The organism is Paucibacter hankyongi (assembly GCF_037482915.1).
GTDB classification, from domain to species: Bacteria; Pseudomonadota; Gammaproteobacteria; order Burkholderiales; family Burkholderiaceae_C; genus Paucibacter_A; species Paucibacter_A hankyongi.
In genome coordinates, this window is sequence record NZ_JBBHJX010000010.1 from 57,672 (window position 1) to 150,469 (window position 92,798).

Below are 92,798 nucleotides of genomic sequence, written 5' to 3' on the forward strand. Positions count from 1 at the left end.
CCCAGCCGGGCACAAGACACCCAGGACTTGGCGGGGCAGATGGCCGCCTTGGGACTGGATCTGCTGCTTTTCGCCGGCGGCGACGGCACGGCGCGGGATGTCCTGGCGGGTTTGGGTGATTCATCCAGTCTGCCGGCGCTGGGCATTCCGGCCGGGGTGAAGATGCAGTCCGCCTGTTTCGGCGTCAGCCCGGCGGCGGGAGGGCGCTTGGCCGCATCTTTCTTGGCCTCTGCCGCACGGCCCATGGAGCTGCGCGAGGTGATGGATCTGGACGAAGAAGCGCTGCGCGGGGGCCAGGTCTTGCCTCGCTTGTTTGGCTATCTGGCCTCGCCGGTGGACCCGCGCTGGCTGCAAGGGCGCAAGACCCGCAGCCAGCCCGGTGATGCGCAAGCCGCCGCAGCTTTGGCGCAAAGCCTGCGCTCGGAGCTGGCTTTTGGCGTGCACCTGATCGGGCCGGGTTCAACCACCTGGGCCTTGAAGCAGGCACTGCAGCTGGATGGCAGCTTGATCGGTTTGGATGTGGTGGTGGACGGGCAGCTCTGGCTACGCGATGCCAGCGAGGCGCAGTTGCTGGAGTTGCTGCAAGCCATGCCGGGGCGGGCGCGCTTGTGGCTGACGGCTATTGGCGGCCAGGGTCATGTGATCGGTCGCGGTAATGCGCCGCTGAGCGCACGCGTCTTGCGGGCCTTGGGGCCGCAGGCCTTGACGGTCTTGATGACCCCCGCCAAGCTGCAAAGCCTGACGGCCAGTTTCGGCGGTATCTTGCGGGTGGACAGCGCTTGTGCCGAGGTGGACGCCTTGTTCAGCGGCCCGGTGCAGGTCTTGACCGGCCCGCGCGACCGGGCGGTGATGCGATTGGTGGCAGAGTAGCCGCTGGCTGCGGCCATGGACAAAAACAAATGGAGACGAGGATGACGCAATCGAATGTGAGCAAGCCCGCAGGTGAGTTGCGCGGCAAGGTGGCGCTGATCACCGGCGCCGGCTCGGGTATCGGCCGCGCCACGGCCTTGCTGTTCGCCCAAGAGGGGGCTCAGGTGGTGGTCTGTGATCTGAATGCAGACAGTGCGGCCGGGACCGTTCGCGAGATCGAGGCCGCCGGCGGCGTGGCCCTGGCCTTGCAAGCCAATGTGGCGGTGGCCGCCGATTGCCAGCGCAGTGTGGCCCAGACCTTGGCGCGCTTTGGTCGCCTGGACGTTCTGTTCAATAACGCCGGCATCACGCGGCGTGCCAATGTGGTGGACACCAGTGAGGCCGATTGGGACGCGGTGATGGCCGTCAACGTCAAGTCGATTTTCCTGATGAGCAAGTACGCCGTGCCGGTGATGGCCGAGCAGGGCGGCGGCAGCATCATCAATTCGGGCTCTGGCTGGGGCCTGGTGGGCGGCAAAGACGCGGTGTCTTATTGCGCCTCCAAGGGTGCGGTGGTGAACATGACGCGCGCCATGGCGGTGGACCATGGGCCGCAGCGCATCCGCGTCAACAGCGTTTGCCCGGGCGATACCGACACCGCCATGCTGCGCAATGAAGCGCATCAACTGGGGCTGGCCGAGTTGGCCTTGGTGGAGGCTGGCAATGCGCGCCCGCTGATGCGCGTGGGGCAGGCGCAAGAGATTGCCCAGGTGGTGCTTTTCTTGGCCAGCGATCGCTCGTCTTTTGTCACCGGCTCGGCCTATGTGGTGGACGGTGGTGGGTTGGCGGGTTCGGCGTGAGAACGCTCGTTTCACCTGTTATGGATGGCGCCTTGCATGGGGCGCGGTTTATTTGCTCGATGCGCAAGCGCTCTGCCGCCATGAGGGGCTTGGGTGTTCTGCGCGGCGAAGTAAAGAAGGAGACCGGTGCGCAGCGCCGGTCGGGTGACATGAGCGGCGCAGAGCACCCAAGCCCCTCACGAGCCCGAGTTTCTCTTGGCGATTCCAGTAGTTCGGTCCGCTGGACCCTGGATCACGGGGGCACGGTCTCGCTCCTGTCCCCCGCCGCTCGCTTTGCTCGCGGCTCCTCCTTTACCTCGCTCAACCGCACCCCCGTGACCCAGGGCGATTGCTCGTTCTTGGTCGTTTTGCAAGAGGTGTTCGGGCTCAGGGGCCATGCCTCCAGTCACAGCGGGTTTCTCCCCCTGTTCTGAATTGCATGCCGAAAATATATTTACTTTGTTCGTAAATCATAACGTTTCAATTTACACATCATGCTCAACTGGGGAATCATCGGCGCCGGGAACATCTCGGGCGCTTTCGCGGCGGGTCTGAAGCAGACCGACAGTGGCGCTTTGGTGGCGGTGGCCAGCCGGGATGCGGTCAAGGCGCAGGCCTTTGCCGAGCAACACGGTACGCCAGCTTGCCCGCCCAAAGCCCATGCCTCCTACCAAGCCTTGCTGGCCGATCCGGCGGTGCAGGCGGTCTATATCGGCCTGCCGCACACCGAGCATTTGCATTGGACGGTGCAGGCCTTGCGCGCCGGCAAACATGTGCTGTGCGAGAAGCCGCTGGGCCTCAATCATGCCGAAGCCATGATTGCTTACGACGAGGCCGAGCGCGCCGGGCGCGTGCTGATGGAAGCCTTCATGTACCGCTGCCTGCCGCAAACGGCCAAGCTGCTGGAGCTGCTGCGTGCCGGCACGATTGGCGAGCTTCGGCACATCCAGGCGTCTTTTTGCTACAGCTCCACGCCTCGAGCCGGCTCTCGCACCTGGGAGGCTTCGCTGGCTGGCGGCGGCATTCTGGATGTGGGTTGCTACCCCGTGTCGATGGCGCGGCTGATCGCTGGTGTGGCGCGGAACTTGCCCTTTGCCGAGCCGACCGAGTTGCAGGCCATGGGTCAGCTGTACCAAAGCGCCAGCGGCCCAGTTGATGAATGGGCGACAGCGACCTTGCGCTTCCCCGGCAATATCGTGGCGCAACTCAGCACCGCCGTGCGCTTCGAGCAAGAAGAGTCGCTGCGCATCGGTGGCAGCAAGGGCGCCTTGGTCGTGCCCAAGCCCTGGTACGGCGCGGGCGCCGAGGCGGGCGAGAGCCGTATCGAACTTTATGTAGATGAAGCCTTGGCCCAGACCTGGACGATCAGCACCGACCGTGGGCTCTATGCCTACGAGGCCGATGTCTTTGCCCAAGCAGTGCAGGCCGGCGCGGTGCCGCACCCCGCCATGAGCCCAGCCGATTCGCTGGGTAATCTGGCGGTGATGGATCGCTGGCGGCAGGCGATTGGCCTGAGCTACCCCAAAGAAGCCGAGGCCGCCATGCAAGGGCGCCTGAGCTTGGCCGGCTTGCCGATTGCGCGCCGCGCCGATGCGCTGATGACTTATGGCCATGTGCCAGGCCTGGAGGGCAAGCAGGTGTCGCGCCTGATCATGGGCGTGGACAACCAAGAGACCTTGCCGCATGCCGCAGCCCTGTTTGATGATTACATCGAGCGCGGCGGCAACACTTTTGACACCGCCTGGGTCTATGACTTTGAAGGCGGCCACAGCGAGGCCATCCTCGGCCAGTGGTTGAAGGCCCGCGGCATCCGCGACGAAATCGTGCTGATCGCCAAGGGTGCACACACCCCCAACTGCACGCCTGAGGGCATGCGCCGTGAACTGGCCGAGAGCCTGGAGCGCCTGCAAACCGACCATGCCGACCTCTACATCCTGCACCGCGACAACCCCGAGGTGCCGGTGGCCGAGTTTGTCGAGGTGCTGAACGAGCAACGCAGCCTCGGCCGCTTCCAGGCCTTTGGCGGCTCTAACTGGTCACTTGAGCGGGTGATGGCGGCGAACGCTTATGCGGCTTCCAAGGGCTTGCAAGGCTTCTCCTTGCTGAACAACCAGCTCAGTTTGGCGCGCATGCAAGCGCCCATCTGGCGCGGCTGTGTGTCGGCGGGAGACCCGGCTTCGCGCCAGCTGCTGGCTGAGCAGGGTCTGGCTTTGTTTGCCTGGTCTTCGCAAGCGCGCGGCTTCTTCACCGACCGGGCTGGCCCGGATCTGCGCGAGGACGAAGAGCTGGTGCGCTGCTGGTACAGCGCCGCCAACTTTGAGCGCCGCGCACGTGCCCAGAAGCTGGCGGCCGAGAAGGGCGTGCAGGCCATCAATATCGCCCTGGCCTGGGTGCTGGGACAACGCTTCCCCGCCTTCAGCCTGATCGGGCCACGTTCGATTGCCGAAACCGCCAGCTCCATGCGCGGATTGACCGTGCATTTGACGGCCGAAGAAATGGCCTGGCTGGACCTGGCCGAGCAAGGATCGCCGGCATGAAGATGAACGATCTCCATCTCAAGCCCGAGGGCAAGGCCATGCAGGCAGCAGCAACACCGGTGGCCATCATCGGCGCCGGCGACATCTTCCCGGCCTATGTGGCGGGTCTGGCGCAGTTTGGCAATTTGCGACTGGTCGGCGTGGCCGATGCGCGCCCCGAGTCGGCCGCCGCGCAGTCTCAAGCCCTGGGTGTGCCCGCCTTCAGCGTGGATGAGTTGTTAGCGGGCGAGGCTCAAATCGTCATCAACCTGACCCCGCCGCAAGCGCACCGCGCGGTCGGCGAGGCGGTGCTCAAGGCCGGCAAGCATCTCTATACCGAGAAGCCGCTGGCTGGCAGCTTCGCCGATGGCGCGGCCTTGATGGAGTTGGCCAGCGCGCAAGGCTTGCGCATCGGCTGTGCGCCCGACACCTTTTTGGGCGGCGCCGGCCAGCTGGCGCGCACCCTGGTGGATGGTGGACAGCTCGGCCGCATCGTGGCCGGTCAGGCCACCATGATGGAGCGCGGCCCGGATGACTGGCATCCCAACCCCGCTTTCTTCTACCGTCCAGGCGCCGGCCCCTTGATGGACATGGGCGTCTATTACCTGACCCAGCTGGTGCAGATGCTGGGCCCCATCACCCGCGTCAATGGCATGGCTCACACCAGCTGGCCGATCCGGCAGATTCCGCGTGGCCCGCGCCAGGGCGAGAGCATTCAGGTGGAGACGCCCACCCATCTGGTGGCCGGCCTAGAGTTTGAGCAGGGCGCCTTCATCACGCTGAGCACCAGCTTTGATGTCTGGAAGCACAAGAGCAGCCATATCGAGCTGTACGGCGAGCGCGGCAGCCTGGTGCTGCCCGATCCGAATCAGTTCGGCGGGGCGCTGGAGAGCTGCGAGGCCGATGGCGACTGGCAGTCGCAGACGCCGCAAGTCTTCACCGGCCGGCATCGCGGCCTGGGCGTGGCCGATATGGCCGAGGCCTTGCGCAGCGGCCGCCAGCACCGGGCCAATGGCGAGATGGCCTTGCATGTGCTGGAGGCCATGGATGCGGTGCTGCGCGCCGCCGAGAAAAAGGCGCCGGTCTCGCTGCGCACCCGTTGCGCAAGACCTGACCCCGTCAACCCCGGCTTTGCGGAAAGCCTGCATTTCCAGACCAAGCCTGCGGGCCAGGAGCAAAGCGCATGACGAACCCTATGACTGTGAATGCGCCGCGCATTGCGCTGCAGCTCTACACGGTGCGCAGCGCCGGCGACTTGGCCGCTCGCCTGCAAGTGGCTAGCCAAGCCGGCTTTGCCTGGGTTGAGAGCGAAGCCTTGCACGGTTTGAGTTCAGAGACCTTTGTTGCCACGCTGCGCGACTCCGGCCTGAGCCTGGCTTCCATGCATGTGGAGATGAGCGATCTGGCCGAGCGCATGGACGAGGTGCTCGCGGTCTTGAAGAGCAGCGGCTGCAGCCAGCTGGTGATGCCCTGGTTGGACGAGGCCGAGCGGCCGACGACCCGCGAGGGCTGGCTGGCGCTGGCCGCGACGCTGCAAAGCCATGCGCTGAGCTTGCAGTCGCAAGGCATCACGCTGGCCTATCACAACCATGCCTTCGAGTTTGAGCGGCTGGCTGAAGACGGCCGCACGGTGCTTGAAACGGTGTTGGAGGCCGCACCGGCTCTGCGTTGGCAGCCCGATGTGGCCTGGGTGGCGCGGGCCGGTGAGTTGCCTCTGCCTTGGCTGCAGCGCTATGCCGAGCGACTCCAGTCGGTGCATGTGAAAGACCTGGCCAAGCCGGGCGCTGAAATAGCTGAGTTGGAGCAGGGCTGGGCCACGCTGGGCGAGGGGCGCTTGGACTGGCCGGCCTGGCTGCCCTGGCTGCGTCAGGTGCTCAGCACCTTCATCGTCGAGCATGACCAGCCCAGCCAGCCGGCCCGCACGGCGGCGGCAGGGCAGGCTTATCTGCGTACCTTGTTGAACTGATCCGGATTGAGTTGAGCAAACAGGAGCCCCCACCTCACCATGGCTGATCTATCGCTGCGCGGCTTGCGCAAGAGTTACGGACCGGTCGATGTGCTCAAAGGCATCGATCTGGACATCGCCGACCGGGAGTTCGTCTGCTTTCTCGGCCCCTCGGGCTGTGGCAAGTCCACGCTTTTGCGTTGTATCGCCGGCCTGGAGGCGGTGCAGGGCGGTGAGCTTTTGATTGGCGGCGAGCGCATGAACGAAGTGGCCCCGGCCGAGCGCGACCTGGCCATGGTGTTCCAGAACTACGCGCTCTATCCGCACATGACGGTGCGCAAGAACCTGTCCTTTGGCCTCTCGCTGCGGCGCTTTTCCAAGGGTGAGATCGAGGCCCGCATTGCCGAGGCGGCGCGCATGTTGCAACTGGAAGCTTTGCTGGAGCGCAAGCCCAAGCAGCTCTCGGGCGGGCAGCGGCAGCGGGTCGCGATTGGCCGCGCCATTGTGCGCAACCCCCGGGTGTTTTTGTTCGACGAGCCGCTCTCCAACTTGGACGCTGCCCTGCGCGAGAACACCCGCGCCGAGCTGGCCCGGCTGCACCAGCAATTGCAGGCCACGATGATTTACGTCACCCACGATCAGGTGGAGGCGATGACCCTGGCCGACAAGGTGGTGGTCTTGAACCAAGGCCGCATCGCCCAGGTGGGCCGGCCGCTGGAGCTGTACCACCGGCCGGCCGATCTATTCGTGGCCGGCTTCATCGGCACGCCGCGCATGAACTTTTTGGCGGCCGAATCTTCGGGCGTGCAAGATGGTCTTTTGCAGCTGTGTGTTCCCGGCGCCCTGGCCGAGGCCCGGCTTTCGACCTTGGCTCTGGCCGAGCTGGCCCCTCAAGGCGCTCCGCTGACCTTGGGCATTCGCCCCGAGCACATCCGCCTGCTGGCGCTGGACGATGCAGCGGCGCAGCTCAGCGCCGAGGTGCAGTCGGTGGAGCGACTCGGCGCGCAAAGCATGGTGCATCTGAAGCTGCCCTCGGGCGAAATGCTGACGGTCTGCGTCGACGGATCGCAGCTGGTGCAGCGCGGCGAGCTGCTGGGCCTGAGCCTGGAGCTGGAGCATCTCCATGTGTTTGCGGCCGAGGGCCGCGCCTTGCCACGGCGCTTGAGCGCGGCGGTGGAAAAGGCCTTGGCGCAATGAAGCCCATCCTTCGCTCCCAACGCGCAAAGCTGGGCATTCTGGCCGTGCTGGGCCTGCTCGGTGCGGGCGCCTGGTGGGCGAGTGCTGGCGCCAGCCCTGAGCAGACTGCGCCGGCGCCACGCGTCTTGCGCTTTGCCACCTGGGACGGCAGCGAAAGCCTCTTGATTCAGCAGCGTATTGCCGCCGCGTTTGAGGCCCGTCATCCCGGCGTCAAGGTGCAGGTGGAGGCCTATGGCGGCGGCTACAACCAAAAGCTCTCGGCCGCTTTTGGCGCCGGCAATCCGCCCGATGTTATGTATATGTGGAACTTCCCGCAGTACCAGCGGGTGCTGGAGCCGCTGGACGCCTACCTGGCCCGCGATGCACGCATCGACAAGGGCGACTTCGTGCCCGGCTTGTGGCGCTTCTCCACCGTCTGGGATGCGGAGCAGAAGCAGTCGCGCATCTACGGCGTGCCGGCCGGCTTCACCGCTCAGGTCATCTACTACAACAAAGACATGCTGGACCGCGCCGGCCTGGCCTATCCGCAAGAGAGTTGGCGCTGGGAGGATCTGCGTGCGATGGCGCAGCGCCTGCGCAATCCGGCCGCCAAGGCCTATGGCTTTGGTCTGGATGTGAACCCCGATCCCTATGACTTCCAGAGCTATCTCTGGAGCGCCGGCGGCCGCATGCTGGGGGCCGATGGCGTCAGCGTGCAAGGCCACCTGAACAGCCCCGAGAGCAAGGCCATGTTTGCCTATCTGCAAGAGCTTTTGCGCAGCGACACGGTGGCCACGCTGGGTGTCGGCGATGGGCGCAATCAGCGCCAGATGTTTGTCTCCGACAAGGTGGCCATGCTGCTGGACGGCAGCGCTTTCCGCTTGGAGTTGGCGCAAGACCGCAAGCGCTTTGGCGTGGTGGGGCTGCCCAGCTTTCAAGGCCGGCCGGCGCAAAGCGTGCTCAGCGTCTCGGCGCTGGCCATGGCCAAGCGCAGCCAGCAAAAAGACCTGGCCTGGGACTTCATTCAGTTCTTCAGCAGCGCCGAGGCGGTGCGCCTGCGCGGCAATGATCTGCCGGTCTTGCTCAGCGTGGCGGCCGAGCAGGGCTTGGCCCAAGACCCCTTGGTGCGGCCGTTCTACGCCATGGCCGAGAGCATGAAAGAGAGCCCGGCCCACTTGCTGAACCCGCGCTGGATGCGTGCGCAAGATGTGGTGCGCGACGCCATCCAAGAGGTCTTTCTCAGCAAGCAGGGCGACAGCGGGGCCATTCTGGACCGCGCCGCCCTCAAGGCCGAGCGGCGTCTGCGCTGAAGACCGTTGAAGACCGCTGACCACCGCTGACCATGCACAAGTCTCAACATATGGATGCCCAAAGCGAAATGCTGATGCCCATGAATACGGTGAAGCAGCAGGTACAGCAGGCCCAAACCCCGCCGCGGCGTTCGCGTGCCTGGGGCCAGGTCTTGCCCTATCTCTTCATCGCCCCCTGGGTGCTGGGTTTCTTGGCCTTCACCGTCGGGCCGCTGCTGTACTCGCTCTACATCAGCTTCTTTGATTGGCCCTTGATGGGCGGCGAGCGCTTTGTGGGCCTGCAGAACTACCAGCGCATCCTGACGCAGGACGAAGACTTCTGGGAGGCCCTGGGCGTGACCGCGCGTTTCGCGCTGTTCTATGTGCCCACCCATTTGGCCGGCGCTCTGGGCCTGGCCCTGCTGCTGAATCGGCGCTGCCGGGGTGAGGGCTTTTTCCGCACCGTGTTCTATCTGCCTTCCATGCTTTCGGGTGTGGCCTTGGTCAGCATCTGGTCCTGGATTTACAGCCGCGAGTACGGGCTCTTGAACTATCTGCTCTCGCTCGTGGGCCTGCCGGCCGTTGACTGGTTGGGCAGCCCGGACTGGGCCATGAGCGCGGTGGTGATCGCCAGTCTGTGGAGTTTGGGCGGCACGATGCTGGTGTTCCTGGCCGGGCTCAAGGGCATTTCGGTGGAGCTGTACGAGGCGGCCGAGATGAGCGGGGTCTCCAAGCTCAAACAGTTCACCCACATCACGCTGCCGCTGCTGTCGCCGGTGCTCTTGTTTAACTTGGTCACCACCTTGATCGCGGCCTTTCAGCAGCTGACCATGGCCTTGCTGCTGACCGGTGGCGGGCCGATGAAGTCCACCTATATGCTGGCCATGTACATCTACGACACCGCCTTCAAGTACTTCGATATGGGCTATGCCTCGGCCATGTCCTGGCTGATGTTTGCGCTGATTTTGTTGCTCTCGGCCTCGGTGATGCGCTTTTCCAGCCTCTGGGTGTTTTATGAGAACGAAGTGAAAGCTGAAGGCCAGCCCAGCAAGAAGGGAGCACGCCCATGAACAGCAGCCTGCAAACCCGCAGCCGCCGTTTGGCTTTTTACAGCCTGATGCTGGTGCTGTGCTTTGCCTTTGCCGCGCCGCTGTACTGGACGCTGCTCACTGCGCTGAAGGCCAAGAGCGAGCTCTATGCCTGGCCGCCGGTCTGGTGGCCGGCGGAGCCGCGTTGGAGTAACTTTGTCGAAGCCTGGCAGGCTCAGCCTTTCGCGCTGTTCTTGCGCAACTCGGTCTGGGTGGCGCTGCTCTCTACCCTGGGCCAGATCTTCTCGTCCAGCCTCGTTGCTTACGGCTTTGCGCGCTTTGACTTCAAGGGCCGCAACGTGCTCTTCATGGTGGTGCTGGGCTCGATGATGATTCCCTGGGATGTGACCATGATCCCGCTGTACATGGAGTTCAACGCCCTGGGCTGGATCAACACGCTCAAGCCGCTGATCGTGCCCAACTTCTTTGCCGCGCCTTTCTTCATCTTCCTCTTGCGCCAGTTCATCATGAGCATTCCGCGCGAGTTGGACGAGGCCGCGCGCATGGACGGCGCCAACGCCTGGCAGATCTACTGCCGCATCCACTTGCCGCTGATGGCGCCGGCCCTGGTGCTGGTGGGCACCTTCCAGTTCCTGGGCAGCTGGAACGACTACCTCGGCCCGCTGATCTTTTTGAACGACCAAAGCCTCTACACCTTGCCGCTGGGCCTGGCCCAGTTCAAAGGCCTGCATTCGAACAATGTGACCGCGATTGCCGCGATGACGGTGCTCTTGTGCCTGGCGCCGCTGATCCTGTTCTTCCTGGCCCAGCGCCACATCATGGACGGCGCCACCAGCGCCGCCGTCAAAGGTTGATCTGCATGAACGACGAGTTTGAACTGATGGACCCGCAGCGCGTGCCCTTCTCGCGGCGCGAGAGCTGGCTGTGCGTGTCTTACTTGGCCGAAGAGCATTCCTTCTGGCTGCGCAATCTGCGCGGTGGCGATGAACACACCGATCTGGGTCGCTTGTTCCGGCTGACGCCCATCGACGCTGCCGGGCAGCCGCTGCAAGGCGTTTGGCGCCTGAGTCCTGAAGCGCTGAGCTTTAGTTGCGCGGCCGGTCAGCTGGCTTTGGCTTTCGCTGACGCTGACACCCTGGCGCTGTCGGCCCAAGGCATAGGCCTTTCTTTGACCCTGCAATCGAAACGTTATGACTACGCCCAACGCCTGCCCGATGCCCTGCACATCAGCTGCGCCAGCCAAGACCTTTCGGCTCGCGTGACGCTTGCCGAAGGCGCATCGCGGCTGGACGCGCCCTGGCAAGGCCAGCGTGCCGAACGCATTGAATGCACCTTGGTGCCTGATGCCGAGGGCCGGCTCAGCGCGGCGCTGCATCTGTACCGCGTTGCCCCACAGCGCCTGGATTGCCCGGTGTTTGAAGAAGCCAAGCAAAGCGCTGCCGCCGACTTCGCCGACTGGCTGCTCAAGTGCCCACCGGTCTTGCCTGAGCTGCAGGCTGCGCGCCGTCTGGCGGCCTACATCACCTGGTCTTGCCTGGTGCCGGCCGAGGGGCAACTGGCCTACCCGGCCATGTATATGTCCAAGAACTGGATGACGAATATCTGGAGTTGGGACCATTGCTTCAATGCCCTGGCCCTAGGCGCCGCTCAGCCCGAGCGGGCCTGGCAGCAATTGGCCTTGCTGTTTGCACACCAACATACCAGCGGCCGGCTGCCCGATTTTGTGAACGACCGCTTTGCCTATTGGCGCTTCACCAAGCCGCCGGTGCATGGCTGGACTGTGGCTCAGCTGCGCCGCATGGCGCCGAGTTTCTGGACGCCCGAGCGCTGCGCCCAAGCCTATGGCTGGCTGGCCGCCCAGGTCGAAAGCTGGATGGCCAGCGCAGCTCCGCACGGCTTGCCCGCCTACGACCATGGCAATGACGCCGGTTGGGACAATGCCACCAGCTTTTTGCCCGGCACGCCGCTGCAAAGCCCGGATCTCAGCTGCTTCTTGATTTTGCAAATGGAGGAGCTGGCGGCCCTGGCCACCTTGCTCCAGAAGCCCGAGGCCGCCCAGCAATGGCTGAAGCGCGCCGATGCCTTGTGCGATCGCTTGATGATCCAACTCTGGGACGGCGAGCGCTTTATCGCGGTGTGTGAAAGTGGCCTGACACCCGAGCCCGGCGCCGACAGCCTGATCGCTTATCTGCCGCTGATCCTGGGCCCACGCTTGAGCGAGGCGCAGCGCCAAACCTTGCTGCAAGGCTTGATGGCGCCGGGCCGCTTCTTGAGCCCGCATGGCCTCGCCACCGAATCGCAGCAAAGCCCTTTCTATCGCGCCGATGGCTATTGGCGCGGCCCCATCTGGGCGCCGACCATGCTGCTCTTTGTCGATGCCATGGACCGCTGCGGTCGCGCCGACTTGGGCGACGAGTTGGCGCGCCGCTTCACCGCCATGGCTGCCCGCAGCGGCATGGCCGAGAACTTTGATGCGCAGACCGGCGCCGGCCTGCGCGACCCCGCCTTTACTTGGACCTCCAGCGTCTTTCTTTTGCTGGGGCAGCGTTTGCTCAAACAGCAAGAGATGGCCGCAGCACAGGAGCTTGCTGATGTCGAATGATTTGGACGCCACGGCCAACGCCAATGTCACCCTGAAGACCTTGGTGCGCCACACCGGCTTGTCGCTGGGCACGGTGTCGCGCGCCTTGAAGGATGCGCCCGAGGTCAAACCCGAGACCCGCGAGCGCGTCAAGCGCGCCGCTGCCGAGCTGGGCTACAGCGTCAATCTGGCCGGGGTGAAGCTGCGCACCGGCAAGACCTACACCTTGTGCATCGTCTTGCCGGTGGAAGACGCGCAGCAAGACTTCAGCGACAGCGGCTATATGGCCTTGGTGTCGGGTCTGTATGCCGCACTGGCGGGCAGTTATTACAGCCTGGTGGTGCACCCTCAGCTGCCGGGGGTAGACCCGCTGGAGGGCCTGCGCACCCTGGTCGAATCGCGCCGGGTGGACGGTTTGATCTTGACCCAAACCCGCCCGCAGGACGAGCGCATCCAGTACCTGCTGGCGCAGGACTTTCCTTTCGTCAGCTATGGCCGCAGCGAGCTGGCGCAAGCCCACCCCAGCTATGACACCGACCATGAGGACATGGCCTACCAGGCGACGCGCCGGCTGATTGAGCGGGGCCACAACCGCATTGCCATGCTCAACCCCAGCCCCGAGCTGATGTATGCCCAGCACCGCGAGCAGGGCTACCGCCGTGCGCTGGCCGAGGCGGGCCTGGGCTTTGACGCCGCGCTTTTGCGCAGCTCCGGCCTGTCGGCCGGGGACGGGCGGCGCATCGTGCTGGACTTGGCGCAAGGCGCACAGCACCCCACGGCCTTTGTTTGCGCCAATGAATTCACCGCCCTGGGTGCTTTGTCGGCCTTTGCCGAGCTGGGTTGGCAGGCGGGCCGCGAGGCGGTGGTGGTGGCCACCGACGACAGCAATATCAGCGCCTTCTTCGTGCCGCCCATCAGCACCTACTTTGCCTCGCTGCACCGCGCCGGGCGTCAGCTCGGCAGTCTCTTGCTGCGCCGCCTGGACGGCGAAGCGATGGAGCGCTTGCAAGTGCTGGAGCGCGCCGAGTTGATTGAGCGCCAAAGCGACCAAGCCCCTTTGAGGGCCTCCAAACCATGACGACAACCACGATGAAAACCCTGCAAGGCCCCGGCCTCTTTCTGGCCCAGTTTGCCGGCGATAGCGCGCCCTTCAACAGCCTGGATAGCATCGCCCTCTGGGCGGCGGGCTTGGGTTTCAAGGCGCTGCAGATCCCCAGCTGGGATGCGCGTTTGTTTGACTTGGCCTTGGCCGCTAAGAGCCAGAGTTATTGCGACGACCTGCGCGGCCGCTTGGCCGAGCTGGGCTTGCAGATCAGCGAGTTGTCCACCCATCTGCAAGGCCAGTTGCTGGCAGTGCACCCGGCTTATGACCGGCCGTTTGACGGCTTTGCCGCCGCAGCGGTGCGCGGCACGCCGGCCGCACGCCAAGCCTGGGCGGCCGAGCAGCTGAAGCTGGCGGCCAAGGCCTCGGCGCGGCTGGGCCTGAAGGCGCATGCCACCTTCTCCGGGGCGCTGGCTTGGCCCTATCTCTACCCTTGGCCGCCGCGTCCCGCCGGCTTGGTGGATGAGGCTTTTGCCGAACTGGCGCGGCGCTGGACGCCCATCCTCAATGCCTTCGATGAGGCCGGGGTCGATGTCTGCTACGAGCTGCACCCCGGCGAAGACTTGTTCGACGGGGTGACCTTCGAGCGCTTTTTGGCCGCGGTGCATCAGCATCCGCGCGCCTGCATCCTCTACGACCCCAGCCACTTTCTCTTGCAGCAGCTGGACTACTTGGCCTTCATCGATCTGTACCACGCGCGCATCCGCGCCTTCCACGTCAAGGACGCGGAGTTCCGCCCCAATGGCCGGCAGGGCGTGTACGGCGGCTATGCCGAATGGGCCGACCGGGCCGGCCGCTTCCGCTCGCTGGGCGATGGGCAGATCGACTTCGGTGCCATCTTCTCCAAGCTGACCCGCTATGGCTACCCCGGTTGGGCGGTGCTGGAATGGGAATGCTGCCTGAAGCACCCGGAAGACGGCGCACGCGAGGGCGCAGCCTTCATCCAGCGGCACTTGATCCGCGTGGCGGACAAGGCTTTTGATGACTTCGCCGGCAACGGCAGCCCGCGCGAAGAGCTGCGGGCCTTGCTGGGCTTGGGCTCTGCGATGGTCGGGGTGGCCGGCGAGGCGCAGCCATGAATGCCAGCTATCAACGTCCCTTGCGGCTGGGCATGGTGGGTGGCGGCCAAGACGCTTTTATCGGCGCGGTGCACCGCATCGCGGCGCGTTTGGACGGTGAGTTCGAGCTGGTGGCTGGCGCTTTCTCTAGCACGGCCGAGCGCAGCGCGGCCAGCGGTGCCGCTCTGGGTTTGGCAAGCGAGCGCTGCTACGCCGACTGGCGTGAGATGGCCAGGCTTGAGGCGGACCGGCCCGACGGCATCGAGGTCGTGGCCATCGTCACACCCAACCATTTGCACGCGCCGGTAGCCCAGGCTTTTTTGCAGGCCGGCATCGATGTGATTTGCGACAAGCCTTTGGCGATCTCGGTGCGCGAGGGGCTTGAGCTGTCGGCCTTGGCCCAAACGCGCCAACGGCTCTTGGCGGTGACTTACAACTACAGCGCCTATCCGGCGGTCCGCCATGCGCGTGAGTTGGTTCGCGCCGGAGTTCTCGGGGAGCTGCGCTTGGTGCAGGTGGAGTACGCGCAAGACTGGTTGGCTGAGCCCTTGGAACAGCAGGGGCAAAAGCAGGCCAGTTGGCGCTGCGACCCGGCCCTGGCTGGGCCGGCCGGGGCGCTCGGCGATATTGGGACGCACGCCTATCAGCTGGCCTCATTTGTCAGCGGCTTGCGTGCCGCGTCCGTGTGTGCCGAGCTGAGCAGCTTTGTGCCGGGCCGGCGCCTGGATGACAACGCCCAGCTGCTGCTGCGCTTTGCCGGCGGCGCACGCGGCGCCCTCTGGGCCAGTCAGGTGGCCAGCGGCTGCGAGAACGCCTTGCGTCTGCGTCTCTATGGCAGCAAGGGCGGTTTGGAGTTTGACCAAGAGCAGCCCAATCAGCTGCGCTTGAGCCGCCAGGGCGGCAGCAGCGAGATCCTGACACGCGGCCGCCTCGACAGCGCTGCGGCGCGCGCCGCCACCCGCTTGCCGCCCGGCCATCTGGAAGGCTATCTGGAGGCCTTTGCCCAGCTCTACCGTGAGGCCGCCGAGCACATTCGGGCGCGCCAGCAGGGGCGTGCGACGGCGGCGGAAAGCCTGGGCCTGCCGCAGGTGGCCGATGGCCTGGAGGGATTGCTCTTGGTGGACGCGGCACTGCGCAGTCATCGCGCGGGTGGCATCTGGACGCGCGTTGAAACGACTTGAGGAGATCAAGGAATGATTGAGATTGGTTTCAAACCTCAACGCGGGGTGGCGCAGGCCGGTCCCAGCCTGCTCGGCGATGTAGGCGGCAGCAATGTGCGCCTGGCCTGGCAGGGCGGGGCAGGGGCGCGCATCGAGCGGGTGCAGGTCATGCCTTGCGCGGACTTTCCAAGCCTGACCGCTTGCATACAGGATTACCTGAACGGCTTGGGCCGCGACGGGCTGGCGCCTCCTAGCCAAGCGGCCTTGGGCGTGGCCACCCCGGTCTTGCAGGACCAGATCTGCCTGACCAACCGTGACTGGAGCTTCTCGGCCAAGGCGCTGCGCAGCGAGCTGGATCTGCAAAGACTGGTGGTGATGAATGACTTCACCGCCTTGGCGCTGGCGATTCCGGCCTTGCCGCAAGCTGACTTCTGGCATTGCGGCGGGCCCACGGCCGAGGCTGCGGTGGCGCAGGCCGGCACTCTGGCTTTGCTGGGTCCCGGCACCGGCCTGGGCGTTTCGGGCCTGGTGTCCACCGGCGACCGGCAATGGACGGCGCTACAAACCGAGGGCGGCCATGTCAGCCTGGCGGCGCACAGCGAGCGCGAGCACCGCCTGGTGCAACAGCTGGCGCGGCGCTTTGGCCATGTGTCGGCCGAGCGGGTTTTGTCGGGGCCGGGCCTGGTGCATCTGGCCGAGGCCTTGTGCGAGCTGGATGCTTGCACCTTACCCGTGGGCACCACGCCCGCCGCAGTGATCGAACACGCGCAGGCTCTTACCCACGCGCAGTGTGTAGAGGCCTTGGATCTTTTTGGCGCCTTCTTGGGCGATGTGGCCGGCGACCTGGTGCTGTCGCTGGGCGCGCGCGCCGGGGTCTATATCGGCGGCGGCATCGTGCCGCGACTGGGGCGTGAGTGGATTCGGGCTTCGCGCTTTCGCGAGCGCTTTGAAGCCAAGGGTCGCATGGCGGGCTATTTGGCCGCCGTGCCCAGTTATGCGATTGCCAGCCAGGAGCCGCCGGCCCTGCTGGGTGCGAGTCGAGCGCTATGACGCCGCCACATTAGTTTCGGCGCGCCTGGACGAGGCGCGACCGTTTTTAAGCAAGCAAAACCGCAACGCGCAGCGCATTTCCGGCCGCGTGCTGGGTGGCTTTTTTCGTCCGTTTTTTCTCTCGTTCCTACCTTCCTTCCTAAAAGCAAAACCTCTGGAGACATGGAGATCATGATGAGCAAGACAAGCAAGATCGGGCAGACCTTTTCCTCTAGCCCTGCAGCGCGACTGCCGCGCCGACTGCAGCCCAGCGCGGTGTGTATAGCCGCGCTCTTGAGCTTGGGCCTGATGCCCGCGCTGGCGCAGCAAACTGCGACGGCAGATAGCAAGGCAGACAGCAAGGCCGACAAGAAAGACGAAGCCAGCCAGCTCGACCGGGTGGTCGTCACCGGCAGCACCGGCCTGAACCGCACGCTGCGCGACAGCTCGGTGGCCGTGACCGTGGCGGACCGCGACGAGCTTGACCGCAAGGCCCCGCGCTCCACCGCCGAGGCGATGGAGCTGATTCCCGGCATGTATGTGGAAGCCTCGGGCGGCGAGATGTCGAACAACTACTCGGTGCGCGGCATGTCGGGCGGCAATCAGCGCTGGGTGCAGCTGCAAGAAGACGGCTTGCCGGTGTTTTACTACCCGAGCTGGACGGCGGACGGCCTGGTCAAGCAGGAGATTGGCATTGACCGCCTGGAGGCAGTGCGCGGCGGCACCTCGGCCATCCTGACCACCAATGGCGCGGGTGCCACCATCAACTTCCTCACCTACCGCAACAAGGGCGCGCCAGAGGGCGCCGTCCGTTTAACCACTTCGGACTACGGCACCCGCCGCATTGACCTGCGTTACGCCGGCGGCCTGGGAGACGGTTGGTTTGCCGGGGCCTCGGGCTTCTATCGTCGCGACGACGGCGTGCGCAACCCCGAGTTCACCGCCAACTTCGGCGGCACCTTGCGCGCCCATGTGGGCAAGAAGATCGAGGGCGGCGAGTGGAGCATCAACGCCAAGCTGGTCGATGACCACAACACCTTCTACCTGCCGATTCCGGTGCAGGGCAAAGACAATCCGCGCAGCCTGCCGGGCATCAATGCCAATTACGGCACCATGATCGGCCTGGACTCGGGCGTGCAAAACGTGCGCACCTCGCTGGTGCCCGGCAGCTTCAGCCAGCTGAACGATTCGCGTGAGGGCTATCACGTCAAAGCCACGGCCATTGGCTACAGCTTTGAGAAAGCCTTGAGCAAGGAGCTGACGCTGCGCTCCAAAGGCCGCTACACCGACAGCGATGTAACCGCCAGCGTAGTCTTTTCTTCCAGCAACAACAGCTTGCGCCCGGCCGTCAACCGGCTCGACCCGAGCAAGTTCAGCTATGTGCAGGAAATGCTGGACCGCTTTGCGGGCGCTTGTGGCGGCCAGTGCACGCCGGCGATCCGCGTGGTGTCCACCGGCGAAGTCTTGTCGACACCGGCCCAGCTGAATGCGCTGAACGGCAACGGCTTGCTCTCCGACAATGTGCTGCAGGCCGACAAACAAGCGCAGCGCGAGGCGGTGAATGATTTGTCGCTGAGCTGGAACACGCCCAACAACAGCCTGACGGTGGGCCTTTTGGCTTTTGACACCCGCATCGGCCCGAACGGCAGCCCGGCCACCGCACGCTTCGTCACCGATGTGCGCACGCACGCCCGCCGCATGGACATCGTGGCTTTGGACCCCGCCGGCAAAGTGGTCGGCGCCTACACCGAGAACGGGGTGCGCGAGTACTCCACCTGGGGCGACGGTAACTCCACCTTTCACAACAACTCGACGTCCATCTATCTGAACAACGAGTACAAGGTGAACGATCGCCTGCGCCTGGATGCTGGTGTGCGCATGGAGCATTACAAGTACCGCGAGCAGCGCAGCGGCTACAACGAGTACACCGCCATCCCCGGCGCCTTCAAGCCCGGCTGCGATGTCGACAAACTCGGCGACGCCGCTTGCGATGTTGACAACATCATCGCCAACAACCGCTGGGCCTATCCGACCAATGGCCAATACGAAAGCATCCGCAATGACTGGCGCGAGCCGTCCTGGACGGTCGGCGGCAACTACCTGCTGAATGACAAGATGGCCGTCTATGGCCGCTATGCCAAGAGCTATCAGGCCACTGGGGACTTGCCGGTCACCCGCATCCAGTTCGCCGAGGCCGGTCTGCGCTACCAAACGCGTGGTTTCACCGGCACCTTCACCTATTACAAGGCCGACTTCCAAGGCGACCCGAATGGCGCCGAGGTGGGCGACTCGCAGGTGGAAATGCTGCAAGGCGTGAAGTCCAACGGCCTGGAGTTCGAGATGAACTGGCGGCCGCTGAAGTGGCTGCAACTGAATGCCGTGGGCGTGGTGCAGCGCTCGCGCTTCAGCGTCAATGATCTGCGCGTGCTGCGCGGTTCGGGCCAGGAACTGGAAGACCTGCGCAAGGAAGCCACCAGCTGGAACGGCAACCGCCCGGAGCGCACGCCCGAGTTGAACTACACCATCGCCCCGACGGTCTACTTCAATGACAACAAGGGCGAGCTGACCCTGAGCTATCACCATATGGGCCTGCGTTATGCCGATGTGTCGAACTCGGTCAAGCTGCCGGCCTATCAAACCTGGGACTTGAGCCTGCGCTATGAGCTGACACCCAAGCTCTCCTTGAACGCCAGCGTGCAAAATCTCACCAACACCATCGGCCTCACCGAAGGCAACCCGCGCTCCGGCTTTGTGCAAGCGCCGGGCGGCAGTGACTACTACTATGCACGACCGATCCTGGGTCGTAACGCCCAGCTGTCACTGACCATGGCTTTCTAAAGAACTGGAGTATTCATGACAACACAGCAACTCGACAGTTCGATCTGGTCGCACCATGTCGAAGCACCCGGTGCGCCTGCGGGCTTCACCGTGCGCACCTGCGTACCCGCCAATCCCGACGGTGTCGAGGTGATGCTGGAGCGCTGGCAGGCCGGCAGCAGCGAGCCGCCGCACAGCCACCCGGGCAATGACATGACGGTGGTGGTGCAAGGGCAGATGCGCATCCAGTTTTTCACCCGTGATGCGGCTGGCGCCCTGCATGCCGATGGCCCGCCGCTGACCTTGAGCGAAGGGCAGACCGGCTATGTGGCCGCCGGCCGCATCCACGATGCCCAGTACCTGCAAGACTGCAAACTGGTCTATGTGCATGAGCGGGCCTTTGGCTTCAAGGACGAAGGCTGAGGGGCTTGGGGGCGGCCGAGGCGGTCCCGCCGCCTCGGTTCGTTCTGGTTCAAGCCATTGAAAGCTGAAAGAGAGGGTGGCGATGGTTGGGATTCGATCCGGTAGAACTAGGTTGCTTGGCCAGCGGGCCCTTACCCGTCTTGGCGCGCTGGTGTTGGTGGGCTTGCTGAGCGCCTGTGCCAGTTCGCCCTTGCCAGCGCCGGCAGCAAAGCCCGCGGCCGCGCTCGAACCCAATGTCGCCGTGTACGTGGCGACGCTGGAGCTGCCTTCCGGCCGGCTCGGCGCTCCGCTCAACATCACGCCGGGCAAAGGCAGCAATTTTCAGCCCGCATTTTTGACCGATGGCAGCGGGCTGCTGTACGTGTCGCAGCGCAGTGGCACGCCGAACATCTATCGCTATGACTTCGCCAAGGGCCAGACCACGGCGTTGACCCGCAGCGCAGAGAGCTTGTATTCACCAACGCCCTTGGCCGATGGCCGTGGCTTCTCCGCCATTCGCGTGCAGACCGCTGACCCGTTTTATGGTGCGGAAGCCAAGGCCGCTCCGGTCTGGCGTTTCGGCTGGGATGGGCATGCGGTCGAAGCCCTCATTGAGACGCGACGGGTTGGCTATCACGCCTGGATTGACGAGCAGCAACTGGCTTTGTTTCTTGTCGATGAGGTCCCCGAGCGCAATGCCCACCGGGCCGTGCTGGTCGACCGCCGCAGCGGCAAACAGGTCGTTTTAAGTGAACACCCTGGCAGCGGCTTTGCGCCCACACCGGACGGCCGACGAGCTAGCTTTGTCGACAAGAGCGATCCGAAGCAATGGGTCTTGATGGCGATGGGTCTGCATGATGAGCGCCCACAGCGCTTGGTCGATCTGCCGCCGCTGCCGCCGGGCGAAAAGGACTCGACTCGAAGCCATTACTTTGCATGGTTGCCGGATGGCTCGCTGCTGCTGCCGCAGGGCGGGCGCTTGTTGCGCTGGGACGGCCGGCCAGGCAGCGAATTCAAGCCCTTTGCCGATCTGCGCCCTTTGGGTGGGGTGATCAAGAACTTGGCGGTCAGCCCGGATGGTTCTCGGTTTGCGTTTTCGCTTCTGAGCGAAGAAAGTCTGCCAGCGCCTTGAAACGCGGCTGTTCGGCGGTGGCACTGGAGGCGATCAGCCAGTAAGCACCGTCGGCCTCCACCGTGATGTTCGCAAAGGGCTGAATCAGGCGGCCACTGCGCAGATCGTCTTCAACCAAGGCCAGGCGACCCAGCGCCACACCGCGCCCACCCATGGCGGCCATCAGCAGCGCGTTGCTGTCGTCGATGACCGGGCCGCGTTGCAGTTGCTGCGTTGAACAGCTCACGCCTGCGGCCTGCATCCAACGCTGCCAGTCTTCAAAACTGTCTTCGTGCAAGAGCGGCAAACTCAAGAGATCCTCGGCGCGCAGCAAGGGCTGATCGGCGCGGGCCAAGCCCGGCGCGCAGACCGGGCTCAGCGATGTGCCGAACAGGCGCTGCGCCCAGATGCGGTCCGGCTTGGCCGGGCTGGCCTGGGTCCAGACGATGGCCGCATCGGCGGCGCCACGCGCCAGTGCATCGGCTTGCGCGGTGTGGTGCAGGTGCAGCTCAATCTCGGGGTGGGCGTCCCAAAAATGCGGCAGACGCGGCATCAGCCAGCGGCTCGAAAAGGAGGGCGTCACGGCCAGTTGCAAACTGCTACTGCCTTGGCGTTTCAGCTCATCAAGTACCGACTCGATGTGGTCAAAACTGCTGGACAAGACCGCCAGCAAGCGCGCACCCGCCGGGCTGAGGTTGACTTGCCGAGGGCGCCGCTCGAAGAGTTGCAGGGAGAGGGCTTCTTCCAGTGCTCGCACCTGATGGCTGACCGCCGCTTGCGTCACGCATAACTCCTCAGCAGCGCGGGTGAAGGACAGATGCCGCGCCGCCGCCTCGAAAAATCGCAGGCCATTGAGATGGTGGGCAAGATTGCGGCGCATGGGCGGGCATGCTACTGCAATGGCCGGTGCGGTTCAGTCCGAACTTGCTGGATGGGCGGCGCAATGGCGAGCGACAATCGAACTCACCTTCGTTTTTCGACACCGATTTTCCGCATGCACACCCTTGCCCAATTGCGCGCCGGCGAATTAGCGGGCGCCACCCGTCTGGATCTGAGTTGCGCCTTGACCGAGTTGCCGCCCGAGGTGTTCGACCTGGCCGATAGCTTGGAGGTGCTGAACCTGTCTGGCAATCGCCTGAGCAGCTTGCCGGACGAACTGCCGCGCTTGCACAAGCTGAAGGTCTTGTTCTGCTCGGACAACCGCTTTGAGCGTGTGCCCGAGGTGGTGGGGGCTTGCCCGGCCTTGAGCATGGTGGGCTTCAAGGCCAATCAGCTGACCGAACTGCCGGCCGCTGCGCTGCCGGCGCGGCTGCGCTGGCTGATCCTGACGGACAACCAACTCGACAAATTGCCGGCCGAGTTGGGCCAGCGCCCGCATCTGCAAAAGCTCGCGCTGGCCGGCAATCGCCTCAGCGCCTTGCCCGAGTCGATGCAGCTGTGTCGGCACTTGGGCCTCTTGCGCATCTCGGCCAATCGTTTCGAACGCATACCTTCTTGGCTGCTGGAAATGCCTAAGCTGGCATGGTTGGCCCTCGGTGGCAACCCCTGGGGCGCGGCCCGCGAGGCCGAGGTGCTGGATGTGGCCGATCTGCGCGAGTTTGCTTGGGAGCGGCTGCTGGTCGGCGATGTGCTGGGGCAGGGCGCCTCGGGCGTGATCTATGCGGCCGATGACCCCAAGGCAGCGCCGGAACTTCGTGAGCTGGCGCTAAAGGTTTTCAAGGGCGAGGTCACCAGCGATGGTTGGCCGCACAGCGAATGGGCGGCCAGCTTGGCGGCTGGGCCACACCCGCACCTGATTTCGGCCTGCGGTCGCTTGACCGCCCATCCCATGGGGGCCGAGGGCTTGGTGATGCCGCGCATTGACAGCCAGTTCAGCACGATGGCCGGGCCGCCCAGCCTGAGCAGCTGTACCCGGGATGTCTACCCGCCCGAGACGCGCTTCACGGCCGAGCAATTGCTGCCAATGGCGCAGGGCGTGGTCGATGCGGCTTGGTATCTGCATGGCCGCGGCATCTCGCATGGCGACCTGTATGCACACAACCTGATGTGGAACGGTCGTGGCGAGATCTGGCTTGGTGACTTTGGCGCGGCCAGCCTCTTGCCCGAGGACTTGGGCTTGGCCGAGCGCGAAGCGATCGAGCGCATCGAGGTGCTGGCTTTTGGCTTGTTGCTGGAAGAATGGCTGGCCCGTTGCGACGACAGCGCTGCTGATCAACTCGCGCCGCTGCGCCGTTTGCAGGCGGCCTGTGTGCAGGAGGATGTGGGCGCGCGCCCGCTGTTCGTCGATCTGGCCAAGGCCCTGCAGGTTTGATCCTAGGCGCCAGGCGGTGTGACATGCTGCGGCTTTCGGGCCACAAAGCAGCCTCGATAGACGCTCATCCAAGGGCCAAAGGCGCTTAAGCTGGGTGTATCTCGGCCAGGCTGCGGTTCACATCATGTACATCGGCATTGCAGAAGACGATCCGGACCAGTTGGAGCTGTTGAGTCTGTGGTTGCGCGACGCGCAACACACGGTGCAAGGCTATGGCACCCGTGCGGCCTTCATTGAGGCCTTGCCCAAAGAGCATTTCGACATGCTGCTGATCGACTGGATGCTGCCCGACGGCACCGGTGCCGATGTGCTGCAGTGGACGCGTGCCAATCTGGGCTGGGAGCTGCCCATCCTGGTCTTGACGGTGCGTGACGATGAGCAGACGGTGGTCACCGCGCTCCAGGCTGGCGCCGATGACTATGTCGTCAAGCCGGCCAAGCCCTTGGAGTTGATGGCGCGGGTGGCGGCGCTGGCGCGGCGGGTGCAGCGCGGCGCCTTGCCCATCCTGCGCCTGGGCGCCTTCGAGATCGACATTCAGCGCCAACGGCTGGCCTTGGACGGCGAGCCGGTGGCGATGACGCAAAAGGAATTCGACCTCTCGGCCTATCTGTTCCAGAACCCCGGCAAGCTCTTGTCGCGCGACCATTTGCTCAACAAGATTTGGGGCCTGAACACCGACGTCGACACCCGCACCGTCGACACCCACATTAGCCGTCTGCGCAAAAAGCTTGGCTTGGACGGCAGCAAGGGCTGGAAGCTGGTGCCGGTCTACGGCGTCGGCTATCGCTTCGAGCGCATGGCGGAGTGATGGCTCGCTGAAGCGCGCGCCTTAAGACAGCTGACTCAGCGCCTCCACGACCGAAGTCCAAGCGGCTTGCAGCGGATCGATGAGGGAGAAATGCCCGGCGCCCGGCACGCTCATCAGCCGGGTGTTTGGGAATGCCTCACAGTAGGACTGTGCGACCGCCGGGGGCACCTGGTCATCGTCACTGCCCTGAACAATCGTCACCGCGACCCGTGGGGCGGGCAGCCGCATCGGGTCCAGCTCGGGCTGTGCTTCAGGCTCCGTGCCCAAGAAGTTCTGCACCGCACCGCCACCCAGTTTGAGCGCATGGGCGAGGCGCAAATCGGCCGCGGGCGCGAGCGCCACGACGCCGCGCAAGGGAGTCTGGGCCGACAGCGCCGCGGTCGCGGCAGCCCACAAGGCCAAGTGGCCGCCGGCCGAATGGCCTAGCAGCAGCAACTGGCCATTGTGCGGGGCCACCCGAGCCGGCAATGCCTCAATGGCCGTGGCGATATCCGCCAATGTGGCTTGCGGCTGGCCGGGCACGCGGCGGTACTCCAGGGTCAGCACCGACCAACCGGCCAAGGCCAAGGCGGCACTCATGACGCCGGCATGTGCGCGGTCGTATAGGGGTTTCCAAAAACCACCGTGGATGACGAGCACCAGCGGTCGCTGTGCGCCAGATTGTCCGCGCCGAAAATCGGCGACTTGGTCCGGGTGCTCGCCATAGGCCAGCGTCAGATCGGCTGGGGGCGCTTCACGGCTAAGGATGGACAAGTCTTCTGCTTCTGCCATAGGACTCCTGGATTGCTTGAGGGGCTGGCTAAGCCGCCGAGTGCACTCTTCACAGCGTGGCTCAATTTACGTGAGTTGGATTGTGACGGCTCACGCTTCGGTGCGCGGAACCGACCATTCACCGGTGGCTGCGCTGCTTCAATCGCCCAGATCTAGCGGGTCGTCCGTTGCTGCTCCCAAAGGTTGCCAAAGCAGCCTTTGTAGAAAGCTGCCGATGTTCATGCGACCTCCCGCAGCGTCGTAGCGCGGTGCTTGATGCGGGCCGGTATCCCGACGGCCAGCGCCCCGGCCGGCACATCGCAAAGCACCACCGCATTGGCGCCGATGACGGCGCCGCTGCCGATTCGCACCGGACCGAGGATCTTGGCGCCGGCCCCGATGTCGACACCATCGCCAATCACCGGCGCACCGGACACCCCGGTACGCCGCAGGCCCAGCGTAACGCCGTGTCTGAGCGTCACGTCGTCGCCGATGACGCTGTCGCCGCTGATGATGATGCCGCCGAAATGTTCGATCACCAGGCGCCGGCCGACCGTCGCTTCGCAGGGCAGATCGATGCCGCTGAAGACTTGCACAGCGATCTTCATGAATTTGTAGAGCAGGGACAGCGGCTTGCGCAGCAAGGCCGGCCGAACGCGGTAGCGCCAGCGACCGAAGCGGTAGACCGCCAACACCCAAACGCCTTGGCGCCAGGGGTCGCGCTGGTGGGCCTGGAAGTCTTCTCGCAGCAGATCGAACATGGTGTGGCCCTCCTCAGTGCTTTGGGTGCGGGGCTACCAGGGCCGTGGCGGCGCGACACGGCCGCCCAGCGTGTCGCGCCAGGCTTGTGCCAAGAGGCCGAGTTGCAGCCTTGACTCCTCGGCCCTGGCCAGCTGACCGCGGCGTTTGGCGCGCCAGGCTCGCAAAGCATGCCAGCCGCGTTCCAGCCGGTTGACGCACCAGGCGCTCAGCAGGCCATGGTTCTTACGGTAATAGAGCAGGCCGCTGCGGGCCCGCCAGAGCGTCAGCTGAGAGCCGGCGCGCGCCACCGCGGCGCCCGCGACGGTGCGGGCCGAAACCCCGCCAATGTGCTGCACCTTGAGTTGCGGCCAGTACTGCACGCGGTAGCCGGCGGCCTGAATGCGGCGGCACAAATCCACCTCCTCGTAATAGAGGAAGAAGCGCTCATCGAAGCCACCGATGCTGTCAAAAAGACGGTGTCGCAGCAGGGCGAAGGCGCCAGGCACCCAGTCCACCGTCGCCGGCTGCGCCGGGTCGGCCCAGCTGCGGTCCAGCCAGCCCAACCAGCGCGAGCGCGGGAAGCGCGCCGCCAGGCCGCTCAGCACGATGGCCTCCTGGGGCAGGCTGGGAAACATGCGGCCCGAAGGTTGCTGCCGCCCCTGTTCATCGCGCAGGCAGGCACCGGCCAGGCCGACCTCCGGGTGCTGCCGCATCAGGGCCAGACCCTGTGCGATGGCGCCGCGCTCGGGCAGGGCGTCGGGGTTCAGCAGCAGCAGGATACGGCCGCGTGCGGCGCGAGCGGCCAGGTTGTTGGCCGCCGCGAAGCCCAGGTTTTGCCGGCTGCGCAGCAGCCGCACCGCCGGGAATTGCTCGGCCACCAGATCGGCGCTGCCGTCATGCGAGGCGTTGTCCACCAGCAGCAGCTCGGCGTCGAGTGGTGCCAGCTCCTGCATCAACAGGTTCAGTAGCGCCGGCAGCTGCGGCCGAGAGTTGTAGCTGACGATAAGAACCGAAAGTTCAAGCGCATACATGATGGGGCTCCGATCAGGGTTGACGTCGGGCACTGCGCACCCAGGCCGCGCGCCGTTGGGCGCTGCGCCAGACCCGCCCGGCCAGGCCAAGCTTCCAGCACAGATAAAGCGGCACATCCAGCAGGGCCAGCAGATGGGCACGCCCGGCCCCGATCAGGTGCAGCGCCAAGCCCACATGCAGCGCGAGCACGAGCAGGCCGAGCGAGGCCGCGAGCTGGGCCAGCGGCCCGCCCAGCCAGAGGGCTAGCAGCAATAGCGCGCAATGCCAGGCCAGCGGCAGCAGGCACAGGTCGAGCAGCGGGTCGAGCAAGCGCCAGCGGCCGCTCATAACGGCGCCGAGCAGCGGGACGGCCCGGTCCAGCAGCAGCCTCAACCGGCCGCCTTCCCAGCGCGCGCGCTGCTGAGCCGCGGCGTCGCTGGCGGCTGGCATATCGCCGCGCACCTGGGTGTCGTCTACCCAATGCACCCCCAGACCGGCTTGCAGCAGCATCTGGTGGTACTCAACGTCTTCGACAATCGAGCCGGCGCCATAGGGCAGGCGCTGCAGCGTGCGCCGCGACAAGGCGAAGCCATTGCCGAGGATGCCGGCCGACAGGCCCAGGGCCGCGCGGCCCCGCGGGCGCAAGACATTCCAGGCGCCCAGCGCCACATCGGCCAGCGTGGCACGTGGGTGACTGAGCGGGTCGCGCACGCGGTAGCGGCATTGCAGCGCATCGGCGTCGCTGGCCATGGCGCGGCGCATGCGCGGCAGAAAGTCGCGTTCAACATCGGTGTCGGCATCTATGACGATGAACCAGTCCGCCACGCCAATGTGTTCGAAGGCATAGCGCAGCGCATGGCCCTTGCCGCGCAGCAAGGGGTCGTGGCGCTCCAGCACCTCCACGCCCTCGGCCCGCGCCAGCGCGGCGGTGTCGTCCTCGCAGTTGTCGGCCACCACGACGATGCGGGCATGGCTGTCACCGAGCAAGGCGGCCTTCAGGCTGCGCAGCGTGCGCAAGATGCCTTCGGACTCGTTGTGGGCCGGCACCAGCAGCACGATTTCGAGCGCGGCCGAGGCGGCATTCAACTTCTTGCTGGCTCGCTGGGCCGGGGCGCACAGGGCGGCCAGCGTCAGCAGCGCGAGGTAGAGGCTGCCCGGCAGGCTGATCAGGCAGGCGAGCGCGCCAAGGGCTTGCAGCCAACCGGGCAAGCCGGCCCATATGTCGTTGAACAGGCCACTGAAGAGCTGATTCAGCGAAGTGTCCATCACCGTGCTCCCTGCAGTCCGACCGCCGGCAGGCTGCCGAAGATCTCGGCCAGCGCGGCGACGTTTTTGCGCAGGTGAAAGCCGCGCTCGACTTGCAGCCGCCCTTCGGCGGCGAGCCGCCCGCGCAGGCCGGCGTCTTCGATCAGGCGCTGCAGCTGTGCCGTCAAGGCCTGCACATCGCCCGGCGCGGCCAGCAGGCCGCTGCGCTCATGTACCAACAGTTCCGGAATGCCCATCACCGGGCTGCTGATGCAAGGCAGGCCACTGGCCATGGCCTCCATCAGGACGACCGGAATCCCCTCGGCCAAGCTGGGCAGGACAAAAACATCGGCATGACTGAGCTCGTCGCGCACCTGAAACTGATTCAGCGGGCCGGTGAAATGCACCTGCTCATGCAGACCGTAGCGGCGCACCGCGTCCTTCAGTCGTGCCAGATCGGGGCCATCGCCGACCAGGGTGAGCTGAAAGTCTAGGTCGCGGCGGCGCAGTTCGGCGCAGGCTTGCAGCAGCAAGAGCTGACCCTTGGCGGGCGTCAGACGACCGACACAGAGCAGGCGCATGGGCCCGCTGGCGCCGGCCTGCGCTTGCCGCGCGAACTGGCTCAGGTCGACGCCGAGCCGGCACAGCTGCAATTTGTGCCATTGCGAGGGCGGCGTCAGCCGCATCAGCTGGCTGCGCGCGAACTGGCTGATGCAGACGATGCGGTCGGCGCTGGCCACCTTCTGGCGCAGCAACTGGCCCGGCACATCGTCGAACTCATCGGGGCCGTGGATCGTCATCGACAGCCCGGCGCCACCGAGTGTCTTGACGAGCATGCCGACCGTGGCCGCGGCATTGCCGAAATGCACATGCAGATGCTGCAACTCGCGCCGCCGCATCCAACGCACCACCATGGCCGCCTCGACCGCATAGGCCAGCGCATACACACGCCTGAAGCCGCGCCCGAAGCCCATTGCCGTGAGCAGCGTACGCAGCAAGGCCAGCGGCCGGGTGCCGAGTGCCCACAACAAGGCCAGCAGCGCGCCCAGCAGTCCATGCTGCTTGATGCCGTAGCTGCGCAGCGCCTCGCTGCGTTCCTCCGCTGTCATCTGTTCATGCAAGCGGTCGGGCGGATTGATCGAGGCGACCTCGACCCGCAGACCCAACTCGCGCAGGCCCAGCACCTCGCGCAGGATGAAGGTGTGCGACACCGCCGGGTAGCGGCTGACCAGATAAGCGATGGCGCCGCTTTCCTCCGGGTCGGGGTGCGGAACCATGGGTGGACGAGTGAGTGGCATGGCAGCATCCTTGTTCGAGGCGCCAAGAGCGTTCTTGGCTGGGTCTGATTACAGGCCCGAGCGAGCGCCGAGTTGTGACAGGACTGCAAACCCTGAACTTGCGCAGCGCATTTAGCCGCCTAGGAAACATCTGCTTGCAATTGACACGGAGCGATTACCGCTCGGTGCGCGGCGCGCGGCCGGCGGCCGCGATAGTTCGGGCCAGGCCGAATAACAGGTCGAGCCCGAGCCAAGAGGAGGCGCAATGCTCAGCGAACCCCCCGCACCCATCACCCCACGTTCCCTGTACCGCAGCGAAGCCTTTGCTGAGGATCTGTTCGAGCCCGGCGAGGCGCTATCGCGCTCGCGCAAGGGCCAGTCACTGCTGCGCCGCAGCCTGTTCGGTGTGTGCGGCCTGGCCGTGCTCATCGCCATGGCGGCCTTGCTGCTCTACTGGTTGTCGGTATGAGGACTACTCTGCCAAACGATGGGCGCGCCAGTTTGCGACGCCGCGGCCATGGCCGCTAACGTCTTGCTTTGGCTGCTCTTGAGTCGTTGGCGGCGAGTCCGGCGACGCTCGGGGCTGCGCACCGGTCGGCGTCCTTGAGCGCGGGCTGGGCCGGCTGAGGCTGGGCCAGCAGCTGCGCATAAAGCGTCTCGGCGGCATCCAGCCGGGCCTGCCAGGTGTGTTGAGCCAGCACCCGTTCACGCGCACGGGCACCGCGTGCGGCGGCTTCTTCGGGATGGGCCTGCGCCTCCTCGAGCGCCGCACACAGGCCGGTAACGGCCTCGGCCTCGCTGCCCATCTCAATGCGCCAACCCACTTCGGCATCAACGATCTCGGCCGGCCCGCCGAAGTTCATGCCTATCACCGGCCGGCCGCAGGCCATCGCCTCCAGCAGCACGGCGCCGCCGGATTCGCGCACCGAGGGCAGACAAAAAACCTGACAGCGCTGCATCGCTTCGACCACCGCTTCGGCGCCCAAGGCCCCTCGCCAGCGCACCCACCGGCTCAGTCCGTGGGACTCTGCCTGGGCTTGCCAAGTGGCGCGCATCGGCCCGTCGCCGACCACCTCGAGCGAAATCGGGATGTTTTGCTGCAGCAACCTGGCCTGCGCCTGCAAGAGCAGACCGAGCGCCTTGACGGCGACCAGGCGACCGACAAAACAGACCCGCAAGATCGGCGCCGAATGGGGGTCTGCCGGGTTTATCCGCTGTGAGGCTTCGGCCGGCCGCGCCGCTTCAAAGCGATGCGGATCGATAGCGTTTTCCAGTATGGGCAGGCTGCGTTCGCGTACGCTCGAGGGCAGGGCGGCGCGGGTCGCGGCCGTGGCCACCAGCACCGCGCGGCTGTGCCGCAGCGAACCCAGGCATGCCTCCAAAAAACGCGGCAGCAAGCGCAGGCGCGCCAGGCCCAACGCGTCTTCCTGCAGCACTTGTTCAAAGCCGGGCGGTGTCTGCAGCCCGCAGTTCAAGGGGCCGCGCAGCACCGGCAGGCCGAGCCGGTGCAGGCGGGTCGGCGCCGACACGGTGACCGGCGTGACCAGGTGCAAGAGCCGCCAGCGGGCCCCGTCGCGGCGCAGTTGCCTGAGCCGGCGCAGCGCCAGTGCGTCAAACAAAAACCAGTCCAACTGCGAGAGCATGAAGACCGCGTGTTCGCTGCGCGGAAAGCAGCGCTTCGCCAACCGGTAGAGCGGGCCGGCGAACCATTCGGTGTCGATGTAGAGGACCTCGCTGCCGCTCGGCGGCGGGCCCTCGGCCTCGATGGCGGCGCGATTGCGCACATGGGTCAGCAGCGTGGTCGGGCGGCGTGCGGCCATGCCGCTGAACCATTGCCAGCCGATCTGCGAGACCGAACCGAGTCCCGGCCCACATTGGTAAGCCAGCAGCAAGAGCGGCGCGGGGCTGTCGGTGGGCGGGGTCTTCATGCCGCCACCTTTTGCGTGCCCAGGCTTGAACCCGCCGGCAGCGGACGCGCTGGCACGCCGCCGACCACCGCGCCGGCCGGCACATCATGGGTCACCACCGCATTCGCGCCGACCACCGCGCCGTCACCGATGCGGACCCCGGCCAGCACCACGGCGCCACGGCCGATCCAGACATTGCGGCCGATGCTGATGGGCGCGGCGCTGTGGCCGCTGTCGCGCAGCGCCAGGCTGTGCCAGCAGCCGCTGGGGCGACGGTGGTTGGCGTCGCGCAGGCTGGCGTATTCGCCAATCATGCTGCCGGCGCCAATGCTGAGGCCGGCATAGGCGACCAGATGAACGCCGCGCGACAGCACCACGCCATCGCCGATACGGATGCAGCCCTCGGCGCGGGTTTCCCAATACTGCTCGGGGTAGAGGTAGAGGCCTTGGCCGAGGGTGATGCGCCGCGTGCCATGCAGCTCAACCGGCCCCTCGATGACCACCGAGGGATCGATGGCTCGGCCCAGGCCGGAGCCTAAGCTGGCGTGGGACCACAAACGCAGGCAAGCTGGGCCCAGCCTTTGCCAAGCGCCGGCCAGCGGCTGCAAGAGGCGCGACAGCAGGGCCTTGATGGCGGGCCTCATCGCGTTGCCCTCCGGTACTCGATCAGGCTCGGCGCCTGCCGCCGACGCTGCAGCCGCCACCAACGCCACTGGCCGATCAGGATGGGAATTTGCTGCAGATGGGAATGCAGCGCATAAGACCAGGCCAGCACGGGGCTGTCGGGACATTTCCAGCGACAGCGCTGGGCCGAACGGTGCAAGACGCCGAGGCCGAACAGCAGGCCGGCGAGCAGCAAGACCGGTGCCAGCGCGGGCAGCAGCCAGGCCAGCAGGGCGATCAAGGCGGGTCCGCCCAAGAGGGCCGCAGCATGGCGGCGGTTGCGGCGCAGCTCCGCGCTCCAAAGCGGGTCGGCGCTGCCGGCATAACGCGCCGCCACCTGGGCATAGGCCAGGCCGGCACGCTCGGCGCGCAGCCACCAGCCGGCCAAGCTGTTGATGGCCAGGTCGTGGCGCGTCATCGGGGCGTCGATATGCTCGATCTGCCAGCCGAGGGCGCGCAGACGCCGGCACAGCTCGGGTTCCTCGCCGGCCACCAACTGGTCATCGAAACCGTCGGCGGCCTGCAGTGCGGCCCGCCGCACCAGCGCGTCACCGCCGAAATAGTCAACCCGGCCGGGGGCGAAGACCCAATCCAGATCGAGCACGCGGGTGTAGATCGATTGGCTCGGCCGACTTTCGCGCCGGTGGCCCCAGACCGCCGCCACCTGTGGGTCGGCCAGCGAGGGCAGGGCCTGGGCCAGGAAGTGCGGGTCGAGCAGGGTGTCGCCGTCCAGAAACAGCAGCAGCGGGCCGCGGGCGGCGCGCCAGCCGATATTGCGGCCGGCGGCGGCGCAGGGGCGCTGGGTCCCCAGGCCCAGCACGCGCGCGCCCAAGCTCAGCGCCAGCGCCGGGCTGCCGTCCAGCGAGTTCGAGTCCACATAGATCAGCTCATGGCGCAGGCCCAACCAGTCGGCGGCGTGCACCGATTGCAAGCAGTCTCGCAGGCGTTCGCCCTCGTTGCGACCGATCACGACCACGCTGATGTCGACGCTCTTGAATTCCATGGATGAAGCCGTATTCATGTGGCACCTCGCAGCAACTCGGTCAAACGTGGCAGCAGCCGCTCGGCCGCATAGTCCTTGGCCAGCGAGGCGCGCCCGCCAGCGCTGACGCGCCACAGCTGCGCCGGTGGCAGCTGCATCAACTGGCGCAGGCGCTGGCCGAGGGCGATGCCGTCATTGGCGCTGAACTGCCAGCCATTGATGCCGTCTCGCACAATGTCGGCCGTGCCGCCGCTGTTCGGCACCAGCACTGGCACGCCGGCGGCAAAGGCTTCCAGCAAGACCAGGCCAAAGGGCTCCTCGGGGCAGGTGTGCAGCAGTAGGTCGGCGCGGCCCAGCTCGGCGGCGGCCTCGGCGACAAAGCCGTGCAGCTTGACGTTCGGGTGGCGGCGGGCGCGCTGTTGCAAGAGCTCGGCCTCCTCGCCCGAGCCATAGATGTCGAATTGCAGATCGCGCAACTCCGGCGTGTGGTCCAGCGCATCGAAGAGCAGGCCGACCCGTTTGATGCGGTCGAGCCGGCTCAGCAAGATCACTCGTTGAAGGCGTTCTCGCACGGGCGGCCAGGCCGGGCTGGATGCAGCGCCTGCAGGCCGAGGCAGGAAGTTCGGCAATACGGTGATGGCGGCGTCCGCCACGCCATGAGCGAGCAGGCGCTGGCGGACGAAGTCGGAGACCGCCACCAGCCGGATATTGAGGCCGACGAGCAGGCGCTTGCGGCCATAACTCAAGCGTTCGTCGGTGCCGCCGTGCACCATATGCAGATGCGCGCCGCGCCCGCCCAGCAGGGCTTGCAGACCGGCGGTGGCCAGGGCCTGCCAGACCCCGGTGCTGAGCACCGCGCTGTGCGGTTGGCGTCGCAGTTGCTGGGTCAATGCCCGAAGCATGGCCCAGCGGCCGCCGCAGGCCAGGCTGCGCAGGCCCGCCGCTAGTGCCGCGGCATGCACCGGGCCGGGCGGCGCAATGATCAGGCCCTCAAACTGCGGGCGCAGGGCCTGCAAGGTGGCCAGGGCCATGCGTTCGGTGCCGAATAACTGTCCGCTGTGCAGGACATAGGCCAGGGTGGGCATCATGAGCGAGCTCCTTGCGCGAGTGCAGGGCTCTATTGCAGCGCCGACCAGGCCTTAGGGTGTCACAGCATTGCAAACTCGGCGGGACAGGCTGAGCAGCAAGGCCTCAGGCGCGGCCGGCTGGCAAGCGCTTGCTCATCCGTATTGTGTTGACGCCCTCGTGGTGCAAATAGCGCACGCTGTCGCTGGCGCCGTGGATGATCTCCAGGCCAAAGCCGCCTTCCGGGAACTCGCCGAAATTGGTTTCCGGCAGTTGCTCGGGCGGCTCGAAGGGCTGGCCCAGGTGGATCAGCTCGAGCAATAAGTTCTGGCCCTCGCGGCGGATTAACAGCTCGGCCGGCGCGCCGGCCAACAGGCCCTTGCCGTGGCGCACGATATTGGTGAAAGCCTCCACGCCGGCCACCTCCAGCAGGCCGCTGGCCAACTCGTCCAGCCCGGCCTTCAAACAATGCTGGCCGATGAAGCCGCGCAGCGCCCGCAGCGACGCCAGTTGCAGCGGTAGCTCGATGCGGGCGGCTGTACGGCGGTGGCCCTGGGCCAGCACCAGGGTGACATCGTCCTTCAGCTCAACTTTGCCGCCTAGCAGGTCGCGCCGCAGGCTGTGCAGCACCGCGGCCGGGCTGTCGTGCTCCAGCACGCGCTCGATCACGGCCGCAGCGACCCGCTCGCGCCCGATTCGCTCGCCGTCGTCGCGCAAGGCGTCGGTGACGCCGTCGGAGCACAGGAACAGCGCGTCGTCGCTGGCCATGTCCAACTCATCCTCGCGGTAGTCGGCCTGGTCCAAGACGCCCAGCGGCGGGTGCTGGTTGGGCAGCGAGCGGCTGCTGCCGTCGGCATGGATCAGCAGCGTTTCCTCATGACCGCAGCCGACCCAGGTCAGCCGCCCGGCGGCGGTGTCGATGCGCAAATAGCACAGCGTCACAAAGGCGTCCAAGCCCTGCAGGGCTGGCGTCATGGCTTGGTGCACGGCGGCCACCACGGCGGCCGGCCGCGGCAGGGCTTGGCCGGCGATCGTATGCGTCAGCAGCTCGGCAATGGAGCGGCTGAACTGCAGCTTGGTGGCGGCGCCCATCATGGCGGCCGCCAGGCCTTTGCCCATCACATCGCCGGTGATGATGTCGACGCAATGCTCGCCCATCCGTACCACCTCGACGAAGTCGCCGTCTATGCCTTGCGAGGCCTGGCCATAACTGCTGATCTGCAAGCCATCGATCTGCGGCGGGGTTGGCGTCACCAGCAGCGACTGCTGGATGCGGGCGCCGACCTGCAACTCGCGTTGGCGCGCCGCCTGCAGCTCGGCTTCGACACGGCGGCGCGCGGTGATGTCTTGAATCGCCCCCGACAGGCGCACCGGTTTGCCGTCCACCATATCGGCGCGGCTGACCGCACGGACCCACAGACGGCGGCCTTTGGCGGTGATCAGCGGCAGCTCCAGGTCAAAGCCCTCGCCGCGCGCGATGCTCAGTTGCATGGCCTCGCGCAGCGGTGCTTGCGCCTCCGGGGCGAAGTACTCGATGGCCTGCTGCAGCGTTGGCTGTTGGTCGGGCTCGAGGTCGTGGATGCGCAGTGTCTCCTCGGTCCAGCGCAGCTCATGCGTTTCAACATCGAACTCCCAGCCGCCGATGGCGCCAATGCGGCCGGTCTTGTCGAGCAGTTCACGGCTGGCGCGCAAGGCTTTCTCGGTGCGCAGCCGGGCGCTGATGTCGCGCAGCGTGGCGGTGAAGAGTTCGCCCGCCTCGGTCATTACCGACACGATGGTCAACTCGACCGGCAAGGTCTTGCCATTGGCACATTGGGCCTCGAGTTCCAGGCGCTGATTCAGCACATGCGGCACGCCGCTGCTGCGGTAGCGCGCCATGCCGGCCAGATGGGCCTGGTGTTGCTGCGGCGGCACCAGCAGCTCGTGCATCGGCCGGCCAATCGCCTCGGCGGCGGCGTAGCCGAACATCCGTTCGGCCGAGGTGTTGAAGTCGATCACCCGGCCCTGGGCGTCGATGGTGACGATGCCGTCCGGCGAGCTTTGCAGAATGGCCAGCTTGCGCTGCTCGCTGCGGCGCGTGGCCGCCTGGGCAGCGTCGACGTCCAGCCGCATGCGCTGATCGCGGCGCAGCGCACGTTGGATGGCCCAGTGCGCCCCGACCAGGCATGTCCAACCCAGCCACAAAAAGCCCAGTGCCCAGGCCAACACCGGCGTCAGCTCATGGCGCAGCTGGGCGTAGGGTTGCTCCACCAGCAGCAGCAAGGGCCAGGCGCGCGTCAGGCGAAAGGCGCTCAGCACCCTGCTGCCGTCCGAGCCGGGGCCGTCGTCGCTGGCGAATTCGCGCTCGTTCTGCTGGCGTTGTACCGCCGTCAAATCACGCAGCGAGGTACCGGCCGGGATGTGGACCGCGGCGCTGCCGACGAGCATGTGGCCGCTCTGCGTCAGCAGCAGGGCGCGGCTTGGGCTGCCGTCGAGGTAACGCTCAAACTGGGTGGCGAAATGCTCCGGGTTGATCAAGGCCAGCAGATAGCTGGGCTGCTCCGGCGTGCCCAGCATCATCAGCATCGGCAAGGCCAGCCTTTGTTTCGGGTCTGGGTTAGCAGCACCGGGCCGGGCGCTTGCCGTTGCGAGCGCGTTCAGTTCGTGCAGCTCACGGCCCTGGGCCAGTGGCGCCAGATGGGCCAAGCCGAGCTCGAAGCGAGGTCTCGGCAGGCCTAGCGTCTGGGCCGAAATCTGTTGGCCCCGATTGGCGGGCTCGCTGCTGGCGCGTACCCGGCCCGCTGCGTCCAGCCAAGACAGGCTGCGCAAGAACGGCCGGCCGGCCAAGCTGTCTTGTAGCAGGGTGTTGAGCTGTTCGTCGGCCGGGCCGGCGGAGGGCTCCAACCGGGCGACCCAAGGCTGCAGGGCACGTAGCAAGGCCTCGGCCTCGGCCAGGGCGCTGGAGGTCTGGGCCTCCAGCACGCGGGCCTCGAGCCGGATTCTTTCGGACTGCTGCTTGTGCACCTCGCGCGCCGCATAGAGCACGAAACCCAGCGCCATCGCACCCAGCAGCAGGGCACTGAGCCAGGCCGCGACCGTCAAGCGGCGGCTGCCGGGAGCGGGCTTGGGCGGCTGACTGGGCAAAGAGCTGGGCATCTTGGCAGGCGCTGCGAATGGGGTTGAGCCGAGGCAGTCTGGGCGAGGTCTTGACTGTAGAGGAGAAGTGCGGAGCAGCTCTTGCTTGCCTGCTTGCCTATTTGCCTATTTGCCAACCGCCAGACCAAGCGTCATGAAAGACAGCCCGGCCGCCAGCTGACGACTGAAGTAGCCGAACTCGGCCATGCCGCTCTTGGGCACGAAGATCACATCGCCTTCTTCCAGCGCATAGTTGACGCGTCGGCTGCCGTCCATCAGTGTCTGCAGGTCGACCAGCTCCAGCTCTTTGCGCGCCGGGCGGTACAAACCAATCTTCTTCGGCTGCGCGTCCTCGTTGGGGCCGCCGGCGGTGGCCAGGGCATCCATGATGGACATGTCCGGGGTCAGCCGGTAGGCGCCCGGCCGCAACACCGCACCCAGCACATAGACCATGGTGTCGGCCGAGTCGGGGATGTAGATCAGGTCGCCCGGTTTCATGCGCAGGTTCAGGCGCACATCGCCGCCATTCAGCAGCGTCTTCAGGTCGACCCAGATCAGCTTGTCTCGGCCGCGGATGATGGCGCAGCGGGTCAGCGTGGCCTGCTTGTCGATCACCGGCAGCGAGCCGGCCTTGGCCAGCGCCTCCAACAAGGTGGGCATTTTGTCGAAGCTCAGTAGGCCCGGATTGGCAACCCGGCCCAAGACTGTCAGGCGGTTCGAGGTGTATTGCTCGACGCTGAACTGCACCTGTGGGTCGATGTAGAAGCGATTCAGTTGTTGGCGCACCTGGGCGGCCGCTTCCTCGCGTGTCAGCGTGCCGATCTTGGCCGGGCCGGCCATCGGCACGGTCAGCACGCCGTCGGGGCCCAGCACATGGCGGCCGCTCAGCTCGGGTCGCCCCCAGACCTGCAGCGACAGCACATCGCCGGCTCCGAGGCGGTAGACCGGGTCGTTCGATTCCTCCATTTCGGCCAGCGACTCGGTGGGCGGGAAGTCCACCGACTTGTCCACCGCCTTGAAGGGCGGCAGCCGCTGCAGCTCGCTCGACAGCGGCCGGCTCGCGCAGGCCGCCAAGGCGCCAAGCAGGGCGATGGCCATCAGCAATAGGCAGGATCGGAGCAGCGGTAACTTGTTCATACGAACCTCCAACGCAAGCGGGTTGGCAGACGATTGCGCAGGGCTTGGCGCAGCTGCTGCCGCTCGGCCGGGCGCAGCAGCAGCGCCTGCAGCAACAGGCCAGCCAAGATCAGCCAAATTGCCAACGCCAGACCCAGGCCCAGCAGCAGCGCTGCGCGAGACGGCAGGCTTTGCAGCAGCGGCATCAGGCTCCAGGCGAGCAGGGCGCCCAGCAGGTAGGCCCACAGCGTCGGCAGCAGTGTCTGCAGGGTCAGGTCTTGCCAGCGGCCTTGCAGCCGCCGGTGCGACCAGAGTAGAAAGCTGGCCGCGGCGGCGCTTTGGCCCAGGCACAGGGCTTGGGCCAGTGCCGGTAGTTGAAGACTGGCGGCGCCGGCCCGCAGGCTCCAGGCCAGCGCCAAGCCCAGGCCAAGCAGGCGCAGGCCGTGATAGACAAAGTCGCCGCTGAGCCGGCCCTGGCCGCGCGCCACCGCCGTCCCCGGCCCGGTCAGCATATGGGCGTGCAGGCCCAGGCTCAGCCACAGCATCAGCGGCGCGACCAGGGCGGTGTTCGGCAGGGTGCCCAGCCAGGCGCGGCTCAGCGGCTCGGCGAACAGGGCAAAGAAGGGCAGCACCAGGCCAAGGCTGGCCGCGCTGATGCGGCTGGCATCGAGGTAGACGGCGCGCAGCGCGGCTTGGGCGCCCTGTGCATCGTGGCGGGCCGCCGCGGAAACCGCCACGCCGTTGGCGCTGGACGTGGCGGCCGAGGCGGTCACCGGCAGCTTGGCGGCCAGATCAAACAGCGCCGCTGCCTGCGGGCCGATCAGGCTGCCCGCCAGCAAACGGTCCGCCGACTGCAGGGCGGTGGAGAGCAGGCCAGACAACTGCATGCCGGCGCCGTAGGCAAAGAACTGCTTCAGCCGCGCCGGTTCAAACAGCCGTGGTGACAAGCGCAGCCCCGGCAAGGCCCCGTGCGCCAGCCAGGCATTGGCACTGCCCGAGAACAGATAGCGCGCGCCAAAGGCCAGCAGCAGGGCGCGCACCCCCAGGCCCACCTGCAGCAGCCCCACGATCAGCAGCGCCTCCAGCACAAAGGCGGCCACCCAGACGCGCTGCTCCTGGCGCAGCCGGCCCACCGCGTGCAGCACATTGGCAAAGGCGCCCAAGCTCATATCGGCCAGGAAGATGGCGGCCGCGCCGAGCCAGAGTTGCGCCGCCAGCGCCTGCTGCGCCGGTGCAATCTTGAACAGGCTGAGCAGCGCGGGCAGGGCCAGCCAAACGCCCAACAAAAGCAGCAGGGTCAGGCCGCCCATCGCCAATATGCCGGTCGACAAGAGGCGCGAGATCGCGGCCACATCACCGCGCTGGTGCAGCAGCGCGGTCTGGCGCAGATAGATCAAAGAGAAGCCGGACGCGCACATGCCGATATAGCTGACCAGCACAAAGCAGGTCGACCACAGTCCGTAATCGCCCAGCCCCATATGCGTCAGGGCCAGCGGCGGCAGTGCCACGCGGGTGGCCGCGTAGAGCAGCTTGGCGCCCATGCCGAAGCACATATCGCCAACGCTGCTGGGGGTGGGGCAGGTCTGGGCTTGCATGTTTGGCATTGGGCTCGCTCGCGCCCGGCCAAGAGTGGCAAGACTGTGAACTTGCTGGCCGCGGGTCTAGTCAATCGCCCAGAGGCGCCGGACACTGCCGGCATGAGCCTGATCATCTACCTCGCGCTGATTGCCGCTGCCGTGGTGGCCCTGCGGCATGGGCCGGCGCAGGCCTTGCTGCGGGTTTATCTACCGGTCTTGCTGCTCTTGCCAGACTCATTCAAGGTGATGGTACCTGGCCTGCCCGGCCACCCGAACTTCAACCAGGCCGCCATCGTGCCCATCGTGCTGTTGGCCCTCAGCCGGCACCGGGCGGGCTGGAAGTTCGCGCCGATGGATGGTTTGATGTGCGTGTTTGTGCTCTGGGTCAGCGTCTCCGACTATGTCGGCCGTGGCTATGCCGACGCCCAGAACTCGGTCATCGCGATGCTGACCTCGGTGATGGCGCCCTATATCGTGGCGCGGCTGCTGATCGTGCCGCAGGGTCTGCAGGTCGCTTTTGCCCGGCGCCTGGTGGTCTTGGTGTTTGGGGTGGCGCTGATCGGGCTGTGGGAGTTTCGCTTTGGCTTCAACCCCTTTTTGGCCCTGCTTCAGCCGCTCTTTCCAGGCCAGGCCGGCGGCTGGGTGACCACCTTCCGGCACGGCATGGCGCGCGTGGCCGGTCCCTATTTGCACGCCATCTTGGCTGGCATCGTGATGGCCTTGGCCTTTCAGGTGCAGCGCTGGTTGCAATGGGGCGAGCATTGGGAGCCGCGCTTTCGCCATCTGCCCTGGCTGACGCTGCCGAAGGCCAAGGTGATCACCGCGGTGCTGTTTGCCGGCATGCTGATGACGGTGGCGCGTGGTCCCTGGGTGGGCGCGCTGATCGGTGCCGGTCTGGCCCTGGTGGGCGAGGCCCTGGATCGGCGCCGGGCCCTGCGCATCAGCGCGGCGCTGGTGTTGGTGGGTGCGCTGTTAGGGGCTTGGCTGCTGAGCAGCTATTTGGACATCAAGCCCGGCACGGAGTTGACCGCCAGCCAGGAGTCGGCGCTTTACCGCAAGGTCTTGTTTGAGAAGTATCTGGACATCGCCATTGACCATGCCTGGTTGGGCTGGGGCGTCACCACCTGGCCCAAGGTGCGCGGCATGGAGTCGATCGACAACTACTACCTGTTGCTGGCGCTGATGCATGGGCTGCCGGCCACGCTGATGTTGCTGCTGATGCTGCTCGGCGCCAGCGTTCAATGCATGCGCCGCGGCCTGGCCGAGCCGGCCGATCAGCGCAGCCCGGCCTTCACCCTCGCCGGGGTGTTTCTGACCATATTCGTGTCCTTGGGCACCGTCTATTTGGGCGGTCAGGTGTTGCCGCTGCTGTTTTTGATGCTGGGCTGGTCACAGGGCATGCTGCAGCACAAGACGGTTGCGACGGATGCCTTGGTCGCAGGCCAGCGTCCTCTTGCCCCGCCGCCTCGGCCGGAGTTTCGCGGCATCATTGCCTAGCAGCCTGGCCTCGCGGTGAGGGGGCTGCCGAGCCGGCAGGGCCACTGGGGCATTGCGAGCTAGCACTCTTAAGCTTGGACTTCTCGGTCAGTGCGAAGGCCGTTTGCCTGTGGCGCGTTTACCCAGGACCCAGATGCTGAGCAGGAGCATCGCGCCGCCAAACCACTGCATGGCGCTGAGGTGCTGGCCCAGCAGGACGGTAGACAAAACGACGGCGGTCAGCGGTTCGAGCAGGGTCGCGATGGTCAATGCCGTTGGCTTTAAGCGTGCAGCCCCCCAGCTGAAGGCCAGCAATGCAAGCGCGGCGGTCACAACACCAAGGTAAAGAAACCAAGCCTGCGGCGGCACCTCGCTGGGCCACGTCAGCGGGCGGTACAAGCCAAACAGCCCCATTGCCGCAGCAGCCACAAGGGTCAGGCAAGCCGTGGCAGGCCCCGCACCGAGCGCAATAGAGATGCGTCCGCTGATCGAGGAGAAGCCCGCGTAGAGCAGTGCTGAACCTACAGAAAAGACGACACCGAGTAGAGCCCCATTTGCCGAGCCGCTGCTGTTGGCTTGAGGGCCATGCTGGACAACGATGAGTGCCGTTCCAATGATCGCGCCTGAAAGCACCGACAAGAGTTGCAGGTCCGCGCGTTCTTGTCCGCGAGCGACGGCGACGGCGGTAACGATCACCGGCGGCAGGCAAAGCGCAATCAATGTCGGCACGGCTGCGCCCATTTGCTCAATGCCCAGAAACCACAACAGCACGTAGCCCGCCATGCCTACGCCTGCCAACAGGACGGTCCCAAGCAGCGGGCGTAGTCGGTTCCAAGAGATGTGCCTTCCGAAAACAGCCAGCAGTACGACGGCCCCTACAAGGAAGCGCCAGAAGGAAATGTTCGCTGGCGAGAACCCATGCTTCTCGACCAGCAGGTTCACGATCAGAGCGCCAGTGCCCCAAAGCACGCCCGCCCCGCAGGCGGCCACAAACGCCAAGCCTGTGCTTGAAGGTTGGGGTGTTGAAACGGCCGAGGGAGTGGTCATGGCCTAGGGTGTTTGATATTTGAGATGAGATTAGGCCTAGCGTCTGGATTGCCAGGAAAAGCTCTCTGGGCTGAAGACTTGAGCTTCACTTGAGCACGCTGACCATGGTTGCCTGCATGAGCGCGACAACCTTGTAGGAACTGTTGTCCGCTCCCGAAAAGGCTCTGACTTCTCCCGTGCAAACCGTCAGGAGCTTACCCGCGCTGCGCACTGTTCCGATGGCCAGAAACCGTTCGCCCAGTGCTGGGCGCATGAGATTGATCTTGAACTCCGCTGAGACAACCTCGTATCCAGGAGGCGCTTTGGTCAGCGCTGCATAGCCACACGCAGTATCTACAAGGCTTGCTGTTACGCCAGCATGCAGATAGCCATGCTGCTGAGACAAGCCTGCAGAGTAGGGCATGGAGATATGGACTTCGCCTTCTTCCACCAGCACAAGCTTTGCGCCGAGGGTTGCCATCAGACCCTGAGCGCTAAAGCTCTCGAAAATTCGCTTGTGAATGTCGCTCATGGAAGCCTTTCGCGTGGACTCAGTAAAACTGTGATGCCCAGCCTTGCCTTAGAGCGCATGTTTGGCTCCACAACTGGCGCGCCCTTTGAATCGCCGAACTTTGGAAATTCGGAAGCGTCCAAGAGTCAAATTCGATTTGAAGTGCCTAGCCGTTGCAAAAAGCCTTGAGCCATTGCCTAAACAGCATTTGCGGAGGCAATCGAGACAAAGAAGCACACCCACATGCCAACCAGCAAAGCAAAGCTCGCCAAGAAGACCGCCAGTCGGTGGTAGACCTTGTTGTACGAGCAGTGGATGAAGCTGTGCAATGCTCGCAGCGCAACGTACACCCATGCGCAGGCCACCAGCCACGTCGGAACTTGATGAATCGCCACGGCGACGGCGGCCAAGGCGTAGAAAAGAACCGGAACCTCAAACAGGTTCCTGAAGTTGTCCGCAGGCTGAATGTTTTCGAGCTTGGCGGCCATCAGCGCCGAATTAGACGCTGACTGCGGATGAATGCGCTTCCGACGCATTTCACTGACGCGGGTGAAGAGCATCACCCCGCCGACGGTTGCGGTGAGCAGAACCAGGGCCAGGCAAGCAGCAATGAGAAGAAGGGAGTTCGAGGTCATTTAGATGGAGTACTGTCTAACGTTGAAATTTGTGGGGTCGAAATCGGCTGGTTGCATGTCTCGATGATCAACTGCTGAGCGCAGCGCGGCCCGTCGTTTGAGGTTTGCTAGAGAGAAGGGTTTGGCAGCGAAGCTAGAAAACAGACGATGTTATTCAATGAGTATGCAGACAGGCCAGAAGTGCAAACCCTGCTGCTCCGGCGAACGCTGTACACATGAGCACACCATAGGCCGCGGCAAAAAATAGGCTCAGCGCGATCAGCGTCCGCTCAGATCTAAGCTGGCCTTTTATGATTGGCCTAACGATGAAGGCAAGCGGCCAAAGTCGTGGAAGCGGGGGGGGGCGAACAGGGCGAGCACTGCTGCACTTTTCGATCATTCCTTGCTGGTTATTTGAGCTGCGCTGGGTCATAGAAGAACCGCTCCTCGGCCATGAGTTCGCCTTCCCACCGTTGATGGGCGAGTTCTTCAAAGCGTACGGTCCGGCCCTTCAAATCTTGGATCTCGAAGACCCAGCGGATGACGACAAAGTCTCCGGAGCGGAAAACGGGGCGAATGCATGATGCCTTCAAACTGGCGATAGAAGCCAGCGCATCCGTCTCGTGTTTGATCAAGACACTCTTGCCGACTCGCGGCGCAACTGCGTTCTCCTGCATCGAGGCATGGTCGGCGTAGAAGCGGAGCATGGCTTCCACAGTTTGCCCGCCTTCGACCAGGCTGATGAACGACTCAAGGGTTTCTTGGGATGGCATGGGCGCAGTGAATCTAGTTTTGTGTGGCTTGCGTTGTGAATATACGGGGAGCCTTAGGCGTGCTCATTGAATGAATGGTTAGCCATCACTTCCTCACTGAAATCAGAGCGTACGTATTCAATTTTGTACTCGTCGCGTTCAAGTTCGTCCGACGGTTCCCACATATTGCTGGCCATTTCAAAAACATGGTCCGGGACGACCATGGAAAACGTAGGGCCTTGATTTGAATTGCGGTGCTGAACGCGTGCTCGGCGTACTTCTCTAGGCGCATCAAGCTCGTACATCACAAGGCCAAAGCCTTCGCCAATGACCTGGCGGCAAAAGTCAATTCGCGGCTGCTGCTGTATGAGACCAAGTTCGAGGATGACATCTGATCCAGATGCTAGAACGGCCTTGCTGTGGGTCCAGATGAGCCTCAGCAGACGCTCTTTCCGAGCGAGGTACCAAGAGATGAGGTCACCCGCGGGTCGATCTGGACTGAAAAGCTTTGCGAACCATTCGTCCAGGGCAATATGGACGCCACCAGTGCGGGTCGCGAGCGAGCCGGAAAACGTCGACTTCCCCGCTCCCACGGGACCTTCAATTATTCTGACGATGGGCATGTTTGAGGCTTCCGGTGATGGTTGATGCCACTCGATGGAAGGGATAGATGTTTGGCGCAAGGGCTTCGGAGCCTTGAGTTGGCTGAATGTCAAAAATCTTTCCGAAGGTGCCGCCCGCCCACATAAACCCCATGAATGCAATAAGTTCGACGAGTTCTGGCTCGGAAAAGTGCTCGCGCATGATATTGATTTGAGCTTCGTTGATCTCGCGGTGATCGGCTGCGAAAAGCTGCGCCAGCCCTACCGCGAGAGAAGTACGCATGGCTTCGTGCCTTGACTCAGGCGGACCGCCTTTTTGCTATGCAGTGCTCGCAGCCGTGAGCAAGCGCTAGGGCTGGCCGAACCTGCTCTAAGAGTTTCGCAGGCAGGATGGAGCGCGAGAAGAATACTTCTTCAAGCTTTGACCAAGGCCCCGAGACATGTGGCGCATGGCCCATGACTGCCTCATAGGGCGTTGCGCCGACTGGAGAATGGGAGATTCCAGTGAGCTTGCGCAAGAGCGCTGATCGGGCCCTAGGGGCTGGGCGCACGTAGCCCGTCAGTCTTTTTGTCCATCGCGATTGCCGCCAATGCTGCGCTTCACAAACAACCAGGCCTTGCGCCATAGCGCGGCTTCCATGGCCATGAATCGCGCCAGCCAGGGGGGCATACCTTCGGATTGGAAACGCGCGCGCGCGGCTTCTTGGGACTGCCCGGAAAAGACCACGGCCTTGTAGACCTCGACGCCAAGCTTGATCTCGAGCAGGAGAAGCCCTGCCAGGCCTACGTAGCGAAGCCAGGTCAGCGAGGGAAGCAATTGCTGATGCTGCTCGGGAATAGCTTTGCCCGTCGCCCAGATGGCGAAACAGGCCAGCGCAATGGCTTGAATGACCGCGGCCTTGCCCTTGTGGCGATAGCACCAAACGTAGAGCAAGGGGACGACGAGTACAAAGTCCAGCAATAGCGCCGCTTCGACGGGCCGATAGTTCGACCAGCCGCCAAAGTGCAAGGCGCTCAGATCGCCCATCACCAGCAAGGCCGCAAGAGGCCAGAACCAGTTCCTGAAAAGCCAAGGCTTCGCCAAAAGGGGGGCTGCAGTCATCAGTCAGGTCTCCTGGTGGATCGGTCAAGCCCGGCACACGGATGCAGGTGGTGCGGTGGGGCTGCTCAGTGAAATGGGTGATGCGGCTTGATCTTAGCGAGTCAGTCCGTGAGCCAGGCTTGCGCGCATGTGCATGCTCGGAACCAGACCCAGGCGGGGACTTGCTCGCTTGTTCACGATCTGTCCACACATGCCAGCCGGCTTGGCGTTTCAATCGCTTCAACCCCTTGAAAGGATGAGCGCCATGAAACACGGACTTGCCTTCAAACTCTGCGCCGCGCTGCTGGCCGCCGGCTTGCTGACGGCCTACACCCGCGTCAGCAATGTGATCACCTGGAGCTATTTCGGCACGCCCACGGGCAGCTTGCACTACAACACCAGCACCGGCGGTCCAACCATCAGCGAGTTCTCCCGCCGCCTGCCCACTGGTCTACCGGCGATGCCGGCCGATCTATTGAGCAAGGTGCGCTACACGCTGCCCGAGGGCCGCGACATCCGCCTCAATTCTCAGGGCCTGATCCCTGACAGCGACGACAAAACCAATGTGCGCTTTAGCCAAGACGCCGAGGTCTGGGTCACATTTGTGACCGAAGGCGCCGGCTACCGCAATAGCGTCGGCTATTTTGTCTACGACCCGCTCAACCCACCGACCACGCCGGCCCAGGTGCAGGAGAAGATCATCTTCGCCAATGCCTCGACCAGTTCGCCGCTGGACACCGTGGGTACCTACCAGAACACCGTCTACCTGGGCAACTTCAGGGCCGGGCAGGCGCTTGGCTTCATGATTGTTTCGGATGGCTTCTCCTCCACCGGTCGCTTGCTGAATGGCCAACGCATCGCAGGCGTCAAGGACAGTGCCAGCCCGGCCTGGATCTTTTACACCTTGCGGCAACTCAACCCAGAAGCCTCCAGTGTGCAGAACCTCAATGTGCACACCATCATGCTGAAGGACGCGTCAGACTCGAGCGATGGCTACCAGCGCCTGGTGATCGGTTTTGAGGACATCAACCGGGAGTCCGGCGGCGACCACGATTTCAATGATGTGGTGCTGGCTGTGCATGTGACGCCGAGGCGGGCGATCCAGAACATCAGCACGCTGCAAACGCTGGTCTCGGCCGCCGATCTGGACAGCGACGGCGACGGCGTCAAGGACGCGCTGGACGAATTCCCCAACGACGCCACTCGCGCCTTCAGTCGCTACTACCCCGGCGCCGACACCTGGGGCACGCTGGCCTATGAGGACCAGTGGCCTCAGCATGGCGACTACGACATGAACGACGTGGTGCTGCGCTACCGCACCCGCGAGATCATGAATGCGGCGCGCCAGGTGGTGGCGCTCAGCGTTGACTATGAGTTGGCGGCCCGTGGCGGTATCAATGCCAGCGGCTTCGGGGTTCATCTGCCCGGCATCAGCCGCAATAGCGTGGCCTCGGCCAGCCTGCGTGTCGGCGCGGCGGCGGCCCAGCCTTTGACGGTGGAGACCGGCCAGACCGAGGCCAGCTTCATCATCTTTGCCAACAACCAGACGCATATGCCGCTGCCCTCCAATCCCGCCAATGGCTGCGGCTTTGTCAACACCAACAAAGGCTGCGCGGCGACGCCGCCGGTAGCCTTCCATCTGGATGTCAACTTCACGCAGCCCTTGGCTTCCAGCCTGTTCGCCTCGCCCTACAACCCCTTTATCTTCAGCACCTCGGCGCGCGGCAAGGAGATTCACCTCGCCGGCAAGGCACCGACCGCGCTGGCCGATCGCAGCTGGTTTGGAGAGGGCATGGACCGCAGCGTATTCGGCAGCAGCTACACCTATATGGACGCGCAGCGCCGCCCCTGGGCGCTGGACCTGCCGCTGGGCTGGGTCTGGCCGGCCGAGCGGGCCGAGCTCTTGAGCTGCTATCCGCGCTTTGCCGACTGGGCCATCAGCAACGGTGTCAATGCCCGCGACTGGTATGCCACCGGCCAGGTGCCGGCCTGTTTGTACACGGCTGGTTCCTGAACCCGGCTGCTTCGACGCTATTTCCGCAATGCCGCTGCGGCGGTTTGGAGAACACACCATGCAAACACGACGCATCGAGACGGCCTGGCTTGTTTTGATCGGACTGGGCCTGTCTGCCTGTGGCGGCGGTGGGGGTGGCAGTACTAGCGCGCCCAGCGCGGCAGCAGCGCCGGTGACCGCGCCGAACCCTGCGCCCGCGCCGGCTCCGGCGGCTTCGGCCGCCACCGTGGTCGAACTGTTGCCCGGCAGCAGCATGGCTTGGAGCACCGACGGTCAACTCAATGTGCAACTGGCCCTCAGCCGCGCCAATGGCCAGCCGGCTGCCGGCGCGGCATTGCGGGTCTTCACGCTGTCGCGACTGAGCCCGCAGGATGGCTCCACGCTGGAGCAGCCGGTGCCGGTCTCGCTGTTGGAGAGTGCTGCCACCGATGCCGCGGGTCGTATCGCCTGGACGCTGCGCATGCCGGGCGAACAGACCGAGTTGTTGTTGGTGGCCACGCTGGACGATGAGCAGGGCCAGTGGGTGCTGAGCAGCGCGGCGGCCAGCCCGCAAACGCTGCAGTTGAGCAAGTAGCCCGCGCGGCCGTAAGGCCTCGCTGGGCTGGGCTGGGCGCGCGATACTGCGCGTCTACAACAGCCAGCGAGACAAGCCATGGCCCGCCATTTGAATTCACGCTCGCGTCTGCGCCGCGCCGCTGCTTTGAGTGCCCTGACCTTGGCACTCGGCGGCCTGGCCGCTTGTGCCTTGCTGCCCTTTGCCCCCGACCGCAGCGCCACCGCCCCTAGGCTGGACGGCTTTGGTAAGGTGGCCTTGGCGCCCAGTCAAGCCAATGAGGCCGCGCGCCGCTTGTTCGCCCAGGGCCTGACCCAGGCCTATGGTTTCAATGAGCATGAGGCGGTGCGCTCTTTCAAGGCCGCCCTGGCGCAAGACCCCGAATGCGCGCTGTGCGCCTGGGGTGTGGCCTATCAGCTCGGCCCCAATATCAACAATACCGAGCGCGGTGATTTGCAAGAGGCTCTGCGGCATGTTGATTACGCCTTGGCCCACAGCGCCAGGGCGACGCCGCTGGAGCGCGCGCTGATCGAGTCGCTGGCGCTGCGCTATGGCCATGGCAGCGAGTCGCGCAATCTGGCGCCGCTGCAGGCGGCCGTTTGTGGCGCCGGCCAGCAAGACGGGCGCGACGTGGCCGACCCGCTGGATATCGCCTATGCCGAGCGGATGCGCAACCTGGCCGATCGCTTTGCCGATGACGCCGATGTGTTGGCGATCTATGCCGAGGCGGAGTTGGTGGCCACCCGCGGCGATTGGTGGGACCCCGCCAGCGGCCTGCCGGCCGGGCGGATTGGTGAGCTGGCCAATCGCTTGGAAGCCGGCTTGCGCAAGTATCCGGATCACACCGGCTTGAATCACTACCTGATTCACACCGTTGACGCGCCGCAGGTGGCCGCGCGCGCCGAGGCTGCGGCCGACCGGCTGGGGGCGCTGGCGCCGAAGTCGCCGCACCTGCTGCACATGCCCTCGCACACCTACGGTCAGATTGGCCGTTATGCCGATGCGACGCGGGTCAACCAATTGGCCAATGCAGCGGACGAGGCCATGCGAGCCGAGCTGAAGGCGCAGAACTTCAGCATCAGCAAGGACTGGCGGCGCCATAACACCCACTTCCAATGGTTCGGCGCCTTGATGGAAGGGCGCGGCGAGCTGGCCCTGGAGGCGGCGCGCGCCTCGGTGCCTTTGAGCGAAGGTAGTTTTGTCTTCGCCGAGTATCAGCGCAGCCTGCCGATGCTGACCCTGCTGCGTCTGCAGCGCTGGGAAGCCTTGCTGAAGGAGCCGCTGCCCAGCGGTGACTTGGGCATGAGCACGGTCTTGGGTCAGCTGGCGCAGGGTAGCGCCAAGGCGCGCCTGGGCCAGGTGGCCGAGGCACGGCAGGCGCTGACCCAGCTGGATGCAGCGAGCGCGCCCTTGCTGAAGAAATTTGACGGCAAGAGCGTCTTTCACGACACCGTGCGCAGCCTGGTGCTGAGCTCGCAAGCCCAGCTGCGCGCCGAACTGGCGTTGGCCGAGCAGCGCCCGGAGGAGGCCCTGGCCCAACAGGCCGAGGCCGCCAAGATCGCCGCCGCGGCCGACCGCATGGAGCCGCCGATGTTGGCCGGTGGCACCCGCCTGCGCCAGGGCGAGATGCAGCTGCAGCTGAAACGTTATGCCGAGGCCGAGGCCAGCTACCGCGCCAGCCTGCAGAGCTTCCCGCGCAGCGGCTGGGCCTTGCAGGGTCTCAGTCAAGCCTTGCTGGCCCAGGGCAAGCGCGAGCAGGCGGCCGAGCTGGCGCCGCTGCTGGAGCAGAGCTGGCAAATGGCCGATGCCAGTTTGCGCGGCGGCGTGGCCCAGTCGCCCCGCTGAGGCAGGGCGAGGGCCTCAGCGCCCGCTTTGAGTTTCAAACGGTGGCGAGCCCAGCTGGGCTCGCAGCAGCGGCAGCCAGTCGGCCGTGCTGGGCGGCTGGCTTGGATAGAGCGTGCCGCTTTCTTCGCTGGGTTTCAGCATCTCGATTTGCACCGGCGTCACGGTGACCGAATCGGGCCGCCAGATCAGGCGCAGGTCCACCACATAGTCGGGCGTGCTGAGCTGGCCGGTGCGGCCGCTGGCGGCCAGCGTGAAGATGGCCGGCGCGGGCCGGGTGATCGCCGCAGTCTTGGCGCCGCGCAGTGCTTCGGGCGGAACCGCAATGTCCAGATAGCGGACCAGGCGCGGCAGGATGTCGCGGTGGCCAATCAGCTCATCGGAACGGGCGGCGGCCTGGCCGGGCAGGCGCAGCATCAGCGGCACACGCTTGCTGCTGTCGCCCACCGCCGCGTGGCCCTGCAGGCCCACGCTCATGCCTTCGCCATGGTCGGAGGTCAGCACCACCACGGTGTCTTCATAGATGCCGGCTTCTTGCAGCGCGGCGATCACGCGGGCCAGCTGTTTGTCGACATAGTGGGCCGCGTTGCGGTAGCGGTTGTGCAGCAGCGTGGCCTCCAGCTCCGAGTTCAAGGCCTTGGGCAGGGCGAGGTTTTCCGAATAGGGCTTGAAGAGGGCCTGGTCCTCCGGGAAGGGGTAGGTGTAGTGGGTGCTGTCGAGTTGCAGCAGCATGAACTGGGGCCGCGAACCCTGCCATTGGTGGCCGCGGATGAAACCGGCCAGATGCTCGGCGGCCTGGCGGTCGTAGAGGTTTTTGTCGGCCGGGTTGCCGCCCGCCTCAGGAGCGGCTTGGAAGTAGTTGAGCGGCTGGCGGCCGTCGCCCAGCAGCCGCTCGCGCGTGCGGGCATAGGCCAGATTGGTGGACACCGACACCTGCTTGTCATAGCCGGCCTTGCCCATCAAGGCCAACAGCCAGCTGCCCAGCGGTTCGCTGCGGCGCGGGTGGCGGCCGTAGAGATTGTCGTGCGCGGCCTCATCGAACAAGAGCACCGACCAGCTCAGCGGCGTGTAAGTGGCCTCGGCCATCGCGTTGTCGAAGCTGAGGCTTTGCTGCGAGAGCTGCCAGATCGTCGGGCAGGTGTCGGGCCGGACCAGGTCGGCGCGAAAGCTCTCCAGCAGCACGTAGAGCACATGGCGTGGATTCTTGGCCGGCCCGACCGCCTGCAGCCACTGCGCTCTTTGCCCATGCGCTACCGGCGCTGGCAGGCTCAGTTGCACCGAGCGGCTGCTGCCTTCGAACAGCTGCCAATAGCCGGGCATGCGCAGGGCGCGGTAGAGATAGTCCTCGCTGTCGCGCGCCAGCGTTTGCTCGCTGGCCGAGAGCAGCGGCAGCGCCAGCAAGGCGCCCAGCAGCCAGGCCGGCCGCAGGCCTTGTCGTGCAAGGGGGCGTAGGTTGCAAAACTTGCCTTGGCCCAGCCATTGCCGCAGGCCCGCGCCAGCCAGCAGGGTGAGGAACAATGCGCCGCCCAGCAGCAGCAGGCGCGGCGGGGTCAGGCCGATCTCTCGCAGCCCCTCCAGCACTTGTTCGCTGGCCAAGAGCATGGGCAAGATCTCGCGCAGCGGCATCGAGGTCATGCGCATCAAGAAGCCGTCCAGCAAGAGCGTGCAGCAGTAGAGCGTGGCCAGGGCCGCCCAAGCCATGCGCAGGCTGCGCCTTTGCAGACCTTGATCAATCAGCAGATAGAAGCTCCACCACACCAGTTGCTGGACTTCATGCGAAAGCAGGGCCACGGCGGGCAGCTGCAGATCGCGCAGCATCAGCAGCCAGAGGTGGCCGATCAACCAGAGCAGGGCGGCGAACAGCAGGCCGGCGCCGCTGGCCTCGCTCGCGCTTGCTTCGCGCTGCGTTTGCGCTTGGCTGGTGGCATGCATCGGTGATTGGGGGCGGCGTGCGGCTTCGGATGCAGACATGGTGTGTTCCTCTCAAGGCTGCAGGGTGGCCCAGCTGCGTGCGGGCAGATTCAGCGTCAGGCGGCCCTGGCGGCAGGCCAGCGGCTGGCTGTTGGTCTCGGTCTCGCCTGGCCGTTCAACATTGCTGCGCCAGCGCAGGGCCTGAGCGCAGGCCAGCTCGATGCGCTGCGCCTGTGCGCCGGCGTTGACCAGCGCCCAGCGCTTTCCTTGTGCGTGCCCTGGCTGCTCGGTGAAGGTGATGCCCGTGAGCGTGGCGCAGGCCGGCCCTTGGCAGCGCACTGCATGAGCCGTGCCGCCGGCCACCTCGTTGAGGGCCTGCAGCGCCGCGCCGGTGGGGCGCCAGTGGCCGACGCCGGCCAGGTCGCGGGTGATGCCGAACAATTGCGTCAATTCGCGGCGCTCGCCGAGCATGAAGAAACTGTCGTAACCGCTGAGTGCATAGACCGCCTGGCGGCGCACGCCGGCCAGCGCCGCTTGCAAGAGCCGGCGCGCCAAGGCGGTGCCGGCGGCGGCATCGGCCAAGACCGCGTCGCGCTGGGCGCCGCTGGCATTGCCGCCGGTGGTGTGAAAGTTGACTTCGTAAACGTCAAGCTGATGCCGCTGCGCAGCGGCCAAGCGCAGCGCCTCCAGCAGCGGCTGCACATCGTCTTGCAAGACCCGCTCGAAGACCTGCGCGCTGGAGTCCGCGGCGTCCTGCTTGTAATGGAAGTAGGGCGCCACGGCGATGCCCTGGCTCTGCCGCGACAGCGCGGCCATGCGGCCGGCCGCGGCCGGGTTGACGTATTGGGTGCCAATCACGCGGTGCAGCGGCAGCGCTGGGCCCGCGCCCTCGCGCAAAGCGGCAAAGGCGCGGTCCGCCACCTCCGCCAGGGCCTCGGCGCGGGCAATGCCAGCCGGCCGGAAGACGCTGTTCCAGTGTTCATTGCCATGCTCGACGACGATCTCGCCAAAGCGGTGCTGCTGCTCGGCCTGGGCCAGCAGGGTGCCCAGCGCTTTGGCCTCGGCCGGCGTCAAGGTGGCCGGTAGCACCAGCCAAGGGCGCGCGCCGACGCGGGCGCACAGCTCGAGAAACTCCGGCAGCGAGTAGGCGAACAAGCGCTCGTTGGGCCCGGGGCGGTAGCGGCTCGGTCGGCGCGCCAGCGGCGGCGCCAGGCGATTGCTGAGGCTGTCGCCGAGCTGGCCCTGCCAGTCACGCAGATAGCCGGGGCGCAGCTGCAGCAGGGTCTGGATCAGTTCGTCTCGGAAGGGGCTGGTGCGCTCGCCTGCTAAGCTGCCCAGCTCGATATCATCGAGCAAGACCTGACCCTGCTCGAGCAACAAGCTCAGTTGCAGCGGGCCGACGGGACCCTTGTCTTCGGCCTGGAAGTCGAATTCGAAGCGCTGCCACTCTGCGCCTAGGCTCGGGCGCTGGTCCAGCCAGGCCGCCTGGCCATGGCGAGCAAAGCTCAGTCGAAAGCGCGCTGAGGCGGCGGAACTTTTGGCTTGGCGGGCCCAGAAGCTGAGCCGCCAGCGTCCTTGCACCGGCAGCAGCTTGCCGGCCCGCGCGCCGATCGAGTCGAGGTGATGAAACAGCGCGGCCGGCTGGCCCGGCACGGCGCTGAGCAGGGCGGCATGTCGGCCGGGGCTGCCGGGCCGAGGCTCGGCCACCGTCCGCACCAAGCCCTGCGTCCACCATTGCGGCACCGCCAGCATGTCTTGCTGACCCTGCAGGGCGAGCACATCGCCGGGCGCTAAGCCGGGCGGCGGCGGCTCCAGCTGCAGCAGATCGCCACCTTGGCGGTCAGCGCGGCGGTTGTCCAGCACCCGGCCGACGCGGCCGGCCGCGGCGCCGCTGAGCACCTCGAAGTGGGCCCCAGCCCAGAAGCCGGGCTCGCGGGCGGTCCAGCGGCTGTCATCTTCCACGCCCTCGGGCAGGACGCGGCCGACGATCAGCAAGGCGCCATCATGGGTCAATTCCAGACCGGGGTTTTGCAGCACATTGCGCATCAGCTGATCGGCGCCCCAGACATTGCGGCCGCCCAGATTGAGGCCGAAGCGCGGCAGCTCGCCGAGCGTGGCACCCAGGCTGAGGACGCTGCCGTCGCCCGGCATGGCCCGGCTAGGCAGGGCCAGCAAAGCCGCCCAGAACAGCAGCCTAGCCCAGCGATGGAAGCCGAAGCGGACTTTCATCACAGATGCGCCTTGATCAAGTCGCTGCGGTGTTTGAATACCGCCTCGTCGGAGAATTCCTGTCCGCAGGCCCAGGCATCCCGGGCCATGGTCTGGCGCAGGGCGGGGCGTTCCAGTTGCTGGCTCAGCAGATGGCTCAGGGCTACGCTGTCGCCAATGTCGACAAAGCGCCCTGCGCCTTTTCGCGCAGCCACCAAGTCTTGCGCATAGGGGCTGGCGTAGCCCAGCAGCGGCAGGCCCGACATCAAGGCTTCGATCAGGCAGCGCGGCGACTCCGGCGTCAGATGGCAAAACACAAACAGATCAAGGCTGCGCAGGAACTCCAAGACCTTGGCGCGGTCGTTCACCGCGCCGGGAAAACGGATCTGCCCCTCCAGCCCATGAGCGCGCACCCATTGCCGCGCTTCTTCCAACATCGGTCCATCGCCGATCCAGCAGGCTTGGATGCGCTGCCCCGGCTTGGCCCGCCCTATCGCGCCGGCCACCGCTGACAACCATTGCAGCGGCCCCTTCATCGCATGCAGGCGCCCGGCATAGCCGATGCGCAGAATGCCATCGTCACGCGCCAGCCTTTGTTGCAAGGCCGGCTCGCCGATGATGTCATGACGCTTGAGGTGAATGTTATGGACCAACTGTGGATTCAGGCAAAACGGGGCGTAGGCCTGTTGCACGGAACGGCCGTGGAACAGGCCCAGCGTGGCGTGGCGCACCGCGCGCAGGCTGTTGCGTTTCAGCATGGCCAGCTTCAACCGCCCAAAGGCCCGGCGCATCAAGCCGCCCGGCTCGGCCGGAGGCATCTCGTGCAAGACCCAGTCCAGCCAGACGGCATAGTCGCGGCCTTTGGCGCGGGCCAGGTCGGCAGCGATATTGCCCCAGCTGCCGAGCCAACCCAGATTGGCGAAGCACAGATAGCGGTGCTGCGGAATCAGGCGCTCAAACAGGGCGGCGACGCTGGCGCGCTGTTGGTAATGCGTCAGCGGGTGGTAGCCCCAGGGCAGAGTGTGCAGGCTCAGCCGCCCGTCTTGCAGCAGGTCGGCCACCGGCAGCCAGCTGGTCGAGGTCTCGAGCAAGGCGTCGCCGGCCTCAGGCAGCAGCGGCGCACACAGGCTCAAGCGATCGAAATTGTCGAGCCAGCGGGCAATGCCGTTGTGCGCCTGCGCCTCGACATGCAAGACGCCGGCTATGCGCTTGAAGGGCACCGGCAGTTCCAGCAGCAGGCTGTTGTCGGCGGCCGCGGTGGTGCTGATGGTGATGCGAGGGGTGTGGGCCAGGCTGTTCATTTCAGACCTTTCTGGGCGATCAAGACTTGGGCCTTCGCGGGCGATTGGGGTGTGGCCTGAAGGCGCTGGATCAGGCGAGCGCCGAGGGCGATGCCAGGCCGCTCGATGCAGCGGCCCAGCAGGCGCGCGGCGGCGTAGGACATGGCACTGACAAGTAGCAGGGCGAGCAGATAGGCCCCGTCGCCGGAGAGGGGCCACAAGGCTTGCAGGGCATGCAGCCCATGCCAGGCGAACAGGATGTGAATGATGTAGATGGCGTAAGAGGCGCGGCCGATGCGGCAAAGCCAGTCGGGCAGCCGGGGTGCGTGGCTGAGGCCCTGAGCCAGCAAGACAAAGCCCAGGCCGGCAAGGCTTGGGATCAGCGCAAAGGCCAGCGGCCAGGTGCTGCGCCACAGCAGCGCGCACGACGCCAAGGGCAAGAGCGACAGCAATAAGGCCGCGTGCCAGCCGGCCAGCGGCCCGGTCCTTGGCAGTTGACGGCGCCAGTCGAACCAAGCCATGCCGAGCAAAAACACCGGCAGTTGATTGAGCGGATGAAAGTAGTCGGCGCTGTTGTTGGCGAGCGGAACTGTTCGCGTCAGCGACTGCCAGAGCAGGTGCAGGCCCAGCAAAAACAGCGCCGCCAGCGCCGCGCCCAGGCCGGGTGGCCAGCTCGGGCGGCGCTGCTGCAAGCCTTGCAGGCCCTGCAGCAGCGCCGGGAACAAGGCATAGAACACCATCTCCACGCCGATCGACCAGCCGCCGGGCACGACGGCGTTCTGCGCCGAGGGCAACAGGCCGTGGATGAACAAGGCATTGGCGAGTTGATGGGCCAGCGTGTAGGCCGACTCGGGCTCGTTCGACGATTCAGCAAAGGCCAGATGCCAGCAGCTGAAAAAGACGATGGCGAACCAATAGAGCGGCGCGATGCGGAAGAAGCGACGCAGCAAAAAGGCCAGCAGCAGATGATGCGATGTTTCGGCACCGCCGGCTTCTCTGCGGCAGGCTTCGACCGCAGCGCGCTGCTGCCAGGACAAACACAGGGTATAGGCCGAGGCCACGAAGAACAGCTGCACGCCCATCTGGCCAAAGCTGGCCAGCGCCCGCAGCGGCGCCGACAGCCCCGGAACTTGCAGGGCCACATGGTTGGCCAACACCATCAAAATGGCCAGGCCGCGCAGGGCGTCGATCCAGGGCAGCATGAGCGTCTCTCCCTTGGCTTGCAGGTGCGGCGCCGGCTCAGGCCCCGAGCCGCGTGCCGCGCAGCAGATGCTGGTGCACGAACAGCGGCGCCAACAGACCGCCGGTGAGGAGGTTTCGCCAGAAGTCGCGGTCGCCGCGGCGGGTGCCAGTGGCGGCCTCGGCGGTCAGCTTCAGGCCGGCTTGGGCCAGCAAATCCAGCGCCCCCTGGCGGCTGAAAAAGCGCAGGTGGGTGCGGTCCATGATGCCGGCCTCCTTGTATTCAAAGCGACCCGACAGCAGCAGCGGCAGCACGACGCGGTGGTTTCTGACGTTAGGCAGGCTGACGATGACGACGCCACCCGGGCGCACCAGCGTGCGCAATTGCTGCATCACCTGCCAGGGGTCGACCAAATGCTCGAGCACGTCCAGGCACAGCACCAGGTCATAACCGGCTGGGTCGAGCGCGGCCATCTGGCTTTCGACCGGCCCCTCCAGCACCCGGTCGACGCGTCCGCGTGCCACCGCCGCGGCCTCGGCCATCAGCTCGATGCCGGTGGTGTGGCCGACGCGGCCACTGTCGCGCAACCAGGCCAGCGTGGCGCCGGCGGCGCAGCCGATTTCGAGTGTGCGCTCGGCTCTTTGCGGCAACAGCGCCTCGATGTCGCGCCGCACGAAGTTGAAATACCAAGGCTGCTTGTCTTCATACATGGCGGTCTCCCAACAGGTCTCAGAAGCCGGCGGCCAGGCGCCGCCAGCTATTGCGCAAGGCCCGCAGCAGCGGGGCGAGATTGGGGATGGGCACTTCGTCCAGCCAGGACGGGCCGATGATGTCGCTGCGCGAGCTGCGTTGGCTGGCCAATGAACGGCTGGCGATCAGCGTGCGCAGCTCCGGGTGCTGGCGGCGCAGCAGGGTCAGGGCGCCGTCGTAGTGCATGGGGCTGCCGAGCGGGTGGCCGCTGGGCCGCGACAGGCAAGCCTGCAGATGCGCAATCGCCAGCTCGAGGGCATTGGCGTGAATGGCGTAGCAGTGGGCGCAGACCAAGGGCGCTTGCGTCAGCACCCAACGAAGCGGGCCGGGCTCGATCGGCTGCGCATGGCCCGGGTAGGCCAGGTGCCAGGCATCACCGCGCAGCGTTGGCAGCAGCGCGCTGCTGTCGCCCTTGTGCGGCATGAACATCACATCGTCCTCCAGCACCAGCAGGCGCTGCACGCCGTCGGCCTGGGCCTGCAGCAGGATATTCAGATGGCTCAAGAAGCAGCCATGGGCGCCGACATTCGGAAAGCCGGCGGCGTGGCTGGGACGCACCGCGCGCACAAAGCGCACCCGTTGGCCATCCACCTCGACGCCCAGCCGCGCCAGTTCGGCAATCACCGCGTCACGCCGGTCGGTGCGCTCGGGCAGGTTGATGATGCAAATGCGGTCAAAGACGCGCAGCAGTTCGGCATTCATGGTCTGCCCCTTCCGTTGGAATGAAGTGTTTGCAAGAAAAGGCCCAGGCGCAGGCGCAGCGTGGCCAAGCTGAGCCGCCAGCCGGGCGTGCTGAAAAAGGTGTCGGCGCGCCGGCCGGTGACCGACTCGATCATCAAATCGCGCAGATAGCCGCCGCCATCGAAGGCCGCCACACGGTTGACCACCAGGCCCACGGCCTCCGGGTCCAGCGTTTGCAGCAAGCGCTTGGCGCGTTGCACTTCGCCCTGCGCCACCGCCCCGGCCTCCACCACCAGCAGCACCTGGCCGAGCGTTCGCACCAGTAACTCGGCATCGGCACTGACCAAGAGCGGTGGCATATCGACCAGCACAAAGTCGTAGTGCTCGGCCCATTGGCGCAGCTGTCCCCCGAGCTTGTCGAGCCGCTCCAGGCTGACCCGGCCGCGGCCGCCCACGGCCACCCGTTCCGGCAAGTCGCCGCTGGCCGGCACGATCAGCTCGGCCGCCGTGGCCTGCTCGCGCAGCAGCTCCAGCAAGCCGGGGCGCGGCTGCGCGGCAGCGGTGTCGGTGAAGCGCGGATCGCGTGAGAAACCATTGGCTTCGACGGCCAGCACTTTGAAACCGAGCGTGCCCAGGGTGGCGGCCAACTCCAGCACCAGACTGCTGCTGCCGGCGCCGGGCTTGCAGCCGCTCAGGCCGAAGACGCGCTGTTGTGGCTGGCCCGGGCCCAGGCGTTCGCGGCTGCGGATCAAGGCGGCGGCCATGCGGCGCAATTGCTCATCGGCAAAGACCTGGCTGGCCAGACCGTCGCGCTGCACCTGCCAGCCGGCCGGCGCCATGCCCATCAGGCGCTGGGCGTCATTGACGGTGCGCACGCGGCGATCCAGCAGGTCGCGCAGGATGGGCGCCAGCAGGGCGGCGCCGCCGGCCGCCAGCAAGGCCATCAGCATCAGCTTCTTGCGGCCGGGGCCGAGCGGGTGCTCGGGCAGCAGCGCCGGCGCGACCAGGCGCACAAAACCGAAAGAGCTGCTCTCGATGCCGAGGAAGTTGATACGGTCGCGCACCTTGTTGAGCTCGCTGCGCAGCTGCGCCACATCGGCGGTCAGCGTCTGCGCATCCTGAAACAGCTTGGCGAAACGGGTGGCCTGGGCCTCCAAGGCGCTCAGTTCCTCTTGCAAGGACTGCTCGACCGAACGGGCCTGGTCGACGGTGCCCTGCAGCCGGGCCTGGATATTGCGCCGCAGGCCGCCCTCCAGGCGATCGCCTTGGCCGCGCAACTCGGTCTCGATCTCGGCCAGCTCGCGGTCGGCCGCCAGCGCACCGGGGTGGTCGGCGCGCAGGCCGGACTTCAGCACCAGCAGCGCGGCGCGCCGGGTGCTGAGCGCGGCCTTCAGGCCGTTCAGACCGGGGTCGCTTTGCACCGCCTCTTGCACCGAGCGGGCCGCCAGCGTGGTGTCGCCTCGGGCCAGAAAGGCGGCCAGTGCGGCATCCACCTCCATGCGGGCCTGACGTGCGCCGGCGACCTTGTTGCGAAGGCCGTTGATCAGCTGGTCATAGGGGTTGGGGGTGCCTTCGGCGAAGGTGGTCAGGCTGAGTTCGCGGGCGATCTCGCTGCGCTGATCCACCTTGGCGCCGATCTGTTGCAGCAACTCAGCCTCGCGCAGGCGCAGGTTCTTGCTGCGCTCATCAGAGCCGTAGATCTCCTCGCTCTTCATTTTTTCAACGAAGCTGGCCGCCACCGCATTGACCATCTCGGCCAAACCATCGGGCTTGGCGCCCTTCAGGCCGAGACGCACCATATAGGTGTCGGAGACGGTGCTGACCTGCAGCCGCTCGCGCAGCTTGTCGACCGCTTGACGATCGCTGTCTGTCTTGCTCTGCCATTGGCTGCGCTGCTCGCCGAGGCGTTCCAGCGCGCCCAGCAGCACATCGTGCCGGCTCATGCTCTGGCGCTGCTGCTCAACGAACTGGCGGTATTGGCTGTTGGATTGGAAGTCGAGTTCCTGGTCCTCGCGCAGATTGCGCATATAGCGCGGCGAGATTTGCAAGGTGGCCTCTGACATGAAATGTGCTCGCCCCTTGACCCAGGCGCTCGGCAAGCCCAGCGCCAAGGTCAGCGCGAAGGCCAGCCCGGCCAGTCGGCGATGCGCCAGCAGGCTGCTGAGCGGCTTGATGCCGCGTCCGGGCAGGCTGACGGGCTCGCTCATCATGCGGCTCCTGCGGCCCCTGTGGCAGCGAGGCTCGCTCGGCCGTGAGCTTCAGCTTTGGAGGCGCGTTGCCGCTGCTGTTCTTGTCGTGCCCGCTGGATCGCTGCGGCCGAGGCCCAGGCCGGCCACTGCGCCAGCGCCGCGTTCGGCCCGCACAGGCGGCTGGCCTGCCAGGCCAGCAAGCCCAACCAGTGCTCGGCGCGCAGGCCGGTGTCGCTGCCCAGGCCCAGGTCTTGCGCCAGCAGGCGCCGCAGCAGCGGCAGGCCCAGGCCGAGGGCGCGTACGCCGGCCGGCGGGGTGTCGCAGTGCAACCAGCTGGGGCGCGGCTGGTGCGGTGCCCGACCCGGCCAGCACGCCGCTTCGTCATGGGCCAGATAGAGCAGTTCCCAGCTCGAGTTCTCGAGCCGCTCGATCAGGGCGTCATCGGCATGGCCGAAGGCGGCCTCGGCGCAAACATCGGCGCAGAGCAGAAGCAGACCGGGGGTGGCATCCCGCTCGGCCCGGTCGGCGGCGTGGGCCAGCAGGTGGCGGGCTTGGCCATCGTTGTGGGCGTCGATCCAGGCGGCGCCGGGGTCCAGGCTCAGGCCCAACTGCTGCAGGCCGCGGCTGGCCGGGCAGACGCTGGCGGGGCCGGTGCCGATCACCAAGGCTGCGTTGAGGTAGTCGCTCATCTTCATGGCCGTTGATCCGGGCAATGCCGCGGCCGGACCCGGCGCCTGGTGGTGCCGGCATCGGTCGGGCGAGGGGGCTTGCGAAACTTGCGAAACTTGCGAAGCGGGGAGGCGCTTCAGCCGAAGCTGCTGACGGCGTCGCCGCGGGTGTCGTGAATATTGAAGACCCGGTGCATGCGCATCAACTCGAACAGGGCACGCACCGTGCGTGACATTTCGCACAGGCGGAAATCACCGCGTCGGCCGTTCAGCTGGCGCAGACAGGAGATCAAGGCGCCGAGGCCGGAGCTGTCGACGAATTTGACCCCGGCCATGTCCAGCACCACTTGCTTGTGCTCCAGCATCAGCGACTGTGCGGCGTCGCGGAAGTCCCGCACATTGCTGGCGTCCAGATTGTCCTCGCGCAGTTCGATGACGAGAACATTGCTGCCTTCGATTCTTCCGGTCAGTTCCATGGCGCGCTCCTTGGGAATGGGCTTGGCGATGGATGGATTGAAACTCGAGCGGCGTTTGCGAGTGTCACCGGACTGTGTCGTCCGGCCCGCGGAATGAGACTCAGGTCTCGGTCATGGCCGCCTCGATCAAGGCGCGCAGTTCCTGCAGGGCCGTCGCCAGCGCTTCCGGCTGCGCTTGCTGCAGCGCCAACTCGGCGCGCCGGGCGGCTGCCCCGAGCGGCTCCCAGCCATAACTGCCTGCCGCGCCGGCGAGCTGGTGCAGGGCCGTGATTTGCTGCTCGGCATTGCTGGCCTCGCTGATGTCGGCCCAGCGCTGCTGCAGGCCTGCGGCGAAACGCAGCCTGAGCTTTTCGAAGGCGGCCGCCGACGCTGCGGACAGCCCGGCGGTGGGCGAGTCAGCCATGGCCATGTTCCCAGAAGGGCAAGATGTCGGCCGGCAAGCGCATCGGGTCAAAGGGCTTGACGATCAGGCCGGTGGCGCCGTGCAAGAGCAGTTGCTCCAGTTCCTCGGGCATGGCTTTGGCGGTTAAAAAGACCACCGGCACGCCGGACATCTCCGGCATCTCGCGCAGCGCGGCCAAGGTTTGCGGGCCGGTCAAGCCGGGCATCATCACGTCGAGCAACACCAGCTGTGGCCTGAACAAGGGCACGGCCTGCAAGGCCGCTTGGCCGCCGGCACAGCATTGCACCTGGTAGCCGCCCACCTCGCGCAGGCTGAAATCGAGAATCATGCGGATGTCGGCATCGTCGTCGACGCACATCACGCGCTGCAGTGGTGTCATCGCGGCTCCTCTGTTGAGCTTGGCCGGCCGGTACAAGCCTGCCGCACCGCGCTCAGCAGTTCTTGCGGGCCGCTGCGCGCCGGACTCAGCCAGGGCAACCCCATGCGTTGGGCAAACGCGGCATCGACCGAGTCGCCGTACAGCAGCAGCGGGGCGCCGCGTGCCAGCCGACGCAGGCCCAGACAGAAATCGTCGGCCGAACCCTGGCCCTGCGGATTGCCGATCAGCAGGGCCGGCGCAAGGTGATTGGTGGCGCTCAACATGATCTCGGCCTGCGCCAGGCTGGCAGCGCCCTCGACTTCAGCCATGCCGAGCAGGTAACGCGTCAGCCGCTGGCGATTGGCAAGTTCCTTGTCGATATGCAGCAGGCGCGGCAAGGTCAGGGATTGACGGCCCTGGGCGGCGATCTCGGCCAAGGGGAATTCGATGCTGAAGACGGCGCCGCCCGCGGCACTCGCCTCGCCGGGGGCGCCCGCTTCATCGGCGCTGATCTGGCCGCCCATGCGCTCGACCAGCAGGCGGGCGATGTAGAGGCCCAAGCCGGTGCCGCCCTGGACGCGCTGGTCGGTGCCATCGGCCTGCGAGAACTTTTCAAACATGCGGGCACGGAAGCCAGCGGCAATGCCGGGGCCGCGGTCGCGCACGCTGATGCGGGCGCGGCCGCCGCGGCAGTGCAGACTCAGGCGCACCGTCTCGCCGGCGGGCGAATGCTTGATGGCGTTGGAGAGCAGATTGGCCAGTACCTGCAGAAAGCGTTCGGCGTCGAGCCGCAATTCGGGGCCGGCGTCTTGCTCCGGCGTCTCGAACACCAGGCGCACGCCGGCGCGCTCGGCATAGCCCTGGTTGGCGGCGATGGCCTCTTGCAGCAGCGGCAGCAGCGGTTGGGTGCGCAGATTCAGCTGCAGGCGGTCGCCTTCGAGCTTGGTCAGGTCGAGGATGTCGTCGATCAAACTGCTCAGACGTGCCCCATTTCGGCGGGCTACTTCGGCGAGCGACAAGGCCGGCGCAGGCAAGGCCCCGGCCGCGCCGCCGGCGAGCAGGCCCAGCGCGCCCAGCACCGAGGTCAAGGGCGTGCGCAATTCGTGGCTGACGGTGGCCAGGAACTCATCCTTCATGCGCTCGATCTGGCGCTGTTCGCTGAGGTCATGCAGCACCACGGTGACATGACGGAATTCGCTCTCGCGCCATTCGCTCAAGCCCAGCTTGCAGGGAAAGTACTCGCCGTTGGCGCGGCGCAGCTGGCATTCGCGTTGGTTCAGCAGTTGCTGCAGATCGATACCGAACAAGGCTTCGCAGCTGGCACCGGGGGTCAGGGCTTGCCCGTCTTGCAGTGCCAGGTCGAGGGCGCTGCGGTTGCACTCCTCGACGCGGCCGGCGGCTTCCAGCGTGACGACCGGGTCAAGGATGTTGTCGAGGATGTCGCGCTCGCGCTGGGCGCGCATATGCAGACGCGTTTGCATCGCCAGCACATCGCCGTAATGGCGCAGCTTGGCGTCCAGCAGGGCCGGGTTGACCGGGCGCGACAGGTAGTCGTCGGCACCGCTTTGCAAGGCGTGGATCACATGCTCCTCGCCCTGCAGGGCCGAGGTGGCGATGACCGGCAGCCAATGCCGACCGGCCAGCTCACGCAGCCTGCGGGTGACCTCGAAGCCGTCGAGATCTGGCATCAGCAGATCCAGCAAGACCAGGTCCGGCAGACGCAGCCGCAGCTGGGCCAGCGCGGCCAGGCCGCTGTCAACCTCGGTCACTTGGTGGCCAAGGGCGCGCACCAGGGCGCTCAGGTGTTGCCTGGATTCGAGGATGTCGTCAACGACGAGGATGTCGAGGGGCATAGGGTGGGCGGTGGCTGCGATTGATTCTACGCAGCGCTCGGGCGGCTTCCGCATGGGTTTCTAGGCCGCGGGCTTGCGATGGCTTGATTTGACAAAGCTGCCACAACTTGCGCCCCCCCGAGTCCTGTAATGGCTCCCATTGTTTGCTGGAGAACGCCATGGCTGCTATTCCAAATCTGTCGAGTCCCTTCATCAGTCGTGGGCGCGCGCTGCGGGCGCGCTGGGCTTGGCGGCTGCGTTCGAGAGGGCGTGCGCTGGGTAAGCGTGCGCTTGATCTGGCGCTGGTGTTGCCGGCCTTGTTGCTGCTGGCGCCGCTCTTGCTGCTGGTGGCCTTGGCGATTCGCTGCTATGACGGTGGACCGGCCTTGTTCTGGCAGCGCCGGGTGGGGCGTCATGGGGTGGTGTTTGCGTTCCCGAAGTTTCGTTCGATGCGGGTGGATGCCGAGGCGGTGAGAGTGGCCTTGCTGGCCGCCAACCAGCATGGGGCGGAGGGCGTCACCTTCAAGATGCGCAATGACCCGCGCATCACGCCGATCGGCCGACTGATTCGACGCAGCAGCATCGACGAGCTGCCGCAGCTGTGGTGCGTCTTGACCGGCAGCATGAGCCTGGTCGGGCCGCGCCCGCCCTTGGTCAGCGAGGTGGCGCGCTACACCTTGCGGGAGCGCCAGCGCCTGACGGTGACCCCGGGCCTGACCTGCATCTGGCAGGTCAATGGCCGCGCCGAGGTGCCGTTTCCGCAGCAGATGCAGATGGACCTGGACTACATCCAGCGGCCCTCGCTGTGGGTCGATATCAAGCTCATTCTGCAGACGCTGCCGGCGGTGCTGCGCGGTCGCGGTGCCTATTGACCTTGACGCCAAGGAGTTTATTCATGAACAACTGGATGTCTGCTGACACCGACCCGCTGCAGGCCTTGCGGCGGGCCGCGGCCCGCTCGGCGCGTGATTCGATGGCGCTGCGGGCCTTTGATCTGCTGCTGGCCCTGGGCTTGCTGCTGATGCTGGCGCCGCTCTTGGCGCTGGCGATGCTGCTGGGTGAGTGGCGGCGCGAAGCCGTGCATGGCCGTTACGGCCAAGCTTTTGTGCGACAGAGTCTGCAAATGCCGGCGCATCTATTGGGCCGTTTTCTGGCAGCGGCAGGAGCCAGCCATTGGCCGTTGTTGATCCATATCGTGCGTGGCGAGATGGCCTGGGTCGGGCCGCGGCTGCGCACGCTGGCCGAGGATTTTCCCGGCGCCGCCGCGGAACTGCGGCCGGGTCTGATCAACCCCTGGTTCATTCGCCGTCACACGGCGGTGGACTTTGGCTCCGAGCTGCAGGCCGATCTGGAGCACTTGGCCCAGCATGGCCTGCGCCATGATCTCGGGCTCTTTTTGCGCGGCCTGGTGGTGGCGTTTTTGCCGGCGCGCCAGGGGGATCAGCCGGCGCGCGTGCGGGTGGCCGATGTGGTGTTCGATAACCTCAGCATGAACGAGGCGCTGTCACGCGTGCGGGACATGCTGGACGGCCCATCGACCCAGACAGCGCAGCAGGTCAGCTTCGTCAATCCGGCCTGCGTCAATATCGCCGCCGGCCACCGCGGCTATCGCCGTACCTTGGCACGCGCGGCCTTGGTCTTGCCCGACGGCATTGGCATCAAGATCGGCAGCGATCTGCTCGGCACGCCGCTGAAGCAAAACGTCAATGGCACTGACCTGTTCCCGCGCCTGTGCGCGATGCTGGAGGCGCGCCAGTCCTCGGTGTTCCTGCTCGGCGGCCAGGCCGGGGTGGCCGAGGCGGTGGCCGCTGAAATTGGCCGTCACTGGCCGGGCCTGCGCGTGGCCGGTCTGCGCGATGGTTTTTTTGAAGTGGCCGAGGAGGGCGCCGTGGCCGCGCAGGTGCGGGCCAGCGGCGCGGAGCTGCTGTTGGTGGCGCGCGGCGTGCCGGCGCAGGACTTGTTCATCGATCGCTATTTGCCCCTGCTCGGCGTCAAAGTGGCGATGGGGGTGGGCGGCCTGTTTGACTTCGCCTCCGGCCGCATTGCCCGGGCGCCGCAGTGGATGCGCGAGACCGGGCTGGAATGGGTCTACCGCCTGATGCAGGAGCCCGGTCGCATGTGGCGCCGTTACCTGGTCGGCAATCTGACCTTTCTGGTGCGGGTGCTGCTGCAACGCCTGCGCCTGCGCCGCCCGGCGGGCGACACCGGGCCGCTGGCTTCATCCAGCGGCCTGCCGGATTTGGCTGCGCAGGCGGCTGCGGCGCCAGGTTTGCGCGCGGTGATCTTTGCCACCCAGCGGGTGCCCGATGATTTGCCCTTGCCAGCCGACTTCCCAACGGCGGCGCTGCCGCTCGGCTGCCAGACCGCCATCGAGCATCTTTTGGAGCAGTTGTCGCAGGCGGCCATCACCGAGATTGACTTGGTCGTGAGTGAGCGGCCCGAGTTGCTGCGGGCGCTGGTTGGCGACGGCGAGCGCTGGGGCTTGCGCCTGCATTGGCATGGGGTCAAGGACCCGAACCGGCCCTATGGCCTGTTGGCCGGCATGGCGAGCAAGGGCGCGCGCCGTGTGTTGATCGGGCATGCCGATGTGTGCCTGGGCGCGCGCGAGATGATGCAGCTGTCTTGCTTGGATGCGCTGCTCTTGCAGCTGGACGAGCAGCAGGGCAGCCATTGGTCGGGCTGGGCCTGCGCCACGCCGATTCAGTTGGACGGCCTGCCGGAGGACTTGGAACGCGCCGATCTGCCACAAGCCTTGCGTGCCTGCGGGGTGGCGGAGTTGCTTTGCGCCGAGGATGTGATGGCGGAGTTGAGCTCGGCGCCGGCGGTCTTGCAGGCGCAGTTTGGCGCCGGCTGGCACCCGACGCATTCGGTGCCGGCGGCCTGGCTGCGCAAGCGTTGGGGCGCGATGAGCCCGTTGGCGCAGGTCGATCCCGGCGCGACCCTGATCGGGCCGGTGCTGATCGGGCCCGGTTGCGTGGTGGAGGCCGGCGCCACTGTGGGTCCGCATGTGGTGCTGAGCCGCGATGTGCTGGTCTCGCGCGGCACCCGCATTGAGCGCAGCCTGCTGCTGCCGCAGACCTATGTGGGCGCCGATCTGGACTTGGCCGACGTGATTGCCAATGGCGCTCGGCTGCGCCATGTGCGTCTCGATGTCGAGTCAACCTTGGCGCCGCAAGACGCCTTGTTGCTGCCGCTGGTGGGGCGTCGCTGGCCCGCCGCGGCCTGGCTCGGGCGGGCGCTGGCGGCGCTGTTGCTATTGCCGGCGGCTCCCTTGCTGGCCGGGCATTGGCTCACCCGGCGCTTGTTCGGGCGCGAGCCGGATTGGCTGCCGCGACCGGTGGTGTGCGGCCGCGATGCGCCGGGCCTGCAACCGAGTTTGGTTTCATTGCGCTGCGCGCCAGCGCATGGCTCGGCCGGAGGGGCGAGCATCTGGGCCCACTTGGCCGCTCTGATCGATGTGCTGCAAGGGCGTCGCCAGTGGATTGGCATGCGCCCGCGCAGCCGCAGCCAGTGGTACGCCTTGCGGCCCGAGTGGCAGCAAATCCTGGCCGTCAGCCCGGTCGGGCTGCTGCATGCGCCTGCCTGGTGTGAGCAGGAGGACGAGCATGACGAGGCCTGCGCCGCGGCCGATGTGCTGTGTGCGGTGTTGTCGCCGCTGCAACAAGTGCGACTGCTGTTGCGCGGCGCGCTGCGAGTGGCGGCGAGCGGCTTGGGTCAGCGTTTGAAAGGGCGAGGGCAACAAGCCGCTTCGGCCGCCGCCAGCGCTGCAGGGCGCTTCAGTTGGAACTGACGTAGGGATTGCTGCGGCGCTCGCGGCCAAAGCTGCTCTCGGGGCCGTGGCCGGGGATGAAGACGGTCTCGTCGCCCATCGGCCAGAGCCGCTGCTGGATCGAGGCGATCAAGTCGGCATGGTTGCCGCCGGGGAAATCAGTGCGGCCGATGCTGCCGGCGAACAGCACATCGCCGACAAAGGCGCGCTGAATCGCTGCGGAATGAAACACCACATGGCCGGGCGTGTGGCCGGGGCAGTGGCGCACGTTCAGCGTTTGGCGGCCGATGCTGACCGTGTCGCCATCGGCCAGCCAGCGTGTCGGCGTGAAGGGCTCGGCCGGCGGGAAGCCGAACATCTGGCTCTGCTGGGCCAGGCCGTCAATCCAGAACTGGTCGCCCGGATGCGGGCCGATGATGGGCAGCTGCAGCTCCCTGGCCAGTTGGCCGGTGCCGCCGGCGTGGTCGATATGGGCATGCGTCAACCAGATGGCCTTCAAGTTCAGACCGAGTTCCTGGGCCGCCTGCTTGAGCCGCGGCAGGTCGCCGCCCGGGTCGATGACGGCGGCCTCCATGGTCTCGTCGCACCAGACGAGCGAGCAGTTCTGCGCAAAGGCGGTGACGGGGATGGTCTGGTAACGCAGGGTCATGACGAATCGGGCTTGGGCAGTTGCCGCTGAAGGGCTGGGGCGCTCAATGTAGCGGTTTCTCAGCCATTTTCGACGGCAGGCGTGTCAAGGCGAAGGCTGAGACGCTGGGTGAGGCAAGCGAGACGGCAAGCGAGCCCGAACGGGGCTCGAATTTTTACAGTGATGGACATGCCGCAGCGTTTTGCGGTGCTTTGAAAAGAAAGCGATTCATCATGTCCCTCAGCCACGCTTCCACCGTTGCGCCCCGCCCATCCAGCCACCTTGCCGGCCTGGAAAGTCTCGACGCCGCCTCGTTTGCCGACTTCATCCAGCAGCAGTCCGAGCCGGTGCTGATCGACTTCTGGGCTCCTTGGTGCGGCCCTTGCCGAGCCTTGGCTCCGCACCTGGAACAAGTGGCGCGTCGTTTCGACGGGCAGCTGCAGCTGCGCAAAGTCAATGTCGACGAGGCACAGGCCCTGGCCAGCCAGCATGGCGTGCGCGGCATTCCGACCTTGGTCTTGTTCAAGAACGGCCAAGCGCAGTCTCAGTTGGTCGGCCTGCACACGGCGGAGCAGGTCTCCTCCTGGCTTCAGCAGTCGATGTAAGTCCCCTCTATTTTTTTCTCCGCTTGGTTCACACAGTGCTTGGGATGTGAACCGAGTTTTCTTTGACTCGTCCCAAGAATCCCTTCGAAAGAAAGACATTGAAATGAACTCCACCACCTTGCGCAACCGTCTCTTGCCCATTTCCTTTGCCCTCTCGCTGGCCATCGGCCTGGGCGCTTCCTTGGCCCCCAGCAGCAGCTTTGCTTATGACGAAAACTCGACCGCCGCCGTCAATGTCGACGCCAAGGGCCTGGGCTTGAAGGGCTATGACCCGGTCGCCTACTTCAGCGTGGGCGCCCCGACCGAGGGCAAAAGCGAATTCAAGGCGGCACACAACGGCGTCACATATCACTTCGCCAGCGCGGCCAACCGTGACGCCTTCAAGGCCAATCCGGCCAAGTACGCACCGCAGTTCGGGGGCTTCTGCGCCATGGGCGTGGCGCTGGAGAAGAAGCTCGACGGCGACCCGCAAGCCTGGACCGTGGCCGACGGCAAGCTCTACCTGAACGTCAACAAGGACGTTGAGAAGAAGTACCGCGAAGACGTGTCCGGCAACAACAAGAAGGCCGAACAGAACTGGCCCGAGCTGCGCAACAAAACGCCCAAGTCTTTGAACTGATCGTTGCGCTTTGGACGGGCGCCGCTCGGTGCCTGTCCGCCCCTTGTTGTGGCGTTTGCTGTGACGCCAGCCCAGGAGATGAATGATGAATCACCGTCGAAACGTATTGAGCCTGATCGCGCTGAGCGCCTTGGTCCAGGGGGTGGCTTTTGCCGCCGACAAGGCGAGTGAACGGCCGGCCGCCAAACCCGCCATGGAGAAGTGTTATGGCATTTCCAAGGCCGGCCAGAACGACTGCGCCGCCGGCCCCGGCACCAGTTGCGCCGGCACCGCCAAGGTGGATTACCAGGGCGATGCTTGGAAAAAGGTGGCCGCGGGCAGCTGCGAGACCATCGTGACGCCCAAGGGCCACGGTTCGCTGCGGCCCATCAAGACCTGATCGCCTGAACTGTCGGAGCCTCATCATGACCCCCTTGTCGGCCGGACTCGGCTTCAAACCCGCTCACTTCGAGGCGGCACTCGCCGCGCATCGGCCGGGGCTGTGGTTTGAGGTCCACCCGGAAAACTATCTGGCCGCCGGCGGTCCGCGCAAGCGCATGCTGGAGCAGTTGGCGGCGGCCCATCCCGTGTCGCTGCACGGGGTCTCCATGTCATTGGCGGGCGCCGAGCCGCCGGATGCTCAGCATCTGCGCGACTTTGCGGCCCTGGTCAAAGGGCTGCAGCCGGCCTTGGTTTCCGAGCATCTGGCCTGGTCGCGCATGGGCTCGCGCTATGAGCCTGATCTGCTGCCTTTTGTGCGGGACCAGGCCGCGCTGCTGCGCATCAGCGCCCATGTGCAGCAGGTGCAAGAGGCCATTGCGCGCCCCTTGGCCTTGGAGAATCCGGCGCACTATTTGGCGCTGGCGGGGCACAGCTGGGACGAGCTCGACTTCTTGCATGAGCTGGTGCGCCGCACCGGCTGCCGCTTACTGGTCGATGTCAGCAATGTGCATTTGAGCGCACACAACCTGGGCTATTCGGCGCAGGACTGGCTGGACCGGGTCCAAGGCGATGCCGTGGCCGAGCTGCATCTGGCGGGCTACAGCACCGACCCGGTCTTGGGTGAGGCCTTGTGGATCGACTCGCATGACGCGCCGGTGCAGGCAGCGACCTGGGCCTTGTACGAGCGTTTGCTGGGGCGCATCGGGCCGCGGCCGACGCTGATCGAATGGGACGGTCGGTTGCCGCCGTTTGAGCGTCTATGGGCCGAGGCCCAGCGTGCCGAGGCCTTGCTGCGGCACTTGGAGAGGGTAACGGCATGAAGCCCGAAGCGAGTTTTCATGCGGCCTTCTTGAGCGATATCGACGCCTGCCGCCGAGCCGCGCCGGAGGGTGAAGTCTGCAGCCCTCAGTCAGAGCGCCCGGCCGCGTTTGCGATCTATGTGAATACCGGTTTGAAGGCCGCCATCGACGCCTTGGCGGCCAACTACCCCAGCCTGCTGCACGGCCTGGGCGAGGCCTGCTTTTACCCGCTGGCGCGCCACTATGCGCTGGAGCATCCGCCCCGCGACGGCCGACTGTTTTTGTATGGCGAGGACATGGCGGATTTCTTGCAAGGGCAGCCTTCAGGCTCGCTCGACCCATCAATGATCGAGCTGGCGCGACTCGACCGCCTCTGGACCTTGGCCCATGTGGCTGCCGATGCGCCGCCGCTGGATGTTCGACGCTGGGCCGGGCAAGAAGCCGCGGCTTTGGCGCAGTCCACCTTGTCACTGGCCCCAGCGACGGCCTGGTACAGCCATCCAGATTTGCCCTTGGCGCAGCAGTGGCCCGCCGCGCGTGAGCCCCATGGCGCGCGCCTGAGTGGGCTGATGCCAGCGGCCGGGCTGGCAGACGCAGATGGGTCGAATCTCCAAGCGCTATTGATCACCCGCCCCGGCGACAGCGTGCGAGTGCAGCCAATCTCTCGGGCCGCTTGTGTATTTCTGGACGGCTGCGCCCAAGGCCTGTCTGTCATCGACGCGATGCAGCAGGTGCTGGATCGCTACCCCGACAGCGAGCTTCAGGCGCTGCTCGCGACCTTGCTGGCCCAGGGTGCTTTTGCTGAGTCCACCGAAGCCACTGCCCCCAATTTCTTATGAGGCGGATACGCTCAATGAATACACAGTCTATTTTTTCGGCGCTGCGGCGCCATGCGCTGCGACTGCGCGACGGCGCCGGCCGCTGGGTCGGCCATGACTTGCTCGCCGGCGGCGCGCGCTTGTCGATCGCCGCGGTGTTCTGGATGTCCGGCCGAACCAAGGTGGAGGGCTGGCTCAGCGTGACCGACAGCGCTGTTGCGCTGTTTGAGGACGAATACCGGCTGCCACTGCTGTCGCCCGACTTGGCCGCGCATTGGGCGGCCTACGCGGAGCATTTGTTTCCGCTGCTGCTGGTCTTGGGTCTGGCGACCCGCTTGTCGGCGCTGGCGCTGCTGCTCATGACGGCGGTGATACAGATTTTCGTCTACCCGACGGCCTGGCCGACGCATCTGAGTTGGGCCACGCTTTTGCTGTATCTGTTGGGACGCGGCGGCGGCCGCCTGAGTCTCGACCATGTCATCGGCTTTGGCCGTCAGCCTTGATTCGGGCCTCGATGCTCAGCCAGCGATTGTTCCGCTGGCCAGAACTCAGTCATCCGCGCCGCAGCCTGGGCAAAGCAGCCCCTTGAAAAATATCATGCAGGCACTCCAAACAGCCCTGGTGCCTCGATGTCAGACCCTCTTGCCTTTTTGTTGCAGCGCTTTGAACTGAAGGCGCGTGTGTTCCATGCCGGCAACTTGTGCACGCTGGTCAATTTCGATGCCGTTGAGGGGGTCGGGCATCTGCATCTGCTAAAGGCCGGCACGCTGGATCTGATCCGCTCGGATGGCAGCGTTCGGCACTTGAATGAACCCAGCCTGTTGTTCTTTCCGCGTTCGGCCAATCACCGCATCCGAGCCGATGAGCAGGCGGGCGCTGACTTGATCTGCGCTTCGGTGCAATTCGGGGCGCAACTCGGCAACCCCTTGATCAACGGTCTGCCCGAGCTGATGGTGATTCCCTTGCGCGAACTGCCGCAGATGGCGGCCGTGCTGGACGCCTTGTTCAGCGAGGCCTTCAGTCCCGCGACCGGGCGCGACGCGGCGCTGGACCGGCTCAGCGAAGTGGTGCTGATTTATCTGCTGCGGCATGCGCTGGCACAGGGGGCTTTGCAGTCGGGCGTGCTGGCCGGTTTGGCCGACCCTCGGTTGGCCAAGGCCCTGAGCTTGATGCATGCCGAGCCGGCCACGGACTGGTCGCTGGAGCAACTTGCCGAGGCTGCCGGCATGTCGCGCGCGCGTTTTGCCGCCCACTTTGCCGAGATTGTGGGCACACCGCCGGGAGACTATTTGGCCGGCTGGCGCATCAAGTTGGCGATGGGCTTGTTGCTGCGCGGGCGTCAGGTCAAGACCATTGCCGACGAAGTAGGCTACGGCAGCGCCAATGCGCTGACCCGCGCCTTTGGTCAGCGCACGGGCATGACGCCCACCGAATGGCTGCAGCAGCAAACCGGCCGGAGCGCTGAACCGCAAGCTGCGGCGGGCTGAATCGAAGGGCTCGGTCTGGCTCAGACCAAACGGTCGAAGTCGCTGGCGGCGTGGCGTTCGGGCAGTTGGCTGTCCGGCTCGCCCCAATTGCGATTGACCTTGCGGCCGCGTTGTACGGCCGGGCGAGCGGCAATTTTGGCGGCCCAACGCTGCACATGGGCATAACTCTGTACCTGCAGGAACTCACCCGCTTCATAGAGCTGCCCTTGCGCCAGCACGCCGTACCAAGGCCAGACGGCCATGTCGGCAACCGTGTACTGCTCACCGGCCAGATAGGGCTTGTCGGCCAAATGCCGGTCCAGCACGTCGAGCTGCCGCTTGACCTCCATCGCGTAGCGGTCGATCGCGTATTCGATCTTGTGCGGTGCATAGGCATAGAAGTGGCCAAAGCCGCCGCCCAGAAACGGCGCGCTGCCGACCTGCCAGAACAGCCAAGACAGGCATTCGGCGCGTTGCGCCGCTTCGGTGGGCAAGAAGGTGCCGAATTTTTCGGCCAAATAGACCAGGATGGCGCCGGATTCGAAGATGCGGATCGGGGCGCTGCCACTGCGGTCCAGCAGCGCTGGGATCTTGGAGTTAGGGTTGACCGACACAAAGCCGCTGCCGAATTGCTCGCCCTTGCCGATGCTGATCAGCCAGGCATCGTATTCGGCTCCGCTGTGGCCGAGTGCCAGCAACTCTTCCAGCATCACGGTGACTTTGACGCCGTTCGGTGTGCCCATTGAATAGAGCTGCAGCGGGTGCTGGCCCACGGGCAGTTCCTGCTCATGCGTGGCGCCGGAAATGGGTCGGTTGGTGCCGGCGAACTTGCCGCCGTTTTCTTTGTCCCAGGTCCAGATCTTGGGGGGCGTGTAGTCGCTGTTGTCTGCCATCGGAGAAGTCCTCAAAGAAGGGTTTGGGGCGCTGCGCTCAAAGGGGGCGCATCGTCCTGGGTTTTTGTGTGGGTGGGCGAATTCAGCCCGATTGGCGCCAAGTGTGGCAGCTTTGGCGGGCCCTTGTTGGCGGCGGCAAATTGGCCCTGTGTTGCGGGCAAGAAATTTCAACGCGGGTGCTGCGCAGCCGTTTATCCGACAAGCTGAGGGGGCGCTTGAGACTTTGGGTGTGCTGAAAAAGACGGCAGGGACGTTTTGCTTTCCTCTGGCTGCCATCATCGCTATCTTGTTGAGTGCGACCCGGCTTGTCGGATCGATGGGGGCGCCGGCGCGGTTGTCCGTTTTTGAATCGTTTGTGTGAAGCCCAGAAGGAAACTCATGTCCAGCTACGACTATCAACTGTTTGTCATCGGCGGTGGCTCGGGTGGGGTGCGCGCGGCGCGCGTGGCCGCCGGGCTCGGCGCCAAGGTGGCGATTGCCGAGAGCTTCCGCTATGGCGGCACCTGCGTCATTCGCGGCTGTGTGCCCAAGAAGCTGCTGGTCTACGCGGCCCACTTTGCCGAAGACTTTGCCGATGCCGAGGGCTTTGGTTGGAGCGTGCCGCCGGCGCAGTTCTCATGGGCCAAGCTGATCGCGGCCAAGGACAAGGAAATCACACGGCTCAGCGGCATCTATGAAAAAAATCTCTTGGGTTCCGCGGTGACGGTGATGCATGGCGCGGCGCGCGTGCTGGGCCCGCACAGCGTGGAGCTCAATGGGCAGCGATTCAGTGCCGAGCATATTTTGATCGCGACCGGCGGCACGCCCTTTGTGCCCACGCTTCCGGGGATTGAGTGCGCCATCACCTCCAACGAAATCTTCAACCTGCCGGACTTGCCGCGGCGGGTCTTGGTGGTCGGCGGGGGCTATATCGCGGTGGAGTTTGCCGGCATCTTGAACGGCATGGGGTCGACGGTCTCGCTGAGCTACCGGGGCGAGCAGGTCTTGCGTGGCTTCGACGATGAGGTGCGCGCCCATTTGCACGATGAGATGAGCAAAAAGGGCGTAGCCATCCGTTTACACAGCGAGGTTGAGCGCATCGACAAATTGGCCGATGGCAGCCTGAGCGTGAGTTTCAAGGAGTCGCCGGGGGCGTCCCTCACAGTGGATGCTGTGCTCTACGCCACCGGCCGGGTGCCGAATACTCTGGGTCTGGGCCTGAGTGAAGTGGGCGTGCAACTGGATGCGGCCGGCGGCGTCAAGGTCGACGCCTATGGCGCGAGCAATATTCCCAGCATTCATGCCGTTGGCGATGTGACCAACCGAATTGCGCTAACGCCGGTGGCCATACGTGAGGGCTCGGCGCTGGCCAACAGCCTGTTTGGCCCGCGGCGTTTCGGTGCCGACCTGACGACCGTGCCGTCTGCGGTGTTCAGTCAGCCGCCGATCGGCAGCGTTGGCCTGAGCGAGGCGCAGGCCTTGGCACAGTACGGTGAGATTGATGTGTATGTCTCACGCTTCAGAAGTCTGCGCCACACGCTGTCCGGCCGGGACGAGCGCACCCTCGTCAAACTGATTGTGGACACGGCCAGCCAACGAGTGCTGGGCGCGCACATGGTCGGGGCCGACGCGGCGGAGATCATTCAAGGCCTGGCGATTGCCGTGCGCATGGGCGCCAGCAAGGCCGACTTCGACGCCACGGTGGCCTTGCACCCGTCCAGCGCCGAGGAGTTCGTGACCCTGCGCGACAAGGTGACACGCAGGCGCGATTGAGGGGCGCAACGACGGTAAAGGGCCTGTCGGGCATTACCCCAGGCTTGTTGGCGTTTTTGCCGTGGAAACGAAAACAGCCCCGTGCAGGGGCTGCTTCTTTCTTTAGACTTACCTTGAACTGCGCGTGCTCGGCGCGGTCAGGGGGACTCTGGCGGAAGCTGTGAGATTCGAACTCACGGAGGGGATAAACCCTCGCCGGTTTTCAAGACCGGTGCCTTAAACCGCTCGGCCAAGCTTCCTGTAACTATCGATTTCAACTGTGCCAGCGACGCATCGCCGGTTTTGCCTGCACTCACATCGCTGGCGCAATATGAGTTTCGGCGCAATCGCCGCCGAGGCGTCGATTGAGCAAGACCGGTGCCTTAAACCGCTCGGCCAAGCTTCCTGTAACTTTCGATTCCAACTGTGCCAGCGACGCATCGCCGGTTTTGCTTGCGCTCGGATAGCGCTCGCGCGGCAGCAGGATCGAGATTCTAACCGGGCTTTTGAGCCTGCTCACATTTCACCGAAATCAGCTCCAATGCCTGGCCGTTTTCGACCCGTGCGGCGCTGAGTCGGCCGCCCCAGACGCAGCCGGTGTCCAGGGCCAGCAGGTCGGTGCGTTGCAACAGGCCCAGGGTGGACCAGTGGCCAAAGGCGATGGGCGTGCCGGTTGTGCGGCGATCGGGCACCTCGAACCAGGGCAGGTGGCCGGGCGGAGCAGCGTCGGCGCCGTCCTTGGTCTTCAGGTCCATCTGGCCGGCCGCGTCAACAAATCGCAGGCGGGTCAGGGCGTTGACGATGCAGCGCAGGCGCGGCAGTCCGCTCAGTTCATCCAGCCAGAGGGCGGGGTCGTTGCCATACATCTGCTGCAAGAAATCATCCAGATCGGGGCCGCGCAGCAGGGCTTCGACCTCCGCGGCCAGCGATAGCGTCTGCGCCAAGGTCCACTGTGGCAGCACACCGGCGTGCACCATCAGCCAGCCTTGCTCGAAGCAGGCCATGCGTTGCTGGCGCAGCCAATGCAAGAGGGCCGGGCTGTCGGGTGCGTCGAGGATCTCCTTGATGGTGTCGCTGCGGTGCGGCTTTTTGGCGCCTTGCGCGATGGCCAGCAGATGCAGGTCATGGTTGCCCAGCAAGCAAGTGGCTGAGCCCTCCAGCCCGATCAGGCGGCGCAGCGTGGCGAGCGACGCCGGCCCGCGGTTGACCAGATCGCCGAGCAGGTAGAGGTGGTCACGGGAGGGAGAGAAATCAATTTTGCGCAGCAGCCGCTCCAATGCGTCGCAACAGCCTTGCAGGTCACCGATCAGATAGTTCATGCCGGGATTGTGCTGCTTTCATCGTCACGACCTTCTGATACCCTTGCGCCTTTCGTCAATCTGCCTGCGCAGCCCCTGGGGAAGACCCTAGGCATCGGGATGCGCTCTCCATGGATACCGCCTTACTTATTTTTCTGTTGTTGCTGAATGCCTTCTTCGCCATGTCGGAGATGGCACTATCGGCCAGTCGCAAGGCGCGTTTGCAAGTGCTGGTGGAGGCGGGTGAATCGGGCGCGCAGGCGGCCATGACGCTGCACGACAACCCAACCAAATTTTTGTCGACCGTGCAGGTCGGCATCACCTCGATTGGCTTGCTCAACGGCATCGTCGGTGACGCAGCCTTCTCTGGCCCCTTGGCCGAATGGCTGGGTCGAGAGTTCGGCTGGGAAGGGCGCTGGCTGAATGTGGCGTCCACCGGCATCGTGGTGATGGTGATCACCATCTTGTCCATTATTTTTGGCGAGTTGGTGCCCAAGCGCGTGGGTCAGATTTTCCCGGAGATGGTGGCCCGGCGCGTGGCGCCGGTGATGAATGTGCTGTCGGCCGCCACCGGGCCCTTGGTGAAGTTTTTGAGCTTCAGCACCGAAGCGGTTTTGGGCTTGTTTGGCCTGGGTGGGCGCCGCGCACGTGGCGTGACCGAAGAAGAAATCGCCGCCAGCTTGGAAGAGGGCTTGGATGCCGGCGTGATCGAAGAGCACGAGCATCAGATGGTGCGCAATGTGTTCCGCCTGGATGAGCGCGAGATCGGCTCGATGATGATTCCGCGCGCCGAAATTGCGTGGCTGGATGTGAATGACAGCGCCGAGCAGGTGCTCGAGGTTGTGAAAGCCCATGGCTACAGCCGCTATCCGGTGTGCCGGGGCAGCTTGGGCGAAGTGATGGGCGTGGTCGCCGCGCAGGCTTTGCTGCAGCGCGCGCTGAGTGGCCAGCCGCTGTCCTTGGCTGAGGATTTGGAGGCCGCAGTCTTCGTGCCCGAGACCCTGTCCGGCATGGAGTTGCTGGAGCAGTTCCGGGTGTCGGACGCGCCGCTGGTCTTTGTGGTCGATGAATACGGCGAGGTGCAGGGGGTGATCTCTGTGCGCGACGTACTGGAAGCAATCGCGGGCGAGTTCAATGCGCCCGGTGATGGAGATGCCTGGGCGGTGCAACGCGAGGACGGAAGCTGGCTGCTTGATGGCCTGATTCCGGTGCCCGAGTTGAAGGACCGCCTGGAGCTGAAGGAACTGCCCGAAGAGGATCGTGGGCGCTACAACACCCTGGCCGGCATGGTGATGCTGTTGCTGGGGCGCTTGCCGCGCACGGCCGATGTGGTGGAGTGGAATGCTTGGAGATTCGAGGTCGTGGACCTCGATGGCAAGCGTGTGGACAAAGTGCTGGTCAGTCGACTGGCTGTTGATGGAGATAAAGAATGAGTACGACCCCCCCGCTGTATGGCAATCTGGTGCCGCTGGACCGTGAGGCCCACAAGCATCTGCGCCTGAAGACCGATCTGCCGACGATTGAGCGTGTGCAAGGCATGAACTCGCTGTTCTTGGCCGTGGTCGAATTTGCCGAAGCCTGCAAGGAATACCCAATCGTGTTCGTGCGCGTTGGCGAGCCGCCGGCCGAAGGCGTCAAGCCGACCGTAGCTCCGCTGGTGGTGCTGGGTCTGAAGACCGGCAGCAATCTGTTCGTCAAGGATGGCGTGTGGACCGGCAATTATGTGCCCGCCTATCTGCGCCGTTACCCCTTCGCCATGGCCCGTATCGATCAAAACTCGGACACCGTGGCGGTGTGCTATGACAGCGAATGGCCCGGTTTCTCGGTCACCGAGGGAACCTCCTTGTTCGCCGAAGACGGCCAGCCGACTGAGTTCCTGGTCAATGCCAAGGGCTTCCTGGAGAGTTTCGAGCAGGAATCCGAGCGCACCCGCGCAGCCTGCACCCAGTTGGTGGAGTTGGACCTGTTGCGCGATATGCGCTTCGAGGCCACGCTGAGCAATGGCGAGAAGATCGACGTCGAAGGCTTCCTGGCCGTTGACGAGCAGAAGCTGGCCGAGTTGCCCGATGACAAGGTGGTGCAACTGCATCGCAACGGCTTGCTGTCGCTGCTCGAGATGCACCGTGTGTCAATGGGCAATATGAATCGCCTGGCGACGCAGCACGCGTCCGCGACCTGAACGACGGCTTAGCCGTTCGATCCGGCCGTTATGTCGATCCGGCCCTAGGCCGGATCGCTTGTGCCATCCATGCAAACCCGCAGCGGGTTTGCAGGTGCTGACAAGCAAGGCCACATCGCTACGATGCCCGGCAGAGAATCCTCCTGGGTAGTTAGATGTTGGTGTTAGAAGGATTTTTGTCCACGCCCGAAATGCATCGGCTGTTCGAGGCGAATTCGGTCGTGCAGGCGATGATGGACTTCGAGGCGGCCTTGGCGCGCGCGCAGGGCCGTGTTGGATTGATCCCAACCGCCGCCGCGCAGGCGATTGCCAGTCTGTGCCGGGTCGAGCTTTACGATGTGCCAGCCTTGGTTGCGGGCGGTAGCGTCTCGGGCAATCCGGCCGGTTCATTGGTTCGCAAGCTGGCCGAGACGGTCGCTTTGTTTGATCCCAACGCCGCGGCTTGCGTGCACTTAGGGGCGAGCAGCCAGGACCTGGTCGACTCTTCGATGGTTTTGCTGACGCGTCGGGCCCTGGTCCTGATCGAGGATGACCTGCTGAGCCTGATCGCTAGCCTGCTCGACCAGGCGGACGCCTATCCGCAGACGCCGCTGTTGGCGCGAACCTTGATGCAAGCGACTCAGGTCAGCAGCCTGCGCTTTCGCTTGCTGGCTTGGAGCATGCCCTTGCTGCGCAGCGCCCAGGCCCTGAGGAAAACGGCCGACCAGGCCTTGCTTTTGCAGTTTGGTGGCACGGTGGGCACTTTGTCGGCTCTTGAGGGCTGCGCCGATGCCGTGACCGAGGCCTTGGCGCGGGAACTCAACCTGCCCGCGCCCTCCATGTGTTGGCATACGCAGCGCGATGGCGTGGTGCGTTTGGGTTCTGAGTTAGGGATATTGTGTGGCTCGCTGGGGAAGTTGGCGCGGGACCTGGCTCTGTTGAGCCAGTCTGAGTTGGGGGAATTGCAGCCATCCGGCTGCGAGGCCGCTGTTGGCAAATCGAGCCAACGCAGCGCCTCGGCCGGCATGCAGGCGATGGCGGCGTCTTTGCGTGCGCCGCAACGTGTGGCGGCCATGTTGGCGTGCATGAGCCAAGAGCATGAGCGAGGTTTGGGGAATTGGCAGGCCGAACTGGCCGAATTGGAGGGCTTGTTGCTGCATACGCATGGGGCGGTGCGCGGTGTGCGAGATGCCCTGGCCGTGCTGGGGTTTTGTCCGGCTCGCATGCTTGCCAATATCGAGGCTCAACGGGGCATGGTGTTCGCTGATGCGCTGGCGCAGTTGTTGGCCGGGGTCATCGGTCGCCAAGAGGCTTACCAGCAGGTCGACTTGCTTGGTGGGCGAGTGAGGCGAGGGGAAGGACTGTTGTCGGTTTTGGCGCGGCAGCTGATCCAACAAGATGCGCGACTCGCCTCTGCCATTGATGAATCGACCTTGAGGCGCGTGTTTGATCAGGGGCTGGCGGCGCAGCAGGCCGATGCCCGGGTCGCCAAGGCCTGCCTGGAAAGCCGAGAGGCTTTGAACGGCTTGTTGGCCCGACCGCACTGGTGAAATCCCCTTGGGGTTCACCCTTGCCTCAAGAGTAACGGTCTGTTTCAACGTGAAATTTGCACTATTTTGCCGCTAGACTTCGAACCTGTTTGTGCAACCCCTGGTTTGGGTGCTTGACACCTGATGGAAGGGTTATGGATCACTTTGGATTGAAAGACGTTTTGCCAATTCCGGCTCGATTGCCGGTCAGCACCGCTTCGGCCTCGCAATGGGCGAGCGCGCAGGGCTTGGTGACCAGGCGTTATGCCGAGCGTGGCTATGTCTGCAAAGACCTGAGTACCCATGCCGAAGAAGGCGCCGTGGTGGTCTGCTCGGCGTTTGATGGCCACTCAACAGTGGGCACCATCGCGGTTCGGTTTGATTCAGAACAGGGTTTCAATGCCGATCTGGTTTTCGGCCCTGAGATCAATGAATTGCGCGCCAGTGGCCTGAATCTGTGTGAATTCGGCCGCTTGGCCCTAGACCATCATGTGGCCGACAACAAGGCGCTGTTGGCGCATTTGTTTCATCTGGCCTATCTGCATGCGCATCGATTGGCGGCTTGCGAAATGTTGGTGATTGAGGTCAATCCTCGTCATGTGGCTTTCTATCGACGCATGTTGGGGTTCAAGGTCCTGGCCGAGGAGCGCCTCAATCCGCGCGTCAACGCCCCTGCGGTGCTGATGTGCCTGGATCTGCAATACGCCCGTGAGCAAATCGCCTGCTTTGGCGGCAACGCTGCTAGCGCCGTGACGGTGCGCTCGCTTTACCCCTATTTCTACGGCGCCGTCGAAGAGGCCGCCATGCTGGCCAAGTTGCGCCAGTAAAGCGCGATCCAGATTTGGCAGGGCCGGGTGGACTGCCCTGTCTACGCCGTCTTTGCGACTACACCGCCTCGGGGCGCCAACCCAATTGCCGGGACAAATCGGTGCCCGCCAAGCGCAGGGCTCGGGCGATGGGGCCGTTCAAATCAGGGTCGAAACTGCCGCTGGGTCCGATGGCCGTCAGGCTCAACACCATGCGGCCACGGTCATCGAACACCGGCGCGGCGAGTGCGCTGACGCCTTGCACCACGCCGTCGAGCGAGCTGGCCAACCCGTCCGAGTGAACGCGGTCCAGCAAAGCCAGCGTCGCTGCGTCGAGGGCGACTGGCGCGGCCATACCCTCGCGCTGCAAGGCTGCCAGCACGGTCGCTCGCGGCAAGTGGGCTGCAAACAGTCGGCCCGAGGCGGTGCCGCTCAGGCTCATCACCGTGCCATGTCGCATGCTGACATGGACCGGATTGGGTGACTCGGCCACTCGCACAATGGTTGGCCCGCGGTCGCCCCACACGGCAATCGCCACCGTATGGCCCAAGGCCGAGGCCAAGTCTTCGATGCGGGGCGTGGCCAGGCGCACCGGCTCATATTGCTGCAGACTGATCAAACCCAGCTGTAAAGCCAGCGGGCCCAGGCCGTAGCGGCCGCTGCCGCCGTCTTGCTCCACAAGTCCGAGCTTGATGAAGCTGACCAGATATGGGTGGGCCTTGGCCGGCGCCATGCCAGCTTCGCGCGCCAGATCCTTCAGGGCCAGCGGGCGCCCTTGGTGAGCCAAGGCAATCAGCAATTGCCCGCCAACTTCGATACTCTGGATGCCTCGAGGGCTGCGTTCGGTGGATTCGCCTGGGGATGGTGCCGGTGTCTGCATGGTGCGTGATTAGACCCGAAAGCGCTCGATATTTCCCCTGTTTGGCCAAGGTGAAAAATTCGATATGGACAAATGAATTTGACTTTGGTTAAATTCGCATCCGGCGGCCTGTGGCATGCACAATCAGGCCGCAGCCCTTTTGAGAGGTCACCCTCATGAGCCAAAACAGCAAGACCTTCGCTTCCCAGGCTGACCTTGAGGTCAAGCGCGTCAGCTTCGATAAATTGTCCGAGCACGCCTATGCCTATACGGCCGAGGGGGATCCGAATACCGGCATCGTCATTGGCGATGACGCGGTGATGGTGATCGACACACAGGCCACGCCGGCGATGGCCGAGGACGTGATCCGGCGCATTCGCGAGGTCACCGACAAGCCGATCAAGTATGTGCTGCTGAGTCACTACCATGCCGTCCGTGTGCTGGGTGCCTCGGCCTACAAGCCCGAGCACATCATTGCCAGCCAAGACACCTATGACCTGATCGTCGAGCGTGGCGAGCAAGACAAGGCCAGCGAGATTGGCCGTTTCCCGCGCCTGTTCAGCAATGTCGAGACGGTGCCCCCGGGCCTGACCTGGCCGACGCTGACCTTCAGCGGCAAGATGACGCTGTGGCTGGGCAAGCTGGAAGTACAGATCCTGCAACTGGGCCGAGGCCACACCAAGGGCGACACAGTGGTCTGGCTGCCTCAGGACCGCGTCTTGTTCTCCGGCGATTTGGTCGAGTTCGATGCCACGCCGTATGCCGGCGATGCCTATTTTCAGGATTGGCCGCAGACGCTGGATCGTTTGGCCGCCTTGCAGCCGGCCAAGTTGGTACCGGGGCGTGGTGCGGCCTTGCAAACGCCCGAGCAGGTGTTGGCTGGCCTGTCGGGCACGCGCGCCTTCGTCAGCGAGTTGTATGAGAGCGTCAAGGTCGGTGCCAGCGCCGGCCGCGATCTGAAGACCGTCTACCGTGAGACCTATGACCGTTTGGCGCAGCAATATGGCCACTGGGTGATCTTTGCCCATTGCATGCCGTTTGACGTCACGCGCGCCTATGACGAGGCCTCCGGCCATGTCGATCCGCGCATCTGGACGGCCGAGCGCGATATCGAGATGTGGCGCGCGCTGGAAGGCAGCTGAGTTCGTAGGCCGGCCTGGGAGCATGGGCATGCAATCGACCAATCCATCGAGCTATCAATCGACCTATACCTATCCCGAATTTGCCTATCGGCAGAGCGAGGAGCAGCGGCTCGGCGAGTTGCGGCGCCATCCGGTCGTGATCGTCGGCGCCGGCCCGGTGGGCCTGACGATGGCGCTCGACTGTGCGGCGCGCGGCCTTCGGGTCCTGCTGCTTGACGATAACAACAGCGTCAGCGTCGGTTCACGCGCGGTCTGCTACGCCAAGCGCAGCCTGGAAATTTGGGATCGCCTGGGTCTCGCCCAGAGTCTGCTGAAAGAAGGCGTCAGCTGGCAGGTCGGCCGGGTCTTTCACCGCGAGCAACTGGCCTATCGCTTTGACCTCTTGCCGCAGCCGGCCCATGCCATGCCGGCCATGATCAATCTGCAGCAGTACTACCTGGAAGAGGCCTTGGTGGCGGCCTGCGCCGACCATCCCCTGATTGATCTGCGCTGGAAGCACAAGGTGCTGGCCTTGCAGCAGGATGCGGCCCATTCGGCCTCGGAAGCAAGGGCGCCAGCGCTGCTGACGGTCGAAACCCCTGATGGACGCTTTGGGTTGGAAGCCGACTGGGTACTTGCCTGCGACGGCGCCAATAGCGATCTGCGCGGCATGGTTGGGGCCGATTTCAGCGGGCAGTTTTTCCAGGACCGTTTCTTGATTGCCGATGTGGTGATGAAGGCCGACTTCCCGACCGAGCGTTGGTTCTGGTTCGATCCGCCTTTTCATCCGGGCCAGTCGGTGCTCTTGCACAAGCAAAGCCATGATGTTTGGCGCATCGACTTCCAGCTTGGCTGGGAGGCCGATCCGGTCGAGGCCAAGAAGCCCGAGAACGTCATCCCGCGCATCCGGGCCATGCTGGGGCCGGAGGCACAGTTTGAGTTGGAATGGGTGTCGGTGTATCAGTTTGCCTGCCGGCGCATCGACCAATTCCGCCATGGCCGTGTGCTGTTTGCCGGTGATTCCGCCCACCAGGTTTCGCCCTTTGGTGCGCGGGGTGCCAACACCGGCGTGCAAGACTGCGACAACCTGGCTTGGAAACTGGCCGCCGTTTTGTCCGGCTTGGCACCTGAGGCTTTGATCGATTCGTATCACGCCGAGCGTGCCTTTGCGGCCGATGACAATCTGCGCCAGTCAACCCGCTCCACCGACTTCATCACGCCGAAGAGCCGCGCCTCGCTGCGCCTGCGCAATGCAGTGCTGGAGTTGGCTCGCAGCGAAGCCTTTGCTCGCCCCTTGGTGAACAGCGGCCGGCTCTCCACGCCAACGCCGTATCAGCAGTCGCCGCTGAATACGCCCGACGAGGAGGCCTTTGACGGCGGCTTGCCGCCCGGTAGCCCATGCCTGGATGCCCCGGTGCTGCGCGCCGGCGCGCCGGCTTGGTTGCTCAACAGCCTGGGCGCCGGCTTTGTGCTGCTCAGCTTCGGGCCTGCACCTGAACTGGCCGATTTGGCCAATGTGCCTGGCCTCAGCGTGTTGGTAGTTGGCCGTGATCTTGAGGATGCTGAGGGCCTGCTCGCGCAGCGCTATGACGGCCGCCCCGGCACCGTCTATCTGATACGGCCGGACCAATATGTGGCGGCACGCTGGCGCCGTCCTGACGCGGCTGCGTGCCAAGCGGCTCTGCGGCGCTGCTTGGCCCAGCCCACGCTAGGAGGCAAGACATGACCCTGATTCGCAGCGCCCATATCGCCGATCCGGACGGCTTCTACGAGCGTTTGATCGATGCCCAGCGCGATTTGTCCGACGAGCAGGCCGACCTTTTCCAAGCCAAGCTGCTCTTGATTCTGGCCAACCAGGTCGGCGACGCGGCCGTGTTGGCCGAGGCCATCGCGCTGGCGCGCAGCAATACTGCAATGGTTGAAGCGGCCCCCAATTCGTCTTTTCCATCCTCTTCTTCAATGGCCTGAACTCGATATGAGCGACTTGAATTACCTAGCCGGTTTCGGCAACCAGCACCAGAGTGAGGCAGTTGCCGGCAGCCTGCCGATCGGCCGCAACAGCCCGCAGCAGGTGGCCCATGGCCTGTATGCCGAACTGCTGTCCGGCGCCGCCTTCACCGCACCCCGCAGCGAGAACTTGCGCACCTGGTTGTACCGGCGTCAGCCCTCGGTGGTGGTGGGGGGCTATCGGCCGCTGGCCCATGCCTTTTTGCGCAGCGGCGCCAAGGAGGGTCAGGTCTCGCCTCCGGACCCGATGCGTTGGGCCCCAATCGCTATTCCGGCCGAGCCGACCGACTTCATCGAGGGTCTGCGCACGATGGCCGTCAATGGCGATCCGGACGCACAGTCAGGCATTGCCACCCATCTGTATGTGGCCAACCGCAGCATGCAGCGCCGCGCCTTTGTCAATGCCGATGGCGAGATGCTGATCGTGCCGCAAGAGGGCGTGTTGACCATCACCACCGAGCTGGGCCTGCTGCAGGTCTCGCCGGGTGAGATCGCTTTGCTGCCCCGCGGCATGCTCTTCAAGGTGGCCGTCGACGGCCCGGCGCGTGGCTATGTCTGCGAGAACTACGGTGCCGCCTTCCGCCTGCCCGAACTCGGCCCAATCGGCTCCAATGGCCTGGCCAATGCGCGTGACTTCCAGGCGCCGGTGGCGGCCTTCGAGAGCGAGCCGGGCGCCTACGAGATCGTCAAGAAGTACGGCGGCAGCCTGTGGTGCGCCGAGCAAGGCCACACGCCCTTCAATGTGGTGGCTTGGCACGGCAATTTGACGCCCTACAAGTACAACACCGAGCATTTCATGACCATCGGGTCGATCAGCTTCGATCATCCGGACCCCAGCATCTTCACCGTGCTGACCTCGCCGTCCGACACGGCCGGCTGGGCCAACTGCGACTTCGTCATCTTCCCGCCGCGCTGGATGGTGGCCGAAGACACCTTCCGCCCGCCCTGGTACCACCGCAATGTGATGAGCGAGTACATGGGCCTTGTGCTCGGCCAGTACGACGCCAAGCCCGAGGGCTTCAAGCCGGGCGGCTCCAGCCTACACAACGCGATGGTGCCGCATGGCCCGGACACCGAGGCCTTCGCCAAGGCTTCCACGGCCGATTTGAGCCCCCATAAACTCGACAACACCCTGGCCTTTATGTTCGAGACCCGCTGGCGCCTATTGCCCACCGACTTTGCCTTGAACGGTGGTGCACTGGAAAACAATTACGCGGCCTGCTGGGCCGGCCTCGACGACCAATTTACGCAGCAGAAAGCCTGATAAATCCATGAGCTTGATTGACCACACCCATCGCCCGGACGCGCAGAGCTGGGTGACCAGCGCGAATGCGGCCGAGACCGACTTCCCGATTCAGAACCTGCCGTATGGCCTGTTCCGCCGCGCCGGTTCGAACGAGAGCGCCCGCGTTGGCATCGCCATTGGCGACCAGATCCTCGACCTGAAGCTGGCCGCTGCGGCGGGCAAGTGGAGCTCGGCCGTGCAGGTCTTGCTGCAGTCGCTGGCCGACGGTGATTTGAACGCCTTCATGGCCCAGCCATCGGCCCAGCGCCGCTTGCTGCGCCATGCGATTTTTGAAGCCTTGTTAGAGGGCTCCAAGCAGCAGTCGGCTCTGAGTGCTTGCCTGCTGCCACAGACGGCGGCCCAGATGGCGGTGCCTTGCCGCATCGGCGACTACACCGACTTCTACACCGGCATCCATCACGCCACCACGGTGGGCAAGCTCTTCCGTCCGGACAATCCATTGCTGCCCAACTACAAATGGGTGCCGATTGGCTACCACGGTCGCAGTTCCTCGATCGGCGTCAGCGGTGGCACGGTGCGCCGCCCCCTTGGTCAGCTGATGCCGCCGGGTGCCGAGGCCCCGGTCCGCGCTGCTTGCAAGCGCATGGATCATGAGTTGGAACTGGGCCTGTTCGTGGCGGGTGGCAATGCGCTGGGCGAGCCGATCGCGATGGAAGAGGCCGATGAGCATATGTTCGGCGTGACCCTGCTGAACGACTGGTCGGCGCGCGATATGCAGGGTTGGGAATACCAGCCGTTGGGCCCCTTCTTGGCCAAGAACTTCGCCACCACCATCTCGCCCTGGATTGTTTCGATGGACGCGCTGGAGCCCTTCCGCACGGCCTTCTCGCATCCCGAAAGCGACCCGCAACCGCTGCCCTATATCGACTCGGCCAAGAACCGCGCCGAGGGCGGCTATGAGATCGAGTTGGAAGTGTGGCTGCAGACCGAGACGATGCGCGCCAAGGGCGAGCCGGCCACGCGTTTGATGCGCTCCAACTTCAAGCATGCCTATTGGACGCTGGCGCAGATGCTGACCCACCACGCCAGCAATGGTTGCAATCTGCAGCCCGGCGATCTCTTGGGCACCGGCACGCAGTCGGGCCCCGAGGCCAACGAGGGCGGATCGATGTTGGAGTTGTCCAATGGCGGCAAGCAAGCACTGACCCTGCCTAACGGCGAGACGCGCAGCTTCTTGCTTGACGGTGATGCCGTCGGTCTGCGCGCTTATGCGGTTCGCGACGGCGCACGCCGCATCGGCTTTGGCGAATGTGTCGCCACCATCGTGCCCGCGCCCACACGCTGAGCGGCAACGGCCTCAAGCGCCGATAGGGGTAGATGCTGATCGGGAGATCAGGGTCTACCCCAGGATTTCAGCTCTGAAATCTTGCGTGACGCGGCTTCTATGTAACTTGGATGCAATGAAGTCCGTCAAAACGCAACGTGGCGATTCAAGCCGCAGCGGTGGCGGTAAATTGCCGCTGTCGAGAAGGCTTGCCGCGCTGTTGGGTCAGCGTGACAAACGAGTTAAGACTTGCATGGCCGCTTGTGGCCATGTGGCCCCAAGGGCATGAAGCGCCTAACTCTTTGCATCCGAGCAAGTCCTCCCAACGTCTCTTTCCCAATAATTCCTACGGAGATATGCCATGAGTCAGCCGAGCTTCCAGAAGAAAGTCTTGCCCCACCTGATCACCCTGATGCTGGGTTCACTTGCTATGCAAGCCGCTCATGCTCAAGAAGCCGACTCGAAAGCAGGCAAGAAGTCTGAGCAACTCGAGACGGTGGAAATTCGCGGCATTCGGGCCACGCTGAACAAGAACCTCGTTGAGAAGCGCGAGAACTCCAGCATCGTCGATTCGATCTCGGCCGAAGACGTGGGCAAGTTCCCAGACAAGAACGTGGCCGACTCGCTGCAGCGCGTGCCCGGCATCTCGGTGGACCGGACTTGGGGTGAAGGCCGCGACATCTTTGTGCGCGGCACCGACAAGAACCTCAACATGACCCAGTTGAATGGGCAGTCGGTGGCCTCGGCGTACTGGTGGAAGAACGACTCGCAAAGCCGCGGCTTCAACTATGACATCCTGCCCTCGGAAATCGTCGGCAGCCTGGATGTGTACAAGAGCCCCTCGGCCGATTTGGACGAAGGCAGCATCGGCGGCTTGGTCAACGTCAAGACGCGCAAGCCGCTGGACTTCAAGGATCGGCTGACTGTGCAGGGTTCAGCCGAAGCGACCTACAGCAAATTGCCCGGCAAGACGGACCCGCAATTGGCTGGCCTGTTGAACTGGAAGAGCGAGGACAAGACCTTTGGTGTTTTGCTCGCCGTGAGCCAGCAAAAGCGCACCATGCGCCGTGACGGTCTGGAGAACTTCACCGAAGCGGCCAAGTACGACATCGTCGACCAGAAGGGTGCGTCGACACCGGCCTATGCTTCTTGGGGCGGTGGCTCGGCCATCTTCCGCCAAGACCGTGAGCGCACCACCGGCAATCTGGCTCTGCAGTTCCGCCCCAATCAGGCCACGGACATTGTTCTGAATTACATGAATTCAGACATGAGCATGAACAACAACAACCAGAACTACTTGTGGCAAGCGGGTGGTGTGGCCAAGGCCGGCAAGATCGCCGTGACCGACCCGAAGTTCGTCACCACCAGCGATGGCACCAAGGCTCTGGTCGGCGGCACCCTGGATGGCGGCGTGTCCTTCGAACCGATTTATCGTGAGGCTTACATCAAGTCCAAGGTGCTGGACCTGGAAGGCACGTACAACGCTGACAACTGGCACCTCCATGGCCAGGTGGGCACCACCTCCGGCTCCGGCGGCAGCAAGCACGATCGCAACTTCTGGTTCGAGGGCAAGGGCCAGACGCAAATCGACTTGGCCAAGGACCAGTACAACGTCAAGTACATCGGCATGAACCCGCTCGACCCCAAGGCATTGACGCTGATGGGCACGCGCGACTGGATTCGCAAGATGGAGAGCACCGAGAACTATGCGCAGGCTGACCTGACCATCGACATCAATGGCTCGTTCATCTCTGCCGTCAAGGCCGGCTTGAAGCTGCGTGACAACACGGTGCAGAACCATCGCACCATCCTGACCAACGGCCCTGGCGGCACGGGCTGGGAAGTCCTGACCCTGGCCGATTTGTCGACCGGCGCCTCGCCCATGCTCAACCAGGCAGCGGCCACCTCGGGCTCTTTGACACAGTACGCCTGGGTGGATGACGGCCTGGCCGTCAGCAAGGGCTTCGCCATGTTTGACAAGGGCATGAAGGGTGGCGAGGCCAAGGCCGAGTACTACAAGATCAAGGAACAGATCACCGCAGCCTATGTGAAGGCCGATTTCGCCGCCAACCAGTGGCGCGGTGATTTCGGTGTGCGCCTGGTCAAGACCAAGCAGACCTCGGAAGCCAACCAGGGCAATGACGCCGCCGGTTGGACCTTGGCCAGCACCACGCGCACCTACAACGACGTGTTGCCCAACGTCAATGCGGTGTATGAGCTGAACAAGGAGTGGCTGATCCGTGGTGCGGTGTCCCGAGTGATGGCTCGCAACACATTCAGCAATCTGACCGCCAGCACCGAGTTGAGCGGCACCACCGCCGCCGCTACGGCCGGTAATCCGAACCTGAAGCCGTACCACGCCAACCAGGCTGAAATCGGTGCGGAGTGGTATTTCGCCGAAGCCTCGATGCTGTCGGCCACCTTGTTCACCAAGCGCCTGGACACCTTCATCTATAACACCACCTTGCCCGAGACCATCGGCGGTGTGGTGCGCTCGGTGACCCGCCCGAACAATGCCGATAATGGCGCCACGATCAACGGCCTTGAAGTGCAATGGCAGCAGCCGTTCGCCAAGACGGGCTTCGGTACCGTGGTGAACTACACCTACTCCGACGCCAAAGCCGGTGCAGTGGCCGGCCAGCCGCGTCTGGGTGTGGTGGGCAACTCCAAGCATCAGTTCAATGCCAGCGTCTTTTATGAAAAGCACGGCCTGAACGCTCGCTTGTCCTACAACTACCGCTCTGCTTTCTTCGGCGGTTTGGACATGGGCGGTCAAGACCAGACCAGCGCTTACGGTCAACTGGACGCCACCCTCGGCTACGACCTGACCGACAAGATCACGGTGTACGGCTCTGGCGTGAACCTGACCAACTCGGTCAACCGCATGAACACGACCGACGGCATCCCGGTGGGTGTGTATGAGAACGGCCCTCGCTACACCATCGGCTTGCGCGCCAAGTTCTAAGGCCTAGCTGCTGACTTGACCCGACCCGGAAGCCTCCGGGTCAGCACCTTGTGTCACAAGCCTCCCCCCAGTGCTGGGAGGGAGGCTTGTCTTTTTTTAAAGTTTCAAGGTGAGTGCAAGTCAGCGCAACCTCACTCTCTATGGAAGCTGTCATGGGCAATAAAGTTCAATCGGCAGGATCGGCACCCAGTGTGGTCCTGGCCATGTTTTTCATCGGGATGATGTTCTTCATCCTTGGTTTCGTCACCTGGCTCAACGGGGCCTTGATCCCTTTCCTGAAGATCGTCTGCGACCTGAATAACTTCCAGGCTTTGTGGGTGACTTTTGCCTTCTATATCGCCTACACCATCATGGCCTTGCCGTCGGCCGCGGTCTTGAGCCGCACCGGCTACAAGAAGGGCATGGCCTTGGGTCTGGGCGTGATGGCGGTTGGCGCCTTGCTCTTCATTCCTGCTGCCAAGAGCAGTCAGTACGGCATGTTCCTGTTGGCCCTGTTCACGCTGGCCACCGGCATGACCTTGATGCAGACGGCGATCAACCCCTATATCGTTTGCATCGGTTCGCGCGAGAGCGCGGCCATGCGCATCAGCATCATGGGCCTGTTCAACAAGGGGGCCGGCATTGTGGTCCCCTTGGTGTTCTCAGCCCTGATGTTGTCGGGCATTGACCAGTTCTCGGATAGCGCCCTAGCAGCCATGGATGCGGCAGGGCGAGCTGCCGCTCGCTCGGAGTTGTCCTCACGCTTGATCACCCCCTATCTGGCGATGGCGGGCGGCCTGCTGGTATTCATGCTGATCATCTTGTTTTCATCGCTGCCTGAATTGCAGCAAGAGCAAGATGAGCAGAACGATGGTGCCGCACCGGCTGGCGGTTTGGGTGTTCTGCAGTTCCCGCAGTTGGTCCTGGGCGCGTTGGCGCTGTTTGCCTACGTGGGGGTGGAGGTGATCGCTGGCGACACCATCGGCCTGTATGGGCGCAACCTCGGTGTGCAAAACTTCGCCGTGCTAACGTCCTACACCATGGGGTTCATGGTGCTGGGCTATTGCCTGGGAGTGGTGGCCATTCCGAAGTTCATGTCGCAAAAGGGCGCCTTGTTGATGTCGGCCTGCAGCGGCATCGTTTTCTCGCTCGGCGTCATCCTTGGCTCGACCAGCAGCAGCGCTATCTCGGTCGCCTTGTTGGGCTGGGCCGGTGTGCCGCCCGTGCCGAACACGGTGATGTTCCTGGCCTTGCTCGGCTTTGCCAATGCCTTGGTGTGGCCGGCAATTTGGCCCTTGGCGCTTGAAGGCCTGGGCAAGTTCACGGCCGCAGGCTCGGCCCTGTTGATCATGGCCATCGCCGGTGGCGCTTTGTTGCCGATGCTGTATGGCAGCTTGTCCGACGCCAGCAACTCGCAGCACGCTTACTGGGTCATGCTGCCTTGCTATGCCCTGATCCTGTACTACGCCTTGCACGGCCACAAACTGCGTCACTGGGCGGCATCGGCCCCAGCGCTGAAGCAGGTCTGACGCAAGCTCGATAGTGCTTTGTTCTAAATAAGGGGCGCCACGAGCCGTGGCGCCCTTTTTCATGCAGTGTCTCTTTTTTTTGAGGGGCTGAAGTCGGCACTTGGCGAAGATCCGACTTGGACCGACTGCTTGCCGGCCTTAGCGAACGAGCATAGGCTTTGGTTGAGCAGGCCGACTGGGCACTCTGCCCCGCTCCTGTCCCCCGCCCCGGGCTTGCGCCCGTGTCTCCTCCTTTACCTCGCGGTTCAGAGCGCCCAGCCGTCCTGCTCCCGCAGGATTGGTCGTTGCGCAAGAACAGTCGCCGAGGGCGTCGGGGGTGCGGTGAAGCGAA

81 protein-coding genes and 1 tRNA gene (1 of these 82 only partly in view) are annotated in these 92,798 nt (G+C 65.0%); 45 read left to right on the top strand and 37 right to left on the bottom strand.

Annotation, left to right across the window (positions count from 1 at the left end; genetic code table 11):
* The 17 genes from WG899_RS15275 to WG899_RS15355 all read left to right on the top strand — a co-directional run.
* Positions 1–870: the 3' portion of an ATP-NAD kinase family protein gene (locus tag WG899_RS15275; RefSeq protein WP_339596511.1), read on the top strand. 246 nt of this gene lie to the left of the window's left edge; 870 of the gene's 1,116 nt are visible here — the last part of the coding sequence; its start codon lies off the left edge, out of view; its stop codon occupies positions 868–870.
* 41 nt (positions 871–911) lie between these two features.
* Entirely contained in the window at positions 912–1,709 is a 798-nt protein-coding gene (locus tag WG899_RS15280; protein ID WP_339596512.1) for an SDR family NAD(P)-dependent oxidoreductase, read from the top strand.
* A gap of 473 nt (positions 1,710–2,182) precedes the next feature.
* Positions 2,183–4,225: an aldo/keto reductase gene (locus WG899_RS15285; RefSeq protein WP_339596513.1), complete on the top strand. Its 2,043-nt coding sequence runs from the start codon at positions 2,183–2,185 to the stop codon at positions 4,223–4,225.
* Complete coding sequence (locus tag WG899_RS15290; RefSeq protein ID WP_339596514.1) at positions 4,222–5,391, top strand: Gfo/Idh/MocA family protein; 1,170 nt, start codon at positions 4,222–4,224, stop codon at positions 5,389–5,391. Before WG899_RS15285 ends, WG899_RS15290 begins: the two co-directional genes overlap by 4 nt.
* Positions 5,388–6,170, top strand: coding sequence for a sugar phosphate isomerase/epimerase family protein (locus WG899_RS15295; RefSeq protein ID WP_339596515.1), 783 nt, complete (start codon positions 5,388–5,390; stop codon positions 6,168–6,170). The genes WG899_RS15290 and WG899_RS15295 overlap by 4 nt, the downstream gene beginning before the upstream one ends.
* 39 nt (positions 6,171–6,209) lie before the next feature.
* A complete protein-coding gene (locus WG899_RS15300; protein WP_339596516.1) occupies positions 6,210–7,346 on the top strand; it encodes an ABC transporter ATP-binding protein in 1,137 nt (378 codons plus the stop codon).
* Entirely contained in the window at positions 7,343–8,635 is a 1,293-nt protein-coding gene (locus WG899_RS15305; RefSeq protein WP_339596517.1) for an ABC transporter substrate-binding protein, read from the top strand. The genes WG899_RS15300 and WG899_RS15305 overlap by 4 nt, the downstream gene beginning before the upstream one ends.
* Positions 8,636–8,667: 32 nt before the next feature.
* Positions 8,668–9,684, top strand: coding sequence for a carbohydrate ABC transporter permease (locus tag WG899_RS15310; protein ID WP_339596518.1), 1,017 nt, complete (start codon positions 8,668–8,670; stop codon positions 9,682–9,684).
* Positions 9,681–10,517, top strand: coding sequence for a carbohydrate ABC transporter permease (locus tag WG899_RS15315; protein ID WP_339596519.1), 837 nt, complete (start codon positions 9,681–9,683; stop codon positions 10,515–10,517). The genes WG899_RS15310 and WG899_RS15315 overlap by 4 nt, the downstream gene beginning before the upstream one ends.
* A gap of 5 nt (positions 10,518–10,522) precedes the next feature.
* Complete coding sequence (locus WG899_RS15320; protein WP_339596520.1) at positions 10,523–12,265, top strand: amylo-alpha-1,6-glucosidase; 1,743 nt, start codon at positions 10,523–10,525, stop codon at positions 12,263–12,265.
* A complete protein-coding gene (locus tag WG899_RS15325) occupies positions 12,255–13,322 on the top strand; it encodes a LacI family transcriptional regulator (RefSeq protein WP_339596521.1) in 1,068 nt (355 codons plus the stop codon). The genes WG899_RS15320 and WG899_RS15325 overlap by 11 nt, the downstream gene beginning before the upstream one ends.
* 11 nt (positions 13,323–13,333) lie before the next feature.
* Complete coding sequence (locus tag WG899_RS15330) at positions 13,334–14,425, top strand: sugar phosphate isomerase/epimerase family protein (RefSeq protein ID WP_339596593.1); 1,092 nt, start codon at positions 13,334–13,336, stop codon at positions 14,423–14,425.
* Complete coding sequence (locus WG899_RS15335) at positions 14,422–15,585, top strand: Gfo/Idh/MocA family protein (protein WP_339596522.1); 1,164 nt, start codon at positions 14,422–14,424, stop codon at positions 15,583–15,585. The genes WG899_RS15330 and WG899_RS15335 overlap by 4 nt, the downstream gene beginning before the upstream one ends.
* 12 nt (positions 15,586–15,597) lie before the next feature.
* Positions 15,598–16,614, top strand: a complete 1,017-nt coding sequence (gene glk, locus WG899_RS15340; protein WP_339596523.1) for a glucokinase — start codon at positions 15,598–15,600, stop codon at positions 16,612–16,614.
* A 174-nt stretch (positions 16,615–16,788) separates the two neighbouring features.
* Positions 16,789–19,431: a TonB-dependent siderophore receptor gene (locus tag WG899_RS15345; protein ID WP_339596524.1), complete on the top strand. Its 2,643-nt coding sequence runs from the start codon at positions 16,789–16,791 to the stop codon at positions 19,429–19,431.
* A 15-nt stretch (positions 19,432–19,446) separates the two neighbouring features.
* The gene (locus WG899_RS15350) at positions 19,447–19,833 is read left to right on the top strand and encodes a cupin domain-containing protein (RefSeq protein ID WP_339596525.1); all 387 of its coding nucleotides are present in this window, start codon (positions 19,447–19,449) and stop codon (positions 19,831–19,833) included.
* A gap of 151 nt (positions 19,834–19,984) precedes the next feature.
* Positions 19,985–20,944 carry a TolB-like translocation protein gene (locus WG899_RS15355; RefSeq protein WP_339596526.1) on the top strand — a complete coding sequence of 320 codons (960 nt, stop codon included), beginning with the start codon at positions 19,985–19,987 and terminating at the stop codon, positions 20,942–20,944.
* Here WG899_RS15355 and WG899_RS15360 read toward each other — a convergent pair.
* Positions 20,880–21,803: a LysR substrate-binding domain-containing protein gene (locus WG899_RS15360; protein ID WP_339596527.1), complete on the bottom strand. Its 924-nt coding sequence runs from the start codon at positions 21,801–21,803 to the stop codon at positions 20,880–20,882. The genes WG899_RS15355 and WG899_RS15360 overlap by 65 nt on opposite strands.
* Positions 21,804–21,917: 114 nt before the next feature.
* On the opposite strand from WG899_RS15360, the gene WG899_RS15365 reads away from it, so the two are divergent.
* Together WG899_RS15365 and WG899_RS15370 are read left to right on the top strand one after the other, a co-directional pair.
* On the top strand, positions 21,918–23,234 hold the full coding sequence (locus WG899_RS15365) for a leucine-rich repeat-containing protein kinase family protein (protein WP_339596528.1): 1,317 nt from the start codon (positions 21,918–21,920) through the stop codon (positions 23,232–23,234).
* 124 nt (positions 23,235–23,358) lie between these two features.
* A complete protein-coding gene (locus WG899_RS15370; protein ID WP_339596529.1) occupies positions 23,359–24,042 on the top strand; it encodes a response regulator transcription factor in 684 nt (227 codons plus the stop codon).
* A 21-nt stretch (positions 24,043–24,063) separates the two neighbouring features.
* Here WG899_RS15370 and WG899_RS15375 read toward each other — a convergent pair whose 3' ends face one another.
* From WG899_RS15375 to WG899_RS15395, 5 genes are all read right to left on the bottom strand, one after another.
* Positions 24,064–24,813, bottom strand: a complete 750-nt coding sequence (locus tag WG899_RS15375) for an alpha/beta hydrolase (protein ID WP_339596530.1) — start codon at positions 24,811–24,813, stop codon at positions 24,064–24,066.
* A gap of 218 nt (positions 24,814–25,031) precedes the next feature.
* The gene (locus WG899_RS15380; protein ID WP_339596531.1) at positions 25,032–25,553 is read right to left on the bottom strand and encodes a serine O-acetyltransferase; all 522 of its coding nucleotides are present in this window, start codon (positions 25,551–25,553) and stop codon (positions 25,032–25,034) included.
* A 33-nt stretch (positions 25,554–25,586) separates the two neighbouring features.
* The gene (locus WG899_RS15385) at positions 25,587–26,564 is read right to left on the bottom strand and encodes a glycosyltransferase family 2 protein (RefSeq protein WP_339596532.1); all 978 of its coding nucleotides are present in this window, start codon (positions 26,562–26,564) and stop codon (positions 25,587–25,589) included.
* 13 nt (positions 26,565–26,577) lie between these two features.
* Complete coding sequence (locus WG899_RS15390) at positions 26,578–27,810, bottom strand: glycosyltransferase family 2 protein (RefSeq protein WP_339596533.1); 1,233 nt, start codon at positions 27,808–27,810, stop codon at positions 26,578–26,580.
* A complete protein-coding gene (locus tag WG899_RS15395; protein ID WP_339596534.1) occupies positions 27,810–29,087 on the bottom strand; it encodes a glycosyltransferase family 4 protein in 1,278 nt (425 codons plus the stop codon). Before WG899_RS15395 ends, WG899_RS15390 begins: the two co-directional genes overlap by 1 nt.
* 244 nt (positions 29,088–29,331) lie before the next feature.
* Here WG899_RS15395 and WG899_RS15400 point away from each other — a divergent pair, with 244 nt between their 5' ends.
* Positions 29,332–29,535, top strand: a complete 204-nt coding sequence (locus WG899_RS15400; protein WP_339596535.1) for a hypothetical protein — start codon at positions 29,332–29,334, stop codon at positions 29,533–29,535.
* Positions 29,536–29,590: 55 nt separating this feature from the next.
* Here WG899_RS15400 and WG899_RS15405 read toward each other — a convergent pair whose 3' ends face one another.
* The 7 genes from WG899_RS15405 to WG899_RS15435 form a co-directional block, all read right to left on the bottom strand.
* A complete protein-coding gene (locus WG899_RS15405) occupies positions 29,591–30,994 on the bottom strand; it encodes a glycosyltransferase (RefSeq protein WP_339596536.1) in 1,404 nt (467 codons plus the stop codon).
* Positions 30,991–31,617, bottom strand: coding sequence for an acyltransferase (locus WG899_RS15410; RefSeq protein ID WP_339596537.1), 627 nt, complete (start codon positions 31,615–31,617; stop codon positions 30,991–30,993). The genes WG899_RS15405 and WG899_RS15410 overlap by 4 nt, the downstream gene beginning before the upstream one ends.
* Entirely contained in the window at positions 31,614–32,639 is a 1,026-nt protein-coding gene (locus WG899_RS15415; RefSeq protein WP_339596538.1) for a glycosyltransferase family 2 protein, read from the bottom strand. The genes WG899_RS15410 and WG899_RS15415 overlap by 4 nt, the downstream gene beginning before the upstream one ends.
* Before the next feature lie 14 nt (positions 32,640–32,653).
* Positions 32,654–33,706, bottom strand: a complete 1,053-nt coding sequence (locus WG899_RS15420) for a glycosyltransferase family 4 protein (protein WP_339596539.1) — start codon at positions 33,704–33,706, stop codon at positions 32,654–32,656.
* Positions 33,707–33,809: 103 nt separating this feature from the next.
* On the bottom strand, positions 33,810–36,818 hold the full coding sequence (locus WG899_RS15425) for a SpoIIE family protein phosphatase (protein ID WP_339596540.1): 3,009 nt from the start codon (positions 36,816–36,818) through the stop codon (positions 33,810–33,812).
* Between the two features lie 105 nt (positions 36,819–36,923).
* Positions 36,924–37,934, bottom strand: a complete 1,011-nt coding sequence (locus tag WG899_RS15430; protein WP_339596541.1) for an SLBB domain-containing protein — start codon at positions 37,932–37,934, stop codon at positions 36,924–36,926.
* Complete coding sequence (locus WG899_RS15435) at positions 37,931–39,508, bottom strand: lipopolysaccharide biosynthesis protein (RefSeq protein WP_339596542.1); 1,578 nt, start codon at positions 39,506–39,508, stop codon at positions 37,931–37,933. The genes WG899_RS15430 and WG899_RS15435 overlap by 4 nt, the downstream gene beginning before the upstream one ends.
* Positions 39,509–39,610: 102 nt before the next feature.
* On the opposite strand from WG899_RS15435, the gene WG899_RS15440 reads away from it, so the two are divergent.
* Complete coding sequence (locus WG899_RS15440) at positions 39,611–40,987, top strand: O-antigen ligase family protein (protein ID WP_339596543.1); 1,377 nt, start codon at positions 39,611–39,613, stop codon at positions 40,985–40,987.
* Between the two features lie 87 nt (positions 40,988–41,074).
* On the opposite strand, the gene WG899_RS15445 is transcribed toward WG899_RS15440, so the two are convergent.
* The 7 genes from WG899_RS15445 to WG899_RS15475 form a co-directional block, all read right to left on the bottom strand.
* The gene (locus tag WG899_RS15445; RefSeq protein ID WP_339596544.1) at positions 41,075–42,013 is read right to left on the bottom strand and encodes a DMT family transporter; all 939 of its coding nucleotides are present in this window, start codon (positions 42,011–42,013) and stop codon (positions 41,075–41,077) included.
* 85 nt (positions 42,014–42,098) lie between these two features.
* The gene (locus tag WG899_RS15450; protein WP_339596545.1) at positions 42,099–42,524 is read right to left on the bottom strand and encodes a PaaI family thioesterase; all 426 of its coding nucleotides are present in this window, start codon (positions 42,522–42,524) and stop codon (positions 42,099–42,101) included.
* A 176-nt stretch (positions 42,525–42,700) separates the two neighbouring features.
* Entirely contained in the window at positions 42,701–43,138 is a 438-nt protein-coding gene (locus WG899_RS15455; protein ID WP_339596546.1) for an MAPEG family protein, read from the bottom strand.
* A 389-nt stretch (positions 43,139–43,527) separates the two neighbouring features.
* Positions 43,528–43,890 carry a nuclear transport factor 2 family protein gene (locus WG899_RS15460; RefSeq protein WP_339596547.1) on the bottom strand — a complete coding sequence of 121 codons (363 nt, stop codon included), beginning with the start codon at positions 43,888–43,890 and terminating at the stop codon, positions 43,528–43,530.
* Between the two features lie 53 nt (positions 43,891–43,943).
* On the bottom strand, positions 43,944–44,492 hold the full coding sequence (locus WG899_RS15465) for a P-loop nucleotide/nucleoside kinase family protein (protein ID WP_339596548.1): 549 nt from the start codon (positions 44,490–44,492) through the stop codon (positions 43,944–43,946).
* Positions 44,470–44,754, bottom strand: coding sequence for a carboxymuconolactone decarboxylase family protein (locus WG899_RS15470; protein WP_339596549.1), 285 nt, complete (start codon positions 44,752–44,754; stop codon positions 44,470–44,472). Before WG899_RS15470 ends, WG899_RS15465 begins: the two co-directional genes overlap by 23 nt.
* A 276-nt stretch (positions 44,755–45,030) precedes the next feature.
* Positions 45,031–45,480 carry a hypothetical protein gene (locus WG899_RS15475; RefSeq protein WP_339596550.1) on the bottom strand — a complete coding sequence of 150 codons (450 nt, stop codon included), beginning with the start codon at positions 45,478–45,480 and terminating at the stop codon, positions 45,031–45,033.
* Positions 45,481–45,817: 337 nt separating this feature from the next.
* Between WG899_RS15475 and WG899_RS15480 the strand changes: the two genes are divergently transcribed.
* From WG899_RS15480 to WG899_RS15490, 3 genes are all read left to right on the top strand, one after another.
* Entirely contained in the window at positions 45,818–47,566 is a 1,749-nt protein-coding gene (locus WG899_RS15480; RefSeq protein ID WP_339596551.1) for an LruC domain-containing protein, read from the top strand.
* A 58-nt stretch (positions 47,567–47,624) separates the two neighbouring features.
* Positions 47,625–48,140, top strand: a complete 516-nt coding sequence (locus WG899_RS15485) for a hypothetical protein (RefSeq protein WP_339596552.1) — start codon at positions 47,625–47,627, stop codon at positions 48,138–48,140.
* Between the two features lie 78 nt (positions 48,141–48,218).
* On the top strand, positions 48,219–49,964 hold the full coding sequence (locus WG899_RS15490) for a hypothetical protein (RefSeq protein ID WP_339596553.1): 1,746 nt from the start codon (positions 48,219–48,221) through the stop codon (positions 49,962–49,964).
* A gap of 15 nt (positions 49,965–49,979) precedes the next feature.
* Here WG899_RS15490 and WG899_RS15495 read toward each other — a convergent pair whose 3' ends face one another.
* The 12 genes from WG899_RS15495 to WG899_RS15550 all read right to left on the bottom strand — a co-directional run bounded on the left by WG899_RS15495 (position 49,980) and on the right by WG899_RS15550 (position 63,918).
* Complete coding sequence (locus WG899_RS15495; RefSeq protein WP_339596554.1) at positions 49,980–51,932, bottom strand: sulfatase-like hydrolase/transferase; 1,953 nt, start codon at positions 51,930–51,932, stop codon at positions 49,980–49,982.
* A gap of 12 nt (positions 51,933–51,944) precedes the next feature.
* Complete coding sequence (locus WG899_RS15500) at positions 51,945–54,101, bottom strand: hypothetical protein (RefSeq protein ID WP_339596555.1); 2,157 nt, start codon at positions 54,099–54,101, stop codon at positions 51,945–51,947.
* Positions 54,101–55,381, bottom strand: a complete 1,281-nt coding sequence (locus tag WG899_RS15505; protein ID WP_339596556.1) for a glycosyltransferase — start codon at positions 55,379–55,381, stop codon at positions 54,101–54,103. The genes WG899_RS15500 and WG899_RS15505 overlap by 1 nt, the downstream gene beginning before the upstream one ends.
* Positions 55,378–56,562, bottom strand: a complete 1,185-nt coding sequence (locus WG899_RS15510; protein ID WP_339596557.1) for an acyltransferase family protein — start codon at positions 56,560–56,562, stop codon at positions 55,378–55,380. The genes WG899_RS15505 and WG899_RS15510 overlap by 4 nt, the downstream gene beginning before the upstream one ends.
* 37 nt (positions 56,563–56,599) lie before the next feature.
* On the bottom strand, positions 56,600–57,250 hold the full coding sequence (locus tag WG899_RS15515) for a class I SAM-dependent methyltransferase (protein WP_339596558.1): 651 nt from the start codon (positions 57,248–57,250) through the stop codon (positions 56,600–56,602).
* A 19-nt stretch (positions 57,251–57,269) separates the two neighbouring features.
* Positions 57,270–57,992, bottom strand: a complete 723-nt coding sequence (locus WG899_RS15520; protein WP_339596559.1) for a glycosyltransferase family protein — start codon at positions 57,990–57,992, stop codon at positions 57,270–57,272.
* Complete coding sequence (locus WG899_RS15525; RefSeq protein WP_339596560.1) at positions 57,989–60,178, bottom strand: GumC family protein; 2,190 nt, start codon at positions 60,176–60,178, stop codon at positions 57,989–57,991. Before WG899_RS15525 ends, WG899_RS15520 begins: the two co-directional genes overlap by 4 nt.
* The gene (locus WG899_RS15530) at positions 60,178–60,855 is read right to left on the bottom strand and encodes a hypothetical protein (RefSeq protein ID WP_339596561.1); all 678 of its coding nucleotides are present in this window, start codon (positions 60,853–60,855) and stop codon (positions 60,178–60,180) included. Before WG899_RS15530 ends, WG899_RS15525 begins: the two co-directional genes overlap by 1 nt.
* Before the next feature lie 110 nt (positions 60,856–60,965).
* The gene (locus tag WG899_RS15535) at positions 60,966–61,304 is read right to left on the bottom strand and encodes an STAS domain-containing protein (RefSeq protein ID WP_339596562.1); all 339 of its coding nucleotides are present in this window, start codon (positions 61,302–61,304) and stop codon (positions 60,966–60,968) included.
* Positions 61,305–61,404: 100 nt separating this feature from the next.
* On the bottom strand, positions 61,405–61,707 hold the full coding sequence (locus tag WG899_RS15540; RefSeq protein WP_339596563.1) for an Hpt domain-containing protein: 303 nt from the start codon (positions 61,705–61,707) through the stop codon (positions 61,405–61,407).
* Positions 61,700–62,086 carry a response regulator gene (locus WG899_RS15545; protein ID WP_339596564.1) on the bottom strand — a complete coding sequence of 129 codons (387 nt, stop codon included), beginning with the start codon at positions 62,084–62,086 and terminating at the stop codon, positions 61,700–61,702. Before WG899_RS15545 ends, WG899_RS15540 begins: the two co-directional genes overlap by 8 nt.
* Positions 62,083–63,918 (bottom strand): hybrid sensor histidine kinase/response regulator, encoded by a 1,836-nt coding sequence (locus WG899_RS15550; RefSeq protein WP_339596565.1) that lies wholly within the window; start codon positions 63,916–63,918, stop codon positions 62,083–62,085. The genes WG899_RS15545 and WG899_RS15550 overlap by 4 nt, the downstream gene beginning before the upstream one ends.
* 158 nt (positions 63,919–64,076) lie before the next feature.
* On the opposite strand from WG899_RS15550, the gene WG899_RS15555 reads away from it, so the two are divergent.
* Positions 64,077–64,769 carry a sugar transferase gene (locus WG899_RS15555; protein ID WP_339596566.1) on the top strand — a complete coding sequence of 231 codons (693 nt, stop codon included), beginning with the start codon at positions 64,077–64,079 and terminating at the stop codon, positions 64,767–64,769.
* Positions 64,770–64,792: 23 nt separating this feature from the next.
* Complete coding sequence (locus WG899_RS15560) at positions 64,793–67,687, top strand: WecB/TagA/CpsF family glycosyltransferase (protein WP_339596567.1); 2,895 nt, start codon at positions 64,793–64,795, stop codon at positions 67,685–67,687.
* Here WG899_RS15560 and WG899_RS15565 read toward each other — a convergent pair.
* The gene (locus tag WG899_RS15565) at positions 67,674–68,315 is read right to left on the bottom strand and encodes an MBL fold metallo-hydrolase (RefSeq protein WP_339596568.1); all 642 of its coding nucleotides are present in this window, start codon (positions 68,313–68,315) and stop codon (positions 67,674–67,676) included. The genes WG899_RS15560 and WG899_RS15565 overlap by 14 nt on opposite strands.
* A 212-nt stretch (positions 68,316–68,527) precedes the next feature.
* Between WG899_RS15565 and trxA the strand changes: the two genes are divergently transcribed.
* The 7 genes from trxA to WG899_RS15600 all read left to right on the top strand — a co-directional run bounded on the left by trxA (position 68,528) and on the right by WG899_RS15600 (position 73,043).
* Complete coding sequence (gene trxA / locus WG899_RS15570) at positions 68,528–68,899, top strand: thioredoxin (RefSeq protein ID WP_339596569.1); 372 nt, start codon at positions 68,528–68,530, stop codon at positions 68,897–68,899.
* 103 nt (positions 68,900–69,002) lie between these two features.
* Positions 69,003–69,518, top strand: coding sequence for a YHS domain-containing (seleno)protein (locus WG899_RS15575; protein ID WP_339596570.1), 516 nt, complete (start codon positions 69,003–69,005; stop codon positions 69,516–69,518).
* A gap of 85 nt (positions 69,519–69,603) precedes the next feature.
* The gene (locus WG899_RS15580; protein ID WP_339596571.1) at positions 69,604–69,897 is read left to right on the top strand and encodes a BufA1 family periplasmic bufferin-type metallophore; all 294 of its coding nucleotides are present in this window, start codon (positions 69,604–69,606) and stop codon (positions 69,895–69,897) included.
* A gap of 25 nt (positions 69,898–69,922) precedes the next feature.
* A complete protein-coding gene (bufB, locus tag WG899_RS15585) occupies positions 69,923–70,759 on the top strand; it encodes an MNIO family bufferin maturase (protein ID WP_339596572.1) in 837 nt (278 codons plus the stop codon).
* The gene (locus WG899_RS15590) at positions 70,756–71,577 is read left to right on the top strand and encodes an HvfC/BufC family peptide modification chaperone (RefSeq protein ID WP_339596573.1); all 822 of its coding nucleotides are present in this window, start codon (positions 70,756–70,758) and stop codon (positions 71,575–71,577) included. Before bufB ends, WG899_RS15590 begins: the two co-directional genes overlap by 4 nt.
* Positions 71,578–71,591: 14 nt before the next feature.
* Positions 71,592–72,059 carry a DoxX family protein gene (locus WG899_RS15595; RefSeq protein WP_339596574.1) on the top strand — a complete coding sequence of 156 codons (468 nt, stop codon included), beginning with the start codon at positions 71,592–71,594 and terminating at the stop codon, positions 72,057–72,059.
* 126 nt (positions 72,060–72,185) lie between these two features.
* On the top strand, positions 72,186–73,043 hold the full coding sequence (locus tag WG899_RS15600) for an AraC family transcriptional regulator (protein WP_339596575.1): 858 nt from the start codon (positions 72,186–72,188) through the stop codon (positions 73,041–73,043).
* Between the two features lie 20 nt (positions 73,044–73,063).
* Here WG899_RS15600 and yghU read toward each other — a convergent pair whose 3' ends face one another.
* A complete protein-coding gene (gene yghU / locus WG899_RS15605; protein ID WP_339596576.1) occupies positions 73,064–73,915 on the bottom strand; it encodes a glutathione-dependent disulfide-bond oxidoreductase in 852 nt (283 codons plus the stop codon).
* A 378-nt stretch (positions 73,916–74,293) separates the two neighbouring features.
* Here yghU and gor point away from each other — a divergent pair, with 378 nt between their 5' ends.
* Positions 74,294–75,667: a glutathione-disulfide reductase gene (gene gor / locus WG899_RS15610; RefSeq protein WP_339596577.1), complete on the top strand. Its 1,374-nt coding sequence runs from the start codon at positions 74,294–74,296 to the stop codon at positions 75,665–75,667.
* A 149-nt stretch (positions 75,668–75,816) separates the two neighbouring features.
* On the opposite strand, the gene WG899_RS15615 is transcribed toward gor, so the two are convergent.
* Together WG899_RS15615 and WG899_RS15620 are read right to left on the bottom strand one after the other, a co-directional pair.
* Positions 75,817–75,906: transfer RNA gene (locus WG899_RS15615), tRNA-Ser, on the bottom strand.
* Positions 75,907–76,140: 234 nt separating this feature from the next.
* Positions 76,141–76,965, bottom strand: a complete 825-nt coding sequence (locus tag WG899_RS15620) for a symmetrical bis(5'-nucleosyl)-tetraphosphatase (RefSeq protein WP_339596578.1) — start codon at positions 76,963–76,965, stop codon at positions 76,141–76,143.
* Positions 76,966–77,075: 110 nt separating this feature from the next.
* Here WG899_RS15620 and WG899_RS15625 point away from each other — a divergent pair, with 110 nt between their 5' ends.
* From WG899_RS15625 to WG899_RS15640, 4 genes are all read left to right on the top strand, one after another.
* Positions 77,076–78,377 carry a hemolysin family protein gene (locus WG899_RS15625; protein WP_339596579.1) on the top strand — a complete coding sequence of 434 codons (1,302 nt, stop codon included), beginning with the start codon at positions 77,076–77,078 and terminating at the stop codon, positions 78,375–78,377.
* Entirely contained in the window at positions 78,374–79,123 is a 750-nt protein-coding gene (locus tag WG899_RS15630) for a SapC family protein (RefSeq protein WP_339596580.1), read from the top strand. Before WG899_RS15625 ends, WG899_RS15630 begins: the two co-directional genes overlap by 4 nt.
* A gap of 155 nt (positions 79,124–79,278) precedes the next feature.
* A complete protein-coding gene (locus WG899_RS15635; RefSeq protein ID WP_339596581.1) occupies positions 79,279–80,652 on the top strand; it encodes a lyase family protein in 1,374 nt (457 codons plus the stop codon).
* 134 nt (positions 80,653–80,786) lie between these two features.
* Complete coding sequence (locus WG899_RS15640) at positions 80,787–81,458, top strand: N-acyl amino acid synthase FeeM domain-containing protein (RefSeq protein WP_339596582.1); 672 nt, start codon at positions 80,787–80,789, stop codon at positions 81,456–81,458.
* Positions 81,459–81,516: 58 nt separating this feature from the next.
* Here WG899_RS15640 and WG899_RS15645 read toward each other — a convergent pair whose 3' ends face one another.
* Positions 81,517–82,317 (bottom strand): IclR family transcriptional regulator, encoded by an 801-nt coding sequence (locus WG899_RS15645; protein ID WP_339596583.1) that lies wholly within the window; start codon positions 82,315–82,317, stop codon positions 81,517–81,519.
* 155 nt (positions 82,318–82,472) lie between these two features.
* Here WG899_RS15645 and WG899_RS15650 point away from each other — a divergent pair, with 155 nt between their 5' ends.
* The 7 genes from WG899_RS15650 to WG899_RS15680 all read left to right on the top strand — a co-directional run bounded on the left by WG899_RS15650 (position 82,473) and on the right by WG899_RS15680 (position 92,467).
* Positions 82,473–83,438, top strand: a complete 966-nt coding sequence (locus WG899_RS15650) for an MBL fold metallo-hydrolase (RefSeq protein ID WP_339596584.1) — start codon at positions 82,473–82,475, stop codon at positions 83,436–83,438.
* A gap of 28 nt (positions 83,439–83,466) precedes the next feature.
* Positions 83,467–85,143, top strand: coding sequence for an FAD-dependent oxidoreductase (locus WG899_RS15655; protein WP_339596585.1), 1,677 nt, complete (start codon positions 83,467–83,469; stop codon positions 85,141–85,143).
* On the top strand, positions 85,140–85,385 hold the full coding sequence (locus WG899_RS15660; protein WP_339596586.1) for a DUF2783 domain-containing protein: 246 nt from the start codon (positions 85,140–85,142) through the stop codon (positions 85,383–85,385). The genes WG899_RS15655 and WG899_RS15660 overlap by 4 nt, the downstream gene beginning before the upstream one ends.
* 7 nt (positions 85,386–85,392) lie before the next feature.
* Positions 85,393–86,688: a homogentisate 1,2-dioxygenase gene (gene hmgA, locus WG899_RS15665; RefSeq protein WP_339596587.1), complete on the top strand. Its 1,296-nt coding sequence runs from the start codon at positions 85,393–85,395 to the stop codon at positions 86,686–86,688.
* A gap of 7 nt (positions 86,689–86,695) precedes the next feature.
* Positions 86,696–88,015: a fumarylacetoacetase gene (gene fahA, locus WG899_RS15670; protein ID WP_339596588.1), complete on the top strand. Its 1,320-nt coding sequence runs from the start codon at positions 86,696–86,698 to the stop codon at positions 88,013–88,015.
* A gap of 340 nt (positions 88,016–88,355) precedes the next feature.
* Entirely contained in the window at positions 88,356–90,959 is a 2,604-nt protein-coding gene (locus WG899_RS15675; protein WP_339596589.1) for a TonB-dependent receptor, read from the top strand.
* Between the two features lie 152 nt (positions 90,960–91,111).
* Positions 91,112–92,467, top strand: coding sequence for a sugar MFS transporter (locus WG899_RS15680; RefSeq protein WP_339596590.1), 1,356 nt, complete (start codon positions 91,112–91,114; stop codon positions 92,465–92,467).
* Positions 92,468–92,798: the final 331 nt, after the last annotated feature.

What these genes read in the sequence shown, in the direction of transcription:
- WG899_RS15480 (WP_339596551.1), top strand. Translation starts at nt 45,818, where the DNA reads ATGAAACACGGACTTGCCTTCAAACTCTGCGCCGCGCTGCTGGCCGCC.
- WG899_RS15325 (WP_339596521.1), top strand. Translation starts at nt 12,255, where the DNA reads ATGTCGAATGATTTGGACGCCACGGCCAACGCCAATGTCACCCTGAAG.
- WG899_RS15555 (WP_339596566.1), top strand. Translation starts at nt 64,077, where the DNA reads ATGGCTGCTATTCCAAATCTGTCGAGTCCCTTCATCAGTCGTGGGCGC.
- WG899_RS15345 (WP_339596524.1), top strand. Translation starts at nt 16,789, where the DNA reads ATGAGCAAGACAAGCAAGATCGGGCAGACCTTTTCCTCTAGCCCTGCA.
- WG899_RS15465 (WP_339596548.1), bottom strand. Translation starts at nt 44,492, where the DNA reads ATGCCCATCGTCAGAATAATTGAAGGTCCCGTGGGAGCGGGGAAGTCG.
- WG899_RS15550 (WP_339596565.1), bottom strand. Translation starts at nt 63,918, where the DNA reads ATGCCCCTCGACATCCTCGTCGTTGACGACATCCTCGAATCCAGGCAA.
- WG899_RS15630 (WP_339596580.1), top strand. Translation starts at nt 78,374, where the DNA reads ATGAGTACGACCCCCCCGCTGTATGGCAATCTGGTGCCGCTGGACCGT.
- WG899_RS15595 (WP_339596574.1), top strand. Translation starts at nt 71,592, where the DNA reads ATGAATACACAGTCTATTTTTTCGGCGCTGCGGCGCCATGCGCTGCGA.
- WG899_RS15445 (WP_339596544.1), bottom strand. Translation starts at nt 42,013, where the DNA reads ATGACCACTCCCTCGGCCGTTTCAACACCCCAACCTTCAAGCACAGGC.
- WG899_RS15590 (WP_339596573.1), top strand. Translation starts at nt 70,756, where the DNA reads ATGAAGCCCGAAGCGAGTTTTCATGCGGCCTTCTTGAGCGATATCGAC.
- WG899_RS15450 (WP_339596545.1), bottom strand. Translation starts at nt 42,524, where the DNA reads ATGAGCGACATTCACAAGCGAATTTTCGAGAGCTTTAGCGCTCAGGGT.
- WG899_RS15680 (WP_339596590.1), top strand. Translation starts at nt 91,112, where the DNA reads ATGGGCAATAAAGTTCAATCGGCAGGATCGGCACCCAGTGTGGTCCTG.
- WG899_RS15440 (WP_339596543.1), top strand. Translation starts at nt 39,611, where the DNA reads ATGAGCCTGATCATCTACCTCGCGCTGATTGCCGCTGCCGTGGTGGCC.
- WG899_RS15540 (WP_339596563.1), bottom strand. Translation starts at nt 61,707, where the DNA reads ATGGCTGACTCGCCCACCGCCGGGCTGTCCGCAGCGTCGGCGGCCGCC.
- WG899_RS15675 (WP_339596589.1), top strand. Translation starts at nt 88,356, where the DNA reads ATGAGTCAGCCGAGCTTCCAGAAGAAAGTCTTGCCCCACCTGATCACC.
- WG899_RS15290 (WP_339596514.1), top strand. Translation starts at nt 4,222, where the DNA reads ATGAAGATGAACGATCTCCATCTCAAGCCCGAGGGCAAGGCCATGCAG.
- trxA (WP_339596569.1), top strand. Translation starts at nt 68,528, where the DNA reads ATGTCCCTCAGCCACGCTTCCACCGTTGCGCCCCGCCCATCCAGCCAC.
- WG899_RS15310 (WP_339596518.1), top strand. Translation starts at nt 8,668, where the DNA reads ATGCACAAGTCTCAACATATGGATGCCCAAAGCGAAATGCTGATGCCC.
- WG899_RS15300 (WP_339596516.1), top strand. Translation starts at nt 6,210, where the DNA reads ATGGCTGATCTATCGCTGCGCGGCTTGCGCAAGAGTTACGGACCGGTC.
- WG899_RS15530 (WP_339596561.1), bottom strand. Translation starts at nt 60,855, where the DNA reads ATGAAGATGAGCGACTACCTCAACGCAGCCTTGGTGATCGGCACCGGC.
- WG899_RS15400 (WP_339596535.1), top strand. Translation starts at nt 29,332, where the DNA reads ATGCTCAGCGAACCCCCCGCACCCATCACCCCACGTTCCCTGTACCGC.
- WG899_RS15350 (WP_339596525.1), top strand. Translation starts at nt 19,447, where the DNA reads ATGACAACACAGCAACTCGACAGTTCGATCTGGTCGCACCATGTCGAA.
- WG899_RS15410 (WP_339596537.1), bottom strand. Translation starts at nt 31,617, where the DNA reads ATGAGGCCCGCCATCAAGGCCCTGCTGTCGCGCCTCTTGCAGCCGCTG.
- fahA (WP_339596588.1), top strand. Translation starts at nt 86,696, where the DNA reads ATGAGCTTGATTGACCACACCCATCGCCCGGACGCGCAGAGCTGGGTG.
- WG899_RS15405 (WP_339596536.1), bottom strand. Translation starts at nt 30,994, where the DNA reads ATGAAGACCCCGCCCACCGACAGCCCCGCGCCGCTCTTGCTGCTGGCT.
- WG899_RS15510 (WP_339596557.1), bottom strand. Translation starts at nt 56,562, where the DNA reads ATGCTGCCCTGGATCGACGCCCTGCGCGGCCTGGCCATTTTGATGGTG.
- WG899_RS15415 (WP_339596538.1), bottom strand. Translation starts at nt 32,639, where the DNA reads ATGGAATTCAAGAGCGTCGACATCAGCGTGGTCGTGATCGGTCGCAAC.
- WG899_RS15645 (WP_339596583.1), bottom strand. Translation starts at nt 82,317, where the DNA reads ATGCAGACACCGGCACCATCCCCAGGCGAATCCACCGAACGCAGCCCT.
- WG899_RS15425 (WP_339596540.1), bottom strand. Translation starts at nt 36,818, where the DNA reads ATGCCCAGCTCTTTGCCCAGTCAGCCGCCCAAGCCCGCTCCCGGCAGC.
- WG899_RS15600 (WP_339596575.1), top strand. Translation starts at nt 72,186, where the DNA reads ATGTCAGACCCTCTTGCCTTTTTGTTGCAGCGCTTTGAACTGAAGGCG.
- WG899_RS15505 (WP_339596556.1), bottom strand. Translation starts at nt 55,381, where the DNA reads ATGAACAGCCTGGCCCACACCCCTCGCATCACCATCAGCACCACCGCG.
- WG899_RS15455 (WP_339596546.1), bottom strand. Translation starts at nt 43,138, where the DNA reads ATGACCTCGAACTCCCTTCTTCTCATTGCTGCTTGCCTGGCCCTGGTT.
- WG899_RS15285 (WP_339596513.1), top strand. Translation starts at nt 2,183, where the DNA reads ATGCTCAACTGGGGAATCATCGGCGCCGGGAACATCTCGGGCGCTTTC.
- WG899_RS15575 (WP_339596570.1), top strand. Translation starts at nt 69,003, where the DNA reads ATGAACTCCACCACCTTGCGCAACCGTCTCTTGCCCATTTCCTTTGCC.
- WG899_RS15495 (WP_339596554.1), bottom strand. Translation starts at nt 51,932, where the DNA reads ATGTCTGCATCCGAAGCCGCACGCCGCCCCCAATCACCGATGCATGCC.
- WG899_RS15335 (WP_339596522.1), top strand. Translation starts at nt 14,422, where the DNA reads ATGAATGCCAGCTATCAACGTCCCTTGCGGCTGGGCATGGTGGGTGGC.
- WG899_RS15280 (WP_339596512.1), top strand. Translation starts at nt 912, where the DNA reads ATGACGCAATCGAATGTGAGCAAGCCCGCAGGTGAGTTGCGCGGCAAG.
- WG899_RS15470 (WP_339596549.1), bottom strand. Translation starts at nt 44,754, where the DNA reads ATGCGTACTTCTCTCGCGGTAGGGCTGGCGCAGCTTTTCGCAGCCGAT.
- WG899_RS15650 (WP_339596584.1), top strand. Translation starts at nt 82,473, where the DNA reads ATGAGCCAAAACAGCAAGACCTTCGCTTCCCAGGCTGACCTTGAGGTC.
- WG899_RS15490 (WP_339596553.1), top strand. Translation starts at nt 48,219, where the DNA reads ATGGCCCGCCATTTGAATTCACGCTCGCGTCTGCGCCGCGCCGCTGCT.
- WG899_RS15655 (WP_339596585.1), top strand. Translation starts at nt 83,467, where the DNA reads ATGCAATCGACCAATCCATCGAGCTATCAATCGACCTATACCTATCCC.
- WG899_RS15305 (WP_339596517.1), top strand. Translation starts at nt 7,343, where the DNA reads ATGAAGCCCATCCTTCGCTCCCAACGCGCAAAGCTGGGCATTCTGGCC.
- glk (WP_339596523.1), top strand. Translation starts at nt 15,598, where the DNA reads ATGATTGAGATTGGTTTCAAACCTCAACGCGGGGTGGCGCAGGCCGGT.
- WG899_RS15640 (WP_339596582.1), top strand. Translation starts at nt 80,787, where the DNA reads ATGGATCACTTTGGATTGAAAGACGTTTTGCCAATTCCGGCTCGATTG.
- bufB (WP_339596572.1), top strand. Translation starts at nt 69,923, where the DNA reads ATGACCCCCTTGTCGGCCGGACTCGGCTTCAAACCCGCTCACTTCGAG.
- WG899_RS15395 (WP_339596534.1), bottom strand. Translation starts at nt 29,087, where the DNA reads ATGCCACTCACTCGTCCACCCATGGTTCCGCACCCCGACCCGGAGGAA.
- gor (WP_339596577.1), top strand. Translation starts at nt 74,294, where the DNA reads ATGTCCAGCTACGACTATCAACTGTTTGTCATCGGCGGTGGCTCGGGT.
- WG899_RS15580 (WP_339596571.1), top strand. Translation starts at nt 69,604, where the DNA reads ATGAATCACCGTCGAAACGTATTGAGCCTGATCGCGCTGAGCGCCTTG.
- WG899_RS15620 (WP_339596578.1), bottom strand. Translation starts at nt 76,965, where the DNA reads ATGAACTATCTGATCGGTGACCTGCAAGGCTGTTGCGACGCATTGGAG.
- WG899_RS15545 (WP_339596564.1), bottom strand. Translation starts at nt 62,086, where the DNA reads ATGACACCACTGCAGCGCGTGATGTGCGTCGACGACGATGCCGACATC.
- WG899_RS15385 (WP_339596532.1), bottom strand. Translation starts at nt 26,564, where the DNA reads ATGTATGCGCTTGAACTTTCGGTTCTTATCGTCAGCTACAACTCTCGG.
- WG899_RS15435 (WP_339596542.1), bottom strand. Translation starts at nt 39,508, where the DNA reads ATGCAAGCCCAGACCTGCCCCACCCCCAGCAGCGTTGGCGATATGTGC.
- WG899_RS15525 (WP_339596560.1), bottom strand. Translation starts at nt 60,178, where the DNA reads ATGAGCGAGCCCGTCAGCCTGCCCGGACGCGGCATCAAGCCGCTCAGC.
- WG899_RS15375 (WP_339596530.1), bottom strand. Translation starts at nt 24,813, where the DNA reads ATGGCAGAAGCAGAAGACTTGTCCATCCTTAGCCGTGAAGCGCCCCCA.
- WG899_RS15515 (WP_339596558.1), bottom strand. Translation starts at nt 57,250, where the DNA reads ATGTATGAAGACAAGCAGCCTTGGTATTTCAACTTCGTGCGGCGCGAC.
- WG899_RS15320 (WP_339596520.1), top strand. Translation starts at nt 10,523, where the DNA reads ATGAACGACGAGTTTGAACTGATGGACCCGCAGCGCGTGCCCTTCTCG.
- WG899_RS15390 (WP_339596533.1), bottom strand. Translation starts at nt 27,810, where the DNA reads ATGGACACTTCGCTGAATCAGCTCTTCAGTGGCCTGTTCAACGACATA.
- WG899_RS15460 (WP_339596547.1), bottom strand. Translation starts at nt 43,890, where the DNA reads ATGCCATCCCAAGAAACCCTTGAGTCGTTCATCAGCCTGGTCGAAGGC.
- WG899_RS15380 (WP_339596531.1), bottom strand. Translation starts at nt 25,553, where the DNA reads ATGTTCGATCTGCTGCGAGAAGACTTCCAGGCCCACCAGCGCGACCCC.
- WG899_RS15370 (WP_339596529.1), top strand. Translation starts at nt 23,359, where the DNA reads ATGTACATCGGCATTGCAGAAGACGATCCGGACCAGTTGGAGCTGTTG.
- WG899_RS15330 (WP_339596593.1), top strand. Translation starts at nt 13,334, where the DNA reads ATGAAAACCCTGCAAGGCCCCGGCCTCTTTCTGGCCCAGTTTGCCGGC.
- WG899_RS15625 (WP_339596579.1), top strand. Translation starts at nt 77,076, where the DNA reads ATGGATACCGCCTTACTTATTTTTCTGTTGTTGCTGAATGCCTTCTTC.
- WG899_RS15315 (WP_339596519.1), top strand. Translation starts at nt 9,681, where the DNA reads ATGAACAGCAGCCTGCAAACCCGCAGCCGCCGTTTGGCTTTTTACAGC.
- WG899_RS15485 (WP_339596552.1), top strand. Translation starts at nt 47,625, where the DNA reads ATGCAAACACGACGCATCGAGACGGCCTGGCTTGTTTTGATCGGACTG.
- WG899_RS15430 (WP_339596541.1), bottom strand. Translation starts at nt 37,934, where the DNA reads ATGAACAAGTTACCGCTGCTCCGATCCTGCCTATTGCTGATGGCCATC.
- WG899_RS15535 (WP_339596562.1), bottom strand. Translation starts at nt 61,304, where the DNA reads ATGGAACTGACCGGAAGAATCGAAGGCAGCAATGTTCTCGTCATCGAA.
- WG899_RS15365 (WP_339596528.1), top strand. Translation starts at nt 21,918, where the DNA reads ATGCACACCCTTGCCCAATTGCGCGCCGGCGAATTAGCGGGCGCCACC.
- yghU (WP_339596576.1), bottom strand. Translation starts at nt 73,915, where the DNA reads ATGGCAGACAACAGCGACTACACGCCCCCCAAGATCTGGACCTGGGAC.
- WG899_RS15660 (WP_339596586.1), top strand. Translation starts at nt 85,140, where the DNA reads ATGACCCTGATTCGCAGCGCCCATATCGCCGATCCGGACGGCTTCTAC.
- WG899_RS15295 (WP_339596515.1), top strand. Translation starts at nt 5,388, where the DNA reads ATGACGAACCCTATGACTGTGAATGCGCCGCGCATTGCGCTGCAGCTC.
- WG899_RS15560 (WP_339596567.1), top strand. Translation starts at nt 64,793, where the DNA reads ATGAACAACTGGATGTCTGCTGACACCGACCCGCTGCAGGCCTTGCGG.
- WG899_RS15500 (WP_339596555.1), bottom strand. Translation starts at nt 54,101, where the DNA reads ATGAAAGTCCGCTTCGGCTTCCATCGCTGGGCTAGGCTGCTGTTCTGG.
- WG899_RS15635 (WP_339596581.1), top strand. Translation starts at nt 79,279, where the DNA reads ATGTTGGTGTTAGAAGGATTTTTGTCCACGCCCGAAATGCATCGGCTG.
- WG899_RS15565 (WP_339596568.1), bottom strand. Translation starts at nt 68,315, where the DNA reads ATGACCCTGCGTTACCAGACCATCCCCGTCACCGCCTTTGCGCAGAAC.
- WG899_RS15420 (WP_339596539.1), bottom strand. Translation starts at nt 33,706, where the DNA reads ATGATGCCCACCCTGGCCTATGTCCTGCACAGCGGACAGTTATTCGGC.
- WG899_RS15360 (WP_339596527.1), bottom strand. Translation starts at nt 21,803, where the DNA reads ATGCGCCGCAATCTTGCCCACCATCTCAATGGCCTGCGATTTTTCGAG.
- hmgA (WP_339596587.1), top strand. Translation starts at nt 85,393, where the DNA reads ATGAGCGACTTGAATTACCTAGCCGGTTTCGGCAACCAGCACCAGAGT.
- WG899_RS15520 (WP_339596559.1), bottom strand. Translation starts at nt 57,992, where the DNA reads ATGAATGCCGAACTGCTGCGCGTCTTTGACCGCATTTGCATCATCAAC.